This window comes from Jeotgalibacillus haloalkalitolerans, from assembly GCF_034427455.1.
GTDB classification, from domain to species: domain Bacteria; phylum Bacillota; class Bacilli; order Bacillales; family Jeotgalibacillaceae; genus Jeotgalibacillus; species Jeotgalibacillus haloalkalitolerans.
On the sequence record NZ_JAXQNN010000004.1, the window covers coordinates 173,015 to 278,456 of the forward strand.

Consider the following 105,442-nt stretch of genomic DNA (forward strand, 5'->3'; position numbering starts at 1 on the left):
CCACACTGCTTTTCTTTCTTTTGCGGGGAGCATTGAAAAGGCACGATAAAACGTTTTTGAATGGAGTTTAATAACTTTTTCACATTCCTTATAGGCTTTTGCCAGTTCCATCTGCTGATCTCTCCCTTCTATTAAACTTTCTGGCCATTCCATCAGCTAATAGTTTAGCCCCCTGCATCACAATCGGCACACCACCACCCGGGTGAGTGGAAGCCCCCGTCGCAAATACATTCGCAAGATCCGGGTACGGCTGGAACTGCGGTCTGAATGGTCCCGACTGGAAGAGTGCCGGCGCAATGCCAAAGCTGCCACCAGCATACAACCCTTCCTTCCTCGCTTCTTCAGGTGTTCTGATATCAAGCCATTCAATCCGCTCTTTTAAAGATTCAAAACCCGAGCGCTGCATAGAATCAAGGATTTTTTCAGATAAAGCGTCTTTGACACGCTGCCAATCTCCCTCAATTTCTGAAGGAACCGGCACAAGCACATATACTACACTTTTCCCTTCCGGAGCCAGACTATCATCAGTAACAGAAGGGTTAAACACATAATACGAAGGATCTTCAGGTATTCTTTGTTCTTTAAAAATCTGATTCATATTTTTCTCGAAGTTATCACTCATGTAAAACTGATGCATTTTTTTATCCTGATAGATTCCATCCACTCCCATATACAATAGAAGACATCCGGAAGAAGGCTGGTATTGCCTCCCCTGCTTGTTTACCAGTTGTTCAGCGATCGGAAAGTCCCCATTTAATACGACTGCATCTGATGGTTCATACTTACTATTATACAGGACACCGTCAGCTCTACCAGAATTGACTGAAATTTTCTCAACATTCGCACCCTTAACGATTCGTATACCTGCCTTGATCATATTATGTTCAAGCACTTCTGCAAGTCTGGCATAGCCTCCCTTCAGGTAGTGAATACCATGCTCATGTTCACTGTAGGACACCAGTGAATAAATAGCCGGTGTCTGGAATGGGTTGCCGCCAATGTAAAGTGTCTGCAGAGCGTATGCTGTCTTCAGACGGTCATCAGTAAAATAAGACTGAAGCTGCTTTGATACTGATCGGAATGCTTTTAACTTACGCAGTGAATTAATTGTGGAAGGCTGAAGTGCATCCCAGCGCTTTAAAAAAGACTGTTCAAGAAATTTCGGCTTGCCTTCATTAAACCTCATTTCCATATCTCTCATAAATCGCAGATAACCTTCTTCTTCACCAGGAAAAATACGATTGATTTCAGCGATCTGGTCTTCTTTATCTCTGTATTTTGTATAGGTTGTACCATCTGAGAAATGCAGATCGTAAAGCGGATCACATGCGATCAGTTCATAATCCTCTTTCGGGACGCCTGCTTCTTCAAGGAGCGACTGAAGCATTTCAGGTAAAAGAACGATTGTTGGTCCCTTATCAATTTTATATTCACCATGTGTGTGATAAGCAAGCCGGCCGCCAAGCTTTTCCTCTTTTTCAAAAAGCGTGACGTCAAACCCTTTTCTTTTCAGAAGCAGCGCAGACATCATACCGCCTACTCCTCCACCAATAATTGAAACTCTCAACCCGCCTCACCACTTTCATTTCTGACGTGATTTCTTTTCTCATTCATTAGAAGGTTTGACGTAATGCGCGCAGATTCCAGAATCGTCGGGAGTCCGCTTCCGGGATGAGTGCCTCCCCCGACAAGCCAGGTATGTTCAAGCTCTTCAAACTTATTATGAGGGCGTAGCGCCATCATTTGTGTCAGCTGATGTCCCATACTGAATGTCGCGCCCTTAAAAACATTGAAGTCCATCTCCCAGTGTTTAGGACTGATAATGCGTTCAGCTTCTATATGATCACGCAGGTTTTTAAATTCAGTCTTCGCTTCTATTGAATCAAGCACAAGTTCTCTGAAAGTCTGCTCCTGCTTTTCCCAGTCAAGTCCGCTCAGGTTATTCGGAACAGGAGCCAGAATATATAAAGCAGACTTCCCGGCAGGCGCAAGCGTTGGATCCGTGACTGAAGCATTCTGAATATAAATGGATGGATCCTCAGACAATAGCTGAGTCTGCATGATCTCTTCTACATTCTTTTTGTAATCGTCAGCAAATGAGATTGTATGGTGCGGAAGGTCATAAACCTTATCTACACCAAGGTAAATCATAAAAGTGGAGCAGGAATATTTCTTTTTATTCAGCTGAGGTTCACTGAATTTTTTGAGGTGATTTCCTTTTACCAGATTCGTCATCACGTGAGAAACGTCACCATTAATGACCACTTCATCAGCTTCAACATGAACACCCGTTTCAAGTTCAAAACCAGTTACAATTTTTTGGCTGTCAATATGCAGCTGCTTCACACCGTTTCCAAGATGGATCTTCGCGCCAAGCTCTTCTGCTGCTTTTGCCATTGCTTTTGAAAGCTGATTGACGCCTCCCTTCGGATGAAAAATGCCATACTCGTGCTCCATAAATGACAGGATTGAAAATGCGCCAGGACATTCCCACGGCGACATACCGAGATATTTTGCCTGGAAAGTAAATCCAAGCTTCAGTTCTTCATGTTCAAAGTAGTTGCTTAATACATCATACAGACTCTTTCCAAGAGACAGCTGCGGCAGTGCCTTCAACACCCTGAGTGATAAGTAGTCTGTGTAACGATCCATTTTGTTTTGCAGAATCGGCCTCAGCGCATCCATTTTCTTTCGGGTATCATCCATGAATCGGTCATATCCGGATTCGTCTCCCGGAAAATACTTCTTTATCTGCGCCTTCATTTTTTCAGGATCTCTATACATTTTCACTTTTTTATCTTTAAACACCAATTCATACATCATTGGCAGTTCAATCAGATCCACATAATCATGCAGGTTCTTACCCGTCTCCTGAAAAATTTCTTCTGCAATTTCAGGCATACTCAAAAAGGTTGGTCCCACATCAAATGTATAACCGTTCATTGTAAAAGAACTGTTTCTCCCTCCGACAAACGGATGTTTTTCATATACGTTTACTTTATATCCCTTTGAAGCTAACAGCATTGCAGCTGCAAGCCCACCTGGTCCAGCCCCTATTATGGCAATTGAACGGGTCATAAAACAGCCTCCATCCTCAATCGTTTACATTGTACATTGATTGTTCAAATATTATACAGATAGTTGATGTTTATAGTATACACAGGTGTCGGTTTGAAAACAATTTTGAATATGGCGCTTCAAATATACAGAAAAAAGCCGCTGTATAAGCGACTTTTAACCAAGGAAACTGAAGCCGACCGGCAGACTGAACCCAAGGTAAAGTGTGCCCAGCAGCGCAATGACCAATAATATCCACATAACGTTTACTGACTTCTGTTTTTTCGTGCGGACAAGGATCATTTCCATAAATCCGATCACGAGAATTCCAAGCAGAAATTTCACGCCATACAGCGCAGCATCATTTGCTGAGAACTGGAAAAATAACCAGCCGCCAGTGAAGATGATGAGCACATACATCAGGCGCAGAATCATATGTACAATCTTAGCACCTTTCGCGTTAGCTCCCTTCATCAGCGCAAGCGCAATAAAGAAAAGAACAATGCCAAGTACCCATGTTGTAATGTGTAAGTGTGTGTTGTCTAACATTCCCTAACCTCCCTGAAACTAAATACCGAACTATCTATATGCTACCATATTCCCTGATTGCGGTCGCTGAAAACATTGTCGGAGTAATGAATTTTCTCCTGGATAGCACTTGAAACCGCTTATGATCTCCGCTACAGGCGGACGCTTTCCGCGGCCGGGCGGTGAGCCCCTCCGGCTTCGCCGTATGGTCTCACCTGTCCCTTTCCGCCGCAGGAGTCGCCGCCTTTCGCTTCGATCAACACTTTGTCTGCCTCTTTGCATTTCCATGACTTAATTTATAAAACTACATAAACAAATATATAATCTATTCCATTAAAAAACGCACATTAAGAACATATGGTACTGCTCTTAACGTACGTTAAAATTAATTGAATACTCATTTGTTGCTAATTTTATTTATTCACCAATCTCATTCGTCAGTGTGCCGATTCCCTGGACGGAGACTTTGATCTGGTCACCTTTTTTAAGGAACTTAGGCGGATTGAAGCCTTTGCCTACTCCGGCTGGTGTGCCGGTTGCGATCACATCTCCCGGCTCAAGTGTCATTCCTTTTGACAGTGTGGAGATAATCTCTTCAATTGAAAAGATCATATCTGATGTGTTTCCGTCCTGTCTGATTTCATCGTTTACTTTTGTGACGATGCTCAGCTTGTGAGGATGTGGAATTTCATCTTTTGATACAAGGAATGGACCCATTGGACACGTTTCATCCAGGCTTTTTCCAAGGAAAAACTGTTTATGTCTGCTTTGCAGGTCTCTTGCTGTAATGTCATTGACGATTGTATAGCCGAAGACATAATCAATTGCCTGTTTTTCAGGAATATTCTTTCCTCTTTTACCAATCACGATTGCCAGTTCACCTTCATAATCAAGCTGATCTGTCAACTCTTCATAAGATGGCACTAACGCGTTATCCCCTGTAATCGAAGTAGAGGCTTTTGTAAAGACAACCAGTTCTTCAGGGAGATCTTTTTCGGATCCCATTTCAAGGACGTGATCACGGTAGTTTTTGCCGATGCACATTACATTTTTAGGAGTACGTGGTACTGGTGCTTCCCAGACGAGATCTTCAAATTTCACTTTATATCGTGAAACGTGATCACTTTCTTCAGCTGCACGAATACATTTTCTGACTGTCTCCTGTAATTCCATTCCGCTTTGAATACCTTCAAGCAGTGTTGCAGGTACGTTTTCATTTGGAATCAGCTCTTTATGAATTCTGACGATATTCCATGCTGCTTCCTCTCGCTTTACTTTTACACCGTAAAGTAGTTTGTCTTCAAAACGGAAAGATAGAAATTTCATTGAATGTACACTCCTTAAAATCTGAATTGTCCTTCTATTATACATTTTTTCTTCTATTCTTACAGTTTTATTTTCTGGAATACGACAGTTTTCTCCATAATTTCTCGACAGGCCCCTGATTAAATTTAGATAACCAGATTTCTGCGAAGATCACCTGCATAACAAATATCCCGAGCGCGATCAGTGTACCGGTCATCAGTGTGACTTCACCGTACAGACCAAATCCGTAATTATAGAAGATCAGCGTTCCGATAACAGATTGGGTCAGATAAGTTGTCAGCGCCATACGCCCTGTTTTCGCCAAAGGCTGAAGCAGCTTCACTGATACTGCTGCTGTCATAATGAGTAACAGCAGTGTCATATACCCCATCCCTACAAGCGGTCCGCCAACGTAATCCTGCATAAAGACATAAGCCAGGTTCTGTTCTCCCCAGTAAGGAGCAGTTTTTAATGCAATGCCGATTCCTAAAAATACCACCGTTAACATACCAAGCAGTTTCTTCTTTTCAGCTGCCCGCTGGAATAATTTCAACTTGGCTGCACCTGCTCCGATCATCATCAAAGGTAAAATGACGATGATGATTGAAACAAATCCCTCAGGACTGTTTGCATATTCCCAGTCATCGAGACGCTGACCGAAAATCTGTGTAAATGTTCCGTTACCGTAGTTTGCCACTGAGGATTCAATATCCTGTACTGAACTGAAATAAGTAACAGTCATCGGGTCCACCATGGAAGCGAAAAACATGATCCCTGTCAGGAGCCCTTGTGGCAATAAATAAACAGTAAACCCAAGAATCAACAGCATTTTTCCGCTCAGCTTCAGCATCCAGATCAGAATAAACCCGGTAACAGCGTACGTAATCAGAATATCCCCTGACCACACTAAAAACGCATGTATCATGCCAATGCCCAGCAGAATGATTAATCTCCTGACAGCAAAAGAAGTAAAGACCGTACCCTTTTCTGATGCCCTCATAAATTGTATCGCCAGACCCGCTCCGAACATCATTGCAAAGATCGGGTAAAAGCTCGCCTGAACAAATACATCGATCCACCAGTAAACCGGCCTGTTAATAGAATCCCCCCACCATGCATACGGATCATAATAGTAAAAAGGTGAGTGAAATGAAATCATATTGACAATAAATATTCCAAGCAGAGAAAAACCTCTGATCACATCGAGGTTCTGCATTCTCTGCTGTGAACCGATTGGCTGTAAACTCAAAACATATCCCTCCGGCTGACCAGTCTATGCAGGTCAGTTCTCTTCTACTTTAATCGTTAAATCAGCGTTGAAAAAGTATAAATAAACTTCATCAATTTTTCTGTTCAGGCTTTTTTCAAGTGCCTGGCGGTAAAGTGAAAGCTGAAGTCTGTAACGCTCCGCCAGCTTCGCGTTGACATCAGGGTCTGCGCGGTCTACATAATCCGTTTTGTAATCAAGCAGCACAAGCCCCTGATCATCTTCAAACAGACAGTCTGCAATCCCCTGTATTAAGACCGGATCATCTACATTCAGTTGAATACCAGCTTCAGCCGGGGCAGCTGCATACGTAAACGGCACTTCACGTCTCACCTGATTTGCATTGATCATCCGTCTGCCAAGCGGTGACTGGAAAAATGACGCAACATGATTCAATCTGACCGTTTCCGCCTGTTCTTCAGTCAGAATTTCACGCACCACAAGACTGGCAACTAACGATTCAATCTCTTCCCGCTCAGGGGTGTGCTGCAGCGGCACCTGCTGCATAACGGTATGCATAACTGTACCTTTTTCTGCAGCCGTCATTTTCTCCTGCTGAAGAAAAGCAGGACGCCCATATAATTTCTTAGAAGGCTTGACGATTGAATCTGCGCCGGTTTCATCCAGCGTTTCGTGCTGGCGTTTAATAGAAGAAACAGACTGCTTTGATTTAACCATTGCGGCTTCCTCGTATGGGTAGTGCCATTTCAGGCGATGCTGTATATCTTCATGATGCTCACTTTGCCCCGGAACCGGCTCATGATTTCTCACATGTGTAAGCCATTCTGCCGCGGACTCCTCTTTTTTCTGTTCCTCAGTGAAAAGCTGCTTATGGTGCTGATGCATTTCCCATACTGACGGATCTTCAATCAGACCTGACTGGACAGAGTGAATCGCATGCGGGTGTCGCGCCAGTGCCGGACCGATCCAGTCGGCATAGGACCTGGCCCCTTTTCTCGTAAAGTCAGGCAGCAGCCATGATTTGTACGAGCCTGCCAGCGACCATTTTTCCTTTAATTTCTCTGCATCCGGCACTGTGGCAATCAGAATCAGCTCTTCTTTCGCCCGTGTCATCGCTACATAAAGCACACGCATTTCTTCAGCAAGGTTCTCCAGACGCTTTTTTTCTTTAAAAGCCATCTGCGGAAGCGTCGTGCTGCTGATCCTGTTTTCGATATCAACATATGATAATGCCAGGCCGAAATCTTTATCGAGCAGGTAACTGCCTCTCAGATCCATCTCATTGAACTGTCTGGCCATTCCCGAAATAAACACCACCGGGAACTCAAGCCCTTTACTTTTATGGATCGTCATCAGACGCACGACATCTTCCTGTTCACTCAGCGCTCTGGCAGCACCAAGGTCATCTCCTCTTTCCCGCATCCGCTCTACGAATCTTAAAAATCTGAACAGTCCGCGGAAAGAAGTGGATTCATATTGTCTCGACCGGTCATACAGTGCACGCAGGTTCGCCTGCCGCTGCTTGCCGCCGGGGAGCCCGCCGACAAAGTCATAAAACTGCGTATCTCTGAACAGCTGCCACACAAGCTCAGATACTGCGCCGGTTCTTGCAAGAGCCCGCCAGTTTCTGAGAGAAATTAAAAACCATGAACATTTTTCCTTCAGTTCAGTATCTTCATCACCTGAAGACATATAAGCCTGTAGTGCATTCCAGAAAGAACCTTTTGGGTCCGCTTTTCGGATCTTTGCGAGTTCCTCTTCTGTACATCTGACAATCGGTGATCTGAGAACTGAGGCAAGCGGAATATCCTGAATCGGATTATCAATCACTTTCAGCAGTGACACCATTATCGCGACTTCTGTTGCATCAAAATAGCCGGTTGACAGATCTGCATAAAGCGGGATCCCGGCCTGTCTGAATTCATCCATCATATCCGGCGTCCAGGTCATTGATCTCGTCAAGATCACAATATCTCTGTACTCAAGCGGACGGTAAAGCTTCTTTTTCACATCATAGATCTGTCTGCCGCCATCAATCATACTGCGGATTTCCTTGATCATATAACGGGCTTCAAGCGTTGAACGTTCAAGCTCCCGTTCATCCATCACTTCTTCAGGCATCTCTTCCTGAGGTGCATCTTCATCAGCCTGGTCAATGACTGCGAATCTGACAGGCACAGTCAGATCTGTCGGGTAAGGTGCACCCGGAATCAGTTCTGCATCCTTGTCATAATCAATCTCCCCGACCATTTCACCCATAATCTGACGGAAAATAAAGTTGACTCCGTCAAGCACCTCCGGACGGCTTCTGAAGTTTTTAGCGAGATCGATTTTCTGACCGCTTCCAGCCTGCTGGAATGTCCGGTATTTACCTAAAAACAGATTCGGTTCAGCGAGTCTGAACCGGTAAATTGACTGCTTCACATCCCCTACCATAAAGAGGTTACCGTCTTTTTCACCGCCTGATTTTACAAGCTGCAAAATCGTTTCCTGAACCATATTGGTATCCTGATACTCATCCACCAGCACCTCTTTGAACTGGTTCCTGTAATGGTAGGCTGCCTGGGATGGTTCCCCCGTATCAGGATCACGCAGGATCTCAAGGCAAAAATGCTCAAGGTCATTAAAGTCTACAAGTCCACGCTCTTCTTTGGCAGCTTTAAATGCTTTTTCAAATGTTCTGACGAGTTCAACCAGTGTTGAAAGCCTGCCGGTCATCTGATTCATATCTTCAAGCAGCTGTTCAGGACTTCTGACAAAAAAGCCATCTTTTAAATCATTGATCATTTTCTTCGCCTGATCACGCCATTTTTTCGCCTGCTCCACAAGCTCCTCATCAAAGTCGTCACCCTTACACGGCTTCAGCCTTCCCATCGAAAAGGAGGAAACGGCTGCTTCTGCTTCTTTCCATCCCGCGGCATGACGGACTTCATTCAACTGTCTGAGATCATCTTCAAAGTTGACTGCTCTCGGATAAGGGCCTCCGGGCTTCCGTGCTGTATCCAACGCTAAGTTAATCAGCTCAATGGCTCCTTCAGCCTCCAGCTGCACGTGAAACAGCACATAGTTCGCAAGCGGATGATCATCAATCTGAACATGTTCTGTCTCATGTAACGAGACAATCCCATCAAGCCAGGTGTCCGGATCAGCATGCGAACGCGAAAAGGTATGAAGCTTTCTGATCATCTGATGAAGCGCATCATCGCTCCGGTCATTCGTCACCGCTTCCACTAATTCAATAAATGCATGATTGTCCGGAATCCCATATTCGTGCTCAAGAATTTCTTCCACCACTTCATCCTTTAAAAGCTCGGCTTCCGTATCATCCGCAATTCTGAATCCGGGATCTATATCAATCAGGTAGTAGTATTTTCTGATGACTTCAAGACAGAAGGAGTGAAGCGTTGAAATGGACGCTTTATTAATCAGTGTCAGCTGCTTTCTCAAATGCCTCGATTCAGGATCAGCAGCGAGTGCTTTTTCAAGCGCTTCGCCGACGCGGTGCTTCATTTCAGCAGCGGATGCATTGGTAAAAGTTACGACTAGCAGTTCATCTATATCTGTCGGCTGATCGGTATCAAGTACTTTTTGAATTAACCGCTCGACAAGTACGGCTGTTTTTCCTGAGCCGGCAGCGGCAGCGACAAGAATATCACTGCCCTTTTCAAAAATGGCACGCCACTGTGCATCAGTCCATGTTACATGTTCAGGTTTGACTGGAATCATTGAATGTCTCCTCCTTCCCGGATTAAATCTTCTGCTTTTTTGGTTCTAAGTGAACGGTATTTGTTCTGTTCAAGCGCCGGGTCAAACTGACAGACTGAACGATATGAACAGAATTGACATGGTGTTCTCTTTTTATATTCATAAGGGTCAATCGATACATCCCCCGCTTTGATTCTGTCACCGGCTGAGCGGAACATCGATCGCGTATGGGCTCTCATGTGATCAAACTGATCTCTGCTTGCCGTTTTTGAGTTCGAACGGAGCGTCCCATCTTTTTTCAATCCGGCAGATATAATCGAAGAGTTTCCTTCTTCAAGCGTCATATCCATCAGCCTGACGACTTCTTCATCTCCAAGGACGAGCCCCTTCATTTTGTACTTTTTCAGCATCTCTTCCTGCATTTCATCTGAACTCATTGGCTTTTTCGTCTTAACCACCGGGTTGTGCAGATGGAAATAAAGCACACCTGCAGGTTCGGCTTCAGTGTGAACAAGCTTTGGTGAATTTGTCATTGCTACATCCAGATACGTCATCATCTGCAGCGAGAGTCCATAATACATTTCAGTAAAATCAAGATCTCTGACACTCGACTTATAATCTATGACTCTCAAATAGACTTTCCCGTCACTTCTCGCCTGATCCACACGGTCAATTCTGCCCTGCAGTGACATCGTGTCCCCGTCACTTAAAAGGATCTTATGTGGCGGCAGTTCCTGACCGGGTCCAAACCCAAGCTCCACTCTCAGCGGTTCAAAGTCTCCCGCTCTTGCATGTTCACTTAGAATATAGGAAGCCTGACGAATAACCGCCTGCAGCTTTTTCGCGATATAACGGTATTTATTTGAGCTGTTTAGAATATCATACTGAAGCTGCGGACCGATATGGCTGACTGCCTGATGAGCGAGTTCAGCGCATTGCCGCTGGGACAGACTCTTCCAGCTGATGCCTTTTTGCAGTAACTCTTCTGAAATCCATCTGAGCGCTGCATGGAACAGCTCTCCTATGTTTGGCGCATCCAGCCTGAAGATACTCCGTTCATGAAGCCTCAGCCCGTGGCTTGAAAAGTGCTGGAATGCACAGCTGTTCATCCGCTCGATCCTGGACACACTCGCCATCATGGAGCTTCCATACAGGCTCTCTGCTGTGTCCCTCGAGAGTGGGTTTGCCACATTTTCATAAAACAAGCCGGATAAAATACGTTTGCTCTCCTGCTTCCAGAACGGATCTGTGACATAAAAGTTATAAACATCCCGCCAGATGTCTTCAACAGGGTAATCTTTTCTCAGCTGCTGAAGCTGTGACGTCATAAAGGATGCTGTCGGAAGCGGATGACAGATATAATCAAGCTGCTGATCACCCGGAACTTCCACAGGATCATTCACCGCAAGCATTAACCGGTGTTCAGGTAAAATGCCTGTGACCTTTTTAATATAAGGTGACACAATCAGCGATTTCCCTTCTTCATCTGCTAGCGGATAGGAAATATAGAGCTTTTCTGATGGGGATGTAAACGCACGGTAGGCAACAAAATCCTCATCCTGCAGCTTCTCTCTGGTGCCCGGTGCAAGCTGCATACCTGCCCGTTCCATAAAGATCCGGTCATCTTCAGCTAAAATGCCATCATCCTGCATTCTCGCAGGCATCACACCGTCATTTACACCAAGTACAAATGATGCGCAGACGGCCGGCAGCCTGGAAAGTTCCAGGTCAGCAATAATCACCTGGTCGATCGAAGGCGGAACAAGGGAAAACTCCAGTGTTTCCATACCGGAGTCCAGAATGTCACTGAATTCCTGAAGCGGCATTTTGTCTTCGCCTGTAATTTCAACGAACTGATCAAGCAGTTCCACGACTGCATCCCACGCCTGATCATGTTCTCTTGCAGACTCCACATCCCCTTTTTCTTCAGCCGTTGCTGACATCTGTTCAAGCTTCAGCGGGACTTCAAGCTCTTCAAGCAGAACAAATACAGCCTCACAATAATCGTGTACAGTTCCTGATTTTTTCAGGCGCTGTTCAAACCGGTCAATCGGCGCTGTGATCATATTACGTGCTGCATTCAGATCATCCTGAATCATCTTCTCTTCATCGTTTTGCGGCACTCTTACAAAATCGAGTCCTCTGAACTGCTTGTAATAAAACTCACTCTTCCATCGGTCACCGTGAATCCCCTGTGCCAGAACATAGTTTTCAAGTCTGTCCATCTGCCCGCGCAGCAGTTCATGATCGGCTTCTACAGGGAAAAGAAGCTCTGTCTTTACCGCCCTGAAGACTGCTTCATAGCGCCAATGCTTCGTAACAGTCTCAAGCGCTGAACGGATAAACTCAATCAGCGGATGATTAAGCATCGTTCTTTTTTTATCTATAAAGTAAGGAATCTCATAATCTTTGAAAACCGGTTCAATGATTTCATGATAAGCATCGCCATTACGGGTTAGTACCGCGATATCTTTATAACGGTAGCCTTCATTCCGCGCAAGCTTCCTGACTTCACGTGCGACAGCTTCTGTTTCCGCTCTTCTGTTCGTTGCTTCAATGAGGGTCATATCCGTCTGACCCTCATACACTGATCCGAACTTTTCAAATGACTGTTCTAGATGGGCCAGCCCTTTCCCTTTGTACTTTGCGTTTCCCCCCAGCTGAATGACTTCAGCTTTTTCCCCTGCGTTAACCGCAATCTCCTTTAAACGGTTGACTGTATCCGTTGTCTGTCTGAATAAAAGCGGATCAGGCGAGTGCAGGTCCGCTGTAACTGCTGCTGTCATTGATTTTGACTTCTCGAGCAGCTTTTCTATAACGAGATATTCCTGCGGTGTAAAGCTGTGAAACCCATCAAGGTAAATATCTGCCCGGCTGAGGAGATCAGAGTCTTTGATCTTTTCAGCAAGCAGTCGTAAATAATCCTCTGAATCTATGTATTTATCTTTTAACTGGTCATCAAATCCTGAATAAATCCGCTCAATATCCTTCAGCTTATCCAGCAGTGCTTTCGGTGCGATTTCACTGATTTCAGCTGTTTTTTCGAGCAGGTCCTCCGGCTGAATACAATATCGCCTGAACTCTGTCAGCATTTTTTCCACATGACCGACAAAGCCGTGTTTTCCCGCAGCACGTCCAAACATGACCATTTGATCCTTGTGCTCATTGATCAGTTTTCTAACGAGCATGCTTGCCCCTGTATGGTTAATATGTATGCGCGCGGCTCCACCTGTTTCCTGAAGAATTCTCCACGCAAGTCGGGTAAAACTCAGCACCTGCACCCTGACCATTCCACCTGTTTCAATTGCCAGACGGTATTCTGACTGGAAGGTCATCTGTTCAGGTACGATCAGAAGAATGGGATCTCCTGAGGGGTTTTCTTTGACCTTAGCGGTAATTTCACTCATCAGGCTGTCTGTTTTACCGGTTCCGGAACGTCCTGTTTTGATTATAAGCGGCATGGTTGTGCCTCCTTTATCATTTGCATATAGCTATTATCTTACAATTGGCTGTTAATGAAAAGTGATGGGGAAATGAAAACAGGCCGGACTTTGCATCTAAATGCAAGGTCCAGCCTGTTAACCGGTTCACTGCGCTTCAGGCGGACGCTTTCCTGGATGAGCCGTTTTGTGGCTCCATTAGACCTCCTCGCCTTCGACTGTGGGGGCTCAGCTTCCAACTAATCGTCCCGGAGTCGCCGCCTTACGCTTCGCTCACCTGAAATTTCTGTATCAATCCTGATTACTCATAAAATCTTATATCCAGTTCATTCAGCGGCCAGTATCTGAGGTTGACTTTGCCAACGACTGAGTCCTGGTCGATGAAGCCGAAGATGCGGCTGTCGAGGCTGTTCTCGCGGTTGTCACCGAGTACAAACAGCTGTCCTTCAGGTACTTCTGTTTCTCCTGTCAGTTCTTCAAGTGTAAAATCACCTGTTAACCGTTTGCCGTCTTCTCTGAATTCTTCAAGGTAAGGCTCTTCGTAATATTCGCCGTTAATATATAGCTGATCGTCTTCATAAGAGATTTCATCCCCCGGAAGTCCGATGACTCTTTTTACATAATCTTCTGATTCACTTGCATGAAAGACAATGACATCAAATCTGTCGAAGTCCCCGACTGTATAACCAATTTTATTAATGACCAGCTTGTTGCCATCCTGCAGTGTAGGCTGCATGGATACTCCTTCTACAACATAATTTGAAAAAAGGAAAATGCGGACCAGTAATACAATAACGACTCCTACTGCTAATGCTTTGAGCCATTCGAAGCTTTCTTTTTTCCACGATTCCATCTATTCTCCAACCTTTCATTCCCGGAAGACTTTCTATGACGCTCGTGCATCAATATGTCACGTTCCATTTTTTTGTTAATCACTTTTTCCACTCTTTTTCCTACCAGCCATAAGACAACGATCACACCCAGTACGATAGCTGTTTTAACCGGCTCCCTGATGAGAGAAACGATGTCTGCACCGATAAATGAAATCGTAGAAATCATGACAAGCTTTCCAGATATAACAGCCAGCATATACTGCATGATGCTGATCCGTGATAATCCGGCTACCACGTTGACAAGTGCAGATGGCGTAAAGGGAAAACACAGTAACAGAAACAATGGACCAAATCCATGGCGTTCCACCCAGGTCGTCAGTTTTCTAATCTGCTTCTGATTACTTAAAAAGTAAAACAGCCTCAGATGTCCAAAGCGTCTGAGCAGCCAAAAGACCATCAGCGCACCTACTGAAGCACCTGCCCATGAGAGCAGTATACCAAACAGAACACCATATGCATTTGCATTTGCCACTACAAAAGCGACGAGCGGCAGGAATGGCAGGAATGCTTCCAGTACTGGCAGTAAGAAACCGATCAGCGGTCCGAATGCCCGGTACTCTGCAATTAATTCACGAAGATTTTCAAGTGTAAACCATGCTTCTAGAGTTTCCAACGTCATTCAAACGCTCCTCTGATCATTAGACTGGCGGTTATTTTTTATCAGTATAGCATAATAGGAAAAATACCGCCTATTATGGCTATATTTTTCCCTTATTTTGTTTTGTACAAACTATGACAATTGAGAATTTAAAAAGCTGAGACAAATAATAGTCTCAGCTTTCGCTTAACCGGCTCACTGCGCTTCAGGGGGACGCTTTCCGGACGGTGGTTGCTGAGCCTCCTCGGCTTCGCCTGTGGGGTCTCAGCTTCCCACTAATCGTCCTGGAGTCGCCCCCTTCCGCTCCGTTCACCTGAAATTTCCTATACTACACTAGCAATTAATTTTGAAAACAATCTACTTTTGATTAAATATACTCATTCATCCACCCGGTCAGGTGGTTCAGTCTTTCGAGTCTGAGTTCTGGTTTTCCTGTTCTTGAAAGGTTGTGGTCTGATTCAGGGAATCTGACAAAACGTGTTTTCTTCTCTTTTCTTTTCAGCGCAATGTATAGCTGCTCTGCCTGTTCGATTGGGCAGCGGTAGTCGTTTTCGCTGTGCAGGATTAAGAGTGGTGTTTTAATCTGGTCAGCATAGGCAAGCGGTGAGTGCTTCCATAGTGTATCAATGTCACCAAGGTCTGCCTGGATCTGCCACTCACTGAAGTAGTAGCCTATGTCACTGACGCCGTAGAAGCTGATCCAGTTACTGATGCAGCGCTGTGTGACTGCTGCTTTGAAACGGTCTGTATGTCCTGTGATCCAGTTCGTCATAAATCCGCCGTAGCTTCCGCCTGTTACGCCGAGGCGGTCGCGGTCGATGAAGTCAAATTGCTCAAGCGCGCCATCCACTGCCGCCATCAGGTCACGATAATCCCCTCCGCCGTAATCGCCTCTGACTGCATTTACAAAGTCCTGACCATAGCCATGGCTTCCACGCGGATTTGTGTAAAGTACTGCATAACCCTGTGCTGCAAGCAGCTGCATTTCATGGAAAAACGTGTTGGCATACATCGCATGCGGACCACCGTGAATACTTAAAATCATCGGGACCTGTTCTCCATCTGTATACCCGGCCGGCTTCATAAACCAGCCGTGAACTGTATAACCGTCTGTACTTTCATAATAGACCGCTTCCGGTGCTACTACTTCAACTTCATCAAGCAGCTGCTGATTCACATGCGTTACCTGTTTTGCTTCCCCTGTTGGCACGTGAATGATATGCAGGTCCCCGGGATTTTCGGGTGTACTGATTGCAGCCGCAATCTTTTGTGAGTCACCATGTATATCAAATCCGTAAACGTGATGGTTTCCTTCGTAAGCAGGGTATACTGCTCCTTCTGTTGAAGCGTAATACAGATTGACATTCCCCTGATCTGTTATCACGAAGAACAGGCTGTTATTATCAGCCCAGACCGCTCCCTGTACGCTTGCGCCCTGCTGAATATCACCAATTGCATAATCTCCGACGGGAGCATCAATTCCTTCAGTCAGACATTCTGCAGTCCCTGAAGCCTCTTTCCATATCCAGAGCTCACTGTGCGTAGCATTTTCATAGGTTCTGCCTGAAGCAGTAAATGCAAGCTGATCGCCTTCCGGAGACCACGCAGCAAATCCTACGTAGCCTTCAGCCGTCTGAATATGCTTTTTGCTGTCATCTTCAAGATTGTACAGGTACAGCTCATTATTAAATGAAAAGTCTTTATCTTCTGCATCAGCATCCGTCGCAAAAGCAAGCTGCTTTCCGTCAGGTGACCAGTCAAACAACGCGTAACTGTCTTCCCCTTTTGTCAGCTGGCGGAGTTCTTCTGTCTTCAGATCAATAATGGCAAGCTGCTGCTTTTTATCGTCAAGCAGGCCCGCACCATCTGCTTTGTACTTCATTGAATCTGTTACAAACGGCTTCAGCTTTTTATCATCATCTACTTTTTTCTTCTCATCATTTAGTGCATCCTCAGGTTCAAGTGATACTGTAAAAGCGACCTTTCCGCTGCACGGTGACCAGACCGGGTTTCCTGCCCCGTTTTCCGTCTCCGTTACCTGCTTCGCTTCCCCTCCGCTGACAGATAAAACGTATAGCTGATTTTTACCGGAGCGGTTTGAGACGAATGCCACTTTCCTGCCGTCCGGCGACCATCTTGGGGAGGATACTCTCTTGTCTCCATATGTCCACTGGCTCAGCTCTTCGTTTTCCTGATCATATAAAAAGAGATTTGACGCATATGTATGTTCTTCATTGATATGTGTTTTAACAAATAAAATATGTTTGCCATCCGGCGACCATCTCGGGTCAGTTAATGATTCAATTTTATACAGATCTTCTGCTGTGATTTTGCGCTTTTGTGTCATGAAATCTCCTCCGGTGAATCAAATATTTCGGCTATCGAGATAAACCGCTTGTTCTATTATCAGATTTTTTTGTGAATAATGCAAACATAATCCAGTTGTAAATTCAGAAAATCTGTGTAAAATGATATAGAACGCATGTTCGTTATACAGGAGGAGATTTCAATGACAAAGATTCCAACTGAGGATCGGGACCGGCTGGAGAATGCTTTTTACCTTCCGATGGTGCTGAAGATTCTTGAACGTGATCAGATTGTGATTGAAAAGAGTGGTGTAAAGCTCCCAAGACCTTATATTGAGTTAATTGAAGAGACAATGATCGCTGTTCAGCGTGAGCTCGCTACTTTGAAAAAGTATATGAAAGACCACGGCATGAAGGTCGTAAAACTGAAATCTGATGAAGCTTTTACCATGTATCTGTTCGTGTATAAAGGTTATGAAGAGCAGCACAACTATTTTAATCCGCGGCTCAGAAATCACGTTGAGAATCTCTTAAGGTATTATTTGATCGGTCGGTTAAAGTCTATGTCTCCACCGTCATCAGGGTTGATCCGGTCCTGATCAACGTTTTCAATTCTGTCGAGATACTCTGCAAACCCGAAGCGTTTTTTATGCAGTCTGGTTTTGTAGGTATCTTCTGATCTTTCCCGGATGCCGTTGATGTTTTGATGCAGTTTAAGGGAGAGTACGGAAGCTTTCAGGTACTGCAGATGCGTGGCACGTCTCGAGATTGGAAGTGTAATCGTTCTGTCTCCTGAGAGGGTCAGTGTTGTTTCATTACTTAAGTCGTCATTCTTTTCCATACTGACAACGTGATTAAGCGCAATCCAATAATTCTTTTTATTTGAATCTGAATGAGTGGAGAAGAAATAAATATCTGATATTGGATCAACAACGATGGGAGGCTTATGACTGAAGTTTGTGAGGAATCTTGATGAGGTTTTGCGTCCTTCGTAGGATGAAAAATAATACAGACACGAATGTTCCATAATCTCCATTGGTTTCATATCTACTGAAAAAGGTAATCTTCCTTTTTCGTGAATAATCGTACCTGTTAAACTCCCGTCTTCAACCCTCGGCTCTAAAATCATTGTGTTCGTACTGACAGTGTAAGTTTCTGTCGCTGTCATAAATTCCATTTTATCACTCCTTTATATTTTTATGGGATAATCATATACTAACTACTATTCAGATGTATACATAAATTTTTCCAAATATGTTCGCTTCACCCCGAACAATCCGGTATATATTCAGCTTAAAATTCATATTGTCTAAAAATTTAAAACTTTCTGTTGATATTCTTTCCGATATTCTCTATAATGAAAAAAAGTAGCAGAGGTGATGAAGATGGAAAACAACAAATCGTTCGCAGAGTTCATGAATGAGTCAACCGTCCCTCAGAAACAATCCAGTGAAATGACGATGATGGAGATTTACGTGGACATGGTATTAAATGAAATTCTGGTCCGTCATCGCAAGGAACAGCTTGTAACAGCTATTAACGAAGCGTTAGACAACAAAGATCAGGACGCTTTTATGAAGTACTCAGCAGAATTAAATACATTAGAGGACACACACGGTGTGTAGTACTTGATCCCCCTGCAGACAGGCAACAAACATGCAGGGGGTTCAACTTTTTTCACCAAATCTCCACCTCTCCAGAGTAGCATTTCCCGACGGAATCATGAATAATAGACATATCTATAATAATTCATGATAAGGAGCCCGCTCATGCTGACTGAAGAATTAAACAGCACATTCCTGCTCATCATCGAATGGGGATTCGTTGCAGCCGTTCTTGCTGCAATTATTTTTGTATTATATTCAATCCGACGCGCTCCGCGTATGAAAACTGCATTTTTGTGGATGGCTGCGCACCTGGGTCTGACGATGATTGCTTACATCGTATTTTTTATGGGCATTGGAGGAGGTTTTAACGACCCCACAGTAGAAAATGTTTCTGATCAGATTCATTTTCTGCTTGGTGTAGCAGGGCTGGTCTGGCTGACAGGAATGCTTTGTCTTGTCTTAAGTATCCAGCTGCTGAAAGATCAGTTCCGCGCTAAAAACTATACACCCATTCAAGACGGAAAAAAAGAAGGCTGAGATGCCTTCTTTTTTTATTCCACCAGTTTCCAGTTATGTTAGAATTGGAGCACGACTGATTTGCAGGGGGATATGATGCAAAACTCAGAAACTACAGAAACCAGGCAGAAACCAAAAATATATAAGGCTCACACAGAACGAATTCAAATTAGTCTAATGGCACTCGCTCTGGTACCTTTTCTTGCTTTTTCATGGGATGAGCCAATTTACCGTTTTTCATTTATTGCACTTATGATATATCATATTCTTTTATTATTTATTCAATACTCATTCTCTATTCAAGACTCCAGGCTCATTTACAGCGTCTTTTTTATCAAGTGGCGCATCCGCACCAGGGAACTGAACCATTCAGACATATCCCAGATACAATTCAGACGCGAAAACTGGGCTGCAAAAGCCGCCATACTTAAAACATATAAAGGCCGCTCCCCTAGACTCTACAAATTCGATGGCAACGATCTCTTCCACCGTTTAGAAGAATACTGCTACGAATATAGAGTCCCGCTCAAAAAATCAAATGACTATCTGATTCTTGAAGATATGTATAAAAAAGACGCAGACTAATCAAGCAGTCTGCGTCTTTCTTCAGGTGTCGGCAGCTTACAGGACTGTTTTTTGCCGAACCAGTGAAATCTGTTTCTTGCAAAAGCATCATATGCCAGGTTACGGATTGGCCGCGGTACAATCAGCAGGTATGACAAAAACTTTACCGGGCCATCCAATTGCCTGCAGATTCTCAATGCAGCGTCAGATTTCATATAGAGCCTGTCCTGCTCGATCAGCAGAACAGAATCAACCATCGGAGGCACTTCAAACGTCGTACGCATCTTATGCCCGAGCTCTCCCTGCAAAGAAGCAAAGTGAAAGTGCCCTGCGCGGTCATGCTTCATGATGAATTGGACGCTCCAGTCACACACATTGCAGTCACCATCAAATAATACAATAGCAGCCATTATCCACTTCCCCTTTCTTTACCTTCTTTACCATACACATTTAATAAGGCGCCAAACAGCAGGACTGCGGCCGTCAGATAAAACCAGATCATCATGATGACAACAGAAGCAAGCTGGCCATACAGCTGACCGTAATTTCCGTAGCCGACAAAAAGGGAAAACCCTTCAGAAATCAGCTGCCAGAATATTACGGCGAACACTGCGCCAGGCAGCACGTCTTTCCATGACAGACCGTGCTTTGGCAAGTGACGGTATAGAACCCAGAAAAACACAAATAAGATGATTGAACCAATTCCCCAACGAAGAGGTGTCCAGATCACAAGCCAGCCCGCTTCAAACAAAAAAGTCTCTTCAGCGATACGCTGAACGACATTTTCAATTAAAGGGATAAGGATTGTGAGCGGCAAAATCAGTGCAAAACCGATCGTCAGAAAGAAATCACTGATCAGTCCCTTTATATAGCTTTCACGTTTATTAATTTTATAGATATCAGTCAAAGAGCGCACCAGCGACTGAATAGCCATTGAAGCAAGCCATAACGTAGAAACAAAACTGATTGAAATAATTGTTCCCTGCCCTGAATCAAGTATTGCAGTCAGGTTCGATTCAATCAAACCGTATGTTTGCTGCGGAGCGTAGGGTTTAATGACTTCAATCAGATCGGATGATGTAAATGGTAAAAAGCTTGTACTTGATACGACCATAATTAAAAAAGGAAATAGGGACAGCATAAAATAGTAAGCCGTCTGTGCAGCATGGTCATAATAGCCTTCTTTAAAAAAGCGGCTTCCCGCATACTTTATTCTCTCTTTAAACATATCTTTCTCCTCCAAAAAACACTTAAGGTCTAATGACTGCCCTTATGTTTTCCCTTTTTGAAGAAAAATTAATCCGCTAGCCGCCTATCAGCATATACACTGATAAAAACATAATGGATCCAAGAACAACAACCATGACATCCGCCCCAAGGAATGCAAGCACAAATGCAGCCGCAGCCCCGGCAATGCCAAACCAGATATCATCAGGCTGGATAAATAGAATGCCGGGAAAAATCAGTGCACCGAGCACTGCATACGGAATATTTTTCAGCACTCCCTGAAAAAACGGAGGCAGCTCCTTCCCTTCAAGCACAGTCAGTGGCAATACACGCGGGATATACGTCACAATTGCCATTCCAATAATAATGAGGACCATATTCATCTGATCTCAGCTCCCTTCCTGAGACCCGTCATCACTTCAACTGACATGGCAGAGATCAGTGTTGATGCAGCAATTGCCCAGCCTGTATCCAGCAGTCCCGTCATTGTAAATACGCTGTTCAATACAGCAGCAAGACCTGCTAAGTACACAACCTTCATTTCTTTTTTTAGTGAAGGAACAAGAAGACCGACAAACATGGCATAAAGCGCAATTGACATAGCCTGCTGCAGGAATTCAGGAAGACTTGCACCGATGACATGTCCAATCCCGGTGTTTACAACCCAGCTTCCATACGCAATCAGCATAACACCTAATGCAAAGCCGGTTGATGTCTTCCCTTCTCTTGTCGCAATCACAGTAAAGGTTTCATCAGTCAGACCAAATGCATAAATTGATTTTTTCGCCCGTGTTTCAGGCTCCATCTTTTCATTTAAAGAAGCCGACATTAAAAAATGACGGATATTCACGATAAATGTATTAAAGATAATGACTGCAGCACCTGCTCCGGCTGCGATAAGTGATAATGATATATATTGCGCTGCCCCTGCAAACACGAGCAGACTCATTAAGACTGATTCAAATAATGTCAGCCCTGTTGTTTTTGCAAGCAGCCCAAAAGTAAGTGCAACCGGTAAATAACCGACAGCTATACTGATGCCTGCTTTTATACCCGCTTTAAAGCCTGATTTCTGTTCGCTGACTGCGGCCATTTGCATGCATATCCCTCCTTTTTCAGACAAAACGTTTATACACAATAAAATCATTTTACTATATTTAACTCACACGCACAGCCTGAAAAATTCTATTGCCGAAATAAAATAAAAAAGAGCAGGTTTCCCCACTCCCATTAATTATTTCCCCTTAAACACCGGCTTCCTTTTTTCAGAAAAAGCAATCAGCGCCTCTACTCTGTCTTCAGTCGGTATTGTGATCTCATATGCTTTTCTCTCAATCTTTAATCCCGTCTGAAGATCCGCATTCATCCCCGCTTTGATCGCGTATTTTGCCTGCTGAAGGGCGATTGGTCCATTTGCAAGCATTGCTTCAGCGAGTATGGTCACTTCATCATGTAATGACTCTTTTGCGACAGCTTTTGTCAGCAGGCCATACTCATAGGCATCTGCTCCTGTGAACCTTTTTGCCGTTAGAATTAACTCCATTGCCTTTGCTTCTCCAATAATCCGCGGAAGCCGCTGCGTTCCTCCTGCGCCCGGGATAATTGCCAGACTTGTTTCAGTCAGCCCCATTTTCACTTCCGCATCAGCTACCCTGAAATCACAAGCCAGCGCAAGTTCCATCCCGCCACCAAAAGCGTGCCCGTTGATCTCAGCAATTACAGGCTGAGGAAGTGCTTCAATCGCACTGAAGACTTCCCCGATTTTATAAATATTCCGCTTCACCTGCTGTTCAGTCAGCGTCTTTCGTTCCTTCAGATCCGCTCCGACACTGAATGCTTTATCCCCTGCACCACGGATCACCACGACTCTGACATCAGGGTTAATCCGGAGTGCTTCTGCTGTCTGCCCAAGTTCTGTCAGCATCTGATAGTTAAATGCATTCATTGCTTCCGGACGGTTTAATGTAATGGCTGCTATACCGTTTTTCTGTTCAAGTTTGATCGTTTCCATGACTGAATCCTCCTCATAATATGTAAGCACTTTCATTTACATATTGTAGCATCTGTAACCCTTTCTTGCACATTCACAGCCGTTTAGATTTAAGCCCGCGTGGTAAACTGTAATTAGCTGAGCGAAGGCATGAGAGAAGGTGTTTGTGACGAAAAAAGTAGCTGCTTACCGCATTTATAAAATTGTAACAATGGCTGTTAAGTTTTTTCTGCAGGTGTATTTTTTCAACCGCAGATACCGCGGAAGGTGGGATCCTTCTGTTGAGAAGAAATGGTCAGACCTTGCCGGCAAACAGGCCCGGGAATACAAGCAGACAGCATTAAAGCTGGAAGGTCTCATGATAAAAGTCGGTCAATTCCTGTCAACAAGAGCTGATATTATGCCCCGCTCATTTATCATTGAACTCGAAGGCTTAACAGACCGCGTCCCTCCAGTCCCATGGGAAAAAGCAAAGCAGGTCATTGAGGATGAATGGAATACTGATTATGGCAATATGGTGCATAAAATTTCAGAAAAACCTGTAGCTTCAGCTTCAATCGGGGATGTTTATCATGCCTGGCTACACAACGGTGATTCTGTTGCCATTAAAGTCCAGCGTCCAGGCATTGATTACATTATCCGGACTGATTTCAAAGCATTAAAAATCGTCATCTGGCTCGCGAAGAAGTTTACGAAGTTCGGTAAGCAGGCAGATCTGAATGCATTGTACAGCGAAATGGTTAATGTCATTGGTGATGAACTGAACTTCAAAAAAGAACTGCAAAACGGCGTGGCTTTCGGGGAACGTTTTAAAGATACTGAAGGCGTGATTGTCCCGAGATATTACGAAGAGTATACAACCCGCCGCGTACTCGTGATGGAATGGATTGAAGGTTCTAAAATTACTGACCTCTCATTCCTCGATAAGCATGGTCTTAATCGTGAGGATCTTGCAGAGAGACTGCTCCTGTTATTTGTTGATCAGCTGCTGAACGAAGGAATGTTTCACGCGGATCCGCACGGCGGCAATATTTTAATAAAATCAGACGGCACGATCGTCCTCATTGACTTCGGAATGGTGGGGGTTATCCGGAAGAATGATGCGGAAGCCGTTCAGCGTGCGGTAGAAGGCGTGATTTTCGAGCGCTACGGAGAAGTTGTCGGAGCGCTTGAGGATATGAAGTTTCTTCTTCCTTCTGCAGATAAAGATATTTTAGAAGAGATTGTTGAGCGGGTCGTTGCAGTGTATAAAAGTGGCGATTGGCAGGACGGAGAAAGTCTGATGATGGAAAAGCTGCTCGAAGACGTTCAGGACATTGTGAGAACCCAGCCGATTCAGCTGCCGACTGAATTTGCATTCTTCGGCAGAGCCCTTTCCACATTTACAGGCGTTATCTATACCATTTATCCGGAAGCTGACTTTATTGAAATGGCACGTCCAACCATTGTCCGCTGGGCATCCGACCGCGGCGGTGAAGGTGATACGTGGCAGACGGTACTGAGAACCATTCAGCCTTACCTTTCCGCCCCGTCAAAGCTGCTGGATGCCATTGAAGAACCAAAGCGCTACAGAAGATCCATGGAAGCTTTCCGCAAAAAAGACAGCCGGATGAAAGATCTTGCCGACAGACGCAGAGAAACCGTGTACTTCACACTTGTTCCCTTTATTGCCCTTCACGGTGCCGTCTTTCTTGAGGAATGGCTGATTGCCGGCGGTGCCGGTGTGATCACTTTATTCGGCCTGCTGCGGGTAAGGGCTTTATCTAAAAAAATTCAGACAGACTATGAGGAGTGAATCATATGATGGAAGAACCGAACGTGGAACGTGAACGTAAAGGCACAAAAGGACCTTTTGAGGCAAAGCTTGAAGGGCTTGAAGATGGTTACAGAATCACGGTGCGTGGAGATAAAGATAAAATCCAGCAGCAGAGACAGGTCAAGCTTTCGTTTATTGAGTTTTTAAGAAAAGCAGATGTCGCAGGTTATCCGATTTTGTTTCCTTTTAATCTGCTGCTGAGATTTTTTTCGGGGTACAAGAAGCCGAATATGTAAGGCAGTTGTTGGAACGCTCCGTCCGGGATGGGCGGGGTGTTTTTGTTTGGGTTGTTGCGGATCAGGGGGTTGTGGATGAGCGGCTGGCTTATGAAGAGCGATTATTGCGTCAGCTTTTGATTATTTCGCTCAGCAATCCGGATGATTCCATCACCTTTTGGATTAATTCGTTCAAGGCCATTTATCTGCTGCGGAATTCAGTCACCTTTTATTTTTTTCGCTCACCTTTCAGATTAATTCAATCACCTTTCAACTTATTCCGGCGCGCAGATTTTTCAGCCCGGACAACAAGAAAAAGAGACAGGCTTCCCTGTCTCCTCCCATGCACGACCAGTTTTAAGACTGCTTCACCTGATCACGCAGCGCTCTTCTCAAAATTTTACCCGTTGTATTCTTCGGCAATTCGTCGATAAACTCAATCACAGTAGGCACTTTATATTTCGCAAGCTTTTCAGCACAGAATGCCAGCAGTTGATCTTTCGTGACAGACTCATCTTTTAATACTACATATGCATGGACTGCTTCACCAAAATTTGGATCAGGCACGCCGACTACTGCCGCTTCTACAACAGCTTCATGTGCATATAGCACTTCTTCCACCTCACGCGGATAAACGTTGTATCCACCGACAATGACCATGTCCTTTTTACGGTCAACAATATAGAAATAGCCTTCCTCATCCTGCTTTGCGAGGTCTCCTGTATATAACCAGCCGTCGCGGATTGTCACTTCTGTTTCTTCAGGCATCTTGTAGTAGCCTTTCATCACATTCGGACCCCTGACGATCAGTTCGCCGACCTCTCCAACAGGCAATTCTTCACCAAGTTCGTTTACAATTTTATTTTCAACGTTTGTAATTGATGTGCCGATTGATCCGGCTTTGCGTTCACGGTCAAGCGGATTAAAGCATGTAACCGGTGCAGCTTCAGATAGACCATACCCCTCTGATACTTTGACATTAAATTTGTTTTCAAAGTTTTCAAGAAGTGCAACAGGCATTGAAGCCCCTCCTGAAATACACAGACGTATACTTTCAAAGCTGCTGCCTTCCGCTTCCGGATATTGCAGCAGGAAGTTATACATTGTCGGCACACCGGCAAAAACAGTGGCTTTATATTTCGTCACAACATCAAATACATCTTTCGGGCTGAACCTTGGTACGATCAGCATGGTGCCACCGTTGATCAAAGGTGCATTCAAAACAACCGTCAATGCAAATACATGAAACATCGGAAGCGTAGTAACGACACGGTCTTCACCTGTAATGTTCAGGTATTCTGCTACGTCCTTCGCATTTGAATAAACGTTTTTATGCGTCAGCATGGCACCCTTTGGTTTACCGGTTGTGCCCGAAGTATAAAGAATGATTGCTGTATCATCTTCTCCAAGTTCAGGTCCATTAAATACCGGCTGCTGAGTTCCGATAGCCTGTGTAAAAGCAATGACTTTTCCTTTTACTGCATCAGGCAGCGCTGCAAGCTTCTCAGCCGTTCCCTGTTCAGTTTCACAGACAACATAATGCTCAACAGAAGGCAGTGCTGCATGTGCTCTTTCAATCAGTGGCAGCAGAAGGTCCAGTGCAACAATCGCTTTTACATCACCGTCGCGGATAATATAGGCAATCTCATCCGGTGTATAAATTGGATTAATCGGAATTACCGTTGCCCCTGTTCTGAGTGCTGCATACATGGCAATGACAAAATGCGGCGAATTGCCGAGCAGTAATCCTACATGATCCCCTTTTTTAATGCCGATACTGTCAAAGTAGTTTGCCATCTTATTCACGGCGCCATTCAGTTCTGCATATGTAGCTGACTGATCTAAAAAATGATAGGCAGTCTTACCGGCATGCTGCTCTGCAGTCTCCTGTAAACGATCTGATAAATTCAACCAATCCATCCCCTTTTACGTTTGGTTAGTTCTTCGCCACTTGTGAATGAACAGTCATTCATTTTACTCCACAAAGAAGCGAATATTCAAACTAATTATAACGGAGTGAAGTGATGTAATCAAGATAACGCTTTCATTGAATATAAAAAAGACTGGACAATTTATGTCTCAGTCTCTTTAGCCGGCTCACTGCGCTTCAGGCGGACGCTTTCCGGACGGTTGTTGCTGAGCCTCCTCGGCTTCGCCTGTGGGGTCTCAGCTTCCAACTAATCGTCCCGGAGTCGCCGCCTTACGCTTCGATCGCCTAGATATAGTTATATTAGTAAGTAAGCTCCAATAAACTTAATCCTATTTTATTCAAAACATTTAATACAACAAATCAATAAACTCTTCCCGATCCACATTTCCAAAATAATGCTTCAGATCCACATCTTCAAGCGCTTTATCAATCTCTGCGCGCTCGTAACGTGTACCGATCAGCTTCTGCTCCACTTCGCTCACATCGCCTACACCAAAGAAGTCTCCGTAGATTTTGCAGTTTTCAATGCTGCCTTTTTCTACGTCAAGACGTACGTCGATGCTGCCGACCGGGAATCTGTGTGAGTGCTGAAGGTTGAACTTTGGAGATTTCCCGAAGTTCCACTCCCACTGCTGGTAGCGCTGTTCAGACAGCTCATGGATCTTTTTCCAGTCTTCTTCAGTCAGTACATACTCTTTAATTTCTTCTTCACTTCCGAAAATGTGACGCAGAATCAGCTGCTTGAACTCTTCAATCGTTACTTTTTCTTCAAGGAATTCAGAGATGTTTGCTACGCGGCTTCTGATTGATTTGATCCCTTTTGATTCAATCTTGTCTTTTCTGACTTTAAGTGAAGACACGACGTTATCGATTTCTGAATCAAACATGAGCGTACCGTGGCTGAACATTCTTCCTTTTGTAGAAAACTGGGCGTTACCCGAGATCTTTCTTTCTCCGACAAGCAGATCGTTTCTTCCTTTCAGCTCTGCGGGAACTCCAATTTGTTTCAGTGCATCTACAACCGGCTCAGTGAACTTCTGGAAGTTGTGAAAGCTTTCGCCGTCGTCTTTTGTGATAAAGCTGAAGTTCAGGTTACCAAGGTCATGATACACAGCCCCTCCACCTGAAAGTCTGCGAACGACCTGGATATTATTTTTTTCAACGTAGTCTGTATTAATTTCTTCTATTGTATTCTGATTTTTCCCTATGATGATAGATGGCTTATTAATATAGAATAATAGATAGGATTCCTCTTCAACATTTAAGTTTTTCAGTGCGTATTCTTCAATCGCAAGGTTAATTTTTGGATCTGTAATGCCTTTATTATCGATAAATAACATGTGATTTTCCTCCCTGGTATGTAATCGTTAAGCCTGATGATGCCAGCAGTGCTTCGCCGCTGTAAATTTCCTGCGCTTCTTCAAGCAGCTGGTTCAGATCGCCGAAATGTGGCAGATGGCTCAAGATCAATGTTTTTACTCCCGCCCTGTGCGCGATCTCTGCAGCTTCAGTACTGGTCATGTGCCCTGCACCTGATGCATCCATCCCCTTATAAAAGTTAGACTCGGCAATCAGCAGGTCCGCATCTTTTGCAAAAGGAACAAATGAGTCCTGGTAAGCAGAGTCCGCTGTAAATACCATCGTACCTGACTGACTCTCAATCCGTACAGCATAACACGGCACCGGATGGGTTGTTTTTAAAAAGGTGATTGTAAAAGGGCCGATTTCAAGTGACTGTTCAGGATCATAAGGCTCACTGCTCATCTGTTCCTTATATGCAAGCATCTCAAAGCCCTGCCTGTCTTCAGTATGTCCGAAAGCTTTTACGTTGAAATCTTTATTTTGTAAAAAGTGCTGAATTAAAAGCGCATGATGAAGCACACCAATATCAGCTGTATGATCTGCATGATAATGAGTAATCAGCATGGCATCAAGTTCTTCCGGCGCAATATAACGCTGAAGCTGTGCTAGTACACCACTGCCACAATCAAGTAACAGCTTGTAATTGTCTTCTTCAATTAAATAGCCGGTACTCGCTTCTCCTTCAGCGGGATAGCCTCCCCAAAAACCCACAACGGTTACCTGCATGACAAAAGCCTCCTCTAATGCGTTTTCTACCTCTTACTATACTTCAAAAAAATTTTCTTTTCACTTATATTCTTTTTTTCAGAATATTCCTTGACTTTTATTCAACTGTTATAATACAATACATATAACAACAAATTAGTACTATAACAAAACATAAAAGAGAGGCTGATGAACATGCTTGAAAACGTAATGGAATTTTTCAGAAATCTACCGCCAAAGAAATGTGCATCTTGTGGAGAACATATGGAAGAGCAGGCTGAAGCTTACACAACTGTATGTAATAAATGTGCAGGAACACAATAAAAAAAGCGCCGATCGGCGCTTTTTTTATTGTTGTATATAATTTAGTGCTTTATATGCTGCTGCTTCACCCTGGTCAATACAATCGGGCAGTCCGATTCCATCATAGGATGCCCCTGCAAGATATACACCCGGATAACTTTTCTCAAGTCCGGCTCTGACATCAGCCATTCTCTCTCTGTGACCGACTGTATACTGAGGCATTGCCTTTTTCCAGCGTGTAACGATTGTAAATTCAGGAGTGTTTTTTACCTTGATGATTTTGTTCAGATCATCTATCACAATTTTTTCAATTTGATCATCAGACAGATCCACGACTGTTTCATCCCCTGCACGGCCAACGTAGCATCTGAGCAGTACTTTGCCATCAGGTACCGTATGAGGCCATTTCCGGTGTGTCCAGGTACATGCTGTAATGGTGTAGTCACTGTTCCTTGACACTACAAACCCCGTACCGTCCAGAATATCCTCTACATCACCCTGATCAAAGGCCATTGCTACGGTTGCAACAGATGTAGCCGGCACCTCTTCGATCTGATTCATCAGTCCGGATTCCGAGAACACAGCACCAGCTGTAAAGTGAGGCACAGTGAAAATGACTGAGTCAGCTTCAATTTCGGCTCCACTGTTCAAAGTTAGTGTATATCGTTCACCACGGCTGATTGATTCAACTTTTGTACCCTTCAGAATCTCACAATCTGATAACAATGTTTCCAGTTTCACAACAAGTGATTCAAGACCTGAAGACAGCGTCAAAAACATACTTTGCTTTTTATCACCGGGCTTTCTTTTTGCAGCCGGAGACGTCTTTTTCATTCCCGCAATCAGACTTTTGTGATCCTGTTCAAGCTTGCCATATTGCGGGAAAGTTGACTGAAGACTGATCTGATCGATGTCCCCTGCATAAATCCCTGATAAAAGAGGTTCAATCAGGTTTTCCACAACCTCATTTCCAAGTCTTCTTCTGAAAAACGTTCCTAGAGACTGGTCCTGCTGATGATTTGATTTAGGAAGCACAAAATCTCCTGCAGCTCTCAGCTTACCAGTCAGCGAAATCAGATCTGTAATCAAAAAAGGTCTAATTTGAGTGGGAATCCCCATAATTGCGCCGCCTGGCATCGGGTGCAGCTTATCATTCACCAGAATAAATGCCTGACCTGTTGCATTTGGAACAAGTTTGTCATCAAGGCCAACGTCTTTGATCAGTCGTCCCATGCTTTTCTTACGCTCAAGAAATGAGTCAGGACCACGTTCAATCACAAACCCATCCTTGACGACCGTCTGGATTTTACCGCCGAGACGGTGGTTTGCCTCAATGATTGTAATGTCTGCATCCAGCTGCTCGTTATTTATTTTTTCCTGTGCCCGGTATGCAGCGGCAAGACCTGTGATCCCGCCGCCTACAATAACAATTTTCCGCTTTGACTGTGTCACAGTAATCATCACTTTCTGTAAACTGGATTTTCAATAAAATTGAATATCAATTATCCTAATGTCTTCATTACTTTATCGACCATTGCGTCAATAAATAATGGCTGTGTGTTCGGCATTTCAGGACGGAAGTAGTCAGCTCCGATTTCATCTGTCACAACTTTACATTCGTAGTCGTTGTCATAAAGTACTTCCAGGTGGTCAGATACGAATCCTACTGGTGTGTAGACAAATGCTGTGTAACCGTGCTGTTCGTGCAGATCCTTTGTGAGATCCTGAACGTCCGGTCCGATCCATGGATCAGGTGTGTTTCCTTCACTCTGCCAGCCGATTTCGTAATTTTTAACGCCTGCCTGCTGTGCAATCAGGTCCGCAGTTTCCTTCAGCTGGTCAGGGTATGGGTCGCCGCCTGCAAGGATTTTTTCAGGTAAGCTGTGTGCAGAGACAATCAGTACTGCTTTTTCACGCTGCTCATCTGTCATGCCATCAAAAGTTTCTTTTACTTTTTCAGACCAGTACTGAATGAATTTCGGCTCATCGTACCAGCTTTCAATAGAAGTAATAGACGGTCCGCCGATTTCTTCAGAGCGGTCTTTGGCACGCTTGTTGTAAGATTTTACGCTGTAAGATGAGAAGTGTGGTGCAAGAACGATTGATACAGCTTCTTCAATCCCATCTTTTTTCATTTCATCCACCGCATCCTCTACAAACGGCTCAATATGTTTCAGACCAAGATACATTACAAATTCAATGTCATCCTGCGCTTCATTCAAGCGTGCAGTCAGGGCATTGGCCTGCTCTTCTGTGATACGTGCCAGCGGTGAAATCCCGCCAATCGCATTGTAACGGTCTCTCAGGTCTTCAAGTAACTCTTCAGACGGCTTTCTGCCGCGTCTGATATGTGTGTAATAACGCTCAAGATCGTCTTCTGAATATGGTGTACCATAAGCCATCACAAGAAGTCCCATTTTTTTCTTTGACATTTCTACTCCACCTCATTAGCTAAATTTGTGCTTCTCTTCTTTTGTAGCAAACAAACCTGTAAGCTACCATTTATCTGCTTTATCAATGTGTTAGCGGGCAGTATATTCCTGTACAAATGCTGTCAGCTTTTTCAATGTGTCAGGCTGTACTTCAGGGAATACCCCGTGACCAAGGTTAAAGATATGTCCCGGGTGCTTCATGCCAGCATCTAAAATTGGCTTTACATGCTTTTCAATGATATCCCAGTCGCAAAGTAACAGTGATGGATCCAGGTTACCCTGAACTGTTTTAGTTACGCCTTTTGCACGTGCTTCTTCTATTGATAATCTCCAGTCGAGGCCGACGACATCAAGCGGCAGGTCGTTCCAGTCTTTTGCCAGATGCGCTGCACCGACACCATGCATGATCAGCGGGATGTTAAGCTCTTTTAAAGCTGCAAAGATTTTTTCCATATGCGGTTTAATATAAGTGCGGTAATCCTGAACATTTAATGTCCCAACCCATGAATCAAACAGCTGAATCGTTCCCGCTCCCGCTTTCACCTGAGCAGTAGTATAACGGATCGTTGTTTCAGCAAGCTTGTCCATTAATGCATGCCATGCAACCGGCTCCTGATACATAAATGCTTTTGTCTTATGATAATTTCTTGAAGGGCCGCCTTCGATCATATAACTCGCAAGTGTAAACGGCGCACCGCCAAAGCCGATCAGCGGAACGTTCAATTGTTCAGTTGTCAGTAATTTAATCGTATCAAGCACGTAAGGAACATCCTCTTCCGGCTCAATCATCCCAAGCTTTTCAATATCCTGAACAGACTTGATCGGATTATGAATGACAGGACCAATGCCTGATTTGATTTCCACATCAACACCGATTGCAGGAAGCGGCGTCATAATGTCTTTATATAGGACTGCTGCGTCAACGCCATAGTTTTCGACCGGCAGTCTTGTCACATAGGCACAAAGCTCCGGCTGAAGCGTAATTTCGAATAAAGAATACTTCTCTTTAATTGCGCGGTATTCAGGCTGGGAGCGCCCCGCCTGTCTCATATACCAGACAGGAGTGTGCGTGACTTTCTCTCCTCTTGCTGCCTTTAAAAACGTATCGTTAAATGAACTCATAATGAGTGTGATCCACCTTTCAAATGTGCTATTTCTTTTACATTAATCTGCTAAATTTCTTCGCTCATGATATCCGTTTTTAACTATAGTCCTTTTCTATAACAGTGTATACCACACACAGGTAAATGTCATAAAATCTCCTCTTTTCTCCTGCCGGAAAAGCGTTTGGAGTGGTTAACAGGGGTGAAAAAGGGTATAAATAGTATTGTAGTCAGCGTATGAATGAAGACGAACCATAATTGAAAATGAATGTCTGAGGAGGAATTGTGATGAAGAAGATTTACATGACTTTTGGGACGCCTGACTTTTTACATAAGTTTCAGGAGGAAAACCCGAACGAAACAATGATTCAGATGCTGGGAGAAGATACCGCCCTGCTTGTACATGAAACAGAAGGCGAAACACTTTTTAATCAGCCGAGAAAATATGAAGTATTCGATGGATCAGGTCAGCTGACAGAGAATGGCTTTTTTGTATTCAACAATATTCCTGTATCAGATGAAGGCAGACCGGTATTTGAACACCGCTTCAAAAACCGTGCAGGACTAATTGAAGAAGAGCCTGGTTTTATCGCGATCCGCGTATTAAGACCAGTTGATTCAGATACGTATGTAGTCCTTACCCAGTGGGACGACGAACAATCATTCAAAGACTGGCAAACATCGCAGTCATACAATAAAGCACACGCTAAACGCGGCACGTCTGAAGGAATCGACCATCAGAAGTCAATCTTCCCGCGCTCGTCATTTGTGACGAAGTATGTGGGACAGACAGAACATTAATGTGACAGAGAAAGACCACGCTGGCAGTTGAGCGTGGTCTTTCTCTTATTTATGTAAGCGGCAAAGCGGGGACGGAGTTAAATGTGCTGCTTTAAAATCTCTCTAAGAACGAACCACTCACCCCTACTCCCTCAACAGCCCCTTGCGATTCGCATAAATCGCAGCCTGCGTGCGGTCACTCAGCTCAAGTTTACTTAGCACATTACTCACATGTGTTTTCACTGTTTTAATCCCTATGTATAATTCATCTGCAATTTCCTGATTTGTCAGCCCGTCTCCGAGACATTTGAGTACATCCATTTCCCTTTCTGTCAGGTCCTCGTGAAGCACTCTTTCTTTCGTTCTGAATCGGTTCATCAGTTTACTGGCGACCTGCTGCTCAATAACAGACTCACCCCGTGCTGCTTTATACACTGTATCGAGTATCTGGGTAGCAGAGGAGGTTTTCAGTATATAACTGTGCGCCCCTGCTTCAAGTGCGGGAAATACCTGTTCGTCATCGTAATAACTTGTCAGAATAATAATTTTTGTCTCAGGGAGAAATGCCATGATCTCACGTGTTGCATCAATACCTGTTCCACCCTCCATCAGAAGGTCCATTAAAATCACGTGCGGTTTTGTTTTTTCAGCCAGTACTGCCGCTTCTTTCCCGTTCACGGCTTCCCCTACAAATTCGATTCCCGGTTCAGTCAGCAAATAGGATTTGATGCCAAGTCTGACCATTTCATGATCATCAACAATCATGACCTTTACTTTTGTCACCTTACTCTCCCCCTTCCACGATCGGAATTCTGATTTTAATATACGTTCCTTCACCAGCTTTTGAACGCAATTCAAACTGGCCGCCAATTTCCTCACAGCGCTCTTTCATCGTCTGTAAACCGTATGAAGTCCACTTTTTGTCTGTTACGTCAAAACCATCTCCATTGTCACCGACAAAAAGGTAGAAAGATGACCCCTTCACTTCAGTTCTGATTGTAATTTCAGTAGCATTCGCGTGGCGGAGGATATTGGAAACAGCCTCCTGTACAACTCTGAATAAATGTTCATCCGCACTCTCAGGAATCTTTCCCATCTGGTCAAGCTGCACAAAAAATGTAATCGGGGTTTTCTGTTCAAGTTCCGATGCAAGTTTTTCAAGCCCTGTAGAAAGTGATTCCCCTTTTAGATCAACAGGTCTCAGGTGTAAAAGAAGTGCCCTCATTTCACCCTGTGCTTTCTCTGCAATTTCCGCAGCCTGCCTGACAAGCTTTCCTGCTTCATCCTGATTTGTTTCAAGCATGCGTACTGAAGCAGATGACAGCATATTTAACGCAAAAAGCTGTTGACTAACTGAATCATGGAGATCTCTTGCCAACCGCTGGCGTTCTTCAATAACCGCAGCCTGCTGAGCCTGTTTTTCAAGGGATAATCTCTCACTTGAGATCCGCTGCAAGGATTTTGTTTGTTCATTCATGTTAACTGAGAGTTCATTCAATGCATCTTCCAGAACGGAGATATCATCTGTTTCAGTGATCTCCATGGTTTCACCAACTTTCCCTGAAGCAAGTCTTGCAACGAATGCCGTCATTTCATGAATGCGCTGCCGCATAATTTTGCCTGAGCGAATTCCGATATAGATGGACATTGCAAAAAATACGGCTGATGTAATGCCTACAACGACAAGTGAAGCAGCAGTATTCAGAAAAGGAGCTGGAGTAAGAAAAATGTATAATTGCAAAATCGTAAACAGCAGAATCGCACCATACAGGGTGAATCTGAGATATTGCAAAATGAACCAGTGATTAAGACTCGCTACTCTGATCATGGCTCCTCCTAAATCCAATCGATTCTGATTGATCCGACATTTACATTCAATATAATCTTCACCTTTTGTGGTGCTGTTTCAAAGTCTTCAGAACGGAATTGAAGCGTTCTTGCGTGGGTTCCGTCAGTCCGGTCATTAAACAGTACGTTTTCTCCTACTGCTACATTTGAAACAATATGGACGCTCAGCTCCTCAGGGACAGTCATCTTAATATTTCCGACTCTGACAGATACATCTAACATTGTTTCCCCTTCGGAGATATACGCTTTTTTCAGATTAAATACATAGTTACCAACTGACTTATTCAGCTTCATATTTTCAAGTGCCCAGTTTTCTGAAGTGAAATTTTCATTGCCAATACTCATTGCGTGCTTAATTTGTGTTTTTCTTTCACGGGGTCCATCCTGCTGGTTCACTTCTTTTCTGCCGCCCATTCTGGGTTCACCGTAACTGAACTGGATTGAGCTTCTCTTTGCGATCAGTGAGATGGCAAATCCAATGAGTAATAGCGGCCATAACCGCCATATGTCTCCATAGCCGAATGAAATGTCTTTTGAAAAGAATGCTGCGGATAAGAGACCACCATATACAGTAAAGATCAAACCGCTTAAAATTCCTTTTCTTCTTGTAAAAAACTTAATCAGCTGCGCAATCCCGATGATTAATAAAATAACTGGGAGGATCAGTCCTGCAGCTGAGCCTTCAAGTTGTAATAAGCCCAGATTAACCATTAAAAGCAGCAGTCCGAAGACAAGCAGAAAGCTCGCACAGCCCCACTGTTTTTTATGAGCTCCTTCCATATCATCTCAACCTTTCCGTCAGACACTTTTATTTATTTTAAAATATCTGCCTGATTTCATGAAGCATCAGAGGAAGGAGCTTTCCTCAGTCCTCAGACGGAGGCCCGCCTTTTCATTAAATACTCATAAACCACTAGACAAAGAATCGCATACGTATATCCGAGCAGCCACCCGCCAATCACGTCTGTAAAATAATGCGCCTCATCCGGCATTCTGCTGAGACCTGCAAGAACTGAAATCAACATTCCAACTGCAAACATCAGTGCCTGCCCTGCTGCATCTCCTGACTTTTCAGTAATTAAATAAATGATAACAATTGCAGCAATCATACTGACCATTGCGTGACCACTCGGAAAACTGAAGCCATCTTCCAATCCGCCGGGACGCTGCCGTTCAGTCAGTGTTTTGATGAGCTTATTAAGGTAATTACCGCCGCCTACTGCCAGCAGGACAATCAGCATGCCAAGGTAGTGATTTCTCCTGAACCATAAATACAGAACAGCTGCGATACTGACAGTGGCTAAAAACCATTCTCCTCCAAGAAATCCGAAAAATAATAAAAAGTCCAGTCCGCTGAAAAAATCAGTACCAAATTGATCAATATCGCCTAACCCATTATCAAGATTCACTACAAGTAAAACTGCCGCTGCAAACGTTACAGCTGCCAGCGGATAAAACCATTTTTTCACGTTGTCCCCTCCTCCCTGCCTGCTTACATTATATAGCATTGAGCGAGTCGTCAAAAGAGTGAAAAAATTCGAGTCCCGTGATATACTGAGTCATCATTAAATGGTTTTTATGAAAGGAGCATACATATGAATGAAAAACTTTTTTCACTGTTAGATTCTTATTATGATGATATGGTCGCGCTCCGCCGTCACCTTCATCAGCATCCGGAGCTTTCTTTTGAAGAGAAGGAAACGCCTGCGCTGATTGAAGCATTTTACAAGGAGCTTGGCGTCGAAGTAAAAACAGGTGTTGGGGGCAACGGTGTAACAGCAGTCATTCAAGGGGGTAAACCCGGTAAAACCGTTGCACTGCGCGCTGATTTTGACGCCCTGCCGATCCAGGACGAGAAGGATGTTACTTATAAGTCCACAATTTCCGGAAAAATGCATGCCTGCGGTCATGATGGTCATACGTCAACACTCCTTCACCTTGCGAAAGCAATTCACACGATAAAAGATGAACTGCCTGGCACATACGTCATGATCCACCAGCACGCTGAAGAATATGCGCCGGGTGGTGCGATCAGCATGATTGAGGACGGCTGTCTGGACGGTGTGGATGTTGTATTTGGCACTCATCTTTGGGTTACGGGTGAACTTGGAGACATTGAATATCGTACAGGTCCAATCATGGCAGCAGCTGACCGGTTTGAAATTAAAATCCAGGGAGCAGGCGGTCACGGTGCTCAGCCTCACAAAACAAAGGATGCAGTAGTAGCAGGCTCACAGCTGGTTACATCTCTTCAGCAGATCGCAGCGAGACGGGTAAATCCGGTAGAATCAGCTGTCGTTTCTGTCGGCTCTTTTGTAGCTGAAAATGCATTCAACGTGATTGCAGATTCTGCAAAGCTGATTGGTACTGCCAGAACATTCGCACCGGAAGTCCGTGACCTTGTTGAAAAAGAAATAGGCAGAATTACTGAAGGCACATGCATTTCAACAGATTGCACCTATGAATATGATTACATCAGAGGCTATCCTGCTGTTGTAAATCATGAAAAAGAAACGGATTACCTTGTGAAGGTTGTCAACGAAATGCCAGGCGTACAGGCGGTGGAAAGTGAAATGCAAATGGGCGGAGAAGATTTCGCATATTACCTTGAACACAGACCGGGCACATTCTTCTTTACAGGAGCCAAGCCTGAAGGTGTAGACGTTCCTTATCCACACCATCATCCAAAGTTTGATATCAATGAAAAGGCTATGCTGCTCGCAGCAAAAACCTTAGGCAGTGCAGCGATACAGTACCACGAAGAAGACTAAGATATAACAAAAGCTGCTCCTGAAAAATTCAGGGGCAGCTTTTGTTTATTTATTCAGCTGTGTTGAAGATATGTGATATTTATGCACAGCTGGTGATTGTAGCGGAAGGGGGCGACTCCTGTGGCAGGAAGGACAGGTGAGACCGAGCATGGCAAAGCCTGCTGGCTCACCGCCCGGCCGCGAAGTCCCCCTGAAGCGGAAATCAACAGCCAACTTTAATAAAGCCATTTATTTTATATGATGTTTCTTAATCTGCGCAGGCACATACATCGATACAAACAGGATGACAAATGCAACGGAAGCAGCAGCCGTCATACCTGCAGCATACAGATCCAGCTTTGCAAGATTAATGATTGTAAATAGCATACCCTGCACAATAAGGATTTTCATCAGCAGCTTTTTAAATGATTCGTGACGGATACCAGCCTTCACCGGATACAGGTCAGGCCAGATTTTCAGCTCATGCTTTTTCAGCAATGGAATAAGCTGGAACCCTGTCAGGTAAAGGAATAAAAGAGCTGTAATGACCTTCAGCCAGAGGTTGTCCGCGCCTCCGATAATAACACCTGCAATAATCGTTAGCCTTACCCACAGACCAAAATATTCGTCAGATCGCAGGAATGTTCTTGTATACAGATAACTGTATGTAGCAGCAGGATTCAGCTCAGGTGTTTTCAGGAACGGGTCCATCCACTTTCTGCGCTTAGCCTGTCCTTTCAGATGCGGAACATCTGTGAACATATTTGCAAACCGGTAGAAACGGTGCAGTCTCGCATTTTCAAGATCAATCAGCAATTCCCATTTTAACGATTTTTCTCTTGTCAGCACCATAAAAGCAGTCAGATAACCTATAATCAACACTGCGATCATGACAGACATCCAGGCTGGCGTTTCTGCAAAGATTGACCATAGAAAAGCTATATTTAACAGTAATCTTACTGCGAGATCTGTATAGTGGCTTGAAAGCTCCTGGTATCTGAGCATGATCCATCTCATGACAAGATTCCATACCTTCAGCACAAGAATAACGCCTAACAGCCAGATAAAATCCGAAAACGCAGCGCCGGTTGTCTGCACATATAAAGGCATGGCAGCAGCGAGTAATACGAGTACAATATATGACTGGAAAAAGAAGCTTGAAACCAGTGCATTGACAAAGTAGCGCTTCATCTGTCCCTCAAGCGGGGTCAGGTAAACCTTATCAGGCTCCTGCAAATACGTATACACAGGACTCATTGTAACTGCAATCCCAATCACTGCAGCAATTAATATACCGGATGGGAACGTTTCATCAAGCGTCATGACCCAGTTGCTGTATACATAGCCTCCCCCGCCGACTGCAAAGATCAGCACAAACATCAGATGCCCATTAAAAATATAGCGCATGTACTTCTGCAGCTCTTTTTGATAATCAGACAGCCTTGAGGTCCAAAGATCATGAATGTGTTTCATTGGACTCTTCCTTTGTCAGCTGAATATAAATATCATCGAGTGTGGCATCAGGCATACTGAATTCATTTCTAAGCGTCTGGAGCGTTCCGCGCGCACGGATTTTCCCTTCATGCAGAATGATAAAAGAGTCACAATAACGTTCTGCTGTAGCAAGAATATGCGTAGACATTAAAATTCCCGCTCCGCCTGCTTTCATCTCCTCCATCAAATCAAGAAGTGACTGGATTGCAAGTGGATCAAGCCCGACAAAGGGTTCATCAATAATATAAAGGCTGGGGTTGATCAGGAAAGCACACATAATCATTACCTTCTGCTTCATTCCTTTTGAAAAATGGGCAGGGAACCACTTCATCTTCCCTTCCATACGGAATTTTTTCAGCAGAACAGGCACCCTCTGTTCATATTCCTTTTCCGAAATTCCATAGGCCATCGCAGTCATTCGCAAATGCTCCTCAAGCGTCAGTTCATCATAGAGGATCGGTGCTTCCGGTATATAGGAAAACTGTTTTCTGTACTCATCCGCGTTCTGCTTCAGCTGCAGACCATTAATTGCGACGGTTCCTTTGTGCGGCTCCATCAATCCGATAATATGTTTAATGGTTGTACTCTTACCAGCCCCGTTTAATCCAATTAAGCCGACAATTTTACCAGGCTCCATTTCAAGGCTGATCTCTTTTAAAACCGGACGTCTCGTATAGCCGCCGGTCAGATCCCTGATTTCTAATAATGACATGAATTTCTTCCTTTCTATTCAACTAGGTATGTTAATTATACTGTTATTCATCAACCTTTTCAGCGTATAAATGAACATGATTTATTTGCACTCTGAAAGTCTGTTCACAGCTGATCATTTACGCGGAAGGCGGGGACTCCAGCGGCGGAAAGGGACAGGTGAAACCGTCCGGCGCAGCCGGAGGGGTTCACCGCCCGGCCGCGGAAAGCTTCCGCCTGGAGCGTAAATGATCAGCAAGCTTCTTAAAAAACATATTCTATATAATGACAGCATTGTAGCATACAACTGAACTTACTATGGTAGAATAAACTTAATTTACTGATGAAAGGATGAAGAATATGAGTGACTGCATTTTCTGCAAGATTATTGACGGTGAGATTCCATCATCTAAAGTATATGAGGACGAGCACGTCTATGCGTTTCTTGATATCAGTCAAGTAACAAAAGGTCATACGCTGGTGATTCCAAAAACACATAAAAAGGATCTTCATGAGCTGACACCTGAGATTGCTGCAAACCTGTTTTCTGTAGTCCCGAAAATCGCAAATGCCATCAGAGATACTTATAGCCTGAAGGGTGTAAATCTGCTGAATAATAACGGTGAATTCGCAGGACAGAGTGTATTTCACTATCATCTTCATATTCTTCCGCGTCACGGTGAGGAAGACGGTTTTAAACCGGTGTGGGAAGTACATACGGATGACTATTCTAATGATGAGCGGAATGAAATTGCAACAGCAATTGCTGCAAAAATTAATTAGTAGGAAATAAGATTCAGCCATGGTATAATGATGCTAATTTTCGCTGACAGTCACGAGGACATGTCAGGAAAAAAATCAGTTTAGCTTAGGAGAGATGAGTTATGAACACGAGAACACTCGTAGCACTAGCACTTTTTGCAGGGATGGGTACAGCTTTACACTTACTGATTCCGGGGACACTGACAATGAAGCCTGATATGTCATTGTTAATGATGTTTTTAGGTATTTTATTATTCCCCGGCGTTAAAAATGTTTTGCTGATCGGTCTTGCAACAGGTATTTTATCAGGCCTTACAACAACATTCCCGGGTGGATTCCTGCCGAATGTGATTGATAAGCCAATTACGGCATTTGCTTTTTACGGTATCATTCTGCTGGCAGGTAAGTTTGCACGTAAGCCTGCGGGTGCCGGTGTGCTTGCAGCAGTCGGCACCCTGATCTCAGGAACAATCTTCCTTGGATCTGCCGCACTTCTTGTCGGCCTTCCGGGTCCAATTATGGCACTTGCACTATCTGCTGTCGTACCTGCAATTGTCGTTAACGGTCTGTTAATGGCTGTGATGTATCCTGTTGCACAGGCGATTATGAGACGATCTAATCTGGTCGAATCTGCTGCCTGAACCTGCAAAGCTGTTCCCCTTTTATGAGGGGGCAGCTTTTTTCATGTGCAGGCTGAGCTGCACACAATTCTTTGGCAGGTTTATCTCCAAACCAAATAGGTTAAAATACATAGTATAAGCGTGCTGACGCCTGTAATCAGCACTCTTTGAAGCTTTATCCTTCTGGAGGGATATAAAGTTTTTTTAGCTAAATCTGCTGCACATATGATCAACAGCACTAATGAGATCAGCGTACATATGGTTAGGATCACTTTAATATACACCACGAAATGATTCCTCCTGTCCATGAATACTTTGGACAGTTTATGAATTACTATATACAATAAGAATACAAATACAAAAAGGGATGTGGTTGGGATGAATTTCAAACAATTTTCACTTGGCTTGGTTGTCGGATTAGCGGCAGGAGCAGCAGCATCACTTATATCGGCTCCTCAATCAGGTGAAGAACTTCGTGGAACAATTAAAAACACAAAAGATAACTGGCGCGAGCATATGCTTGAGCTGCAGATGAACCTGCAAATTGTAAAAGAATCAATTGCTGACGCTTCAAAGGAAAGTAAGGAATCTCTCCGCGTAGTGGCAGCGGAACTAAAGGATTCCATCCAGGCGTGGAGACGCGAAGCAGATCCTGCGATAAACAATCTTCAGGAAGAGCTTGCTGCAATTCAGGCCACAATGGAAGAACTCGAAAAAACAATTAACCAGGACAGCAAAGAGCCACAGCCAAGCTCTTAAAAAAAACAGCCCGCGGGCTGTTTTTTCTTTTGTCGTGAAATCATTATCCCGGATAAAATTTCTACATACAGTTCATTACCTTACCGTGTACAGGTAAATCTATTTTATTAGAAAATTTAATTTATTCTTACCTTTCATTCGTTTTACTTTATTGCTATAATGTTTGAAAATGAACTAATATTCCTATTACTCTAAAATCTTTTATGAAAGAAGGTGTAACAATGGATGATAAATTATACTCAATGAAAGAGGCGATGATTTTCAGCCAGCGGATGGCCCAGCTGAGCAAGGCATTATGGAAAGCAATCGAGAAAGACTGGCAAAACTGGATCAAGCCCTATGACCTGAATATCAATGAACACCATATCCTCTGGATTGCTTATCATTTAAAGGGTGCATCCATTTCAGACGTTGCCAAATTTGGTGTTATGCACGTATCCACAGCCTTTAACTTTTCAAAAAAGCTTGAAGAAAGAGGCTATCTTGAGTTCTCAAAGCGTGAGAATGATAAGCGGAATACGTATATTAAGCTGACCGAAAAAGGTGACGAGCTTCTGCTTGAATTAATGGAGAACTATTCACCTGAGACACATTCAGTTTTTGAAGGGGCTGCCCCATTACGTGAAATCTACGGTAAATTCCCTGAAATGATGGATGTCATGGCGATTGTGAAAAACATCTATGGTGATGATTTCATGAAAATTTTTGAGACATCCTTCAATAATATAGAAACGGAATTTTCTGAAGTTGAAGGAAAAATCAAGAAAAGCAGAACGGCTGATCCGGTCAAACAGATCGCATCACCCTGACGATTCAATCCTGTCATGAAAAAGGATCTCCCACCCTTTTTCATGACAGGATTTTGTTTTGGTAAATTAAATATTAATTTTTTCATTTTCCTATTGCAACTTTCTGCAGATGAGAGTAAAGTAGCTCTCGTAGCTTTTCTAAAAAAAATCGTCATGAACGGAGGCGATCGTGTTGCATTGCTGGAAATCAATTAATGTAAAGAAACAGTATGGATTTTACCGCATCTTTTTTCTTTCTGCGATTCTTGTCCTGACTGTTTTTTCATTTTTACATGTATCAATACAATTAATTTTCGACCAACCAATGTATGATCAATATTTTTTATGGTTTGCGATCGGATTTTTCTTAATATATCCACTTCACAAAGTGTTTCACACACTGCCGCTTGCGGGATTTATGAGCCTGATCCAGTTAAAAACCAGATTTCATTTTTTCTGTGTACCTATTATGTCTGTCAGAGTAAACAAGCCTATTCCAAAAGTATTTTTTATCATGGCGCTGGTTTCACCATTTCTTTTAATCAACGGGCTATTATTGTATGGAACAACCTTATTTCCCGGTTATGCTCACTATTTTACGATTTTAATTGCTTATCATTCAGGCATTTGCCTTGTAGACTTTCTTTATGCCAGATCGTTATTTAAATCTCCTAAAGGTGCTTTTATCGAAGAAGATGATGATGGATATGAAATTCTTGTACCTGTAAAGGAAACACAATATCCCGGCATTTAAAAGCTGACTGATCAGACATATTTAACAGCTCTCTCTGTTATTTATGTCTGATTTTTGTTATTGTAGTACTTAGAGACGAGGAGGGGGAACATGGTTTCCGTAATTGGATTATTTATCGCATTTACCGTATTTATTATTTATGCCATTAATCGAATGACTAATAGACTTTGTGAACAGAAGGAAATCCCGAACGAACGGCAGCCAAAAGTCTTCCGTACGATCAATATTCTGATCCTGATTTTACTTCTGTCTTCTTACGTTGAGATTCTTTATACGTAATGATGAACTTAAATATGTAAGCTGATAAAGGTGCCTGTGATGGCATCTTTTTTATTTGTAAAAAAGAGGCTGGAATTTTTTTATTCCAGCCTTTTTAATCGTTTCGCTGCGCTTTTCTGTTTGTCCAGCTCCGGCAGGCAGGGACTAGTGCGCTTCCCTCAGCTCCTTAAGATAAGTCAACATCAGCTCACTACGTTCACTGTGTTTCCTTTATCTCAACCCGCTTCAGTCCAGCGCATACGTCCCTTAACGCCTGCCTACGCTTTTCTTTGTTGTCCAGCTCCGGGCGCTAGCTCCTAGTGTCATAAGTCACCCATCGACCAACGGGAAAGTTCACCCATTTTTCGCTGTGCGTCTTATGCCCGTCGGAGCTGACCAAGCGCCCTGCGCTTTTCTTAGAACCAAGCGCTGCCGATGATGATCAACAGGATGAATAGGACAACTAGCAGGGCAAATCCTCCGTGGTTGTAACCTTTTTCGTGTGACATGAATATGTCCCCCTTTCTTTATAAGTTTTTAGTACAGCCAGGCTGCGCCAACAATAACAAGGAGGATAAATAGGACGACGATTAATGCGAATCCTCCGCCTTTACCACATGACATGGAGACCCCTCCTTTCTTATGTATGGTATTCAATTCATTTCAAAGAAGCGTGGGCTTGACGCTTATCTTTTTTAAAAATGGAATGATTGTGAAAACAATACTAAGGTTTGGGGAAATATGTTATAGTATGCTTTGTAGATTTTTACACCATAGAGAGATCGTGAGGAGAGGAAATACATGAAAAAGTGGATTGCAGCAACATCGTTAACACTAAGTGTGGCAGCACTTGCAGCATGCAGTGATGAGGAAGCAAGTGAAGTTGTGGTATCAACGAACGCAGGAGATATTACAAAAGAGGAATTATACCAGGAGATGAAGACGACTGTTGGGGAGCAGGCGCTTCAGATGATGGTATTGGAACAGGTTCTTCAGGATAAGTATGAAGTGAGCGAAGAACAAGTTGACGCAGAATTGGAATCAATGAAAGAACAATATGGTGGTCAGGAACAGTTTGAAATGGTTCTTTCACAACAGGGTTATTCTGAAGATACTTTCCGGGACACAATTAAATTAAACCTCCTTCAGGAGAAAGCTTTAACAGAAGACGTTGAAGTGACTGAAGAGGAAATTCAGCAGAAATATGAACAAATGCAAAAAGAAGTGAATGCAAGACATATTCTTGTGCAGGACGAAGAAACTGCGCTTGATGTGAAGCAGCAGCTTGAAGACGGCGCTGATTTTGCAGAGCTTGCAAGAGAAGTATCCACTGAACCTGCTGCCCAGGAAACTGGCGGTGAACTTGGATTCTTCAGTGCGGGAGATATGGACCCTGCATTTGAAGAAGCTGCATTCAGCCTGGAGCCAAATGTGATCAGCGAGCCGGTTGAATCAAGTTTTGGATGGCACATCATTGAAGTAACAGAAACGCGCGAAGCTGAAATTGGCAGCTTTGAGGAAATGAAGGAAGAAATCGAACATGACCTGAAGCTTGCGAAGGCTGACCAGACACAGGCAAGTGCGATGATCCAGGATATGATGAGAGAAGCTGAAATTGACATTAAAGATGAAGATCTCAGCACAACATTTGATGCATTCCTGTCACAGCCTGAACAGCCAGCTGCTGAAGAAGAGCCAGCAGAAGAAGATACAGAGGAATAATAAAGAAAAGTGGAAGGCGCTCGTTCAGCTCTCAGGCTTAAGCCGAGGAGCGGAAAACGGGTGCCTTTTCCCGTTTACCGATGCGTGGCTTATGACCCGAAGAGCTAGCGCCTGGAGCTGGACATTAGAAAAGCGGAAGCAGGCTTTTAGCCCCGACAAGCATAAGACGGAATGAGAGAATTGGGTGACCTTCCCCATTTTCTCATTCCGTCTTATGACTCGAGGGGCTGCCTGCTGGAGCTGGACATTAAAAAAGCGGAAGGCATAGCTGCCTTCCACTTTTCTAATCCTTATATTCAGCCGGTAAACGCTTCTTCTTCTCTTTCATCATACGCTGAATATAGGTTTTTCCGTGTTCTTCAATAAAATCTTTTTCCTGTTTTCTGTCCTGATAAGCTGTTTTGACAAACATCACAAGACTGAGAACGGCTCCCCCGATTGCAAGGTCGATCCATATTGGAAACATCTGCACGCCTCCTGCACTGAATTCTTACTTTACTTTATGCAGGCACGTACAAGCTTATGACTAGTCCTGATCGTACATATGCGGGCGGTAGAATGATCTGTTTTCAAGCGCGAATACTCTTTCCGTGTATTCTCCTGGATTCGTTCTGCTGATCACTCTGTCCATCATCACCATTTTCGCATCGATATTATCAATATAATGCAGAATCTCAGCCTCCATCAGCATTGGCGGCTTCGGTGATCCCCATTCAGCTTTTCCGTGATGGGAAAGAATCATATGCTGTAATAAGAGTACTTCTTCCGCTTCAATTTCAAGCTCTTTAGCAGCTTCCGCAATCTCATTCACCATAATCGAAATATGACCAAGCAGATTTCCTTCAAGTGTATAAGTCGCTGATACTGCCCCTGATAATTCTTTTACTTTCCCCATATCATGCAGGATGATTCCGGCATAGAGAAGATCTTTGTTTAATGATGGATACTGCTCTGCCAGAAACTTTCCGAGCCTCAGCATGGATACAACGTGAAAAGCCAGACCAGAGACAAACTCATGGTGATTTTTCGTTGCAGCCGGATATTCCATAAATGACTTTTGATATTTTTTCAGCAGGTGACGTGTAATGCGCTGGATCACCGGGTTTTTCATTTCAAAAATATACTGCGTTAATTCTTCTGTCATTGATTCGACTGATAATGGAGCTGTCTCCAGGAAATCCCCCATTTTCACGTTGTCCTGAGCAGAAGCAGGTCGAATCTGTCTGAGTCTCAGCTGGTTTTTGCCGCGGTAGTTATGGATCTCCCCTGCCACTTTTACAATTGTCTGCGGCTGATACTTGCGCTCTTCCTCGTCGCCTGCATCCCACAATTTTGCTTCAATATCACCGCTTCTGTCCTGAAAAATCAGTGTTAAAAAAGGTTTCCCCGCCGTTGTTACACCTTTAGTCATTTGTTTTATCAGTAAATACTGATCTACAGGATCTCCCGGGTTTAAAAAAGTAATTCCTTTCATCTGCTACCTCTCCTTTTGTCTGTTATATGTATTTCAAATTTGGCTTTTACATGTTGGCTGATGATTTCCACTTCAGATGTAAATAGAGTTAAATGCAACACCAATAAGAACATTTGTTCTTTTATTATATCATTTTTCACATGAACATAAATAGAAATAACCGGCAGCTGTACCGGCTATCTCAGTGTTTCTTTATGGTTATTCTTTTTTAGATAGTTTTAAGGCCTGTTTAATATCCTTTAGCGACGAGGAATTTCCGTACATCAGAACGCCTCCCCGGTAAACCTTTGCCCCAAACCATCCTAACACTAAAATCGTTAGAAGCGTTAGCAATATGGCAATAGCAGGCTCCCAAAATGGAATATTCAGCATTCCCACCCTTGTAAACATTACGAGCGGTGTAAAAAACGGAATATATGAAGTAACGGTAATGAACCCTGCTTCAGGTGATGCGAGCCCGTAGAAAGCAAGCAGTGCGCCACCAACGATGAGAATATTGACTGGCATCAGTACCTGCTGGAGATCTTCAGTTCTGCTGACAAGTGAGCCTAGAAATGCAGCGAGTGTGGCATACAGGAAATAGCCAAGAATAAAGAACACGACGCCATAAATAATGGTACTGATTGATCCGGATGAAAAGTCAAATAATGAATAAACGCCCCCTTCAAGCGAATCACTGCTTACATTCACTGAAACAATCCCGACTGTTGCCCAGATAAAAATCTGAGTCAGCCCAACAAGGCCGATACCGAGAATTTTAGCAAAAATCTGCTGAATCGGCGGTACGCTTGAGATCAGGATTTCCATTACACGGGATGATTTTTCTGTTGCCACTTCTGTTGCGATCATCATAGAGTAAATGAGCACTGACATATAGATCACGAAAATTAATACATAGACTAACCCTCTCGCCTGGTCAAGCTCCTCTGCTGATTTTGCAGATTCAACATAAGCTGACTGTGAAAATGACACCGGCATGTTTAACGTAGCTAATTCATCTGCACTTAATGACAGGCGGTTCGCTGCCATATTTGACTGAATCGTCTGAAGGGCTGCCTGCAGATCACCTGAGTAGGAATTTGCAGTGAGAGAAGCCGATAAATAGTCAGCCTGTATTCTTCCCACTTCCGTCATATTTACTGTAAGAAGTGCATCAAAATCTCCATTCTCAAGCTGACTCTCCAGTTCTTCAAGACTGGCTTCTCCTCTTGTTATGTCAATAGAATTATTCAGGATCCCCATCTGGGCGGATAGATTGTCTGCAATATCTGTATCTTCTTCATACACAACAACCTGCCACTGCTCTTCATCACCATTGCCACCACCATCAAAAATTGAGGTGATCGACTGAAAATTGGTCGCTCCAATAATGACTAAAGTAAAGATGATGGTCGTAATAATAAAGGATCTGGATTTGACTTTATTCATAAATGACTTTGCAAGAATTAAACCGAATCTATTCATAAGAAGCACCTGCCTTTTCGATAAAGATATCGTTCAGTGAAGGTTCTTCGAGTGAAAACTGACGGATAAAGCCTTTTGGCTGAAGGTAAGAGAGAATCTCCTGTGATACTTCTTCATTTTCGATTTGCAGTTCTGCCCCGCCGATCAGCTTTTTAACCTTCACTACACCTGGCAATGCTTCAATACCGGCAAGATCGAAATTAGCTTTAATCAGCAGGTTTTTTTTACCAAAGTCTCTTTTAATCTCATTTAATTTCCCCTGGACAATTGGGGCTCCCTTATGAATAATGCACAGACTTTCGCACAGCTCCTCGACGTGCTCCATCCGGTGACTTGAAAACACAATCGTCGTCCCCTGACTTTTCAAATCATCGACTGCCTTTTTCAGGAGTTCAACGTTGACCGGATCAAGACCGCTGAAAGGCTCATCGAGAATCAGCAGATCCGGTTTATGTATAACGGAAGTAATAAACTGTATTTTTTGCTGGTTACCTTTTGACAGTTCCTCTACTCTTTTATTTTCATATTCGGGCACATTGAATTTTTCAAGCCAGCCGGTCAACTCTTCCTCAGCGGCTTTTTTATCCATGCCTCTCAACCGCGCTAAGTAGACAACCTGTTCCTTCACCTTCATCTTAGGATAGAGCCCTCTTTCTTCAGGAAGGTAACCGATATGCTGACTCGTATGATAACCGATTGAATCGCCATTCCAGCTGATTGTGCCTTCTGTGCTGTCAATCAGCCCGAGAATCATCCGGAAAGTTGTTGTTTTACCCGCTCCATTTGCACCAAGGAAACCGAACATTTCACCCTTTGGTATTGTCAGCGAAAGGTTGTTCACAGCTGTATGAGCGCCAAACCTTTTTGTGACATTGTCAATCTTTAACATGACATTTCCCCCTTTTGCCTGCTCCTCTATTTTATACGGAAAACATAGTGAAAAGGTTCATTTTTTTCAGAATTTCTCCACTTCACGTGATGAGGCTGCTGTGTAATAATAAACATACGGACAAAAAGGAGATGAATGGAATGGATATTTACAAAATCACGGCTTTTAGTAAAAAAGGGGAACTGCTTTTTGAAGATTCCTTCGAAGCGGAAAATGATGACGCAGCAAAGAAAATCGGGGAAAAGCGCCTTGAAGAAGAAGGCATGCTCGATCACACCCACCGCGTCGTATCACCTAGAGGAAAGTTAGTTGTTTTTCATACATAAAGAAATGCGGGGCGCCTCTCAGGCGTCCCGCTTTTTTTTAATTCCCTCTGAAAACAGGCTTTCTCTTTTCTGCAAATGCCTGAATCCCTTCCATATGATCGTTCGTCTGTCTCATTCTCCACTGCGCTTCTTTTTCCATTTCAAGTATTTCTTCAAGCTGTGCTTTTCTGCTCCCTCTAAGAATTGTTTTCGACTCCATCATCGCTTTTACAGGGCTGTGATTAATCGTCTGAACAAATGCTTCCGCTTCTTCAGTGACACGACCTTCAGCAGTCACCTTATCAATTAACCCCATTGAATAAGCTTCGTGACCATTCAAGATCTCACCTCTCCAGATTGTATGCAGCGCTTTTTGCGTACCGAGACGCTCCTGCATGAAGAAATGACCGCCCCCATCCGGAACAAGTCCAATCCCGATAAAGTTCATGGCAAGCTTACTCTGCTCTTCAGCAAAAATCACATCAGTTGAAAGTGCCAGACTGAGTCCAAGTCCTGCTGCTGCACCATGAATTGCACTAACTGTGATTTTCGGCATTGTATATAACGTAACTGACAAGTCATTAATAACTTTCATAAAATGCTGAAAATCCTCTTCACCATTCATCTTAAGCATGCCTTTAATATCTCCGCCTGAACAGAATCCCTTTCCTTCACCCCTCAGCACCAATACCTGTAAATCAGAATCCCGCTTGATTTCATTAAGTGCATCCTGCAGATCTGTCATTAACTGCAGATTTAATGCATTCAGACTTTCCGGTCTGTTGAATGTTAACCAGACTGTATTCCCCTGTACATCAACCTTTAAAGTTTCATACTGTTTTTCCATGTGAATCACTCCATCCCCTAAAAATGAATCTCCATTCACTTATTCCCTGTCCAGCCGTGAATATCCTTTAATATTTCAAAATTGGTTTAATGTTCTTAGAAAAAACTTTTCCACTTTATGATTACAGTGATTTTATACCTAAATCCAATCCTTATATAGTATTATAGATCTATAAAAGTTTTTTCGTTTTAATATTAACTTCTGAATCAGTAAAGACGATATTACTTAAAGAGGAACCCTTAAGGAGGATTTTTTAACGATGATCTGGGCACGAACGAAAGAAAAGAAAATTGATCTGGCAGTCATTGCTGACAATTATAAAAATCAGGTAAAAATTGACCTGCCAAAAGAAATTACAACACCTAAACAGTTGAGTATGATCTCACTTTCAACATACGACCTGCAGATTCTGATGGCTTTTCAGCCGTATGTAACTGAAAATATTGACGGGATTGTATCTCATTTTTATAAAACAATCGGACATGAGCCGCAGCTGCTATCTATTATTAATGAACACAGCTCCATTGAACGACTGAAAAAAACGTTAACGATTCATATTCAGGAAATGTTCAGCGGGAAAATTGATCAGCAATTTATCCAGAAAAGAAACCGGATTGCAGAAGTACATCTGCATATCGGTCTGGATCCTAAATGGTATATTGCTGCATTCCAGGATTTATTAAATTCGTTTATTGATATGACTGAAGCACTTCCCTTCAATGAAAAGGATAAATTCAGCCTGATTCGTGCCGTTTCGAAAATATTGAACCTTGAAATGCAGATCGTGCTTGAAGCATATGAAAATCAATTTCAGCAGAAGCTGATGGCTGAGCAAAACCATCTTGAAGAATTGCTGGATACATTAAGAACCAGCGCTGCTGCTTTATCAGATAACAGCAGTTCAACAAGTGAAAATGTACGTCAGATGAAAGAAGCACTCAGTCAGCTGTCAAATCGTGCACAAAACGGTTCCCAGGTAGCGACTGACCTGCAGAATAAAACAGGTGAAGAGCAGACACGCCTTGATAAGACGAAGAAAGAAAGCGAACAGATTTCCAATAAAATGCAGTCTACAGAGCAGAATATTAAAGAATTGAATAACCTGAACAGCCAGATCTCCGAGGTTGCAAATATGGTTACATCTATTGCGGATCAGACAAATCTGCTCGCGCTGAACGCCTCAATTGAAGCTGCGCGTGCGGGTGAGCATGGAAAAGGATTTGCTGTTGTAGCGGATGAAGTGAGAAAACTTGCTGAAAATACAAAGGAATCCGTTGCACAGGTATATGATCTGCTGAAGGATACAAATGTGAAGACAAAAACAATTGAAGGTTCTATTTTTGAACTGAAGGAATTGTTCAGGTCAGAGCGTGACAGTATTATCTCTACCAGTGATTCATTTGAAGGAATCATGTCTGTGATGAATGAACTGAAGGTTCAAAATACGCAGATTGATGCGGATGTAAGCCGTCTTGTGATCACATTGGATGAGATCTCTGAAAAAGCTGCCGGAGTCGCAGAAGCTGCTGCCTCACTTGAAGAAAGAGCATGAAAAAAAGCCGCTTACAGGTTTCCCTGTAAGCGGCTTTATCATTACTGTTCGTTATTTTCCATTGCACCATAAAGCTCTTCAAGTGGCTTCATGATCACTTTGTTAAGCTCCTGAATTGTCATGCTCATGCGCTGTTCAGCCTCCATCAGCTTTGCAATCAGCTCGTGCTGCTGTACAAGCTGCGCTGTTTTTTGCGCCTGCTCGATTTCTTCCTGTGAAATTTCTTCACCGTTCATTTGCTTTTGTTGAAGAGAAAGCTGAATGTTGCGGAAGTTCTCAAAGATCCCTTTCGCTGATTCATCGCTGTTTACAGCGTCATACATTTCTTTTAACTGAGTGAATTCCTCACTCTGACGAATTGCACTTTCTAATTCATTTGCCTGATCATACAGATTTACTGCCATTTGTAAAACCTCCTAAGTTAATCGCTCTTCCATGTTTCCCCTCAAAAATCAGTCTTAAACATGATCTGATTCAGAGACCGGTTAATAACACAAATGCTCCCTGAATAAGTCCAATTAACCCGCCGAGCAGTGCACCAAGATAGGTGATCATTTTAAATTCCCTTTTTGAAATGCCGAGTACAAGTTCCTCAAGGCGTGACACTTCAAAAGAATCCACCTGTTCTCTGACAATTTCCTGCAGCTTCATTTTTGCCAGAATATCCTCAATCCGTTCAATCAGAATATCCTTTGCTTTTGATGATGCTTTTGGGATCAAATCCTCAATCAGCCTGTTTTCAAGCGGCTGAATAACACTGCCGAACGGTTTGCCCATCCATTCATTCAGGTTCATCCGTTCTTTTAATACGCCCTGGAGCCGGATAATGAGATCACGGTCAGTGACAATCGAGAATGCCCGTTCCCACTGCCAATCCTTCACTTTTTCCCACTCTTTGTGCAAAACCTGTTCGAGTATATCATGTGTTCCTGGATGTTTCAAAAATTTAATGATTTCAGGCTGAACTTTATCAGCAAGTGATGTATTCCCCATGACCATCTGCACCATACTGCCAAGCGTACCGCGTGTTTTCAGGAAATCATCGATCATCGTCTGGACTTTTTCTTTTCCTTCTTCAGAGGCAAAATAATCTTCGCCTTTTTCAAGAATGTACGTGCTCACTGTCGTCACTTTACGGTCCAGCCGCTCCTGCCATTGTACAGGCAGTGTCTCACGCAATGTTAAAAACATATACTTTTCCTTTAATTGCTCATACTGTCCTTCAATCCAGCCGTCCATTGTACGTTCCAGATAAGGAACCGGTGATTCAAGATCAAACCGCTTCAGCACCGTTTCAACAGAATCATCAATCTGAAATACTTTGCTTCCTTCTTTTTGAAGCCAGGCTGTAAGTGCTCTTTCTTTTTCTGAATTCAGAAATTTCGCCTTCAAACTTTCAGCAGTCAACAGGTGATTTACAACCATCAGCCCCAGCTGACGTGCAAGCTCTTCCCTTCTCTTCGGGATCAGCCCTGGGGTAAAAGGCACACGCCATTTTCCTATATAAACCGGTTTATACGGTCTGAACAGCATCTTAATTGCCAGGCTGTTGGTAAACCCGCCAATGATCGCTCCGACCGTCATCATGATCAACAATAAAATAACAATATCCATAATCTCACCTTCCACTATACTCTTCCTGTTCAGTATAGCAGAATACAGTTGTGATGGTTAAAATGACCTTTTAATCGTGCTGAAAAGTCTTTACAGCTCCTGCACTTCAGACTCAGCTTATGTTCAGATTTCCATTTCATTCATGCTATAATTGTGAAAAACAATTGGCGGGGGAGAAATATGATACAGCACTTTCAATATCAGAAGTTATACTCAAAGGATTTGCCGGGATGGCGTTTTTCTTTTACTTATATGGGTGAACAGGTACAGGGGATTTATCATAAGAACGGAAAAATCGAATGGATCTCTGATGCACCTGAGAAAGACCAGAACAAAGTCATTCAGCAGATTCATGATTTAATGCTCTTTCATGTTTATGGTGATTAGCGTTGTATATGAACCGCCTGATTCACATATATTATGAATCAGGGGGGTGCTTTCGATGAAGCGTCATTTGTCTTTCCTTCCCGATACTTCTTATGAAGGCCGGGACGAGGCTGCAATGGATGTGGACCGTTTTATCAATGAAGGAATGGCAGGTGGAAGTGTGTTCCGCTATGGTCACAGGACAAACATCGAGGAAGCAAGAGATTTAGAATCTGAAGCCCCGCCGGCTGATTAATTGCCGGCTGACAAAACGGCCATCCGGCCGTTTTGTTGTGTAATAAAAAGAATCGTGATATTTTAAATGCATTCATACATAGAAACAGGGTGGTTTTATGTCAGTTTTCCAATCAATTCTTCAGATGTTTCCAGATGCAAGACAGTCCGATCACATGCGGTCTGAGGACTATCCCCACTACACCTGGTACCGTGATGCTGATTCCGACCAATTTATCGGTTTTTCAAAAAGCTCACTTTCAAACAGAGAAAAAGATCTGCTTTCCCTGATTCTGACTCCCTCTGCCGAGCCTCCATCCGGACCTGCCGGGGAATGGCTGAGGTTTCTATCAGAAGAAAATGCAAAATGTCCTTATGATCAAGGTAAGGTTTTCAGGATGGTGCAATATATCAGTGACACACCGTTTCAGACAGAAGGTGAGCATGCGCTTCACTATGTATTTTCTAATGAAGCAATCGTTGTTCAGACAGATGAATACAGCGGGTTTGTCATTGAACCGCAAACAGAGGATACACTCGCACTTGAAGAGATGGCATCAGCAGCTCAGGCGATCGAAAATGACCTTGAAATGAAAGTGACTTTTTTTGCCGGATCATTTCACAGCGCCGGTGCAAATATAAAAACCATGCTTGAGATGGAAAGAGCCTGGTTTGAACGCCATATTCCTTTCGAATCCAAGCGGTCAGTCCTTTCCCTTTTTGATGTGATGCCGATTAATCTGATGAACCGTTTTTCTGAGTTTGAAAAAGACACGTTATTTGCGGCTATTTTTGAGCTGTTTGACACTGAACGTGACCTGCCGAAAATTATACAAAGCTTCGTTGAAAATCTTTCAAATGTCAGCTCTACCGCAAAGCTACTGTATATGCACCGTAACAGCCTACAATACAGGCTGGATAAATTCAGTGAAAAAGCAGGGATTGATATTAAGACGTTTAATGGCGGGTTAATTGCCTATTTTGCCTGTCTTGAGTGGAATCAGAGGATCTCTAAGAATGAGGACTGGTCATTGTGACGAATGATCAGTTCTTTTTTTGTGCAATCTGTCCATTGGAAAGGCTTACATTGAAAGTTACAATGAGACTACATCAAACGTACATCACGTACATAATGGAGGAATTAACATGGCAGAGTTAAAAATGCAGAATATCTACAAAATTTATGATAAAGACGTAACAGCAGTATCAGACTTTAACCTTCACATTAAAGATAAAGAATTTATCGTATTCGTTGGTCCATCTGGTTGCGGTAAGTCAACAACGCTTCGTATGGTTGCAGGTCTTGAGGAAATTTCAAAGGGTGACTTCTACATTGACGAAGAGCGTGTAAACGATAAAGCACCGAAAGACCGTGACATTGCGATGGTATTCCAGAACTACGCACTATACCCTCACATGAGCGTATATGACAACATGGCATTCGGACTGAAGCTTCGCAAATTTGATAAAGCTGAAATTGACAAGCGAGTAAAGAACGCTGCTAAGATCCTTGGTCTTGAAGCACTTCTTGACCGTAAGCCAAAAGCACTTTCAGGTGGTCAGCGTCAGCGTGTTGCGCTTGGTCGTGCAATCGTTCGTGACGCAAAAGTATTCTTAATGGATGAGCCGCTTTCAAACCTTGATGCAAAGCTTCGTGTTCAGATGCGTGCTGAAATCGCTAAGCTTCACCAGCGTCTTCAGACGACGACAATCTACGTAACACACGATCAGACTGAAGCGATGACAATGGCGACACGTATCGTTGTTATGAAAGATGGAGTCATTCAGCAGGTTGGTTCACCTAAAGAAGTATATGACAATCCTGAAAACGTGTTTGTTGGCGGATTCATCGGTTCTCCGGCAATGAACTTCTTCAGCGGTAAGCTGACAGATGCAGGCTTTGAAGTAAAAGGCCAGACGCTTCAGGTTCCTGAAGGTAAAATGAAGACACTGCGTAATCAGAATTATGTTGGAAAAGATATTATCCTGGGTGTACGCCCTGAAGATATTCACGATGAGCCAGTATTCATCGAATCAGCTGCAGGATCTAAATTCCTTGCTGACATTGAAGTTTCTGAGCTTACAGGTGCTGAACTGATGCTTTATTCTAAGCTTGGTGATCAGGACTTTGTAGCACGCGTTGATTCACGTTCAGATATTAAAGCAGGACAAAAAGTTGAGCTTGCTTTCAACCTGAACAAGTGCCACTTCTTTGATGTGGAAACTGAGCAGCGCATCCGATAAGTTGGTTACCCCCTTTAACCATATAGAAAAAGGCCCGCTCCTTTGTTGAGCGGGCCTTTTCTAGTCATTACCGGTCAATATTGACCATATTAAGCGGCTGGATCCATTCATCATACTGTTCTTCAGTCAGGTAACCCGTCTTGACTGCAGCTTCTTTTAACGTTGATTCATCGTTAAAGGCAAGTTTGGCAATTTCAGCAGCCTTTTCATAACCGATATGAGGGTTCAAAGCCGTAACGAGCATTAAAGAATTCTCTACGTGCTTTGCAATAATATCAAGGTTTGCTTCAATTCCCGATGCACACTTATCGTTAAATGTGTTCATGCCATCAGCAAGCAGTGTGATTGACTGCAGGAAGTTGTAGATAATTACAGGCTTGAAGACATTCAATTCAAAATTCCCCTGGCTCGCTGCAAATCCGATTGTTGCATCATTTCCCATGATCTGAGTCGTAATCATCGTCAGTGCTTCACTCTGCGTCGGGTTGACTTTACCAGGCATAATTGAGCTTCCCGGTTCATTTGCAGGGATGGTAATTTCACCGATCCCACTTCTCGGACCGCTTGCAAGCCATCTGATATCATTTGCGATCTTCATCAGATCTGCTGAAAGACCTTTCAGTGCCCCATGCAGATAGACGATTTCATCGTGGCTTGTCAGCGCATGGAATTTGTTATCAGATGAATAAAAAGGAAAACCTGTCTGCAGGACGAGCTGCTTGGCTACACGCTTGCCAAACTCTTCATGTGCATTGATCCCTGTCCCGACTGCGGTTCCTCCAATTGCGAGAGAGAGAATATGTTTATTGGCCTCCTGAATCATTGTATTAGAGCGTTCAAGCATGGCACGCCATCCACTGATTTCCTGACCCAGCGTCAGCGGCGTTGCATCCTGAAGATGTGTTCTTCCGATCTTAATCACTTCATAAAATTCTTTTTCTTTTTGATAAAACGTATCTGTCAGGTTATTCAAAGCCGGGATCAGCTTACTGCACACAGCCCGGTAAGCTGCAATATGCATCGCTGTCGGGAATGTATCGTTTGAGCTCTGAGACATGTTTACATCATCATTCGGATGAACCTTCTCATCCACCCCTTCATCTGCCAGTAATTGATTCGCTCTGAACGCCACCACTTCATTCACATTCATATTGGACTGGGTACCGCTTCCCGTCTGCCACACAGACAAAGGGAAATGCTCATCGAGATCGCCATTCAGGATCTCATCACATGCTTTCACGATTGCCTTTTTCTTATGTAAAGAAAGTTTTTCAAGATCATAGTTTGCAACAGCTGCAGCTTTCTTCAGTTCAGCAAATCCATAAGTCACTTCAAGCGGCATTTTCTCAATTCCGATCGGGAAGTTTTCCAGACTTCGCTGAGTCTGAGCGCCCCAGTGTTTATCAGCAGGTACCTGTACCTCACCTAATGTATCTCTTTCAGTACGAAAATTCATATCCAAAACCCCTTTCCAAATGATTGTATGAATATTGTAACATTTCCCTTAACTTAACTCACTTACACCACCTTAATCAATTATCTTTCCGAATGTCCTGAAGTAAGCTACACTGATAAAAAAGAGTTCAGACAGGAGGTTTCATGATGAATATCGCATTATTCGGATCGACAGGAAGAGTAGGCAGTGTGATTCTTGAACGCGCCCTTGAAGACGGTCATCACGTGCAGGCGCTGGTCCGTGATACCGGGCTGAAAAGTCATCATTCTAACCTGACTTACATAACAGGGGATGCATCGGTAAAAGAAGATGTGGAAAGTACAATTAAAGGTGCAGACGCAGTGATCAGCGCGCTTGGCACTGACAAAAATGATGCGCTGACAAAATCAATGATTCATATCCTGCCTGCTATGAGAAAGCATGGCCTCAGACGTATTATTACCATAGGAACTGCAGGTATACTTGATTCAAAAAGAGAGCCGGATAAATTCCGTTTCCATTCTTCTGAATCTAACAGGCGATTAAGTACTGCTGCTGAAGATCACTGCAGGGCTTATCTGATGCTGAAAGAAGCCGGACTCGACTGGACTGTTGTGTGTCCAACTTATCTGCCGGATGGTGAGCGGATCGGAAAATACCGGATAGAAGTCAATACGCTGCCGGATGAGCCGTCGAGTATTTCGATGTATGACACTGGTGATTTTGCTTATTCTCTTCTATTAAATAATGAGCATGTGCGGGAGAGAGTCGGGATTACTTATTAAGATGACTGGTTTTTCATAACCGCTGACCTTCGCGCCAGGCGGACGCTTTCCGCGGCCGGGCGGTGAGCCCCTCCGGCTTTGCCGTATGGTCTCACCTGTCCCTTATCGCCGCAGGAGTCGCCGCCTTCTGCTCCGGTCAGCTGATATGACATGAATAAATTACCCACAACTTTATTGTCATATATAAATTTAAATACTGAGCTAAAACTATTAAGTAAAATGATTAAATAAAGTTGGGATCATTCAATTACTTTATTAAGTTAAACAGCATTCAAATGAACTTCAAAGTGCAGCGGAGCGGAAGGCGGTGACTCCGGGACGATTAGAGGGAAGCTGAGCCCCCACAGCCTAAGGCGAGGAGGCTCAGCAACCTCCGTCCGGAAAGCATTCGCCTGAAGCGCAGCGGAACGATGAAAAAAGCCTGAAACACTTCAAAAGTGTCTCAGGCTTTTTTTTACAGCATATACAAGGCAAGCATTAACCTGCCTGCTGTTTTCCCTGCTGCAGTTCGTACATTTGATAATATTTACCCCGATTTGCCATCAGCTCATCATGTGTGCCGCGTTCGACGATGTGTCCGCGGTCTAATACAAGAATCTGGTCTGCATTGCGGATCGTTGACAGGCGGTGTGCAATTATGAATGTCGTTCTGCCTGTTTTCAACGCATCCATCGCATGCTGAATGACTGATTCTGTTTCAGTGTCCACACTTGATGTCGCTTCGTCGAGTACAAGTACCGCCGGGTCAAAAGCAAGTGCTCTTGCAAAAGAGATCAGCTGCCTCTGTCCTGATGATAATGTACTGCCTTTTTCAATCACAGGCTCGTCAATTCCCTGTTCCAGGTTTGTCAGCACCTGGTCTGCACCGACAGCCTTTAATGCATCCTCTATTTTTTGTCTTGATATTCGAGGATCATTGAGGCTGACATTGGATGCAATTGTACCTGTAAAGAGATACGGATCCTGGAGTACAATCCCCATGTGATCGCGAATGGTTTGCCGAGGTAATTCTTTGATGTTTTGTCCATCAATGAGAATCTCCCCTTTTTGACAGTCATAAAAGCGGAACAGCAGGTTCATAATTGATGATTTTCCTGAACCGGTATGTCCGACAAGTCCGATCGTCTGGCCTGGCTGTGCTTCAAATGACAGGTTCTTTAATACATAATCTTCTTTTTTATAAGCAAATGACACATCATTAAATACAACGTGCCCTTTTAACCGTTCTATTCTTTCGTCCCTGACTTCTTCACCATCTTCGTCCATCAGCCCGAATACCCTTTTCCCTGCTACAAGCGCAAGCTCAAGATTTGCAAGCTGATTGACGATTCCTGTGACAGGCTGGAACAGTCTTGTCAGGTAATCAACAAACGCATACAGCACCCCGACAGTCACAAAGGATTCAGCCGTCAGTGCAGCACCACCGAAGTACCAGATGAACGCCACGAATGTCAGATTACGCAAAATGTTCACCAGATTGTGTGACATCAGCGCATTCAGATTCAGCAGCTTATTCTGAAACTGAAAATGTGTCGTATTCTTTTCTTCAAACTCTTCCTGGATCCGGCCCTCTCTTCTGAAAGCCTGGATAATACTCATTCCCTGTATCGCTTCATTAATAGAAGCATTGATTTCACTCACCTTTGATCTGACTGTCTGGTTGTAGACTGATGCATATTTACGATACAGCAGCATCCAGATGTATAAGATCGGGAGCAAAACCAAACAGATCGCAGCTAAGTTCGGATCAAGGATAAACAATGCAATGTAAATACCGGTAATATATACACCGCTATGGAAAAACTGTCCCAGCACCTGAACATACAGTTCCCGGATTGCTTCAGTATCATTTGTGATCCTTGCTACAACTTTACCTGCAGGCAGATTATCAAAATAATTGATCGGCAGGCGCTGGATATGATTGAATACCTGGGTACGCATTTTCTGAATAATTCTGTTTGCTGAGCGCTGCAGCTGGAATTCCTGACCGAAGTGAAAAATCGCAGCCACCACTGTTAAACCGAAGTAGAGCGCGACAAGCCAGAGCATTCTCGGGATCTCAGGTGTATAGAATGCAAACACCTCTCCTCTCGTCAGCTCTTCAGCAGGATAAGCTGTTGCCCCGTCACCTGATCCGAATATTAACTGACCGTCCTGATAGTTTCTTTCACCTTCCGCTTCAACCGGTTCATCCACAAAGTAAAAGTTCAGACCGATCTGGAAAATATGAGCCTGACTTTCACCCTGCTCACCATTATTTAAATAAGCTTCTCTTTTATAAAATGTGCCATTATATGACACTGCATCTTCTGTATTTCCTGTTTCCACCCATGTCTCTTCAATACCAAGAATATGATCATCAATCATTTTCTTCGCGATAAAGGGACCTGCGAGCTCAGCTGCAACTGAAATTGTCAGCATCACAAGCGCAATGAGGATCGTCTTTTTATACATCAGACCATATTGCCAGAGGCGTTTTCCCACACTCATGACTGCACCTCCTCTAACAGCGACTCTTCAACCTGCTGGCGCTCATACTGCTCAAAGTACCAGCCTTTCTTTTTCAGAAGGTCCTCGTGCACGCCTTCTTCCACAATCTCACCGTTATCCATGACAACAATCCAGTCTGCATGTTCAACTGCAGACAGCCTGTGAGTCGTGATCATCGTTGTCTTACCGTTCCGTTCATTTTTTATATTCTCTAAGATTGCTGCTTCAGTTTTGGCATCAACTGCAGATAAAGAATCATCAAGAATCAGCAGTGACGGATCTTTAATTAACGCACGGGCAATAGAAATCCGCTGCTTTTGTCCGCCTGATAATGCAACGCCTTTTTCTCCGACCATTGTGTCCAGACCATCCGGCAGCATCTCAAGATCCTTTTCGAAATGAGCCATCTTTATCGCTTTCATCAGCTCTTCCTCTGTCGCATCTTCAGCACCGAATAAAATATTGTCACGGACAGACTTTGAAAACAACACATGCTCCTGAGGTACATAGCCGACCCATGATAACAGCTGATCCTTTGTCAGATCATTTAATCCGGTGTTACTAACTGCAATTTTACCGTCTCCTGCCGGATATTCCTTCAGGAGCTGCCTGACGATTGTCGTTTTACCGCTTCCCGTTCTACCAACGATTCCAAGTGTCTGCCCCTGCTTCAGCCTGATGTTCAGATTTTTTAAGTTCTGAACATTTGAAGAAGGATATTGAAACGCTGTCTCACGGAACTCGATACTGTCCATTGAGCTGACTGCAGCAGCGTATGCAGGCTCTGCCACATCCGGCGTACTGCTCAATGTTTCATTTACACGATCCATAGAAGCGTTGCCGCGCTGCATAATATTGATAAGCTCTCCAATTGCAAACATCGGCCAGATCAGCATCCCAAGATATACATTAAACGAGACAAGCTGACCAAGCGTAATCGCCTGATTAAACACAAGGTATGCACCATATCCAAGGCCAATCATATAACTGATCCCTGTCAGCACTTTTGTCAGCGGATTAAAGAGCGAATCAATAAACGATACGCGGATATTTTTCTGATACACATCCTCCGTATGCTGATGAAACAGCTCTTCATCCCGCCGCTCCTGCACATATGCCCTGATGACCCGCACGCCGGCAATTGATTCAAGTACACGATCATTTAAATCCCCAAAAGCATCCTGGGCGACCATGTATCGCTCATGAATTTTTTTACCGAGGATTTTCATGACAAAAGCAAGGATTGGCAGCGGCAATACTGCCGCAAGCGTCAGCTCCCATGAAATTAAAAATCCCATTGTTAAAAGAATGGTCAGCATATACGCCGTGGAATCAATGAGCGTTAATACACCGAAGCCGGCAGTAACAGATACCGCCTTTAAATCATTTGTTGCCCTTGCCATCAGGTCACCGGTTCGGTTTCTTTCATAAAAGCCGGGCGTCATCTGAAGAAGCTTCCCCATGAACATGGATCTCAGACGGCGCTCAATCTGGTGTGCACCACCAAAAAGCAGATACTGCCATACATAGTTCATGATATAAGTCACGACACCAATTCCAGCAAGGATCAATAAATAACGGATTAACAAATCCTGTGTCAGCTCACCCATAAAAATATCATCAATTGCCATCCCGACCAGAAATGGCGGAACAACTTCAAATAAATTAGCAATCAATAATAGACCAATTGCAACGGTATAACGTTTCCAGTGTTCTTTAAAAAACCAGCCGAGCTTAATAAAAATATCAAACATATCTGAGTACCTCCTTTATTCCGGTTCGAGTCAGGCTACCCACTATCCAAAGCCTTCTTGTAACCTGCCATTAACATGTCTGTGTACATTCTTTTCATCTCCATCATTCCTCCTGAAAGTAATATGTATGAAAACAGATCAACTGTTATCAACTAAAAAATGGCAACAAAAAAGCATACTCCGCCTGTAAAAAAGCAGAGTATGCTTTAAAAAAAGGCGCTGACTGCATACGCAGACAACACCTTTACCAGTCAATCAATCATTCAGATCGTCAGAAAAAAGTTCGCTGCGTGATATTCAGTTTTGCAGAATATTCTTTACGTTTGATGATGATCATGACACACAGCTCCTTTCTGTACGATTTTTGTCCATTCTTTGAACATCATTAGAATAAACTACCATCTGAAGGTTGTCAATATATTTTTCAGAAATCATTGAAGATTTGCTCAGCACATTTCCTGAACTTTTTATTTGCAAAATAAACGAAAGCTGGTTTGCAGGGTCCTCCTATGGGTATCTTACTATTAAATACAAAGTTTTTATTTATGACGAGGAGGCGTTACCATGTTACGTACAATTCTAATGATCATCGGTGCAATTGTTGTTATTTTCTTCTTAATTAATCTGATTGGTTAATCATGAAGTAATCAAGGATCACACTTAATAACTACGCTGCTTACATCATTATTTTTATCGGTATCTTATGATTATTAATTATATTCTCCCAATGTTTTAAGTAGCACGTATCAGAACCCTGAAAAACAGGGTTCTTTTTTATGCGCTTTCTACTGCAAAACCGCTTCATTTCCCACTTCTTCCCCATTTTCCGATATACTGATTACAGGACGATCTTAAAGGATGAGTGCATATGGCGCGACAAAGAAAAATGAATATTACTGAACTGATGGAAGCGACAGAAAGTCTGCTTTTAGAAAAAGGCTATGAAGGCTTTCACTTCAAAGCCCTTTCAGAGCGCCTTGACGTTGCCAGAAGTACAATTTATGAATACTACAAAAATAAAGACGAACTCATCGCTGACTATATGACCAATTTAATGGATCAGGTGATGAAAAAAATCGACCGGCTCAGCCAGCAGCCTGATGCATTTCTGACGCTGAAGGATCTGCTTTATTTGTTCATGGAATACTCTCAGGTGTATGACATGATTAAGATGAGACCTTCCCTTGATAAAAGTGCCTCTTCTCAGGTGAGAAAGCAGCTTGAACAGCTCGATGCACAGTCAGGCAGACTCTTTCAGCTGTTGATGATGCTGATCGAGAAAGCTAAAAAAGAAGGCTCAATCAGAGCAAACCTGCCGTCTACACTCATTGCCGGTGTATTCTTTCAATCTGTTTTAATTCAAAACACTGAGGGAATACCAAAGGAAGAATGGGCGGAAATGTTATTTGATATGATCGAAAACGGGATTACTCCCTGATAAAGGAGCGGTATGATGACTTCTATCGTATGGATCAGAAAAGACCTGCGGCTTCATGACAATCCAGGTCTGTATCACGCTGCAGAAGCCGGCAAAGTATTGCCGGTTTATATTTTTGATGAAGACGAAAAGATTGGTGCTGCTCAAAAATGGTTTCTTCACCATGCACTTGAATCTTTTCAGAAACGACTGGATTCTGCCGGGGGCAAGCTATTCATTGCCAAAGGAAATCCTGAAAAAATTCTTAATCACCTAATTAAGGAATACGAAATTACTTCTATCCACTGGAACAGACAGTATGAACCCTCCGTTTTTAACAGGGATCGCGAAATAGGCGAAGCACTTCATGACCAGGGGCTTGATGTGAACACTTATGAAGGAAGACTTCTACTTCCACCGTGGGATGTGAAAAAGAAAGACGGTGAACCTTATAAAGTTTTCACTCCTTTTTATAAAGCGCTCCAGAAACATGAAGTTCCACAGGCGCTTCCGTCGGTCAAAAAGGTGGATCCTGTTTCATTTAAAAAGAAGGACTCACTGTCACTTGATGATTTAGAGCTGCTTCCTGAGATCGACTGGACAGGCGGAATGGAAAAGAGATGGACGCCTTCTGAAGAAGCAGCAGTCAGACGCTTCCAGGCTTTTATGGATAAGAAGCTGAAAGTATATAAAAAGGAACGGGACTTCCCTGCTGCAGAGGTAAGTTCAGCACTATCCCCTTATTTTGCGCTCGGTCTGCTGTCAGCCAGAAGTGTGTACCATTCAATTAAAAAGAATGCTGAAGCTGCCGGAGAGCCTTTTATCAGACAGTTGGTGTGGAGGGATTTTGCCTACTCACTGATCACTCATTTTCCTGAAACGGAAACAGATCCGATGAATGATCAGTTCAAAGATTTTAAATGGATGAATGAAAAAAATCAGTTTGCTGCATGGAAAAAAGGCAAAACCGGTTTTCCAATTGTGGATGCAGGCATGAGAGAGTTATGGTCAACAGGCTATATGCATAACCGTGTCAGAATGATTGTGGGGTCTTTCCTGACAAAAGATCTGCTCATACACTGGAGAGAAGGTGCTGACTGGTTTGACGATACGCTGGTTGATGCTGACGTTGCAAATAACGTTATGGGTTGGCAGTGGGTCGCCGGTTCAGGAGCAGACGCCTCTCCTTTCTTCAGGATCTTTAATCCCACAACCCAGTCAGAAAAATTCGATCCTGATGGCGACTATATTAAAAAATGGGTGCCGGAACTGAAAACAATGCCTGCAAAACATATCCATGATCCCTCAGGTGCGCCGGATGACGTGCTTGAAGAAGCCGGCATTGTGATTGGTGAAGATTATCCTGAACCGGTTGTTGATCACAAGGCAGCAAGACAGCGGGCGCTGGATCGTTATGATGATGTGAAGAAGTCATGATAGAAAAACAGCTCACCGGGGGCGGAGTTGAGTGGTTTATTTTTTGAATCCTTATAACCGTTCCCCTGCACCATATAAAAAAACCGTCCCAATTACTTCTGGGACGGTTTTTTCGACTCCTCATCTTTCATCACTGAGTTCATGCCTTTTTTAAATTCGTAAAGTGTTTTTCCGGCTGTTTTGCCAAGCTCAGGCAGCTTTGACGGACCAAACACGATAAGAGCAACAAACAGGATAATTAATATTTCTCCAAATCCGAGGTTCATTGTACACTACCCCTTCTTTTCTTCTTGCTCTCAGTATACATCTTTTTTTGTAAAATGCGAGTGGAGATATTGTGAATTACGCTTCCCCGCGCTGTTCTTTAATTTTTCGTTTCTTTTCAGATTCTGATACGAAAAGTGCGACTGCTGCATCACCTGAGATATTGATCGCTGTTCTGGTCATATCAAGTATTCTGTCTATTCCTATAATTAATCCGATACCGGCTACAGGAAGGTTGACTGATGTTAATACCATTGCCAGGAGAATCATTCCCACACCCGGCACACCGGCAGTTCCAATACTTGCTAGTACCGCGGTCAATACAACGGTCAGCAGCTCTACAAATGTCAGGTCAACCGCATATACCTGAGCGATGAAAATCGTCGCAACCCCCTGCATGATCGCTGTACCATCCATATTAATTGTAGCGCCGAGCGGCTGAACGAATGAACTTGCAGGTTTTGACACCTTCAGCTCTTTTTGTGCAGTTTCCATTGAGATCGGCAGTGTTGCGTTACTCGATGATGTACTGAATCCGACTGTCATGGCAGGGAAAAAGTTTTTATAGAACCAGATTGGACTCTTCTTTGCCAGGAACATAATGATTGAGCCGTAGGTAATCACTGCATGAATGACAAGCGCAAGTAATACGACAAGCACATACATTAAAATACTCTGCAATGAATCAAGTCCTGCTTCTCCAAGTGCTGAAGCAATCAACCCAAAAGTGCCATAAGGAGCAAACTTCATGACGATTCCAACGAGGAACATCATGATATCATTCCCCTGTTCAAACAATTGATAGATGCCCTTTGTTTTTTCGCCGAGTACAGTAATTGCAAACCCGATAAATATAGCAAATGCAATGATTTGCAGCATATTGCCTTCAGCCATTGCCATAATAGGATTATCAGGAATAATATTCAGCAGTGTCTCACCTACAGAAGGTGCCTCACTTTCCTCAAATTCAGCTGCATCTTTTTCTTCCTGTGTAAACAGTGAATCACTCCCAGGCTGAATCACAGATGCCAGTGTCAGTCCGATTGTGATGGCTATTGCCGTCGTCGTCAGGAAGGTGAGAATTGTTTTTACACCCATTCTGCCAAGTTTTTTCGTATCACCCAGGCCGGCTACTCCAAGCACAAGTGAGAAGAAAACAATTGGCACAACGAGCATATTAATTAACCCGAGAAAAATTTCACCCAGCGGATTAAATAAATATGTATCCAGCGTACTAAACAGATCGGATGCGAATATATTTAATACAAGGCCGACAATAATACCGAGCACTAAGCCGATGAGTATTTTAGCTGTCAGATTTATTTTCATACAGTGTCCTCCATTCATACATGATAAGCAAACTGCTTTTTAATCTATACCCCCATCAATTTACCTGCTAACCACTCAGAAATCAAATAATGCGCGGGAAAACAGGTCTATGTGCATATATTTTTTGAAAGATGGGTATAGTGAATTATGTAAGACGAAATGAAAGGAGCTGTTCGTATGGCCGATCGATTGATTTATTTTATATCAGCAAACCATGAACGCAGCTCAATCGCTGAAGGATGGGCCTCACGTCTTTACATTCCCGGGACTGTTTTTAAAAGTGCGGGATGGGCAGGGGCCAGGAAGAACCCTTTCACTTTACAGGCAATGCAAGAAATCAGTATAGATATAGCATCGATTACACCGTATCGCATAAGTGAAAGCGACCTCAGGAAAGCGGATGTGATTGTCCTTATACAGGATCCGGAAAAAGATGAAGCGATCAGTATTCACCCTTCTTTTTCGGATAAAGTGATCAATTGGAATATTGTGAATCCGGCTAAGCGCGCAGATGACCCATTTATAAAATGGGCCATGTTTCAGGAAATTTGTGATGAAATCGCGCTTAAAATCCGCGAACTTGAAAAAGATCTCTCAGCATCAGCTGTGTAATCCTCTGCCTGGAAGCAGAGGATACTTTTTTATTCTGAAATCAGGACGGCACGAACAGGACTGCCATCCCCGTCTTTAATTTTCAGCGGCATGGCAATCAGCTGATAACTTCCCGATTCCACCTCATCCAGCACGATACCTTCTAAAATATTGATATCCTGCTGATGAAGCGCGTGATGAATCGGGAGCGGCTTGCTGTCAAGATGGTCTACAGATGGCAAATCCACCCCGATCAGGTTAATCCCCCGGCTTTTAAGATAAGCCGGCACCGCTTCATTCATCACAGGAATACTTTCAGGAAACTCATTACGATTTCTCCAGGCAGTGGTTTTAAATAATACTGCTGTTATCCCATGACCCTTAAGCTCAATATGTTCTCTGGTGATCTCATCTATTCCCGTACAATCAATTACTTCTGCTTTTGCAAAATAACGATTTAAATCTAGTTCATCAGTCGTTTTTCCATTTTCATCATAATGAAAGGGTGCATCAATATGGGTACCCATATGTGTGCTCGTTTCGATTTTACCTACATTCACTGACCCGCTCTCTTCCATCGGCCAGGCCACTTCGTAATGAAAAGGCGTATCTCCTGGCCAGTTTGGTGTTTCGCTGCTAAGCATCATTGAAATATCAATCAGTTTCATATCAACAGCTCCTTACGCAATGACATTACGTTCATTAGAATAGTGTTTATACGTTTCCTCTTTCATAATCCTCCTGATTAACTGCATTGCTTCATAAAGATCTTTATAACTTGTATAAAAGGCTGCCGGTGCAAGACGGATGATGTCAGGCGCCCTGAAATCAGGGATAATTCCTTCTGCTTTCATCGCTTTGCAAATACCGGCTGCATACGGGTGCTGAAGCGCGATATGTCCGCCTCTATCCTCATCAGCTGATGGTGTCACTTTTTTCATTCCAAACTGCTGCAGCTCTTTTTCCACAAAAGCAGCAATGTATCCGGTCTGATGTAACGACTTTTCTCTCAGCTTTTCAATCCCCGCTTCTTCAAAAAGCGCAAGACTTCCGATCAGTGGTGCAGTTGATAAAATATTCGGTGTACCGATCTGATAAGCGCCTGCTCCATCTGCTTTTGTAAAAGTATGCGCCATATCAAACTGCTTTTCTTTATCAGAGCCGAACCATCCTTTTAATCCCGGCATATGATCGTGATGCTTTTCATGAATGTATAGTCCACCTGTACCGCCGGGACCATTATTCATATATTTATAGTTACACCAGACAGCAAAATCAACGCCCCAGTCATGCAACTGATGCGGAACAGCCCCAATCGAATGAGCGAGATCAAACCCGACAAGTATCCCCTTTTCATGCGCGCGTTTAGTAATCTCTTTAATAGGAAGAAGCTGGCCGCTGCGGTATAACACAGATGGTAATAACAGGACTGCTACTTCATCTGTACACACACGGTCAATATCCTCGACTGTTAATGTGACACCATCTTCTGAAGCTGCTTTGATTAATTGTTCTTCAGGGTTCAGTCCTTTTAGTGATATCTGACTTTGAAGTGCGTAAATATCAGATGGAAAATTTAATTCATCTGCTGCAATTTTCGTGCGCTTTCCTTCCGGCTGATAAAAGGTTGAAAGCATCTGATGCAGGTTCACAGTGATAGAGCCCGTCACAATCACTTCAGAAGGCTTTGCCCCAATTAATGGTGCCGTCTTATCACCAAGTGATTCAGATAGGGTAAACCATGGATGTTCACCTTCCATCCACCCTTCGATCCCATATTTTCTCCAGCTGCCAAGCAGATCCATTACAGCCTGTTCTGCTTTTTTAGAAAGCAGCCCGAGTGAGTTGCCGTCGAGATAATACTGACCTTTTTTTATGTAAAATTCATCACGGAACGCGGCTAATACATCCTTTTCATCAAACTGTTCTGCTTCATTCAAATCAAATGTGAAACCCATTATAAAGCCCCCTATAGTACATAATGATTGAATTAATATGATATTATCATACAGGAAAGCACATTGATTTGCGAAGTCAGGAGGAAGAGATCAGGTGCACAAAATCAGAATCGGATTCATTGTGATCCTCATCCCTATCCTGGTCATTGAACCGGCCATCTCAGCGGCAGTATTGTACATACTCCCTCTGATTATCTTGCTGTCTATGAATGCGGCAATTACGCGCGACCGCATCCAAATGCTGAATATGGCAATTTTAATATCCCTTTTGTATCTGATCGGCGTTTCTGCTGAATCTTATATCATCAGGCTGATCGCCATTATTTTTATTCTTTTTACAATGCGGATCATTACTTATCAAAATGGAGGTTAATCACATGCAAAGAATACAATTAGCAACTGATTTATCTATTTCAAAAACAGTACATGGCATGATGCACCTATCAGGCTGGAACCTGTCAAAGGAAGAACGTCTGTCACTGATCCAGGAAGTCATGGAAACGGGCATTACAACGTTTGACCATGCAGATATTTACGGAGGGTATCAATGTGAATCACTTTTCGGGGAAGCGCTGGCACTCGAGCCTTCTCTCCGTGAAAAGATGGAAATTGTAACAAAGTGCGGGATTGTACTGCAATCACCTAACCGTCCTGCACACAGAAGTCATCATTATGACACGAGTAAGGCACATATACTAAATTCAGTGGAACAGTCATTAAAGAACCTTTCAGTCGAAGCGATTGACCTGCTATTGATTCACCGGCCAGATCCATTAATGAATCCGGAAGAAACAGCAGAAGCATTTGATGAATTACACCGTTCAGGAAAAGTTAAACACTTTGGTGTTTCTAACTTTAAAAGAAGTCAGTTCAACATGCTTCAGTCGTATGTCGATCAGCCGCTTTGCACCAATCAGATTGAGCTGAGTCCTTATCATCTGGAGAATTTCGAAGATGGCACACTCGACATGACAATCGAAAAGAAAACACCTCCAATGGCGTGGTCTCCGCTTGCCGGCGGAAAGATTTTAACGGGTCAGGATGAAAAAGCTGTCAGAATTCGTGCAGCGCTTCAGGAAGTTGGCGAAGAAATCGGTACAGACCAGCTGGATGAAGTGATTTATGCATGGCTCTATACCCATCCTGCCAACATTTCTGTCATTGCTGGATCCGGGAAAATCGAGCGGATCCAATCCGCTGTGAATGCACAGAAATACCGTATGGATGCTCACCAGTGGTTCACAATTTATCAGGCAGTCCTTGGTCATGATGTCCCTTAAGTGAAATCAGCTAGTAAAAAATTTGCTGACTGTGGTAGAATATAGGCAATTAAGATGAGAATGGAGGAAATCTGATGGGGTTATGAACCTGAACTGTATACGTGTTCGATTTGTCAAAGGCAATAAGGCTCAGAGTCAAGCTCTAATCGGAGCCTCCATTCTATCCGGATGAACTCTGATGCCTATACACTAACATTCACAGGAGGTGGAAGAGAGCTTTCCGCTTAAGGGAATGCTCTCGCATCATTGGAGATAGACAATTTAATTTTGGTCGTTGTTTTACTTGCATGTACTGCATTTTTTGTAGTTTCTGAATTCTCTATTGTAAAGGTGAGGTCCACGCGGATTGATCAGCTGCTTGAAGAAGGACATCCAAAGGCTGCTAATGCAAAAAAAGTAATGGATAATCTGGATGAATATTTATCTGCGTGCCAGCTTGGCATTACCGTTTCTGCATTGGCACTCGGCTGGATCGGTGGACCGGTCATCGCAGCGATGATCGCACCGTTATTTGCAGGGTTTGACCTATCATGGACACCGGCTTTATCTTTCGTACTGGCATTTTCACTGATTACATTTCTGCATGTTGTCATTGGGGAACTGTCGCCTAAGATTATTGCTATTCAACAGGCTGAGAGAATTACATTAATGTTTGCATCGCCATTAATCTGGTTTTATCGCATCCTTTATCCTTTTATCAGATTTTTAAATGGATCAGCGCGCCTTTTGACAGGAATGTTCGGCTTAAAGCACTCTTCTTCAAACGATGCTGCGCATTCAGAGGAAGAATTACGCATGATTCTTTCTGAAAGCTTGAAAAGCGGTGAGATTAATCAGTCAGAATATAAATTCGTAAATAAAATTTTCGAATTTGATGAGCGTGTTGCAAAAGAAATTATGGTACCCAGAACAGAAATTGCAAGTGTGGACAGCGGCCTTACGCTGCTTGAAGTATTTGAAGTCATGAAAGAAGAGCAGTATACACGTTATCCTGTCACTGAAGATGGTGACCGGGATAATATTATCGGAATGATTAATATGAAAGAACTGATGACAGCATTTATTGAAAATCAGGAAAATGGAAAGCGCACTGTATCTGAGTTTACTCACCCGATTATTCAGGTAATCGACAGTATTCCGATCCATGAGCTGCTTCATAAATTCCAGAGAGACAGAATGCATATGGGTATCTTACTCGATGAATATGGCGGCACATCCGGTCTCGTGACAATGGAAGATATCATCGAAGAAATTGTCGGTGAAATTCAGGATGAGTTCGATGCTGATGAGATCCCTGATGTTCAGCAGATTAATGAGCATCATTATATACTTGATTCCAAAGTGCTTGTTCAAAGTGTAAATGAACTGCTCGATATTGATATTGATGAAGAAGATGTTGATACAATCGGCGGCTGGTTCATGACACGGAACTTTAACGCTGAGGTCGGAGATGAGATCTATGAACAGGGTCATGTGTTCAGAGTGAACGATGTAGAAGGATACCACATTCTCTACCTTGAAGTCTGGAAGCTGTCTGAAGAAGAAGTCTCTGAGGTTGAAACCACTCCTTCCCCTGCTGTCAGAACGACGGAAGCATTGTAAACTGAACCCAAATTATACAATACAGTTTGTATTTTTAAGTAAAAATAGTGTAGCGGAGCGTAAGGCGGCGACTCCGGGACGAATAGAGGGAAGCTGAGACCCCACAGCCTAAGGCGAGGAGGCTCAGCAACCTCCGTCCGGAAAGCGTCCGCCTGAAGCGCAGCGAAACGGGTACAAGAGCCAGAGACAATATTGTCACTGGCTCTTTATTTATTTCAGATATCGTAATGAAATAATCATTGCTTAAACGGGCAGGAGACGGTAAAATAAACGGGTATAAAAAAACAGATTTTTTAACGCTTTGTATTGCAGGCATATTTTTTGCGCATTGCAGTCAGGGCATTTTATTTGAATGTTAGTGCAAGCGATTGCATTAAATATGGAGGTGCCAATAGATGAAGAAAATTTGGTGGAAAGAAGCTGTCGGTTATCAGATTTATCCGAGAAGTTTTCAGGATTCAAACGGTGACGGAATCGGCGATTTACAGGGAATTGTACAGAGACTTGATTATGTAAAAGAGCTTGGAATTGATGTGATCTGGATCTGCCCGATGTATCAGTCTCCAAATGATGATAACGGATATGATATTTCTGATTACCAGGCAATTATGGATGACTTCGGCACAATGGAAGATTTCGATACGTTATTGAATGAAGTGCACAAGCGCGATATGAAGCTGATCATTGATTTTGTTCCTAACCATACAAGTGATGAGCACCAGTGGTTCATTGAGTCCCGCGAATCCAAAGACAGCCCGAAGCGTGACTGGTATATCTGGCGTGACGGTAAAAAAGATAAGTCAGGCAAGACGATTGCCGAGCCGAATAACTGGGAAAGTATTTTTGGCGGTTCTGCATGGGAATACGATGAAAAAACAGATCAATACTACCTTCACGTTTTCTCAACCAAGCAGCCTGATGTAAATTGGGAAAACCCCGAGGCAAGACAGGCGATTTATGATCAGGTGAATTACTGGCTTGATAAGGGAATTGACGGCTTCAGAATTGATGCAGTCAGCCATATTAAAAAGCGCAAGAAATTCCCTGATCTGCCAAACCCTAAGAAGAAAAAGTATGTATCTTCTTTTGACATGCATATGAATCAAAAAGGAATCCAGCCTCTTCTAAAGGAATTTAAGGATAAAACATACGGCCAGTATGACGTGATGACCGTCGGCGAAGCAAATGGTGTATCCATTGATGAAGCAGACCTCTGGGTTGGAGAGAAAAAAGGCAAAATGGATATGATCTTCCAGTTCGAACACCTTGGACTGTGGGATGCTGAAACAAACCTTCAGCTTGATATCGTTGAGCTGAAAAAAGTACTGACCAGATGGCAAAAAGGCCTTGAGAACAATGGCTGGAACGCTTTATTTATTGAGAACCACGACAAGCCGCGTGTTGTGTCTACATGGGGTAATGATGATGAGTACTGGTATGAAAGTGCAACGTCAATGGCTGCGATGTACTTCCTGATGCAGGGTACACCTTTTATCTATCAGGGGCAGGAAATCGGTATGACAAACGTTCAGTTTGATTCAATCGATGATTACGATGATGTATCTGCGAAGAACCTTTACCGGATCCGCCGTGAAGATGGTGTGCCGCACGATGATATTATGCGCATTCTGTGGGCTTCTTCACGTGATAACAGCAGAACGCCGATGCAGTGGTCAAGTAAAGACCAGGCTGGCTTTACTACTGGCTCCCCATGGATGAAAGTGAATCCAAACTACAAAGAGATTAACGTTGAAGACCAGCTGAAGGATGAAGACTCAGTCCTGTCATTCTATAAGCGTATGATTGAAATGAAGAAAAACAATGAATTATTTACGTATGGCACTTATGATCTCATTCTTGATGAACATCACCAGATCTATGCTTACACAAGAACGCTTGAAGATGAGCAGGTTGTGATTTTCACAAATCTTTCTACAAAGGACGCAATTTGTGATGACCTTGATTTTACATTAAGCTTTGACAAGCTGATGCTGAATAATCTTCCTGTTACGACGCATGATGATACTTCAACAATTGTATTGAAACCTTATGAGGCAAGAGTATACAAACTTAATTAATACATGATGAGCCAGGGACAAACGTGTCTCTGGCTTAATTTTATTAAGTCCTCTCACCCTCTTAGCGATTCCTGCATTAATTTGAACTATTATCTGAATTCTTTTCATTTCATTCTTGTCAATTTAGTGAAAGTAACCAGTAAAAGAGAGTTTAATCAAGAATAAAAGACTATAACTCTATTTTATGCGCTTTCATTATCTTTTTTATTTTAGGCAAATCGTGCTATAATTCTCCTCGTTATAAACGGACCTGACTTTTCTGAGAGTGAAAAGTCGCAAAAATATATATTTAAAGGAGAGATTTTCAAATTGGATTTAACTAAATATAAGCAGGAATGGTTCGGTAACGTGCGTGGGGACATTATGTCCGGTATTTTAGTGGCTCTCGCACTGATCCCTGAAGCCATTGCCTTTTCAATCATTGCGGGTGTTGATCCGATGGTTGGACTTTATGCTGCCTTTTGTATTGCCGTTGTGATTGCATTTATCGGCGGACGTCCCGGTATGATATCAGGTGCCACTGGTGCAATGGCACTTCTGATGGTAACACTTGTTGCTGATCATGGATTGCAGTATTTATTCGCTGCTACGATTTTGACAGGATTTATTCAGCTGATTATGGGTGTGTTAAAGCTTGGCAAACTGATGAGATTTATTCCGAATTCCGTTATGATCGGCTTTGTGAATGCACTTGCGATTTTAATTTTTATGGCACAATTAGAGCAATTTGAAGGTGCAGGCTGGACGATGTATGCGTTAGTGGCAGTATCACTTGCCATCATCTATCTGGTTCCAAGGTTTTTCAAAGCGATCCCTTCCCCATTGATTGCAATCATTGTGGTGACTGGTTTTGTCATGGCAACAGGTGTTGGAACAAAAACGGTAGGAGATATGGGAACGATTTCTCAGACGCTTCCTTCTTTTCTAATTCCGAATGTACCATTTACACTTGAAACGCTGATGATTATTCTTCCTTATTCGATTTCACTAGCAGTAGTCGGCCTGCTTGAATCACTGCTGACAGCTCAGATTGTTGATGATATGACGGATACACCGAGTGATAAGAATAAAGAAGCACGCGGTCAGGGAATTGCGAATATGATTACTGGCTGCTTCGGCGGTATGGCAGGCTGTGCGATGATTGGACAGGCTGTGATCAATGTGAAGTCAGGTGGGCGTGGCCGTCTTTCCTCCTTTACAGCAGGAGCGGTTCTGCTCGGTCTGATTATGGTACTGACAGATGTTGTTGTACAAATTCCGATGGCAGTACTCGTCGGTGTCATGATTATGGTATCAATCGGTACATTTGACTGGGGTTCACTGACTCGTCTCCACAAAGTGCCAAGAACAGACGCTGCTGTTATGATCGTGACAGTTGCGACTGTTGTAATCACGCATGACCTGTCAAAAGGTGTGCTTGCCGGCGTGCTTCTAAGCGCGATTTTCTTTGCTGCTAAGATTTCAAAAGTACACATTGATAAAGAAATTGATGAAGCTGCATCACAGATTACGTACCGTGTTGAAGGACAGATCTTCTTTGCTTCTGTAACTGATTTTGTGTCTGAGATTGACTTTGATCCTCAGGGCATGGATACAGTTGTTCTTGATTTTACAAAAGCTCATCTTTGGGATGATTCAGCCATCAATGCTGTTGATAAAGTGGCAATCAAGATTCAGCAAAATGGTGCTGAAGTAAAGTTAACAGGTTTAAATAAAGAGAGTAATGAGCTGGTTGATCAGCTATCAGTATATGATCAGCCTGATGCAAAGGTATCAGGACATTAAACATTTTCCCGGATGTTATATCATCCGGGATTTTTATATTCATAATAAATGATCAAAATATTCACATCATTAATTGAAGGCGCTTTCTTATTCGTTTATAATAAATTTACCGTTAGATGAATGGAGTCGATCTGAATGAAAATGGATCAATTGCTTCAGCGTTTAGAAGAGGTTTCGTCACGTGAGGAAAAGCCCGGCGGTATTCAAAACTACTTTATTTTAGGACTTGGAATAGGTGCAGTCATGCTACATATGCTTTTATAAGTAAAGCTTTCCGGACATTTTCCGGAAAGCTTTTTAATTTTGCTTCTCCCCAAAATCCGATAATTGGTCTGCCGAATCTCTCAGCATCTTTCTGATTCTCGGACTCGTTCCTTCAGGCAGTTCATTCAGCGGGAAAAAGTCAGTCTCGATTGTTTCAATCCCATCAGCTTTCAGCTCTCCAGTCACATCTTTTGTATAATACACAACTGTGACTGCAAAAAATTCATCACCATTTGGCAGCTTTACGTGGTAGTCCTCTCCGGATAACACCGTTACAAGCTCAAGCCTGCCTATCTCAATACCTGTCTCTTCTTTTACTTCCCTTCTCGCAGCATCCTCAGTAGATTCTCCAAGTTCAATTAATCCACCCGGAAGCCCCCACACGTCATCCGGTCTTTTTTGCAGGAGAATATTGCCTGATTCGTTAAAAGCCAGCACTGCCACACCAACAAGATTTACCGGGTCGTGACCGATTTTTGCTCTTATATTCTCTATGTAACCCATTTTTATCCACTCCTTATGGGATTGATTATAACGTATTTATTTTAATTTAAAAAACAGTCCCGCAAAAGTGCGGAACTGTTTTTTGTTTATCGTGCAGCGACTGCGCTTAGATCTTTTGCAGCTTCAACTACGCGCTTAAAGCCTTCTTCTTTAATTTCTTCTGAACGGTCAACGTACTGGTTGTGACCTTCAATGATCACATCAGTCTGCTGCTGGATACCAAAAAAGCCAAGTGCATTTTTAATAAAGTTAACGCTCATTTCAGCACCTTGCATTGCCGGCGCAGAGTAGTCTCCTCCTCTTGCATTTAGCAGGATTGCACGCTTGTCACCCATTAATCCCTGAGGTCCTTCAGCAGTATAGCGGAATGTCTCCCCTGCACGGAACAGGTAGTCCATATACGTGTGCAGCACTGCCGGTACAGTGAAGTTCCAGAGTGGGAACGCAAAAACAATGACATCCGCCTGTTTGAAGCGTTCAAGGTGGCTGTTGGCAATTGTCAGTACTTTGCTTTCAGCGTCAGTTAATGGTGCACTCTCTGCTGATTTGAATTGTGCAGCAAGGAAGTCCTGTCCGATATACGGTAGTTCTTCATTATATAAATCAACATGGTCGACTGTAATCTCTTCATTATTCTTGATTTCTTCCAGGAATAAATCATGCATTTTCGCAGAAACTGACTGGTCTGATGGACGATTGTTTGCTTTAACAACTAGTACTCTCATGATGTAAAAACTCCTTTTTGAAAAAATTTATTACTGTTTACGAAAGTCATATTCTCATTTATCTCGAATACAGGCTAATTTTAAACAAAAAAACAGATCAATTCAAATGATCTGCTTAACTTGTCTATTCAACCTGCTTTTTATATACCCCGCGGCCACTGCATGTAAACAAAAAGGCCTTCTGATTCAATACTGTTTCGAAATGGACCGTTCTTCCCCACAGTTGATAGATATAGTGCATAACCTTTTCAAGATATTGAACGTCCAGCTCTGTTCCTTCGTAGGCATGCCTGATATATAGTTCTCCATTTTTCATATAATCCCCGTCTTCAACATAAAGACAAGGGAAACCACCGTTGACTCTGGACTGTACAAGCTCATCTCTCACCGCTTCAAAATCTTTATCTGTAATTTTGTAGTCCTTGCCGAACTGCTGGAATAAATACAGGTCTTCCTGTCTTGAAAATTCCTTCGTAAAGTAGTTTCTGATAAACGACTGGTCCGACTCAAGCTCACGTATTTCAAACAGTTTTTTCTTCGCTTTCTTTTCGTTTTCTTCCTTCTTCTCGATATCCTGCAGCAGCTTCAGACCAAGATAATATGGGTTGATTGATGTTTTTGACGGCTGAATGACACTTGCATTTAACTTTGCGTATTCAATCGTTTCTTCCTCTGTCAGCGGCAGCTCCCGCATGATTTTCTGATGCCAGTACGTTGCCCATCCTTCATTTAAAATCTTCGTCTCAAGCTGCGGCCAGAAATACAGCATTTCTTCCCGTACCATTGTCATAATGTCCCGTTGCCATTCTTCAAGCTCTTTACTGTGGGACTGAATAAACAGCATTAAATCTTTTTCCGGCTGTTCGGGGAAATTTTTCTTTTTTACCGGTTCATTCTTTTCAACGTCTTCATCCCACAAATCACTATAAGGCTCTTTTGATTTTATTGGTTTTGATTCCTGCACCGGCAGTTCTGATTTGAACAGCAGAGGATCAATATGTTCTTCAATCGCTAATACAGCATTTAAGAAATCCTCTACTTTTTCTACACCAAATTGTTTTTCATACGCTTTGATCCGCTCTGACGTTGCACTCATCTGCTGGATCATATCCCGGTTTGTTTTACTAAACCGTACATTGTTTTTAAAAAAATCACTATGCGCAAGGACGTGGGCAATAATGAGCTTATTCTGGATCAGTGTATTTGTATCAAGAAGAAATGCATAGCATGGATTTGTATTCACAACGAGCTCATAGATTTTACTCAAGCCAAGGTCATACTGCATTTTCATTTTGTGATACTGTTTTCCAAAACTCCAATGGGAAAAGCGCGAGGGCATTCCATATGCACCAAATGTATAAATGACAGATGCGGGACAGATCTCATAGCGCATCGGATAAAAATCTAGACCGAACCCTTTAGCAATTTCAGTTACTTCACCGATTGTTCTGGCTAATACTTTTGATTCCATTCACGTCCCCCCTTCCTATACTCTATTCTTTACTGAAACATCTCATTCTCATTAATTTTTAATCTCCCTCCCCCTGTCTTCTAAGATTCCCCAGGTAAGATAAAATCAAGAACAAAATAAGGAGGCGTCAAACATGAACAGAAAGTTAATCGGTGGAACCATTGCAGGAGCAGTCATTTTGGGAGGAGCATTCGGGGCAGACGCGTTAGCTGATCAGTTCAAAACAGTCGGCATCCAGGATCAGGCTGAGCGTACAGAAAATGCGCAGGCAAACTCACCCGTACAGCAAAATCAAGATGAAAACCTTCTCACTCTTGAAGAAGCGAAAGAGAAAGCTCTGTCTGAATTTGAAGGTGTTGTAGAGAGCATTGAGCTCGAACGTCAGAACGGCAGAATGGTATATGACATTGATATTGATAACGGACCTGAAGATGTGGACCTTGATATGGATGCAGTGACCGGAGAAGTACTAAGAAGTAAAACGGACTGGGATGATGACGATGACAGAGACTCAGATGTAAACAGTAAGGACCTGCTATCCAAACAGGAAGCACTGGATATTGCAACAGCTGAATTCACCGGAAAACCGGAAGAAATCGAGCTGGATGATGATGACGGCAAAATGATTTATGAAATCGAACTGAAGAATGGTGAACAGGAAGCTGAATTTGATATCGATGCAGTGACGGGAGACATCCTTAATATGGAGTTTGATGATTAAAAAAACTGAGCACGGGACAATCGCGTCCCGTGCTCTTTAAGTGTTTTACTCCACTTTTGGCAGATGCTTACCGCAGCAGTGAAGTGAGCCACTTTTAGTTAATCTCCGCTACAATCTTTCCTTTTACTTTTCTCGTTTCAAGCTCTTCCAGTCCTTTAGGAACTTCTTCGAGTGAGATTACCTGCTCTACAAGGCTTTTTATTTCTCCTTTAGCAAGCAGTTCAACCAGATGATCACCAATTGATTTCAGCGTTGCTTCTTCATCATGATTTTCTGATTGATACACACTGCCAAGTGCTACATGGTGAAAAGAAATCGGATGTGCGAATGAAATCGATTCATTCATTTCAGGCTGACCGGCAATAAAGGCGATCTGTCCATTATAGGCAAGTGCTTCAAGTGATTTAGTCGCATTTTCCCTTCCGACTGTATCAAGTACATAGTTCACACCCAGGTCATCTGTGTATTCTTTTGTTTTCTGAACAAAATCTTCCTTGTTATAGTCAATCGCGAAGTCTGCACCCAGCTGCTTCACATGATCATGATTCTCTTCTGAAGCAGTCGTAATGACTGTCAGCCCCGCATATTTTGCAAGCTGAATGGCAAATCCGCCTACTCCGCCAGCTCCTGCATGAATCAGAATCGTTTTGTTCTTTTGAATATGAAGCTTATAAAACAACGCCTGATAAGCCGTATAGGCAGCCACAGGCAGTGCAGCTGCATCAGTAAAAGATACGCCCTCAGGAAGCTTGGATACTGTACGCGCTTTGGCAATTGCATACTCTGCAAATGCGCCTTTCTTAGTCATATCTGCCAGAAATACAACGCGATCTCCCTTGTCAAAGCCTGTAACACCAGCCCCTGTTTCTTCTACCTCACCAGCTGCATCAAGTCCCAAAATATGCGGGTACGTCCAGGCCGGAGAACCATTTTGACCGGTTTTATAATCAACAGGATTCAGTCCCACAGCTTTCACCCTTACCAGAATTTCACCTTCTGCAGGCACCGGCTTTTCTATCTCCTCTACCTGCATCTCACGCCATTGTCCTTTATCCTTTAAAAGTAATGCTTTCACGTCACATTCCTCCTTCTATCTTTCTTTGATGTTACCCATTATGTAAGACAAATAATCTGAGAGTTGATTTTATCATGCAGCTAATGAGCGACCTACTAATTTGCCTGCAAAAAAAGATAAGACAAAAATGCCTTATCCTCTAACTCGTTTCGCTGCGCTTCAGTCGGACGCTTTCCAAGCGATGGTTGCTGAGCCTCCTCGCCTTCGGCTGCGGGGTCTCAGCTTCCCACTAATCGCTCCGGAGTCGCCGCCTTACTCTTCGCTGCACTATGATTGTAATCTATACCTTGATTTACACAATAAAGAATAATTTGTCCCCTATCCTCCTTAAAATTTTCTCTCAGTTGAAGCCAGGCCATGTTTCACTGCATAGAGTGCAGCCTGTGTACGATCAGATACTTCAAGCTTCGAAAAGAGATTAGATATATGCGTTTTTACAGTTTTTTCGGTAATAAATAATGAAGATGCAATCTCCTTGTTGCTTTTTCCTTTTGCCAGCTCCAGCAGGACATCCTTTTCTCTTTTAGTCAGCTGATGAACTTCATGGGGCGATGGCTCTTCTTGGTTCACGCGTGTCATTAAGTGACTCGTCGCTTTAGGGTGTAATGTATTTTCACCTTTCACAAGCTTCCGGATCGAGTCTGCCAGTTCATCAGGCTCGATATCTTTCAGCTGATACCCTGCTGCTCCGGCTTCAATAGCCGGCACAACATGATCCTGGTCGGAAAAGCTTGTCAGCATCATAATTTCCGTTGAAGGAAGCGCACGCTTGATTTCTCTTGTCGCTTCTATGCCATCCATCTCAGGCATTACAAGGTCCATCAGCACAACATCAGGCTGGAATTTCTTAACCATCGCGACAGCTTCAACTCCGTTTTTCGCCTCGCCGACGATTTCAATGTCCTTCTGGGTTTTTAAAAAGAAGACGAGTCCTCTTCTGACAACATGGTGATCGTCTGCGATCAGTAATTTAATTGACATCTAAACACCTCCTAGTAGGGCAATACAATTTTTATCTGTGTTCCTTCAGCAGGATGGCTTTTCAGCGAAAAATCTCCATTTAAAAGCCTTGTTCGCTCTTTCATACTCGAGATGCCCACTGACGGAAGCTTCTCTACGTGATCTGGATAAAAACCCCGGCCAAAATCTCGGATGGTCAGCTTAATTTTGTCTGCTTCCGCTTCAATCCAGATATAAATTTCATCTGCTCCGGCATGCCTTTTACAGTTTGTAATGGCTTCCTGACCGATCCTGAAAATGGTTTCTTCCACCTTCGAAGGCAGGTTCAGAACCCCTTCAATTTTGATGGTCGCTTTTAATCCAAGCATCTCAGCAAAACCGTTCAGCGCTTCAGTCAGCCCGCCTTCCATGCCTTTAGGGCGAAGCTGCCAGATCAGCGCTCTCATTTCAGTCAGCGCTTCCTGGGCAAGTGACTGGAGGCTCTGAAATGTTTCTTTTACATCCTGCTCATCAGACATCTCCGCTCCGCCTCTTGCTGTGAGCGTCATTGAAAATAACAGCTGGTTAACTGAGTCATGCAGATCCCTGGCAAGCCTGTTCCGCTCCTGCATTAAGGCAACTTCCTGCTCTTTTTTAGTCAGCTGGATCCGCTTGATCGCAGACCCGATCTGAAATGCAACGGATTCAAGCAGTGCCAGCTCATTTGCTTCAAATTCTCTTCTGCCTGGTGTAGCTACATTCAGTAGCCCAAAACGTTCGTTACCTGATTGCAGCGGCACTGTTGCGTGATGTGTGATGCCTTCAGGGTTTACCTGACTGCGGTCGATTGCTTCTGTGATCCTCTTGCATTCAATTATATTAGAGGCCTTTCTCAGTCTCCCCTGTCTAAAGCGGTTTACACACCAGCAGCCGCCTGTTTTCATATAGAAACAATCCTGTTCAGTCAGAATATCAGGAAGGTTTTCGTGAGCAATTAAGGCATGTTTGCCGTTTTCCTCAATAAAAAAGACCCAGCCTGTGTGAAAATCTGTACCTTCAAGGAATTTTTCAAGTGATCCCTGAAGCATCGGTTCGAGTTCTGTTTCCTCGTTCAGAAGCTCAGCAATTTCTTTCAGGATTGTTACATGTGAGGGATCGTTCATATCATCACCGCCCATTTCTGTTGTTTTTATTATAAGTCATACACTCTGAGGGTACTAATGTTTCCTGTTCGGTCAAAAGGCTGAAATGCATGAAAAGTGATATTGAAAATTCCAAAACTCACTTTCAATGAAAACTTCAGTGCAGCGGAGCGGAAGGCGGCGAATCCGGGACGAATAGAGGGAAGCTGAGACCCCGCAAGCCGCAGGCTGAGGAGGCTCAGCAACCTCCGTCCGGAAAGCGTCCGCCTGAAGCGCAGCGAAACGATTAAAGAGGCTGGACACATTTTTGTGCCAGCCCCTTATCATCCATCTTCTATATATTATTATCAGTTCAACTCAGCTTTAATTTTCTCCATAAAGGATTTTTTAATGCTGCTCAGTTTTTCTTCACTGTCGTCGAGTGATGTGCCGACTACGCTGAAGTAGAATTTGATTTTCGGTTCTGTACCGCTTGGTCTGACGCATACCCATGAGCCATCTTCAAGGAAATATTTCAGCACGTTTGATGCAGGCAGGTTGATTTTATACTCAGCGCCTTCTTTTGAGTGGCGGCGCAGAGATGTTAAATAATCTTCCTGTGCTTCAACAGATAAGCCTGCAACTTCCTGAAGCGGTGTTGCACGAAGGGATGATAAAAGTGACTGGATTTTTTCAGCCCCATCCTTCCCCTTCATTGTGATGGATTCAAGATCCTCCTTGTAATAACCGTGCCGCTCATAAATTGCGAGAAGCACTTCATACAGTGTCTTGCCTTCAGCTTTATGATAAGCTGCGGCTTCTGTTGCGAGCAGTGCTGCCTGAATCGCATCTTTATCACGCGCAAAGTCTTTTACAAGGTAGCCGTAGCTTTCTTCATAGCCAAAAAGGAATTCATATTCACCTGAGGCCTGATAATGCTTAATTTTTTCACCGATAAATTTGAATCCTGTCAGAACGTCTTCAGCTGTTGCACCATAATGCTCAGCTACTTTTCTGCCGATTTCTGATGTAACGATGGTTTTGAATACCCGTCCATTTTCAGGCAGCTGACCTTTTTCTTTTTTACGTGCCAGCAGATAATCGAGCAGGAGCGCACCTGTCTGATTACCAGTTAACAGCGTATACTCTCCGTTTGGTCCCTGTACTGCTAGTCCGAGTCTGTCACCGTCCGGATCAGCTGTGATCAGCAGGTCGGCATTTACCTTCTTTCCATCTCTGATCGCATACTCAAATGCACCCGGTTCTTCAGGGTTTGGAGATTTAAGGGTAGGGAATTCTGAATCAGGCATTTCCTGCTCTGCTACCACATGGACATCATATCCAAGCGCTTTCAGTCCGCGCTGTACCATCGCGTTAGATGCACCGTGCAGAGGAGAGAAAACAACCTTCAAGTCTGATTCCTTTGCCATCTGAGGCTTTTCAGAAACTGTAATCAGGTGTTCAGCATACGCATCGTCCAGATCAGCACCAACAATTTCAATCAGACCTGCAGACTTCAGCTCCTCAACAGGCTTTACCTGAATATCGAGTTCGTTTTCGATCAGGTTGATTTCATCAATCACATCATCTGCATCCTTGAGGTTCAGCTGGGCACCATCAGCCCCATATACTTTAAAACCGTTATATTCAGGAGGGTTATGACTGGCTGTTGTCATTCCGCCCATGAAAGTTCCAAGATGACGAACGGCAAATGACAGCTCAGGCGTTGATCTGAGTGATTCAAAGACGTACGTTTTAATTCCGTGAGAAGCGAGCGTGCGTGCAATTTCCATAGAGAACTCAGGAGATTTTCTGCGGCAGTCATATGCCAGCACAACGCCTTTATTTTTTGCTTCTTCCCCGCTTTTTTCTATGTATTTCGCCAGTCCCTCTGCAGCTTTGCGGACTGTATAAATGTTCATTTTATTCGTTCCTGCACCGATTTCACCGCGCATACCGCCTGTACCGAATTCAAGGTTCTTATAAAATGCATCTTCAATTGCTTTATCGTTCCCTTTCATTGCTGCCAGTTCAGCATGCAGCTCCTGATCCAGTCCTTCATAAGTCACCCATTTGTTATATGTATTCTGTACGCTCATAAAATCCCCTCCGTATTGGTTTTTACTATTGTAGCATGCCCTCAGACTGTTGAATATTGAAAAGTCAGAAAAGATCTTATTAAAAATCAGAGGGCGGGACAACGTTGTCTCACCCTCTGTTTCGGATTACTTTGATGTAGAACTCATCACTATTAACTGATCATCAATTACTTTTTATAATTAATCGAATAAATATCGTGTCTGCGGTCTTTCAGCTGGCGTACCGTTCCGCCCTGGCGCTGGCGGCGGAGGATTTCGAGATCGACATCCCCGATCATCACCATCTCAAGGTTAGGGTCTGTTTCACCGACAATACCATCACGTGCAAACTCGAAGTCAGACGGTGCAAAGATGGCTGACTGAGCATATTGAATATCCATATTTTCAGTTTCAGGCAGGTTGCCGACTGTACCAGAAATGACTGTATAGATCTGGTTTTCAACAGCACGTGCCTGTGAACAGTATCTTACGCGCAGGTAACCCTGACGATCTTCTGTACAGAATGGCGTAAAGATAATTTTCGCACCCATATCTGTTGCAATACGTGCAAGTTCAGGGAATTCAATGTCATAACAGATTTGAATCGCGATTTTGCCGCAGTCTGTATCAAATACCCTGACTGTGTCTCCAGGGCTGATGCCCCACCATTTACGTTCATTTGGCGTAATATGAAGCTTGTACTGCTTCTCAATCGTCCCGTCTCTTCTGAACAGATAAGCGATGTTATAAATCTCATCATCGTCCTCTTTCACAAAGTGGGAGCCGCCAATGATATTGACGTTATAACGTACTGCAAGATCCGTGAAGAGTTCAATGTATTCTTCTGTGTAATCCGTCAGCTTTCTTACTGCCATACTAGGAGACTTTTCATTCAGGAATGACATCAGCTGTGTTGTGAAGATCTCAGGGAACACAACAAAATCTGATTGTGCATCTGAAGCCACATCAGTAAAATATTCAACCTGATTTGCAAAATCAGTAAATGAATCGATCTGACGCATCATGTACTGCACAACACAGATTCTTACAGGATGACTCGTCTTAAAGTGTCTCTTTGATTTCGGACGATAGTCCACATTGTTCCATTCCATCAGCGTTGCATATTTATTTGACTGCTTATCATCCGGCAGATAGTTCGGATTGATCCGCATCAGTGTAAAGCCGTTAATCAGCTGAAATGACAGAACCGGATCATAGATTTTATGCATCTGAACAGAATCTACGTATTCACGTGGAGACATTTCCCCTGCGTATTTGTGATAGTTCGGAATTCTTCCGCCGATAATAATACTTTTCAGGTTGAATTCTCTCGCTAATTCTCTTCTTGCTTCATATAATCTGTGCCCAACCTTCATCCGGCGGAATTCCGGGTGAACCATTACTTCAATTCCGTAGAGGTTGTAGCCGTCAGGATTGTGGTTTGTGATATAACCTTCATCGGTTACATCGTCCCATGTATGACGGTCATCATATTCATCAAAGTTAATAATCAGACTTGAGCATGAACCGATAATATCGCCATCCAGCTCCGCGACAAGCTGACCATCGGGGAACATGTCCAGATGACTTTCAAGGTGCTCTGTTTTCCATGGCTGCATGCCGGGAAAGCAAAGCTTTTGCATATGAATAATTTTATCTATATCTGCATGAATCATTTTACGAATGATCATTTTTTTCTCAAATTGAGATAAATCAAGTTTTTCAGACATACTTTCACTCCTCGGAAACATTGTTACTGTTAATTATAAACCCAATTATCAATAATAACAGCATCCAGTCTTTCTGTGCCAAATTTTAGACATATTCCATCTGTTTTTAGGGTGAATAAGCTTTCTCTGCTTGTATTATTGACGTTTTAATTTTACAATCTTCAATGACAAGAGATTTTCAAGCGAAATGAGGCGTCATCATGACCAAAAAGATAGAAAACATGCTTTTTGCTGCCTGGGCTGCCGCTTTTACTGCTACGATGGGGTCACTATATTTCTCTGAGATCAGAGGCTTCGAGCCTTGTGAGCTTTGCTGGTATCAGCGCATTTTTATGTACCCGCTTGTAGTAATTTTACTCATCGCAGTCGTAAAAAAAGATGCAAAAGCAGCACTTTATTCTGCTATTCTTTCAGGAATTGGCGGATGTATATCCATTTATCATTACAGTATCCAGAAGATCGACGCGCTATCAACTTCAGCACCTGCATGCGGAAGAGTGCCATGTACAGGTGAATATATTAATTGGGCCGGATTCATTACAATTCCATTCCTGGCGTTAACTGCATTCACCATTATTTTTACCTTAAGTCTAATCATTCTTAAGCAACCGAAAGGAGCAACACCATCATGAAAAAAATTCTGATTTTTGGCGGCGTGATTGTACTGATTTTCGCAGCAATCGCACTGATCACAAATATGCAAAATGCCTCAAAAACAGAGGACAACCCTTACGGAAAAGATGATTTGGATCAATCTACAATTGATCTGCTTGATGATGAAAATTATCAGAACCAGATTGTACCGGAAGACCTTGAAGAACGTATCTCAAGCGGTGAGCCGACAACGGTTTACTTCTTCAGCCCTGAATGTCAGTACTGCCTGGAGACAACACCTATGCTTGCTCCACTCGCTGAAGAAATGGATGTAGACATGGTTCAGCATAATTTAATTGAGTTCCAGGATTCATGGAACAAATACGGCATCCAGTCTACACCAACTTTGATCCATTATGAAGATGGAGAGGCTGTAGATGGTATCGTAGGTGCTGCAACTGAAGAGGATTACAGAGCATTCTTTGAGCGCAATGTAACAGGAGAATAATAGATGACTGCCGGGGATCACAGCTGCTGATTGTCCGGCAGTTTTTTTACTTGATTAAGAAAGGAGCTGTTAAGATTGAAAGAACGTTTTTCGTTGACTGTTCTTCCTAAATGGGACGGTCTAACACTAGAGGCGCTGTTAAAGGATGAACTTTCATTCGGGAAAAAAACCATTCATCAATGGAGAATGGATAAAAGCATTTTAATGAATGGAGATTTAAGGCCATGGAAGGATCCATTGTCTGAAGGCGATGTGGTTTCGTTTGAATATGAAGCATCGCAATCTGCTCCTGCGTGGAACAATCAGATTGAGGTGCTATATGAAGATGACCACCTCTTGATTGTAAATAAACCTGCCGGCCTTGATACACATCCTAACGACGAGACAGATCATAAAACCCTCCAACATGCAGTCGTTCATTACTTGCTTTCTGCAGGTCATATAGGCTATGCGCAGCCGGTTCACAGACTTGACCGTGACACAACAGGTGCCATTCTATTTGCAAAGCATCCGGCGATCAAGCCTTTACTTGATCAGCTGCTTGAAAAAAGAATGATTAAACGGACGTACATTGCGTTGGCAGAAGGAAAAGTGAAGTCAGAAGGAACGATCAGTGAACCAATCGGTAAGGACCGGCACCATCCTGTCAGAAGACGTGTATCCCCGGGCGGTCAGAAGGCTGTGACACATTATCAGTGTTTATCATATGATCCTGAGAAAAACCTTTCTTTAGTGGAGCTGAATCTTGAAACCGGACGTACCCATCAGATCAGGGTGCACCTCTCTTTCATTGGTCACCCGATCGCAGGAGATACACTGTATGGATCGACCGGGAAATTCAGCTATCAGGCACTGCATGCGAAGAAGCTGTCGCTTAGCCATCCTTTTACACTTGAACAGGTCAGTGTTGAAGCAAAACATCCTGATTATTTTGGATAAAATTAATTGATGTTGGGGCGAAATTCAATTTTGAAAAGTTTAACGATATATTAGTTAACATGAAAGTGTAGCGGAGAGTAAGGCGGCGACTCCGGGACGAATAGAGTGAAGCTGAGACCCCGCAACCGAAGGTGAGGAGGCTCAGCAAGCTCCGTCCGGAAAGCGTCCGCCTGAAGCGCAGCGGAACGATTAAAAGGGATGAGACAATCTATTTGTCCCATCCCTTTTTGACTGCTTATTCTTTTCCTGCTTTAACCCATTTAGCCACTTCAATCGTCCGCTTCGCCTGATACTTCACGCCGTCAGCCACATCTTCTTTCATGTTCCCATCCTGATCAACTGTTACACTTGTGCCGTACGGGTTACCTCCTGAGGCAAACGTAACCGGATCCGAGTAACCAGGCGCTGCAATGATCGCACCCCAGTGCATCATCGTTGTATACAGGTTCAGAATCGTTGCTTCCTGTCCGCCGTGCGGGTTCTGCGCTGAACTCATACCGCTCACTACTTTATTAACAAGCTTACCGTTAAACCATAAGCCGCCTGTTGTATCAATGAAATTTTTCATTTGCGCAGGCATCGTACCGTAACGGGTTGGGATGCTGAAAATATAAGCATCAGCCCATTCAAGATCATTTAGCGTGACAACCGGAACGTCTTTAGTTTCTTCATAGTGTTCCTTCCATGCCGGATTTGAAGCAATTGCCTGTTGTGGTGCAGTTTCCTCTACCTTCAGTACTTTGACCTCAGCTCCGGATTCCTTCGCTGCTTCCTCTGCCCATTTTGCTAATTGATAGTTCGTTCCTGTTGAACTGTAATAAATAATGGCTAATTTTACGTTTGACATTGTGCACGCTCCCTTTTTACCATATAAATTTTCAGAAAATTAATTCACGCTTTATATTATTGCCTAATATTTTCATTTTTAAACATAGTTTCGAACATCTCAGTTTCAAAGTATCAGACGGAATGCTTTTACATAGAATGAGTAAGATGTAGAATTTACTCTTGAAGGAGGAATACATTTATGACGTTATTGATTATCAGCGGGAGTTCCCGTGAACATAGTAATTCAGAGTATTTTGCAGAAAAAGCTGCTGCAACTTATCAGGGAGAAGTAAAGTGGATACGTTTAAGAGAGCTGACCATCCACCAGATTCATGATCAGCGTCATGATTCAAATGGATTTGATCCGGTTGATGATGATCACGCGGAGGTGGTTAAAGCTATGCTTGATGCAGATGAAGTGCTTTTCGTCACACCACTTTACTGGTATGGCATGAGCGGATATATGAAGACCTTTATCGACAGATGGTCTCAGGCGATGCGTCAGCCTGAGCTGAACTTTAAAGAACGTATCGCCGGCAAACCCGGATCTCTAATTACATGCGGCGGTGACCAGGTTGACCTCAAAGGTCTGCCGCTCATTCTGCAGTTTAAACATATATTCGATTTTACTGGAATGGACTTTAAAAAGTATTTCATCGGGGAGGCAAGAAAACCGGGTGATGCTGAAAAGAGTAACAGATTGAATCAGCTTGAAGGTTTCTTCAATTAGTCTTAAAGCTTCTGCGACCTTTTAAAAGGGAGCAGGAGCTTTTTCAATGAGCACCTAATTTCTTGACAATAGGCATTTCCTTATACTATAGTGATCACTGTTTACTGATAACTAAAAGTAACTGATATTAATAGAAAGTACGTAAGGAGGATTTTTTATCATGTCAGCAACTACTTTAGAGAAAAACGTACTAGATGTACTTTTTGAGAGAAGAGCAACAAAACAATATGATCCTGAAGTTGAAATCAGCCGTGAAGAGCTGAATGAACTTTTAGAGGCAATGGGACAGGCACCTTCAGCATGGAATCTTCAGCACTGGAAGTTCCTTGCTTTCCATAACCCGGAATCACAGGAGCGGTTGCTTCCAATCGCATACAACCAGCAGCAGATCACAGATGCATCAGCTGTCATTGCTGTTCTTGGCGATCTGAGAGCAAACGAAAATGTAGATGCTGTGTTTGACCCGGCTGTTGAAAAAGGCGCAATGTCTGAAGAAATCAAGCAGGCATTGAATGGTCAAATCCAGGGTGCATATGAGAATGAACAATTCGCACGTGATGCAGCTTTTTCAAACGCTTCACTTGCAGCGATGCAATTTATGATTGCTGCGAAAGCAAAAGGCTGGGATACATGCCCAATCGGTGGATTCAGCGATGCACAATTAATCGAGGAGTTCGAGATTTCTGACCGCTATGTACCTGTCATGCTGATTACAGTTGGTAAAGCAGCTAAAGAAGCACGCAAGTCTGAGAGAATTGATATTGATGAGCTTGTTGAGTATCTGTAAGAAGTAATTCGAGGGTGAGACCGCGGTCTCACCCTCTTTTTTGTAGCAATGTTGAGTCAGGCTTTGGTTGTATGCATGCAAACTGCGCGTTTAATTGCTTCATCATTTCAGATATATCTATCAGCTTTGGTTTTATTCCATCACCTTTTCGATTATTCGTCACTCGACCTTGGACTGCCCGGGAATTGCATCATCAATCGAATTTATTCAATCAGCTTTCAAATTAATTCCATCACCTTTTCAATTATTCAACCGCCAAAAGCAGACGCCGCCCAGGAACCCACACAACACCTATTTAACCAGATCCTCCGCAAACCGCTTAATTAACCCCGGCAGTACGCCAAACGTATAAGGCTTATAAACCCGCTCCGTCCACTTGTGGCCATCACGACCGTACACACCGATATTGATCGAAGGAATGTTCAGCTCCCGGATCAGATGAATCGGCACAGGGTACAGGTCCTGCATTCTCGGAATATTTCTCTTCAGCATTTCAATTGCTTCATCTGATTCATGAAGTGAGAGAAAGCTGCCGTCAGCTAAGTATGGGAAAAAGCGCTTTGTGACAAACTCCTCCCCTTCTGCCTCTGATGTTTCCTTCAGATGCTTCTCAAGCTTTTGCATAATATCAGTACCATGCTCATTTTTATCACTCAAATAATTGTGCGGCAGAAATGGCGGTGCGAAAAACATCAGGACACGCGGTGTCTTTTCAGGATCGAGCTGCTGGAGCTTTTCTGCAAGGGCAAATGCTGCTTCACGCTTATCTTTTCCCTTGTACTTTTTCACCACTTCATTTAATGGGCCTTCCACATCAATCCCCTGGGCTCTTAAGGATGATTCGAGCTCACTGAACGTGCAGACATCCATCTGAAAATTCCAGTCACTTGGGGGGAACCCGTGTTTCTTTCTGAAATCGCTGTATTTCCTCGTGCTTTCACGGCTGATTTCATAAACGGCTTCAATGGAGATTTTACGCAGTTTCTCCATTACATCCTGTGCCGTCTGCTCGAATACAAAATAGTTGAAATACAGGTGCGCGCTGATCGCGGTCTGTACGTTGTAATCCTTTTTATCATCTTTAAAGTGAAGGCAGGCAGGAGGCAGGACATATTCTCCGTCAAGGTCTTCAGCAAGATCAATATTCTGATTGATTCGCCTGTTCAGCTCTGCGCCGATGCGGGTAGGGTCAATTGAAGTCAGCACGTCTCCAACGTGCGCCTCCCTTCCATAAATATAAAAACAAGGAAGCACCTTGCCCGCTGCACCGGTGTAGATATATTTTGTTCTGTCACCGTCATACATTGGCGCGATAAAATCATTGTTAATAGCCGCAACATAATCCAGCTTCTTCTTTTTCTTCATGCGGGCAAGCTCATGAAGCGCAGCGAGCATGCCTGCATGTTCACTTTCTTCATCAGGATTGAATAGAAACAGCATATTGCCATCCCGTTCTTCCTGAGAAAACTGCAGCAGGTTCACAAGATGTACGGCCGCTCCACTTTGCATATCAAGCGAGCCCCTGCCAAACAGCCACTCACCTGAACCTGCTTCCTGTCTAACCCGGTAATCACCCGGGAAATCCTTAAAAAATGACTCCAGACGGTCCGGGTCATGGGCCATTTGTTGAAGTGATCCAAAATCCTCTGTTCCCACAGTATCAATATGACTGTGAAACAAAACCGTCTTATCTGATTGTCCCGGCAGCATCGCCCAGACATTTTTTCTCTTAAAAGGATCATCCTTTATATCCTGAATCCAGACATGATCAGGATTTTCTTTAAAATAAGGAAAAGAGCTGATCCAATTAAAAATTTCTTCCGCCTTATGTACTTCTCCTTCAGAACCTGTATAACTCTTCATCGCAATCAGTTTTCTTGTGATCATTTCAGCCTGCTCAGGAGCAGATAAATGCTGGATGTCTTGATACATCGTATAACCCCCTGCTGTCTTTTCATTCATCTTAATGGAAGCACGCTGCGATTGAAAGCAGATGTATTAAAAAATAGCTGCAAAATTGAAACACTGAAAATTTATTCAGCAAATTCTTCAAAAGGGGTTGAATCATATTTTATAAACGAATATTATATAACTTGTGCTTAAAAATGTTCGTATTTTAACAAAGGACTGATTTGATGTTTCGCTTTCATTTAAAAGAAAATAATACGACTGTCAAAACTGAACTATTGGCAGGCTTCACAACATTTATGACCATGGTGTACATCGTTGTGGTCAATCCGATTATTTTATCGAGTGCCGGTGTACCTTTTGATCAGGTGTTTCTTGCAACCATTATCGCAACAGTCATTGGAACGCTATGGATGGCATTAATGGCGAATTATCCGATTGCGATTGCACCGGGTATGGGGTTAAATGCATACTTTGCCTTCTCAGTAGTCGGGACGAATACAAATATCACATATGAAGTAGCTTTCGCAGCAGTGTTTGTTGCCGGGGTGATCTTTACGATTCTTTCTCTGACTTCATTCAGAAAGAAACTGATTGAAGCCATTCCTGATAACCTGAAGCACGGGATTACCGCAGGAATTGGGTTATTTATCGCATTTATCGGGATGAGAATGACGGGCATCATTGTCGCACACCCTGACAATCTTGTTGCGCTTGGTGACCTTCATTCTTCATCTGTTATTCTTGCTTTCACAGGTCTTGCTGTTACATTGATTCTGATGGCGTTAAATGTAAATGGCGCACTGTTTATCGGCATGATTTTCACCGGTGCAGTTGCCTACTTTACCGGTCAGCTTGAGTTTGATGGTGTCATGGCTGTTCCGAGTCTGCCTGAGGGAATCATTATCTCAAACCCGATCGCAGCATTTGGTGATGTGATTCAATATGGCTTATTCGCAGTGGTCTTCTCATTTCTTCTGGTGACAATTTTTGATACAACCGGCACGATGATCGGCGTTGCCCAGCAGGCGGGTCTGATGAAAGGAAAATCGATGCCGCGTGCACGTCAGGCTCTCCTTGCTGACTCAATTGCCGCTACAGCCGGCGCAATGGTCGGGACAAGCCCGACTTCAGCTTATATTGAATCCTCTTCAGGTGTTGCTGCAGGCGGACGTACAGGGCTGACTACCGTTACAGTAGCAGGATTATTTATCGTGGCTGCATTTTTCGGACCGCTTGTTGGTGCCGTTTCAGGCGTATCAGCCATTACAGCACCGGCGCTCATTATTGTCGGCAGTCTGATGATGGGGAGTATCTCGCATATTAAATGGGGAGAAATTGATGAAGCCTTCCCTGCATTTTTAATTATTCTGAGCATGCCGCTCACTTCAAGTATTGCAACAGGGATTGCGCTCGGCTTTATTTCTTATCCGATTTTAAAAATTGTAAAGGGTAAATGGAGAGAGGTTCATTTCCTTGTCTATCTGTTTGCCATTTTGTTTGCTTACCAGCTGGTATTTTTACCGCATTAACAAAAAGGAAGATAACGCTGTATTGAATAAGCGCTATCTTCCTTTTTTGTTTTTGGCTTTGTTAAAGTTGGCTGTTGATTTCCGCTTCAGGGGGACGCTTTCCGCGGCCGGGCGGTGAGCCCGCAGGCTTCGCCATGCCAGGTCTCACACGTCCCTTCCTGCCGCAGGAGTCGCCCCCTTCCGCTCCAATCATCAGCTGTGCAGTAACAACAATATCATTTAACAAAGCGTTGTTTTTTACAATAAGCTTTATCATTACACACTTAATCTTTTACTGAGAAAATACTTCAGCGCATCCAGCACTTCCGTTTTCCGTCTGACGATAAATGTTCTGATGTCCTCCTGTTCTGACTTCGCAAAAACTGACATCAGAGAGGACTGCCGGTGATACTGGCTGACTTCGCCGTATCCAAGCATGTTGCAGTGTTCTGCCAGCTGTTTTATCAGCGGGAGACATCTCTCATTATCCGAAGTAAGGTTGTCACCATCTGAAATGTGGAAGGCGTAAATATTATACCTTTCGACAGGATAATCACTTTCAATAATGTCAAGCGCTTTCCGGTAAGCGGAGGAACAGATCGTACCGCCACTCTCCCCTTTAGTAAAAAACGTCTCTTCTTCTACTTCTTTAGCTTCTGTATGATGAGAAACAAACCTGATTTCCACATGTGAGTAATGTAACTTCAGAAATTTGACCAGCCAGAAAAAAAAGCTTCTTGCAATATATTTTTCAAACATCCCCATTGAACCACTCGTATCCATCATTGCGATCACAGCTGCCTTTGATTCCTTTTCTTTTGTTTCAGTCCATGTCTTATAACGGATATCCTCAGGCAGGATCGGATGAAACCCTTTTTCCCCATTCATCGCATTGCGCTTAAATGCGGTCATCATTGTTTTTTTCTTATCAATATTACCTGTCAGACCCTTTGTTCTGATATCAGTGAACTGAATGCCTTCTTTAGACGCATCTACTTCTTCTTTCTGCTTAAAATCGGGGAGTTCCAGCTGGCTGAACAGAGCTGTTTCAATTTCTTCTATTGATACTTCCGCTTCAACATAATCTTCACCCGGATCAGAACCCGCCTGCCTGCCGCTCTCCTTACCGCCGGATCTCGCGATAATGTCTCCTTCTTCGCTATCTCCATTGCCCTGCCCAATATGCTTCTTTTTCGAATGATCATAACGGATTTTATATTCATCCAGTGAACGAACCGGAATCTTCACGACTTTTTTTCCATCTGACATAATCACATTTTCTTCTGTAATCAGTTCTGGAAGCCTGTCTTTAATTGCCTGCTGTATTTTCCGACTATGTCTGATCTGATCCTCCTGGCCCTGCTGATGGAGGGACCAGTCTTCCTTTGATACGATAGAACCCTGCATAAGTTGCCTCCACCCTTTTCCTTTTCTTCATTGTATGAAAGATCTCTTAAATTATTTCATCAGAATTGAAGAAAAGATTACTTAAAAATGGCATCAAAAAAGACCTGTAAAAACAGGCCTTTTACACACTCTTTTCCTGAGCAGTAGAGCGCGATGCATCCAATAACAGGATTACAGCGGTTACCACGTGCATCACAAATCCGAGAAACGGCACGACCCCTACGACGGATGTCACAATACCAAAAATACTGCCTGTCTTGGATGTAAAGTCACGTGCTGCAAATACTAACGTAACGATATGGAGTGCAAGCATAATCCATAAAGGTGCCCATGAAGTACCAATTACGATCAGACCACCAAGGATCGGAATGGCAAAAAACGCCTCAAGTCCGCCTGTGATCCACTTCATTGTTGTAGAAATCCTCATCAACTATCAAGTCCTTTCTTCATTTACTTATCATATATGGCATAATCACTGTTTTCAATTCATACCTCTTATACGTATATTATCTGAAAAAGTTTCAAAAAAAATAACCAGTTTTTTATCACTGGTTACTTTTTAAGCTTTTTCTTCATATTGAATTGGGTCCGATAGCTTCTTACTCGATTTCAACTCTCCGCCTGACCGGATTTTCTCCATCTGCTTCCCAAGCATCACGAGCTCTTCCATCGTGCTCGCCATACTCCCATTTACCGGCTCAAGCTCTTTAAAATACTCTCTGCCTGGCATAAAAAATCCCCTCCGAATTTTTTTCTATTGTGCCATTGTGAGAAAATTCAGTCAAATCAAGAAAGGCGGAAGGCGCTCGTTCAGCTCCGACAGACATAAGACGCGGAGCGGAAAACGGGTGGTCTTTCCCGTTTACCGATGCGTGGCTTATGATCCGAGGAGCTAGCGCCTGGAGCTGGACAATAAAGAAAAGCGGAAGCAGGCGTTCAGGTCCGACAAGCATAAGACGCAATGAGAGAAATGGGTGCCCTTCCCCATTTTCTCATTGTGGCTTATGACTCGAGGACCTGCCTGCTGGAGCTGGACACCATAGAAAAGCGGAGACGGGCGTACACGTTGGACTGAGGCGCCGGTGTGTGCGAATAATCAAAAAGGTGAGCGAAAAAAACTGATTGGTGAAAGATAAAACTTAAAAGCTGGCTTATAACCCCGACGGTCATAGAGCAAACATTAAATAAAACAATTGCTGGAAGTATTATTCATAAAGGTGATAGATAAAATCCAAAAGCTGAGCGAATAACCCCCCGGTTACTCAATCTGCCTGCCTACTCGCTCCACTTCAACACCCCCAGCCTCCGCTACTAACCCAAACAAAAAAGAAGAGGCCGATTACTCCTCTTCTTCAAACTGCTCAGTACCGGGTTCCCGGTGCTTTTTCAATTGTTCATTTGTACGCATCTTTTCCATCTGACGGCCAAGCTGATCCATTTCTTCAAGGTCACTTGCCATGGAACTGTTATCAGGCATTTCATGTTTGTCGTGTTCATGTTTCTTCGTCATGTCTTTTCACCTCTGCTGTGAATATACCCTTCATTCACAGCAGAAAAACGTTATCTGTTTAATAGTGAGCCGACATAACGCAGCAAATCATTGGCACTGACGGAGTTATATCCGTATTCATCAATCAGCCTTGCGATGACTTCATTCATTTTCTTCAGCTGGAGTTCATCAGGTGTTTTTGAAGAAGTCGTGATTTTAACAACATCCTTTAAATCAGAGAACAGCTTTTTCTGAATCGCTTCTTTCAGCCTGCTGTGGGATTGATAGTCAAACCGCCTCCCTTTTCTTGCAAATGCTGAAATCCTGATCAGAATTTCTTCTCTGAATGCTTTTTTCGCATTCTCAGAAACGCCGATCTGCTCTTCAATTGAGCGCATCAGCCTTTCATCAGGATGCATCTCCTCACCGGTTAAAGGATCCTTCAACTTGGATTTATGACAATAGGACTCTACATTGTCGAGATAATTATCCATCAGCGTTTTTGCGGACTCTTCATAGGAGTAGACGAATGCTTTTTGTACTTCTTTTTTAGCCAGCTCATCAAACTCTTTCCTTGCAAGGGATATACATGTTAAGTAATATTCCCTGCTCTCTTTAGAAATGGAAGCATGCTGATCAAATCCTTCTTTCAAGGATCTCAGAACATCAAGCGCATTGATTGAAGACAGTTCCTTTTTGATGATCGTTGAAGAAATCCGGTTCAGGACATAACGCGGATCAATTCCTTCCATTCCTTCTCCTGAATGCTCTCTTTTCAGCTCTTCAACATCCGATTCGCCAAACCCTTCAACGGATTCGCCATCATACATTTTCATTTTATTAATCAGATTAATGTCTTTCCGCTTTGGCTCCTTCAGACGGGTTAAAACAGTAAATACAGCTGCAGTACGCAATGTATGCGGTGCAATATGAACATCAGCCACATCACTTTGTGAGATCAGCTTCTCATAGATTTTTTCCTCTTCAGATACACGCAGATTATACGGCATTGGCATTACAATCATTCTGGAGTGCAATGCCTCATTTTTCTTATTTGAAATAAATGAGCGGTATTCTGTTTCATTGGTATGGGCGACAATCATTTCATCAGCTGAAATCAGCGCAAACCGTCCTGCTTTAAAGTTCCCTTCCTGAGTCAGGGAGAGAAGATGCCACAGGAACTTTTCATCGCACTTCAGCATTTCCTGAAATTCCATCAGGCCTCTGTTTGCTTTATTCAATTCCCCGTCAAAACGGTATGCTCTCGGATCTGATTCAGATCCATATTCAGCAATGGTTGAAAAGTCGAGACTGCCCGTTAGATCAGCGATATCCTGAGACTTTGGATCAGATGGACTGAATGTACCAATACCGGTCCGTTTATCTTCAGAGAAAAATACGCGTTCAATCGGGACATCCTCTATTCTGTTCCCAAATTCCTTTTCAAGTCTCATCATATTCAGTGGTGATAGATGCCCTTCAATCCTGACACCATACTCTTTGAAAAAATCTTCTCTCAGCGCTTCAGGAATGAGATGCAGCGGATCTTCATGCATTGGACATCCCTTGATCGCATAAACAGCTCCGCGATCGGTTCTTGTATATTGTTCAAGTCCTCTTTTTAAAAGTGTAACGAGCGTTGACTTCCCTCCACTTACCGGTCCCATCAGCAAAAGGATTCTCTTTTTAACATCGAGCCTTCTTGCAGCCGGATGAAAATATTCCTCCACCAGCCGCTCCAATGCCTCTTCCAGTCCAAATAAATGACGATTAAAAAACCGGTAGCTCTTTCTGCCATTGATTGTTTCAGTTCCTGCGTCTTTAATCATATTATAAATTCTTGAATGGGCTGATTGTGCAATCCAGGGCTTATCTTTTAACATCGTCAAATAATCAGAGAAGGTCCCTTCCCATTTAAGCATCGATTCTTCGAGCTGATAGTCTGCCACCCGTTTTAACATATCCATCTGATTCTCCCCCTCTTCTCCTTCATATAAAACGGTATGCAGCACAACCGGTATTCATGAGCACAGCCTGAAATGAAATCTGCTAATTCACATGACAGTCATTTCTTTCTCAGACGGATTCATGTATACTTAAATGTATATGAAATTGATTTATACTTTTATCCGGGAGGTATTTTAAATGGGTACAGCACTGATTTTAGGTATTTGTGTAGCATTCCTTGCAGCGATCTTCACAGCTGGTTATAACGATAAGCCGGGCAAAACAAAAAATAACTAAAAAAAGCTGCCTATGCAGCTTTTTTTAGTTATTTCTTCGCAAAATTCTTCCCTTCCACAAACTCTTTCATATACATTCTGTTTTTTCTCTGCAGCATATTTGCCATCTGTTCTGTCCATTTGTCACTTCTTTTTCCGGACGTACGCTGATGATAATAAGCTGAGATCGCTTCATTGTATTCATCCATCTCCTCTTTTACAGTCGCTTCCTGGTGTCTATAACTGTTCTCGTGGTAAATGGACTGGAACGGCATTCTCGGTTTAACAGCTGTTTCCTGATCCGGAACGCCAACAGTCAATCCAAACAGTGGAATGACATGCTCAGGCGTTTCCAGCAGCTCAGATACTTCAGAAAGGTTATTTCTTAGTCCGCCAATATAACAAATGCCTAACCCCATCGATTCAGCTGCCACAGCTGCATTTTGCGCTGCAAGTGAAGCATCAATCACTGAGACCATAAACTTTTCCATTGAAGTAATTGAATCCTCTACATCAGCACCCTCCCACTTCCCAATTAATGAGTGTCTATATAGATCAGCGCAGAATACAAAGAAGTGACCACTATCTGCCACATAATCCTGCCCGCCTGCGAGTTCAGCAAGCTTTTTCTTTTTCTCCTGATCTGTTACGCCAATAATTGAATAAGCCTGTATAAAACTTGATGTAGAAGCCATCTGAGCTGCTTCTACGATCATTTGGACCTGTTCAGGTGACAACTTTTCATCTTTAAATTTTCTGACTGACCGGTGATTTAACATCGTTTCAATTGTCTGGTTCATGCTTTCCTCCACCTTTCATCATCTAACTGCTTTCAAGTGTAGCGTTTTCTTTTACAGCTATTCAAATATTAAGCACTAAAAAAGACTGGGACAAATTAAATTTGTCTCAGTCTTCCGTAATCGTTTCGCTGCGCTTCAGGCAGACGCTTTCCGGACGGAGGTTGCTGAGCCTCCTCAAGCTTCGCTTTCCGGGGTCTCAGCTTCCCTCTAATCGTCCCGGAGTCGCCGCCTTACGCTCCGCTACACTTAGATGGTAATATTTATTTTATTATATAAATTATTTTTTGTCCCATCATCTGATTAAGCAGCAAACTTTTATCTACTTTACCCAAGTGAAGGGAAGTTCTGCTGTCTTAATGCTTCATATACAAGAATGGCTGCTGTATTTGATAAATTTAATGAGCGTACGTGCTCATTCATTGGAATACGCAGTGCACGGTCTTTATTATTTTCGATGACATCATCAGGCAACCCTGATGTTTCACGACCGAAAATAAAATAAAAATCCTTATTCAGATCACTGTAATCAAACGTTGAATGCGGCTGCTTTCCGTACTTCGTCAGATAGAAATATTCCCCGCCTTCACTTGACTGATAAAAGTCCTCAAGGGAATCGTGATAATGAATATCAACATGCTCCCAGTAATCAAGACCTGCTCGTTTAAGCATTTTATCGTCTGTTGAAAAGCCAAGCGGCTTAATTAAATGTAATGATGTACCAGTCGCTGCACATGTACGCGCAATATTACCTGTGTTAGCAGGAATCTCCGGCTGGAATAATACAACGTGTAATCCCAATTTCTTCACCTCATCATCTATTTCGGCTGAGCCAAGTTCTATTTTATCATGAAAGGTGAAAAAAATAATACCTGATCGATGGAGTATAGGCTGCTGAATCACTATATGTCCACAACCTTCTCCGGCTATCATTTGTATGTGCATTCACATAAGGTACGCCCTGATCAATATACGTCACAATGGTCGTATGATCTACTACTCCGTCACCCTCGAAATCATAACAGATCACGTCTCCAATTTTCAGCATTGAAGCATCCGTCACCCGCTCAGCTGCCTCTTCAAGAAACCACCGCATAGAGTGTGCAACTGCCCAGCTGAAACTCCATTGACCTCCCTGCAGCCACCAGCCTCTGGAACGGTCAGGATAGCCCCTCATCGTCAGGCCTCCAGCTAACAGACATTGTGAAATAAAGTTTGTGCAATCAACCGGGAAAGAAGGGAATGCGGGATTTCTCCTGTTCCACCATTCCTCCGCATATGCAGCAGCAAGCGCACCATTATACATATCTACACACCTTTCACTTACAAAGTGATAAGCCTTTTTCGATCTCCTTTAACACCTCTTCGTCCTTTTCAATATCCTTTTGTTTTAATAGCATTTCCATCGCTTCTTCCCCGCCGATCTTACCTGCAGCCCAGGCAGCCGTCCCTCTCATAACAGGGCGTACATCATGCTGCATCACTTCAAATATAGACGGCAGTGCTGATGCTTCTTTAAAATGAGCGAGGGCAATCAGCGCATTCCGCTGTATCGGCTTCTTGCCTCTCCAGGAACCCGATACATGACCATACTTCTCTTTAAATTCCCTGTTACTGATAGAGAGTAATGGCTCAAGAAGCGGCTTGGCAATTTCAGGATCCGGCTCAAACTCAGGGTGGAGATGCATATCAATCCCTTTATTTTTAGGACAAACTGTCTGACACGTATCACATCCGTACAGTCTATTCCCAATTTTAGAACGATATTCATCAGGAAGAAAATCCTTCGTCTGAGTTAAAAATGCAATACACTTTTTCGCATCAAGCTGTCCACCCTGTACAAGTGCACCGGTCGGACACACATCCACACACAGATTGCAATCCCCACACTGATCCTCCATCGGCTCATCAGGACTGAAAGGCAGGTTTGTAATCATTTCACCTAAGTAAACATACGAACCAAACTCATGCGTGATGATTGAACAGTTTTTGGCACTCCACCCTACACCTGCTCTTTCAGCTACAGCCCGGTCAACGAGTTCTCCCGTATCCACCATAGACTTCAGCCTCGCATCAGGCACTCTCTCCTGAATAAACTGCTCCAGCCGTCCCAGCGCTTCTCTAAGTACAGTATGATAATCCTCACCCCATGAGGCTCTTGCAAATATCCCTCTGCGCTCTCCCTTTTTACTCCTTGGCGCATCCTTCATTTTAGATGGATAGGCTAACGCAATGGAAATAATTGATTTAGGCTCATGCATCAACAATGAAGGTGTAACACGTTTCTCAATATCCTTTTCCTCAAAACCTGACTGGTAATTAAGCGCCTCCTGTCTCATCAGACGGCTTTTCAGATCTGAAAAGAAATCCGCACTCGTAAATCCAATTTTATCAATCCCAAGCTCCTCAGCGTGATCGATGATTTCCTGCTTCAGCACATCATAGTTCATTCTAATCCCCCTTTCTAAATGGAAATGTTAAACTGAATACATGTTTTATAAAGGAGTTGACCGTATGAAAATTTCAGTTCATTCATCACTGAAATCATTATCTTTTGGAATCATTCATTATAAAAATACAACTGTCAGCGAATCACCCCAAATGTTAAAAGGGAGACTTCAATTATTTCAGGAATCCCTGTTCTTTGACCTTAAAGATCAAAAGCCTGCTGACTTTGAAGGGATCGCTGAATGGCGACAGTTATTTAAACAGTTCGGAAAAGACCCTAACCGTTACAGACCAAGTACCGAAGCACTTCTCAGAAGAATTGCAAAACAAAACTATCTGCCGAGCACTAATTCAGCTGTTGACCTGAATAACTTCTTTTCACTGCAATACGAAACACCACTTGGCATATACGATACCCAAAACATAAGCGGTGATATTGAAATCAGGCTTGGCAGTGATCAGGAACAATTTGAAGGTCTTAATGGCAGAATGAATTCTGCGGAGAACTTAATCATTGCTGCTGACAGTAATGGACCATTTGGCAGTCCCTGTGTCGATTCAGCCCGGACTGCAGTAAGCAAAGAAACAAATGATGCATTGCATATTGTCTACTTCAGACCTTCTCTGCCCAAAGAAGAACAGGAAAAAATGCTGCATTCATTAAAGGATATGTTTATTCAGGTAAATGGCGGGACTGCAACAGCAAAACTCGTTTAAACGTATTATATCACCTGAATCTTTTCTAGTTAAAAGCCTCATTTACATGGGGCTTTTTAAAATATTGTTAACACATAAAAAAACGCAACGCTTCGTTTGAGATAAACGAAACACTGCGTTGGTTATGTATGTTGGAGCGGGTGATGAGAATCGAACTCACGACATCAGCTTGGAAGGCTGAGGTTTTACCACTAAACTACACCCGCAAATGCTGGTACCGATGGCCGGGGTCGAACCGGCACTCCCGAAGGAACACGATTTTGAGTCGTGCGCGTCTGCCAATTCCGCCACATCGGCATGTTAGTATGAATAGTATCATACACATGCATGTATTACAAATCGCATTATTTTTAAATTTTGGAGGCGGTAACCGGACTCGAACCGGTGATAAGGGTTTTGCAGACCCGTGCCTTACCACTTGGCTATACCGCCAAAAATAAAAATGGAGCGGAAGACGAGATTCGAACTCGCGACCCCCACCTTGGCAAGGTGGTGTTCTACCACTGAACTACTCCCGCAAAAAGTGGCTGGGCTAGCTGGATTCGAACCAACGCATGACGGAGTCAAAGTCCGTTGCCTTACCGCTTGGCTATAGCCCAATAAAAATGGGGCGACTGATGGGAATCGAACCCACGAATGCCGGAACCACAATCCGGTGCGTTAACCACTTCGCCACAATC

The 105,442-nt window shown here is 43.2% G+C and carries 104 protein-coding genes and 5 tRNA genes (1 of these 109 only partly in view); 40 read left to right on the forward strand and 69 right to left on the reverse strand.

What is annotated here, in order from left to right; all coding sequences use genetic code 11:
- The 11 genes from UFB30_RS12380 to UFB30_RS12430 all read right to left on the reverse strand — a co-directional run.
- A protein-coding gene (locus tag UFB30_RS12380; protein ID WP_322422009.1) for a phytoene/squalene synthase family protein crosses the window boundary here: on the reverse strand, positions 1-111 show its beginning. It extends 720 nt beyond the left edge of the window; the window shows 111 of its 831 coding nt (coding positions 1-111); its start codon is at positions 109-111; its stop codon lies off the left edge, out of view.
- Positions 89-1,567, reverse strand: coding sequence for a phytoene desaturase family protein (locus tag UFB30_RS12385; RefSeq protein ID WP_322422010.1), 1,479 nt, complete (start codon positions 1,565-1,567; stop codon positions 89-91). The genes UFB30_RS12380 and UFB30_RS12385 overlap by 23 nt, the downstream gene beginning before the upstream one ends.
- A complete protein-coding gene (locus UFB30_RS12390; RefSeq protein ID WP_322422011.1) occupies positions 1,564-3,078 on the reverse strand; it encodes a phytoene desaturase family protein in 1,515 nt (504 codons plus the stop codon). The genes UFB30_RS12385 and UFB30_RS12390 overlap by 4 nt, the downstream gene beginning before the upstream one ends.
- A gap of 156 nt (positions 3,079-3,234) precedes the next feature.
- On the reverse strand, positions 3,235-3,606 hold the full coding sequence (locus UFB30_RS12395) for a YisL family protein (protein ID WP_322422012.1): 372 nt from the start codon (positions 3,604-3,606) through the stop codon (positions 3,235-3,237).
- Positions 3,607-4,002: 396 nt separating this feature from the next.
- Positions 4,003-4,911: a fumarylacetoacetate hydrolase family protein gene (locus tag UFB30_RS12400; protein ID WP_322422013.1), complete on the reverse strand. Its 909-nt coding sequence runs from the start codon at positions 4,909-4,911 to the stop codon at positions 4,003-4,005.
- Between the two features lie 67 nt (positions 4,912-4,978).
- On the reverse strand, positions 4,979-6,139 hold the full coding sequence (locus UFB30_RS12405) for a DUF418 domain-containing protein (RefSeq protein WP_322422014.1): 1,161 nt from the start codon (positions 6,137-6,139) through the stop codon (positions 4,979-4,981).
- A 33-nt stretch (positions 6,140-6,172) separates the two neighbouring features.
- Positions 6,173-9,844 carry a helicase-exonuclease AddAB subunit AddA gene (gene addA, locus UFB30_RS12410; protein WP_322422015.1) on the reverse strand — a complete coding sequence of 1,224 codons (3,672 nt, stop codon included), beginning with the start codon at positions 9,842-9,844 and terminating at the stop codon, positions 6,173-6,175.
- A complete protein-coding gene (gene addB / locus UFB30_RS12415; RefSeq protein ID WP_322422016.1) occupies positions 9,841-13,284 on the reverse strand; it encodes a helicase-exonuclease AddAB subunit AddB in 3,444 nt (1,147 codons plus the stop codon). The genes addA and addB overlap by 4 nt, the downstream gene beginning before the upstream one ends.
- Before the next feature lie 280 nt (positions 13,285-13,564).
- On the reverse strand, positions 13,565-14,116 hold the full coding sequence (gene lepB, locus UFB30_RS12420) for a signal peptidase I (RefSeq protein ID WP_322422017.1): 552 nt from the start codon (positions 14,114-14,116) through the stop codon (positions 13,565-13,567).
- Positions 14,071-14,775: a TVP38/TMEM64 family protein gene (locus UFB30_RS12425; RefSeq protein WP_322422018.1), complete on the reverse strand. Its 705-nt coding sequence runs from the start codon at positions 14,773-14,775 to the stop codon at positions 14,071-14,073. The genes lepB and UFB30_RS12425 overlap by 46 nt, the downstream gene beginning before the upstream one ends.
- A 346-nt stretch (positions 14,776-15,121) precedes the next feature.
- Entirely contained in the window at positions 15,122-17,101 is a 1,980-nt protein-coding gene (locus UFB30_RS12430; RefSeq protein WP_322422019.1) for a S9 family peptidase, read from the reverse strand.
- A 162-nt stretch (positions 17,102-17,263) separates the two neighbouring features.
- Here UFB30_RS12430 and UFB30_RS12435 point away from each other — a divergent pair, with 162 nt between their 5' ends.
- Positions 17,264-17,659, forward strand: coding sequence for a YhjD family protein (locus UFB30_RS12435; protein WP_322422020.1), 396 nt, complete (start codon positions 17,264-17,266; stop codon positions 17,657-17,659).
- Here the strand turns inward: UFB30_RS12435 and UFB30_RS12440 are convergent.
- Positions 17,599-18,237 carry a competence protein ComK gene (locus UFB30_RS12440; RefSeq protein WP_322422021.1) on the reverse strand — a complete coding sequence of 213 codons (639 nt, stop codon included), beginning with the start codon at positions 18,235-18,237 and terminating at the stop codon, positions 17,599-17,601. The genes UFB30_RS12435 and UFB30_RS12440 overlap by 61 nt on opposite strands.
- Before the next feature lie 208 nt (positions 18,238-18,445).
- On the opposite strand from UFB30_RS12440, the gene UFB30_RS12445 reads away from it, so the two are divergent.
- From UFB30_RS12445 to UFB30_RS12455, 3 genes are all read left to right on the forward strand, one after another.
- A complete protein-coding gene (locus UFB30_RS12445; protein ID WP_039808385.1) occupies positions 18,446-18,685 on the forward strand; it encodes an IDEAL domain-containing protein in 240 nt (79 codons plus the stop codon).
- A gap of 144 nt (positions 18,686-18,829) precedes the next feature.
- On the forward strand, positions 18,830-19,204 hold the full coding sequence (locus UFB30_RS12450) for a hypothetical protein (RefSeq protein ID WP_322422022.1): 375 nt from the start codon (positions 18,830-18,832) through the stop codon (positions 19,202-19,204).
- A gap of 75 nt (positions 19,205-19,279) precedes the next feature.
- Entirely contained in the window at positions 19,280-19,768 is a 489-nt protein-coding gene (locus UFB30_RS12455) for a hypothetical protein (protein WP_322422023.1), read from the forward strand.
- Here the strand turns inward: UFB30_RS12455 and UFB30_RS12460 are convergent.
- The 5 genes from UFB30_RS12460 to UFB30_RS12480 all read right to left on the reverse strand — a co-directional run bounded on the left by UFB30_RS12460 (position 19,765) and on the right by UFB30_RS12480 (position 22,985).
- Entirely contained in the window at positions 19,765-20,157 is a 393-nt protein-coding gene (locus tag UFB30_RS12460) for a thiol-disulfide oxidoreductase DCC family protein (RefSeq protein WP_322422024.1), read from the reverse strand. The two genes, UFB30_RS12455 and UFB30_RS12460, sit on opposite strands and share 4 nt — an antisense overlap.
- On the reverse strand, positions 20,157-20,975 hold the full coding sequence (locus tag UFB30_RS12465; RefSeq protein ID WP_322422025.1) for a YihY/virulence factor BrkB family protein: 819 nt from the start codon (positions 20,973-20,975) through the stop codon (positions 20,157-20,159). The genes UFB30_RS12460 and UFB30_RS12465 overlap by 1 nt, the downstream gene beginning before the upstream one ends.
- Before the next feature lie 76 nt (positions 20,976-21,051).
- Positions 21,052-21,357, reverse strand: a complete 306-nt coding sequence (locus UFB30_RS12470; protein WP_322422026.1) for an AzlD domain-containing protein — start codon at positions 21,355-21,357, stop codon at positions 21,052-21,054.
- The gene (locus UFB30_RS12475) at positions 21,354-22,073 is read right to left on the reverse strand and encodes an AzlC family ABC transporter permease (protein WP_322422027.1); all 720 of its coding nucleotides are present in this window, start codon (positions 22,071-22,073) and stop codon (positions 21,354-21,356) included. Before UFB30_RS12475 ends, UFB30_RS12470 begins: the two co-directional genes overlap by 4 nt.
- 135 nt (positions 22,074-22,208) lie before the next feature.
- On the reverse strand, positions 22,209-22,985 hold the full coding sequence (locus UFB30_RS12480) for an enoyl-CoA hydratase-related protein (protein ID WP_322422028.1): 777 nt from the start codon (positions 22,983-22,985) through the stop codon (positions 22,209-22,211).
- A 145-nt stretch (positions 22,986-23,130) separates the two neighbouring features.
- On the opposite strand from UFB30_RS12480, the gene UFB30_RS12485 reads away from it, so the two are divergent.
- Together UFB30_RS12485 and UFB30_RS12490 are read left to right on the forward strand one after the other, a co-directional pair.
- The gene (locus tag UFB30_RS12485) at positions 23,131-24,759 is read left to right on the forward strand and encodes an ABC1 kinase family protein (protein ID WP_322422029.1); all 1,629 of its coding nucleotides are present in this window, start codon (positions 23,131-23,133) and stop codon (positions 24,757-24,759) included.
- A gap of 5 nt (positions 24,760-24,764) precedes the next feature.
- Positions 24,765-25,016 (forward strand): hypothetical protein, encoded by a 252-nt coding sequence (locus UFB30_RS12490; RefSeq protein ID WP_322422030.1) that lies wholly within the window; start codon positions 24,765-24,767, stop codon positions 25,014-25,016.
- A gap of 336 nt (positions 25,017-25,352) precedes the next feature.
- Here UFB30_RS12490 and UFB30_RS12495 read toward each other — a convergent pair whose 3' ends face one another.
- The 3 genes from UFB30_RS12495 to UFB30_RS12505 form a co-directional block, all read right to left on the reverse strand.
- Entirely contained in the window at positions 25,353-26,906 is a 1,554-nt protein-coding gene (locus UFB30_RS12495; RefSeq protein WP_322422031.1) for a fatty acid--CoA ligase family protein, read from the reverse strand.
- Between the two features lie 366 nt (positions 26,907-27,272).
- Entirely contained in the window at positions 27,273-28,265 is a 993-nt protein-coding gene (gene lplA, locus UFB30_RS12500; RefSeq protein WP_322422032.1) for a lipoate--protein ligase, read from the reverse strand.
- Positions 28,249-29,013 (reverse strand): MBL fold metallo-hydrolase, encoded by a 765-nt coding sequence (locus UFB30_RS12505; protein WP_322422033.1) that lies wholly within the window; start codon positions 29,011-29,013, stop codon positions 28,249-28,251. Before UFB30_RS12505 ends, lplA begins: the two co-directional genes overlap by 17 nt.
- 174 nt (positions 29,014-29,187) lie before the next feature.
- Here UFB30_RS12505 and yhfH point away from each other — a divergent pair, with 174 nt between their 5' ends.
- The gene (gene yhfH / locus UFB30_RS12510) at positions 29,188-29,316 is read left to right on the forward strand and encodes a protein YhfH (protein ID WP_322422112.1); all 129 of its coding nucleotides are present in this window, start codon (positions 29,188-29,190) and stop codon (positions 29,314-29,316) included.
- A 24-nt stretch (positions 29,317-29,340) separates the two neighbouring features.
- Here the strand turns inward: yhfH and hemY are convergent, their stop codons facing one another.
- The 3 genes from hemY to hemE form a co-directional block, all read right to left on the reverse strand.
- A complete protein-coding gene (gene hemY / locus UFB30_RS12515; RefSeq protein ID WP_322422034.1) occupies positions 29,341-30,747 on the reverse strand; it encodes a protoporphyrinogen oxidase in 1,407 nt (468 codons plus the stop codon).
- 50 nt (positions 30,748-30,797) lie between these two features.
- Positions 30,798-31,727, reverse strand: a complete 930-nt coding sequence (gene hemH, locus UFB30_RS12520; protein WP_322422035.1) for a ferrochelatase — start codon at positions 31,725-31,727, stop codon at positions 30,798-30,800.
- Positions 31,728-31,817: 90 nt separating this feature from the next.
- Positions 31,818-32,849, reverse strand: a complete 1,032-nt coding sequence (gene hemE / locus UFB30_RS12525; protein WP_322422036.1) for a uroporphyrinogen decarboxylase — start codon at positions 32,847-32,849, stop codon at positions 31,818-31,820.
- A gap of 269 nt (positions 32,850-33,118) precedes the next feature.
- Here hemE and UFB30_RS12530 point away from each other — a divergent pair, with 269 nt between their 5' ends.
- Entirely contained in the window at positions 33,119-33,631 is a 513-nt protein-coding gene (locus tag UFB30_RS12530; RefSeq protein WP_322422037.1) for an antibiotic biosynthesis monooxygenase family protein, read from the forward strand.
- Between the two features lie 123 nt (positions 33,632-33,754).
- Here the strand turns inward: UFB30_RS12530 and UFB30_RS12535 are convergent, their stop codons facing one another.
- The 4 genes from UFB30_RS12535 to UFB30_RS12550 all read right to left on the reverse strand — a co-directional run bounded on the left by UFB30_RS12535 (position 33,755) and on the right by UFB30_RS12550 (position 36,927).
- Complete coding sequence (locus tag UFB30_RS12535; RefSeq protein WP_435390892.1) at positions 33,755-34,375, reverse strand: response regulator; 621 nt, start codon at positions 34,373-34,375, stop codon at positions 33,755-33,757.
- Positions 34,376-34,394: 19 nt separating this feature from the next.
- Positions 34,395-35,438, reverse strand: coding sequence for a sensor histidine kinase (locus tag UFB30_RS12540; protein WP_322422039.1), 1,044 nt, complete (start codon positions 35,436-35,438; stop codon positions 34,395-34,397).
- 8 nt (positions 35,439-35,446) lie between these two features.
- Positions 35,447-36,238 (reverse strand): cell wall-active antibiotics response protein LiaF, encoded by a 792-nt coding sequence (gene liaF / locus UFB30_RS12545; protein WP_322422040.1) that lies wholly within the window; start codon positions 36,236-36,238, stop codon positions 35,447-35,449.
- A 92-nt stretch (positions 36,239-36,330) separates the two neighbouring features.
- Positions 36,331-36,927 (reverse strand): phosphatase PAP2 family protein, encoded by a 597-nt coding sequence (locus UFB30_RS12550; protein ID WP_322422041.1) that lies wholly within the window; start codon positions 36,925-36,927, stop codon positions 36,331-36,333.
- Between the two features lie 126 nt (positions 36,928-37,053).
- Here UFB30_RS12550 and UFB30_RS12555 point away from each other — a divergent pair, with 126 nt between their 5' ends.
- Positions 37,054-38,229 (forward strand): amidohydrolase, encoded by a 1,176-nt coding sequence (locus tag UFB30_RS12555; protein WP_322422042.1) that lies wholly within the window; start codon positions 37,054-37,056, stop codon positions 38,227-38,229.
- Between the two features lie 228 nt (positions 38,230-38,457).
- Here UFB30_RS12555 and UFB30_RS12560 read toward each other — a convergent pair whose 3' ends face one another.
- Positions 38,458-39,681: an ABC transporter permease gene (locus UFB30_RS12560; RefSeq protein WP_322422043.1), complete on the reverse strand. Its 1,224-nt coding sequence runs from the start codon at positions 39,679-39,681 to the stop codon at positions 38,458-38,460.
- The gene (locus UFB30_RS12565; RefSeq protein WP_322422044.1) at positions 39,665-40,414 is read right to left on the reverse strand and encodes an ABC transporter ATP-binding protein; all 750 of its coding nucleotides are present in this window, start codon (positions 40,412-40,414) and stop codon (positions 39,665-39,667) included. The genes UFB30_RS12560 and UFB30_RS12565 overlap by 17 nt, the downstream gene beginning before the upstream one ends.
- 338 nt (positions 40,415-40,752) lie before the next feature.
- Between UFB30_RS12565 and UFB30_RS12570 the strand changes: the two genes are divergently transcribed.
- The 6 genes from UFB30_RS12570 to UFB30_RS12595 all read left to right on the forward strand — a co-directional run bounded on the left by UFB30_RS12570 (position 40,753) and on the right by UFB30_RS12595 (position 44,354).
- A complete protein-coding gene (locus tag UFB30_RS12570) occupies positions 40,753-41,175 on the forward strand; it encodes an HIT family protein (RefSeq protein WP_322422045.1) in 423 nt (140 codons plus the stop codon).
- A gap of 101 nt (positions 41,176-41,276) precedes the next feature.
- Complete coding sequence (locus tag UFB30_RS12575; RefSeq protein ID WP_039808312.1) at positions 41,277-41,795, forward strand: tryptophan transporter; 519 nt, start codon at positions 41,277-41,279, stop codon at positions 41,793-41,795.
- Positions 41,796-42,152: 357 nt separating this feature from the next.
- Positions 42,153-42,533: a YtxH domain-containing protein gene (locus UFB30_RS12580; protein WP_322422046.1), complete on the forward strand. Its 381-nt coding sequence runs from the start codon at positions 42,153-42,155 to the stop codon at positions 42,531-42,533.
- Between the two features lie 221 nt (positions 42,534-42,754).
- Positions 42,755-43,342, forward strand: a complete 588-nt coding sequence (locus UFB30_RS12585) for an HTH-type transcriptional regulator Hpr (protein WP_322422047.1) — start codon at positions 42,755-42,757, stop codon at positions 43,340-43,342.
- Between the two features lie 172 nt (positions 43,343-43,514).
- Positions 43,515-44,075, forward strand: coding sequence for a DUF3267 domain-containing protein (locus UFB30_RS12590; RefSeq protein WP_322422048.1), 561 nt, complete (start codon positions 43,515-43,517; stop codon positions 44,073-44,075).
- 90 nt (positions 44,076-44,165) lie between these two features.
- Positions 44,166-44,354: a hypothetical protein gene (locus UFB30_RS12595; RefSeq protein ID WP_039808300.1), complete on the forward strand. Its 189-nt coding sequence runs from the start codon at positions 44,166-44,168 to the stop codon at positions 44,352-44,354.
- A gap of 395 nt (positions 44,355-44,749) precedes the next feature.
- On the opposite strand, the gene UFB30_RS12600 is transcribed toward UFB30_RS12595, so the two are convergent.
- Together UFB30_RS12600 and UFB30_RS12605 are read right to left on the reverse strand one after the other, a co-directional pair.
- A complete protein-coding gene (locus tag UFB30_RS12600; protein WP_322422049.1) occupies positions 44,750-44,842 on the reverse strand; it encodes a YjcZ family sporulation protein in 93 nt (30 codons plus the stop codon).
- 28 nt (positions 44,843-44,870) lie between these two features.
- Entirely contained in the window at positions 44,871-44,957 is an 87-nt protein-coding gene (locus UFB30_RS12605) for a YjcZ family sporulation protein (protein WP_039808298.1), read from the reverse strand.
- Positions 44,958-45,134: 177 nt separating this feature from the next.
- Between UFB30_RS12605 and UFB30_RS12610 the strand changes: the two genes are divergently transcribed.
- Entirely contained in the window at positions 45,135-46,055 is a 921-nt protein-coding gene (locus UFB30_RS12610) for a peptidylprolyl isomerase (protein WP_322422050.1), read from the forward strand.
- Positions 46,056-46,338: 283 nt separating this feature from the next.
- Here the strand turns inward: UFB30_RS12610 and UFB30_RS12615 are convergent, their stop codons facing one another.
- From UFB30_RS12615 to UFB30_RS12630, 4 genes are all read right to left on the reverse strand, one after another.
- Positions 46,339-46,521, reverse strand: coding sequence for a sporulation YhaL family protein (locus UFB30_RS12615; protein WP_322422051.1), 183 nt, complete (start codon positions 46,519-46,521; stop codon positions 46,339-46,341).
- A gap of 60 nt (positions 46,522-46,581) precedes the next feature.
- On the reverse strand, positions 46,582-47,529 hold the full coding sequence (gene yhaM, locus UFB30_RS12620) for a 3'-5' exoribonuclease YhaM (protein WP_322422052.1): 948 nt from the start codon (positions 47,527-47,529) through the stop codon (positions 46,582-46,584).
- 198 nt (positions 47,530-47,727) lie between these two features.
- Positions 47,728-48,993: an ABC transporter permease gene (locus tag UFB30_RS12625; protein ID WP_322422053.1), complete on the reverse strand. Its 1,266-nt coding sequence runs from the start codon at positions 48,991-48,993 to the stop codon at positions 47,728-47,730.
- The gene (locus tag UFB30_RS12630; RefSeq protein ID WP_322422054.1) at positions 48,986-49,882 is read right to left on the reverse strand and encodes an ABC transporter ATP-binding protein; all 897 of its coding nucleotides are present in this window, start codon (positions 49,880-49,882) and stop codon (positions 48,986-48,988) included. Before UFB30_RS12630 ends, UFB30_RS12625 begins: the two co-directional genes overlap by 8 nt.
- A 140-nt stretch (positions 49,883-50,022) precedes the next feature.
- Between UFB30_RS12630 and UFB30_RS12635 the strand changes: the two genes are divergently transcribed.
- Entirely contained in the window at positions 50,023-50,208 is a 186-nt protein-coding gene (locus UFB30_RS12635) for a YhzD family protein (protein ID WP_322422055.1), read from the forward strand.
- 37 nt (positions 50,209-50,245) lie between these two features.
- Here UFB30_RS12635 and UFB30_RS12640 read toward each other — a convergent pair whose 3' ends face one another.
- A complete protein-coding gene (locus tag UFB30_RS12640; protein WP_322422056.1) occupies positions 50,246-51,034 on the reverse strand; it encodes an enoyl-CoA hydratase in 789 nt (262 codons plus the stop codon).
- A 259-nt stretch (positions 51,035-51,293) separates the two neighbouring features.
- Here UFB30_RS12640 and UFB30_RS12645 point away from each other — a divergent pair, with 259 nt between their 5' ends.
- Positions 51,294-52,586: a globin-coupled sensor protein gene (locus UFB30_RS12645; protein ID WP_322422057.1), complete on the forward strand. Its 1,293-nt coding sequence runs from the start codon at positions 51,294-51,296 to the stop codon at positions 52,584-52,586.
- A gap of 41 nt (positions 52,587-52,627) precedes the next feature.
- On the opposite strand, the gene UFB30_RS12650 is transcribed toward UFB30_RS12645, so the two are convergent.
- Together UFB30_RS12650 and UFB30_RS12655 are read right to left on the reverse strand one after the other, a co-directional pair.
- The gene (locus UFB30_RS12650; protein ID WP_039808276.1) at positions 52,628-52,990 is read right to left on the reverse strand and encodes a YlbF/YmcA family competence regulator; all 363 of its coding nucleotides are present in this window, start codon (positions 52,988-52,990) and stop codon (positions 52,628-52,630) included.
- 70 nt (positions 52,991-53,060) lie between these two features.
- Positions 53,061-54,200, reverse strand: a complete 1,140-nt coding sequence (locus UFB30_RS12655; RefSeq protein ID WP_322422058.1) for a DUF445 domain-containing protein — start codon at positions 54,198-54,200, stop codon at positions 53,061-53,063.
- 180 nt (positions 54,201-54,380) lie between these two features.
- Between UFB30_RS12655 and UFB30_RS12660 the strand changes: the two genes are divergently transcribed.
- The 4 genes from UFB30_RS12660 to UFB30_RS12675 all read left to right on the forward strand — a co-directional run bounded on the left by UFB30_RS12660 (position 54,381) and on the right by UFB30_RS12675 (position 57,044).
- Positions 54,381-54,587 (forward strand): DUF5342 family protein, encoded by a 207-nt coding sequence (locus UFB30_RS12660; protein ID WP_322422059.1) that lies wholly within the window; start codon positions 54,381-54,383, stop codon positions 54,585-54,587.
- Between the two features lie 55 nt (positions 54,588-54,642).
- Positions 54,643-54,822: a hypothetical protein gene (locus UFB30_RS12665; RefSeq protein WP_322422060.1), complete on the forward strand. Its 180-nt coding sequence runs from the start codon at positions 54,643-54,645 to the stop codon at positions 54,820-54,822.
- Between the two features lie 97 nt (positions 54,823-54,919).
- Positions 54,920-55,837, forward strand: coding sequence for a helix-turn-helix domain-containing protein (locus UFB30_RS12670; protein WP_322422062.1), 918 nt, complete (start codon positions 54,920-54,922; stop codon positions 55,835-55,837).
- 109 nt (positions 55,838-55,946) lie between these two features.
- On the forward strand, positions 55,947-57,044 hold the full coding sequence (locus UFB30_RS12675; protein ID WP_322422063.1) for an ABC transporter ATP-binding protein: 1,098 nt from the start codon (positions 55,947-55,949) through the stop codon (positions 57,042-57,044).
- 67 nt (positions 57,045-57,111) lie between these two features.
- On the opposite strand, the gene fumC is transcribed toward UFB30_RS12675, so the two are convergent.
- Complete coding sequence (gene fumC, locus UFB30_RS12680) at positions 57,112-58,500, reverse strand: class II fumarate hydratase (RefSeq protein ID WP_322422064.1); 1,389 nt, start codon at positions 58,498-58,500, stop codon at positions 57,112-57,114.
- Between the two features lie 146 nt (positions 58,501-58,646).
- On the opposite strand from fumC, the gene UFB30_RS12685 reads away from it, so the two are divergent.
- Positions 58,647-59,264, forward strand: a complete 618-nt coding sequence (locus UFB30_RS12685; RefSeq protein WP_322422065.1) for an NAD(P)-dependent oxidoreductase — start codon at positions 58,647-58,649, stop codon at positions 59,262-59,264.
- Positions 59,265-59,741: 477 nt separating this feature from the next.
- Here UFB30_RS12685 and UFB30_RS12690 read toward each other — a convergent pair whose 3' ends face one another.
- Both UFB30_RS12690 and UFB30_RS12695 read right to left on the reverse strand, forming a co-directional pair.
- The gene (locus UFB30_RS12690) at positions 59,742-61,754 is read right to left on the reverse strand and encodes an ABC transporter ATP-binding protein (protein ID WP_322422066.1); all 2,013 of its coding nucleotides are present in this window, start codon (positions 61,752-61,754) and stop codon (positions 59,742-59,744) included.
- Positions 61,751-63,508, reverse strand: a complete 1,758-nt coding sequence (locus UFB30_RS12695) for an ABC transporter ATP-binding protein (protein WP_322422067.1) — start codon at positions 63,506-63,508, stop codon at positions 61,751-61,753. Before UFB30_RS12695 ends, UFB30_RS12690 begins: the two co-directional genes overlap by 4 nt.
- A gap of 868 nt (positions 63,509-64,376) precedes the next feature.
- Between UFB30_RS12695 and UFB30_RS12700 the strand changes: the two genes are divergently transcribed.
- Both UFB30_RS12700 and UFB30_RS12705 read left to right on the forward strand, forming a co-directional pair.
- Positions 64,377-64,946 carry a TetR/AcrR family transcriptional regulator gene (locus tag UFB30_RS12700; protein WP_322422068.1) on the forward strand — a complete coding sequence of 190 codons (570 nt, stop codon included), beginning with the start codon at positions 64,377-64,379 and terminating at the stop codon, positions 64,944-64,946.
- Between the two features lie 15 nt (positions 64,947-64,961).
- On the forward strand, positions 64,962-66,362 hold the full coding sequence (locus tag UFB30_RS12705; RefSeq protein ID WP_435390887.1) for a cryptochrome/photolyase family protein: 1,401 nt from the start codon (positions 64,962-64,964) through the stop codon (positions 66,360-66,362).
- Between the two features lie 92 nt (positions 66,363-66,454).
- On the opposite strand, the gene UFB30_RS12710 is transcribed toward UFB30_RS12705, so the two are convergent.
- Both UFB30_RS12710 and UFB30_RS12715 read right to left on the reverse strand, forming a co-directional pair.
- Positions 66,455-66,628: a twin-arginine translocase TatA/TatE family subunit gene (locus tag UFB30_RS12710; protein WP_322422070.1), complete on the reverse strand. Its 174-nt coding sequence runs from the start codon at positions 66,626-66,628 to the stop codon at positions 66,455-66,457.
- 76 nt (positions 66,629-66,704) lie between these two features.
- Positions 66,705-67,955, reverse strand: a complete 1,251-nt coding sequence (locus tag UFB30_RS12715; protein ID WP_322422071.1) for a dicarboxylate/amino acid:cation symporter — start codon at positions 67,953-67,955, stop codon at positions 66,705-66,707.
- A 177-nt stretch (positions 67,956-68,132) separates the two neighbouring features.
- Here UFB30_RS12715 and UFB30_RS12720 point away from each other — a divergent pair, with 177 nt between their 5' ends.
- Positions 68,133-68,567: an arsenate reductase/protein-tyrosine-phosphatase family protein gene (locus UFB30_RS12720; RefSeq protein ID WP_322422072.1), complete on the forward strand. Its 435-nt coding sequence runs from the start codon at positions 68,133-68,135 to the stop codon at positions 68,565-68,567.
- A gap of 29 nt (positions 68,568-68,596) precedes the next feature.
- Here the strand turns inward: UFB30_RS12720 and kynB are convergent, their stop codons facing one another.
- The gene (kynB, locus tag UFB30_RS12725; protein WP_322422073.1) at positions 68,597-69,214 is read right to left on the reverse strand and encodes an arylformamidase; all 618 of its coding nucleotides are present in this window, start codon (positions 69,212-69,214) and stop codon (positions 68,597-68,599) included.
- A 12-nt stretch (positions 69,215-69,226) separates the two neighbouring features.
- Positions 69,227-70,504 (reverse strand): kynureninase, encoded by a 1,278-nt coding sequence (gene kynU, locus UFB30_RS12730; protein ID WP_322422074.1) that lies wholly within the window; start codon positions 70,502-70,504, stop codon positions 69,227-69,229.
- Positions 70,505-70,598: 94 nt separating this feature from the next.
- Here kynU and UFB30_RS12735 point away from each other — a divergent pair, with 94 nt between their 5' ends.
- The 6 genes from UFB30_RS12735 to UFB30_RS12760 all read left to right on the forward strand — a co-directional run bounded on the left by UFB30_RS12735 (position 70,599) and on the right by UFB30_RS12760 (position 77,513).
- Complete coding sequence (locus tag UFB30_RS12735) at positions 70,599-70,877, forward strand: hypothetical protein (protein WP_322422075.1); 279 nt, start codon at positions 70,599-70,601, stop codon at positions 70,875-70,877.
- Between the two features lie 4 nt (positions 70,878-70,881).
- Positions 70,882-71,784, forward strand: a complete 903-nt coding sequence (locus tag UFB30_RS12740) for an aldo/keto reductase (RefSeq protein ID WP_322422076.1) — start codon at positions 70,882-70,884, stop codon at positions 71,782-71,784.
- 246 nt (positions 71,785-72,030) lie between these two features.
- The gene (locus UFB30_RS12745) at positions 72,031-73,386 is read left to right on the forward strand and encodes a hemolysin family protein (RefSeq protein ID WP_322422077.1); all 1,356 of its coding nucleotides are present in this window, start codon (positions 72,031-72,033) and stop codon (positions 73,384-73,386) included.
- 395 nt (positions 73,387-73,781) lie between these two features.
- Positions 73,782-75,464: a glycoside hydrolase family 13 protein gene (locus UFB30_RS12750; RefSeq protein WP_322422078.1), complete on the forward strand. Its 1,683-nt coding sequence runs from the start codon at positions 73,782-73,784 to the stop codon at positions 75,462-75,464.
- A gap of 309 nt (positions 75,465-75,773) precedes the next feature.
- Positions 75,774-77,249, forward strand: coding sequence for a SulP family inorganic anion transporter (locus UFB30_RS12755; protein ID WP_435390888.1), 1,476 nt, complete (start codon positions 75,774-75,776; stop codon positions 77,247-77,249).
- Between the two features lie 135 nt (positions 77,250-77,384).
- Positions 77,385-77,513 carry a hypothetical protein gene (locus UFB30_RS12760; protein ID WP_322422079.1) on the forward strand — a complete coding sequence of 43 codons (129 nt, stop codon included), beginning with the start codon at positions 77,385-77,387 and terminating at the stop codon, positions 77,511-77,513.
- Between the two features lie 33 nt (positions 77,514-77,546).
- Here the strand turns inward: UFB30_RS12760 and UFB30_RS12765 are convergent, their stop codons facing one another.
- From UFB30_RS12765 to UFB30_RS12775, 3 genes are all read right to left on the reverse strand, one after another.
- Positions 77,547-78,017 carry an NUDIX hydrolase gene (locus UFB30_RS12765; protein ID WP_322422080.1) on the reverse strand — a complete coding sequence of 157 codons (471 nt, stop codon included), beginning with the start codon at positions 78,015-78,017 and terminating at the stop codon, positions 77,547-77,549.
- Between the two features lie 86 nt (positions 78,018-78,103).
- Complete coding sequence (locus UFB30_RS12770) at positions 78,104-78,742, reverse strand: FMN-dependent NADH-azoreductase (protein ID WP_435390889.1); 639 nt, start codon at positions 78,740-78,742, stop codon at positions 78,104-78,106.
- Positions 78,743-78,866: 124 nt separating this feature from the next.
- Complete coding sequence (locus UFB30_RS12775; protein ID WP_322422081.1) at positions 78,867-80,213, reverse strand: SpoVR family protein; 1,347 nt, start codon at positions 80,211-80,213, stop codon at positions 78,867-78,869.
- 133 nt (positions 80,214-80,346) lie between these two features.
- Between UFB30_RS12775 and UFB30_RS12780 the strand changes: the two genes are divergently transcribed.
- Positions 80,347-80,934 (forward strand): PepSY domain-containing protein, encoded by a 588-nt coding sequence (locus UFB30_RS12780; RefSeq protein ID WP_322422082.1) that lies wholly within the window; start codon positions 80,347-80,349, stop codon positions 80,932-80,934.
- Between the two features lie 94 nt (positions 80,935-81,028).
- Here the strand turns inward: UFB30_RS12780 and UFB30_RS12785 are convergent, their stop codons facing one another.
- From UFB30_RS12785 to UFB30_RS12805, 5 genes are all read right to left on the reverse strand, one after another.
- On the reverse strand, positions 81,029-82,009 hold the full coding sequence (locus UFB30_RS12785) for a zinc-binding dehydrogenase (protein WP_322422083.1): 981 nt from the start codon (positions 82,007-82,009) through the stop codon (positions 81,029-81,031).
- 327 nt (positions 82,010-82,336) lie between these two features.
- On the reverse strand, positions 82,337-82,990 hold the full coding sequence (locus tag UFB30_RS12790; RefSeq protein ID WP_322422084.1) for a response regulator transcription factor: 654 nt from the start codon (positions 82,988-82,990) through the stop codon (positions 82,337-82,339).
- A gap of 11 nt (positions 82,991-83,001) precedes the next feature.
- Complete coding sequence (locus UFB30_RS12795; RefSeq protein WP_322422085.1) at positions 83,002-84,111, reverse strand: GAF domain-containing sensor histidine kinase; 1,110 nt, start codon at positions 84,109-84,111, stop codon at positions 83,002-83,004.
- A gap of 326 nt (positions 84,112-84,437) precedes the next feature.
- Positions 84,438-86,168: a phospho-sugar mutase gene (locus UFB30_RS12800; RefSeq protein WP_322422086.1), complete on the reverse strand. Its 1,731-nt coding sequence runs from the start codon at positions 86,166-86,168 to the stop codon at positions 84,438-84,440.
- A gap of 167 nt (positions 86,169-86,335) precedes the next feature.
- Positions 86,336-87,877: a GNAT family N-acetyltransferase gene (locus UFB30_RS12805; protein ID WP_322422087.1), complete on the reverse strand. Its 1,542-nt coding sequence runs from the start codon at positions 87,875-87,877 to the stop codon at positions 86,336-86,338.
- A gap of 200 nt (positions 87,878-88,077) precedes the next feature.
- On the opposite strand from UFB30_RS12805, the gene UFB30_RS12810 reads away from it, so the two are divergent.
- The 3 genes from UFB30_RS12810 to UFB30_RS12820 all read left to right on the forward strand — a co-directional run bounded on the left by UFB30_RS12810 (position 88,078) and on the right by UFB30_RS12820 (position 89,918).
- Positions 88,078-88,509 (forward strand): disulfide oxidoreductase, encoded by a 432-nt coding sequence (locus UFB30_RS12810; RefSeq protein WP_322422088.1) that lies wholly within the window; start codon positions 88,078-88,080, stop codon positions 88,507-88,509.
- Positions 88,506-88,979, forward strand: coding sequence for a thioredoxin family protein (locus tag UFB30_RS12815; protein ID WP_322422089.1), 474 nt, complete (start codon positions 88,506-88,508; stop codon positions 88,977-88,979). The genes UFB30_RS12810 and UFB30_RS12815 overlap by 4 nt, the downstream gene beginning before the upstream one ends.
- Positions 88,980-89,054: 75 nt before the next feature.
- Entirely contained in the window at positions 89,055-89,918 is an 864-nt protein-coding gene (locus UFB30_RS12820) for an RluA family pseudouridine synthase (RefSeq protein WP_322422090.1), read from the forward strand.
- 235 nt (positions 89,919-90,153) lie between these two features.
- Here the strand turns inward: UFB30_RS12820 and wrbA are convergent, their stop codons facing one another.
- Complete coding sequence (wrbA, locus tag UFB30_RS12825; protein ID WP_322422091.1) at positions 90,154-90,765, reverse strand: NAD(P)H:quinone oxidoreductase type IV; 612 nt, start codon at positions 90,763-90,765, stop codon at positions 90,154-90,156.
- 180 nt (positions 90,766-90,945) lie between these two features.
- Between wrbA and UFB30_RS12830 the strand changes: the two genes are divergently transcribed.
- Both UFB30_RS12830 and UFB30_RS12835 read left to right on the forward strand, forming a co-directional pair.
- Positions 90,946-91,476 carry a flavodoxin family protein gene (locus UFB30_RS12830; RefSeq protein ID WP_322422092.1) on the forward strand — a complete coding sequence of 177 codons (531 nt, stop codon included), beginning with the start codon at positions 90,946-90,948 and terminating at the stop codon, positions 91,474-91,476.
- A 160-nt stretch (positions 91,477-91,636) separates the two neighbouring features.
- The gene (locus UFB30_RS12835) at positions 91,637-92,263 is read left to right on the forward strand and encodes a nitroreductase family protein (protein ID WP_322422093.1); all 627 of its coding nucleotides are present in this window, start codon (positions 91,637-91,639) and stop codon (positions 92,261-92,263) included.
- 291 nt (positions 92,264-92,554) lie between these two features.
- Here the strand turns inward: UFB30_RS12835 and UFB30_RS12840 are convergent, their stop codons facing one another.
- Positions 92,555-94,195 (reverse strand): M20/M25/M40 family metallo-hydrolase, encoded by a 1,641-nt coding sequence (locus UFB30_RS12840; protein WP_322422094.1) that lies wholly within the window; start codon positions 94,193-94,195, stop codon positions 92,555-92,557.
- 203 nt (positions 94,196-94,398) lie between these two features.
- Here UFB30_RS12840 and UFB30_RS12845 point away from each other — a divergent pair, with 203 nt between their 5' ends.
- Positions 94,399-95,703, forward strand: a complete 1,305-nt coding sequence (locus UFB30_RS12845) for an NCS2 family permease (RefSeq protein ID WP_322422095.1) — start codon at positions 94,399-94,401, stop codon at positions 95,701-95,703.
- 255 nt (positions 95,704-95,958) lie between these two features.
- On the opposite strand, the gene yhbH is transcribed toward UFB30_RS12845, so the two are convergent.
- The 9 genes from yhbH to queG all read right to left on the reverse strand — a co-directional run bounded on the left by yhbH (position 95,959) and on the right by queG (position 104,047).
- On the reverse strand, positions 95,959-97,089 hold the full coding sequence (gene yhbH / locus UFB30_RS12850) for a sporulation protein YhbH (RefSeq protein ID WP_322422096.1): 1,131 nt from the start codon (positions 97,087-97,089) through the stop codon (positions 95,959-95,961).
- Positions 97,090-97,210: 121 nt separating this feature from the next.
- A complete protein-coding gene (locus UFB30_RS12855; protein WP_322422097.1) occupies positions 97,211-97,498 on the reverse strand; it encodes a hypothetical protein in 288 nt (95 codons plus the stop codon).
- Positions 97,499-97,648: 150 nt separating this feature from the next.
- On the reverse strand, positions 97,649-97,819 hold the full coding sequence (locus UFB30_RS12860; protein ID WP_322422098.1) for a multidrug ABC transporter ATPase: 171 nt from the start codon (positions 97,817-97,819) through the stop codon (positions 97,649-97,651).
- A 609-nt stretch (positions 97,820-98,428) separates the two neighbouring features.
- Positions 98,429-98,599, reverse strand: a complete 171-nt coding sequence (locus UFB30_RS12865) for a hypothetical protein (RefSeq protein ID WP_322422099.1) — start codon at positions 98,597-98,599, stop codon at positions 98,429-98,431.
- 50 nt (positions 98,600-98,649) lie between these two features.
- A complete protein-coding gene (locus UFB30_RS12870; protein ID WP_322422100.1) occupies positions 98,650-100,545 on the reverse strand; it encodes a PrkA family serine protein kinase in 1,896 nt (631 codons plus the stop codon).
- A gap of 305 nt (positions 100,546-100,850) precedes the next feature.
- Positions 100,851-101,600, reverse strand: coding sequence for an oxygen-insensitive NADPH nitroreductase (gene nfsA, locus UFB30_RS12875; protein ID WP_322422101.1), 750 nt, complete (start codon positions 101,598-101,600; stop codon positions 100,851-100,853).
- 324 nt (positions 101,601-101,924) lie between these two features.
- Positions 101,925-102,398, reverse strand: a complete 474-nt coding sequence (trmL, locus tag UFB30_RS12880; protein WP_322422102.1) for a tRNA (uridine(34)/cytosine(34)/5-carboxymethylaminomethyluridine(34)-2'-O)-methyltransferase TrmL — start codon at positions 102,396-102,398, stop codon at positions 101,925-101,927.
- Between the two features lie 46 nt (positions 102,399-102,444).
- Positions 102,445-102,903, reverse strand: coding sequence for an amidase domain-containing protein (locus UFB30_RS12885; RefSeq protein ID WP_322422103.1), 459 nt, complete (start codon positions 102,901-102,903; stop codon positions 102,445-102,447).
- Between the two features lie 13 nt (positions 102,904-102,916).
- Complete coding sequence (gene queG / locus UFB30_RS12890; RefSeq protein WP_322422104.1) at positions 102,917-104,047, reverse strand: tRNA epoxyqueuosine(34) reductase QueG; 1,131 nt, start codon at positions 104,045-104,047, stop codon at positions 102,917-102,919.
- A gap of 64 nt (positions 104,048-104,111) precedes the next feature.
- Here queG and UFB30_RS12895 point away from each other — a divergent pair, with 64 nt between their 5' ends.
- Positions 104,112-104,762, forward strand: coding sequence for a B3/B4 domain-containing protein (locus UFB30_RS12895; protein ID WP_322422106.1), 651 nt, complete (start codon positions 104,112-104,114; stop codon positions 104,760-104,762).
- A 132-nt stretch (positions 104,763-104,894) separates the two neighbouring features.
- Here UFB30_RS12895 and UFB30_RS12900 read toward each other — a convergent pair.
- The 5 genes from UFB30_RS12900 to UFB30_RS12920 all read right to left on the reverse strand — a co-directional run bounded on the left by UFB30_RS12900 (position 104,895) and on the right by UFB30_RS12920 (position 105,361).
- Positions 104,895-104,968: transfer RNA gene (locus tag UFB30_RS12900), tRNA-Gly, on the reverse strand.
- Positions 104,969-104,974: 6 nt separating this feature from the next.
- A tRNA-Leu gene (locus UFB30_RS12905) sits at positions 104,975-105,059 on the reverse strand.
- A gap of 61 nt (positions 105,060-105,120) precedes the next feature.
- A tRNA-Cys gene (locus tag UFB30_RS12910) sits at positions 105,121-105,194 on the reverse strand.
- Between the two features lie 11 nt (positions 105,195-105,205).
- Positions 105,206-105,280, reverse strand: a tRNA-Gly gene (locus UFB30_RS12915).
- A gap of 6 nt (positions 105,281-105,286) precedes the next feature.
- Positions 105,287-105,361 (reverse strand) — tRNA-Gln (locus UFB30_RS12920).
- Positions 105,362-105,442 lie beyond the last annotated feature (81 nt).

Bases quoted from the DNA above. Each gene is read 5' to 3' on its own strand.
- UFB30_RS12390 (WP_322422011.1), bottom strand. From the start codon at position 3,078: ATGACCCGTTCAATTGCCATAATAGGGGCTGGACCAGGTGGGCTTGCA.
- UFB30_RS12395 (WP_322422012.1), bottom strand. From the start codon at position 3,606: ATGTTAGACAACACACACTTACACATTACAACATGGGTACTTGGCATT.
- UFB30_RS12400 (WP_322422013.1), bottom strand. From the start codon at position 4,911: ATGAAATTTCTATCTTTCCGTTTTGAAGACAAACTACTTTACGGTGTA.
- addA (WP_322422015.1), bottom strand. From the start codon at position 9,844: ATGATTCCAGTCAAACCTGAACATGTAACATGGACTGATGCACAGTGG.
- addB (WP_322422016.1), bottom strand. From the start codon at position 13,284: ATGCCGCTTATAATCAAAACAGGACGTTCCGGAACCGGTAAAACAGAC.
- lepB (WP_322422017.1), bottom strand. From the start codon at position 14,116: ATGGAATCGTGGAAAAAAGAAAGCTTCGAATGGCTCAAAGCATTAGCA.
- UFB30_RS12425 (WP_322422018.1), bottom strand. From the start codon at position 14,775: ATGACGTTGGAAACTCTAGAAGCATGGTTTACACTTGAAAATCTTCGT.
- UFB30_RS12430 (WP_322422019.1), bottom strand. From the start codon at position 17,101: ATGACACAAAAGCGCAAAATCACAGCAGAAGATCTGTATAAAATTGAA.
- UFB30_RS12435 (WP_322422020.1), top strand. From the start codon at position 17,264: ATGACAAAGATTCCAACTGAGGATCGGGACCGGCTGGAGAATGCTTTT.
- UFB30_RS12440 (WP_322422021.1), bottom strand. From the start codon at position 18,237: ATGGAATTTATGACAGCGACAGAAACTTACACTGTCAGTACGAACACA.
- UFB30_RS12445 (WP_039808385.1), top strand. From the start codon at position 18,446: ATGGAAAACAACAAATCGTTCGCAGAGTTCATGAATGAGTCAACCGTC.
- UFB30_RS12450 (WP_322422022.1), top strand. From the start codon at position 18,830: ATGCTGACTGAAGAATTAAACAGCACATTCCTGCTCATCATCGAATGG.
- UFB30_RS12455 (WP_322422023.1), top strand. From the start codon at position 19,280: ATGCAAAACTCAGAAACTACAGAAACCAGGCAGAAACCAAAAATATAT.
- UFB30_RS12460 (WP_322422024.1), bottom strand. From the start codon at position 20,157: ATGGCTGCTATTGTATTATTTGATGGTGACTGCAATGTGTGTGACTGG.
- UFB30_RS12465 (WP_322422025.1), bottom strand. From the start codon at position 20,975: ATGTTTAAAGAGAGAATAAAGTATGCGGGAAGCCGCTTTTTTAAAGAA.
- UFB30_RS12470 (WP_322422026.1), bottom strand. From the start codon at position 21,357: ATGAATATGGTCCTCATTATTATTGGAATGGCAATTGTGACGTATATC.
- UFB30_RS12475 (WP_322422027.1), bottom strand. From the start codon at position 22,073: ATGCAAATGGCCGCAGTCAGCGAACAGAAATCAGGCTTTAAAGCGGGT.
- UFB30_RS12480 (WP_322422028.1), bottom strand. From the start codon at position 22,985: ATGGAAACGATCAAACTTGAACAGAAAAACGGTATAGCAGCCATTACA.
- UFB30_RS12490 (WP_322422030.1), top strand. From the start codon at position 24,765: ATGATGGAAGAACCGAACGTGGAACGTGAACGTAAAGGCACAAAAGGA.
- lplA (WP_322422032.1), bottom strand. From the start codon at position 28,265: ATGTTATTTATCGATAATAAAGGCATTACAGATCCAAAAATTAACCTT.
- UFB30_RS12505 (WP_322422033.1), bottom strand. From the start codon at position 29,013: ATGCAGGTAACCGTTGTGGGTTTTTGGGGAGGCTATCCCGCTGAAGGA.
- yhfH (WP_322422112.1), top strand. From the start codon at position 29,188: ATGCTTGAAAACGTAATGGAATTTTTCAGAAATCTACCGCCAAAGAAA.
- hemH (WP_322422035.1), bottom strand. From the start codon at position 31,727: ATGTCAAAGAAAAAAATGGGACTTCTTGTGATGGCTTATGGTACACCA.
- hemE (WP_322422036.1), bottom strand. From the start codon at position 32,849: ATGAGTTCATTTAACGATACGTTTTTAAAGGCAGCAAGAGGAGAGAAA.
- UFB30_RS12530 (WP_322422037.1), top strand. From the start codon at position 33,119: ATGAAGAAGATTTACATGACTTTTGGGACGCCTGACTTTTTACATAAG.
- UFB30_RS12535 (WP_435390892.1), bottom strand. From the start codon at position 34,375: ATGATTGTTGATGATCATGAAATGGTCAGACTTGGCATCAAATCCTAT.
- UFB30_RS12540 (WP_322422039.1), bottom strand. From the start codon at position 35,438: ATGATCAGAGTAGCGAGTCTTAATCACTGGTTCATTTTGCAATATCTC.
- liaF (WP_322422040.1), bottom strand. From the start codon at position 36,238: ATGGAAGGAGCTCATAAAAAACAGTGGGGCTGTGCGAGCTTTCTGCTT.
- UFB30_RS12555 (WP_322422042.1), top strand. From the start codon at position 37,054: ATGAATGAAAAACTTTTTTCACTGTTAGATTCTTATTATGATGATATG.
- UFB30_RS12560 (WP_322422043.1), bottom strand. From the start codon at position 39,681: ATGAAACACATTCATGATCTTTGGACCTCAAGGCTGTCTGATTATCAA.
- UFB30_RS12565 (WP_322422044.1), bottom strand. From the start codon at position 40,414: ATGTCATTATTAGAAATCAGGGATCTGACCGGCGGCTATACGAGACGT.
- UFB30_RS12570 (WP_322422045.1), top strand. From the start codon at position 40,753: ATGAGTGACTGCATTTTCTGCAAGATTATTGACGGTGAGATTCCATCA.
- UFB30_RS12575 (WP_039808312.1), top strand. From the start codon at position 41,277: ATGAACACGAGAACACTCGTAGCACTAGCACTTTTTGCAGGGATGGGT.
- UFB30_RS12580 (WP_322422046.1), top strand. From the start codon at position 42,153: ATGAATTTCAAACAATTTTCACTTGGCTTGGTTGTCGGATTAGCGGCA.
- UFB30_RS12585 (WP_322422047.1), top strand. From the start codon at position 42,755: ATGGATGATAAATTATACTCAATGAAAGAGGCGATGATTTTCAGCCAG.
- UFB30_RS12595 (WP_039808300.1), top strand. From the start codon at position 44,166: ATGGTTTCCGTAATTGGATTATTTATCGCATTTACCGTATTTATTATT.
- UFB30_RS12600 (WP_322422049.1), bottom strand. From the start codon at position 44,842: ATGTCACACGAAAAAGGTTACAACCACGGAGGATTTGCCCTGCTAGTT.
- UFB30_RS12605 (WP_039808298.1), bottom strand. From the start codon at position 44,957: ATGTCATGTGGTAAAGGCGGAGGATTCGCATTAATCGTCGTCCTATTT.
- UFB30_RS12610 (WP_322422050.1), top strand. From the start codon at position 45,135: ATGAAAAAGTGGATTGCAGCAACATCGTTAACACTAAGTGTGGCAGCA.
- UFB30_RS12615 (WP_322422051.1), bottom strand. From the start codon at position 46,521: ATGTTTCCAATATGGATCGACCTTGCAATCGGGGGAGCCGTTCTCAGT.
- yhaM (WP_322422052.1), bottom strand. From the start codon at position 47,529: ATGAAAGGAATTACTTTTTTAAACCCGGGAGATCCTGTAGATCAGTAT.
- UFB30_RS12625 (WP_322422053.1), bottom strand. From the start codon at position 48,993: ATGAATAGATTCGGTTTAATTCTTGCAAAGTCATTTATGAATAAAGTC.
- UFB30_RS12630 (WP_322422054.1), bottom strand. From the start codon at position 49,882: ATGTTAAAGATTGACAATGTCACAAAAAGGTTTGGCGCTCATACAGCT.
- UFB30_RS12635 (WP_322422055.1), top strand. From the start codon at position 50,023: ATGGATATTTACAAAATCACGGCTTTTAGTAAAAAAGGGGAACTGCTT.
- UFB30_RS12640 (WP_322422056.1), bottom strand. From the start codon at position 51,034: ATGGAAAAACAGTATGAAACTTTAAAGGTTGATGTACAGGGGAATACA.
- UFB30_RS12645 (WP_322422057.1), top strand. From the start codon at position 51,294: ATGATCTGGGCACGAACGAAAGAAAAGAAAATTGATCTGGCAGTCATT.
- UFB30_RS12650 (WP_039808276.1), bottom strand. From the start codon at position 52,990: ATGGCAGTAAATCTGTATGATCAGGCAAATGAATTAGAAAGTGCAATT.
- UFB30_RS12655 (WP_322422058.1), bottom strand. From the start codon at position 54,200: ATGGATATTGTTATTTTATTGTTGATCATGATGACGGTCGGAGCGATC.
- UFB30_RS12660 (WP_322422059.1), top strand. From the start codon at position 54,381: ATGATACAGCACTTTCAATATCAGAAGTTATACTCAAAGGATTTGCCG.
- UFB30_RS12665 (WP_322422060.1), top strand. From the start codon at position 54,643: ATGAAGCGTCATTTGTCTTTCCTTCCCGATACTTCTTATGAAGGCCGG.
- UFB30_RS12670 (WP_322422062.1), top strand. From the start codon at position 54,920: ATGTCAGTTTTCCAATCAATTCTTCAGATGTTTCCAGATGCAAGACAG.
- UFB30_RS12675 (WP_322422063.1), top strand. From the start codon at position 55,947: ATGGCAGAGTTAAAAATGCAGAATATCTACAAAATTTATGATAAAGAC.
- fumC (WP_322422064.1), bottom strand. From the start codon at position 58,500: ATGAATTTTCGTACTGAAAGAGATACATTAGGTGAGGTACAGGTACCT.
- UFB30_RS12685 (WP_322422065.1), top strand. From the start codon at position 58,647: ATGAATATCGCATTATTCGGATCGACAGGAAGAGTAGGCAGTGTGATT.
- UFB30_RS12690 (WP_322422066.1), bottom strand. From the start codon at position 61,754: ATGAGTGTGGGAAAACGCCTCTGGCAATATGGTCTGATGTATAAAAAG.
- UFB30_RS12695 (WP_322422067.1), bottom strand. From the start codon at position 63,508: ATGTTTGATATTTTTATTAAGCTCGGCTGGTTTTTTAAAGAACACTGG.
- UFB30_RS12700 (WP_322422068.1), top strand. From the start codon at position 64,377: ATGGCGCGACAAAGAAAAATGAATATTACTGAACTGATGGAAGCGACA.
- UFB30_RS12705 (WP_435390887.1), top strand. From the start codon at position 64,962: ATGACTTCTATCGTATGGATCAGAAAAGACCTGCGGCTTCATGACAAT.
- UFB30_RS12710 (WP_322422070.1), bottom strand. From the start codon at position 66,628: ATGAACCTCGGATTTGGAGAAATATTAATTATCCTGTTTGTTGCTCTT.
- UFB30_RS12715 (WP_322422071.1), bottom strand. From the start codon at position 67,955: ATGAAAATAAATCTGACAGCTAAAATACTCATCGGCTTAGTGCTCGGT.
- UFB30_RS12720 (WP_322422072.1), top strand. From the start codon at position 68,133: ATGGCCGATCGATTGATTTATTTTATATCAGCAAACCATGAACGCAGC.
- kynB (WP_322422073.1), bottom strand. From the start codon at position 69,214: ATGAAACTGATTGATATTTCAATGATGCTTAGCAGCGAAACACCAAAC.
- kynU (WP_322422074.1), bottom strand. From the start codon at position 70,504: ATGGGTTTCACATTTGATTTGAATGAAGCAGAACAGTTTGATGAAAAG.
- UFB30_RS12740 (WP_322422076.1), top strand. From the start codon at position 70,882: ATGCAAAGAATACAATTAGCAACTGATTTATCTATTTCAAAAACAGTA.
- UFB30_RS12750 (WP_322422078.1), top strand. From the start codon at position 73,782: ATGAAGAAAATTTGGTGGAAAGAAGCTGTCGGTTATCAGATTTATCCG.
- UFB30_RS12760 (WP_322422079.1), top strand. From the start codon at position 77,385: ATGAAAATGGATCAATTGCTTCAGCGTTTAGAAGAGGTTTCGTCACGT.
- UFB30_RS12765 (WP_322422080.1), bottom strand. From the start codon at position 78,017: ATGGGTTACATAGAGAATATAAGAGCAAAAATCGGTCACGACCCGGTA.
- UFB30_RS12770 (WP_435390889.1), bottom strand. From the start codon at position 78,742: ATGAGAGTACTAGTTGTTAAAGCAAACAATCGTCCATCAGACCAGTCA.
- UFB30_RS12775 (WP_322422081.1), bottom strand. From the start codon at position 80,213: ATGGAATCAAAAGTATTAGCCAGAACAATCGGTGAAGTAACTGAAATT.
- UFB30_RS12780 (WP_322422082.1), top strand. From the start codon at position 80,347: ATGAACAGAAAGTTAATCGGTGGAACCATTGCAGGAGCAGTCATTTTG.
- UFB30_RS12790 (WP_322422084.1), bottom strand. From the start codon at position 82,990: ATGTCAATTAAATTACTGATCGCAGACGATCACCATGTTGTCAGAAGA.
- UFB30_RS12795 (WP_322422085.1), bottom strand. From the start codon at position 84,111: ATGAACGATCCCTCACATGTAACAATCCTGAAAGAAATTGCTGAGCTT.
- UFB30_RS12800 (WP_322422086.1), bottom strand. From the start codon at position 86,168: ATGAGCGTACAGAATACATATAACAAATGGGTGACTTATGAAGGACTG.
- UFB30_RS12805 (WP_322422087.1), bottom strand. From the start codon at position 87,877: ATGTCTGAAAAACTTGATTTATCTCAATTTGAGAAAAAAATGATCATT.
- UFB30_RS12810 (WP_322422088.1), top strand. From the start codon at position 88,078: ATGACCAAAAAGATAGAAAACATGCTTTTTGCTGCCTGGGCTGCCGCT.
- UFB30_RS12815 (WP_322422089.1), top strand. From the start codon at position 88,506: ATGAAAAAAATTCTGATTTTTGGCGGCGTGATTGTACTGATTTTCGCA.
- wrbA (WP_322422091.1), bottom strand. From the start codon at position 90,765: ATGTCAAACGTAAAATTAGCCATTATTTATTACAGTTCAACAGGAACG.
- UFB30_RS12830 (WP_322422092.1), top strand. From the start codon at position 90,946: ATGACGTTATTGATTATCAGCGGGAGTTCCCGTGAACATAGTAATTCA.
- UFB30_RS12835 (WP_322422093.1), top strand. From the start codon at position 91,637: ATGTCAGCAACTACTTTAGAGAAAAACGTACTAGATGTACTTTTTGAG.
- UFB30_RS12840 (WP_322422094.1), bottom strand. From the start codon at position 94,195: ATGTATCAAGACATCCAGCATTTATCTGCTCCTGAGCAGGCTGAAATG.
- UFB30_RS12845 (WP_322422095.1), top strand. From the start codon at position 94,399: ATGTTTCGCTTTCATTTAAAAGAAAATAATACGACTGTCAAAACTGAA.
- yhbH (WP_322422096.1), bottom strand. From the start codon at position 97,089: ATGCAGGGTTCTATCGTATCAAAGGAAGACTGGTCCCTCCATCAGCAG.
- UFB30_RS12855 (WP_322422097.1), bottom strand. From the start codon at position 97,498: ATGAAGTGGATCACAGGCGGACTTGAGGCGTTTTTTGCCATTCCGATC.
- UFB30_RS12860 (WP_322422098.1), bottom strand. From the start codon at position 97,819: ATGCCAGGCAGAGAGTATTTTAAAGAGCTTGAGCCGGTAAATGGGAGT.
- UFB30_RS12865 (WP_322422099.1), bottom strand. From the start codon at position 98,599: ATGACGAAGAAACATGAACACGACAAACATGAAATGCCTGATAACAGT.
- UFB30_RS12870 (WP_322422100.1), bottom strand. From the start codon at position 100,545: ATGGATATGTTAAAACGGGTGGCAGACTATCAGCTCGAAGAATCGATG.
- nfsA (WP_322422101.1), bottom strand. From the start codon at position 101,600: ATGAACCAGACAATTGAAACGATGTTAAATCACCGGTCAGTCAGAAAA.
- UFB30_RS12885 (WP_322422103.1), bottom strand. From the start codon at position 102,903: ATGTATAATGGTGCGCTTGCTGCTGCATATGCGGAGGAATGGTGGAAC.
- queG (WP_322422104.1), bottom strand. From the start codon at position 104,047: ATGAACTATGATGTGCTGAAGCAGGAAATCATCGATCACGCTGAGGAG.
- UFB30_RS12895 (WP_322422106.1), top strand. From the start codon at position 104,112: ATGAAAATTTCAGTTCATTCATCACTGAAATCATTATCTTTTGGAATC.